The organism is Kitasatospora sp. NBC_01560 (assembly GCF_045208415.1).
Taxonomy (GTDB): Bacteria; Actinomycetota; Actinomycetes; order Streptomycetales; family Streptomycetaceae; genus Kitasatospora.
This window is the reverse complement of the sequence record NZ_CP109364.1, coordinates 7132518-7247860: the sequence shown is the minus strand read 5'-3', so window position 1 is coordinate 7247860 and position 115343 is coordinate 7132518. Positions and strand designations below refer to the sequence as shown.

Below are 115343 nucleotides of genomic sequence, written 5' to 3'. Positions count from 1 at the left end.
GCGGTCTTCCGCCACCACCCCGAGGACCCCGCGGTCATCACCCACTCCTCCGGGACCACCGGCCTGTCCAAGGCGGTCGGCCACTCGCACCGCAGCCTGTTCGCCTCGATCCGGCACCGGCTCTCGCTGCCCAAGCCGCAGGGCATGGACCGGATCCTCAGCGCCCTGCCGTCCTCGCACGCCGCCACCGTGATCGCCGTCAACCTGGCGCTGGCCAGCCACATCGAGCTGGCGCTGCTGTCCAAGCCGCACGGCCCGGAGGTGCTCGACGCGATCGAGCGCTGGCGGCCGGAGAGCATCCTCGGCTTCGCCGCGGTCTGGTCGGAGCTGGCCGGTCACGACCTGGAGCAGCGCGACCTCTCCTCGGTCCGCGCCTGGTGGAACACCGGCGACTGCGCCCACGAGGCCCACATCCGCCGCCTGGTGGCGGTCGGCAGCCGGGACGCCCTGGTGGACCGCAAGGTGGTCCGCCGGCCCGGTTCGATCTTCCTGGACGGCCTCGGGTCGACCGAGATGGGCCACTCGCAGTTCTTCATCACGCACTCGGTCGACAGCGACCGCTACGGGCGCTGCATCGGCAAGCCGCACGCCTTCTCCAACGTCGCGGTGCTGGACGCGGACGGCGAGCCGCTGCCCGCCGGCCAGGTCGGCCAGCTCGGCGTGGACGCGCCCACCGTGGCGCTCGGCTACTGGAACGACTCCACCACCACGTACCGGACCAGGCGCAACGGCTACTTCCTCACCGGTGACCTCGTCTACCGGGACGAGGAGGGCTACTACTACCACGTCGACCGGATGGTCGACGCCGTCCCGCTGGAGGACGGGGGCTGGCTGTACACCGCCGCCTCCGAGGAGCGGGTGCTCGCCGCCCTTCCCGAGGTGCTGGAGTGCACGGTGGTCGCCGTCGCCGCCGAGGACGGCCCCGCCGCGGGCGTCCTGCTGGTGCTGCGCCCCGACGCCGACCCGGACGCCGACCACCACGAACGGGTGCTCGCCGCGCTGGACGAGCACACCCGCGCGTTCGTCCGGCACGTGCTGGTGATCGACCCGGCGGTGCTGCCGCTCGGCCCGACCGGCAAGGTCCGCAAGGTCGCGCTGCGCGAGATGTACCTCAACGGTGAGCTGCTCGCCGCTGCCGGGGCAGGTGCCCGATGAGCGCCGTCGACGCAGCAGTGGTGACCGGCCTCGGCCTGTTCTCCCCGGTCGGCCGGGGCGCCGACACCGTGTTCGAGGCCCTGTGCCTGGGCAAGTCCGGCATCATGACCGTGCCCGAGGGGCACGACCTGGCGGACTCCATCGCCTTCGCCGGCCTCGCGCCGGACATCGCGGCCTCCGAGGTGCTGCCGCCGAGCGAGGGCCGGATGGTCGACCGGTTCGTGCTGATGGCCCTGGCCGCCGCCGGGGACGCGCTGGCCGACGCCGGACTGACGATCGGCACCGACGTCGCCCCCGACCGGGTCGCGGTGGTGGTCAGCAGCGGTGCCGGCGGCCTGACGACCTACGAGGCCCAGGCCCTGGCCCGCTCCGAGCGCGGCCGGACGGCGATCAGCCCGTTCCTGCTGCCGGGCATGCTGCCGAACATGGCGGCCGCCCGGATCGCCATCAAGTACGGGATCGAGGGCTTCAGTTCGGCCATCGCCACGGCCTGCACGGCGAGCGCGCACGCGGTGGCGGAGGCGTACCGGCTGATCCGCGAGGGCGAGGCCGACGTGGTGGTCTGCGGCGGCTCGGAGTCCCCGCTGAACCCGACCAGCGCCCTGGCCTTCACCCACGCCCGGGCGCTCGCCCAGGACTGGGAGGACCCGACTGCGGCGAGCCGCCCGTTCGACCGCCGGCGCAACGGCTTCGTGCTGGCCGAGGGCGCCGGCGTGCTGGTGATCGAGCGGGCCGCGCACGCCGAGGCCCGCCGGGCCGTCGGGTACGCGGACCTGATCGGCTGGGGCGCCACCACCGACGCGTTCAAGCCCACCACTCCCCGCCCGGACGGGCGCGGCGCGGCCGGCGCGATGAACAAGGCGATCGCCCGCTCCGGGCTGTCCCCCTCCGACGTCGGCTACGTCAACGCCCACGGCACCGGCACCAAGGTCGGCGACATCGCCGAGGCGCGCGCGATCCGCGCGGTCTTCGGCGCGCACTCCCCCGCCGTCAGCAGCACCAAGGGCCTGACCGGGCACCTCCTCGGCGGCACCGGCGCCCTGGAGGCGGCGATCAGCGCACTGGCGCTCTCGGCCGGCGTCCTGCCGCCGACCGCCAACCTGGACGAGGTGGACCCCGAGTGCGAGCTCGACCACGTCCGGGGCGCGGCCAGGCCTGCCGAGGTGACGGCGGTGATGTCGAACTCCTTCGCTTTCGGCGGCCACAACGTCAGCCTGCTGTTCGGCCCGGCGTCCACCAGCCGCCGCCGGCGCCCGGTCACGGCGGGCCGCGATGACTGAACCGACCACGGAGGCCGCCGCCGAACCGGGCGGCCTCCGGGCCAAGGACCTCTACCAGTTCTGGTGGCTGCACGACGCCCGCTGGTACCAGGGCGTGCTCAAGCGCTTCGGCCAGGACGCGGCGAACGAGATCAACGCCGAGGCGGTCCGCTTCGTCGGACGCCGGGTGGCCGCCTGGCACGCCCGCGCCCACCCGATCGGCCCGGACGGGCCGACCGCCGCCGAACTGGCCGGGCACGTCGACGCGATCCTGCGTCTGATGGGCGCCGGCACGATGTCCGAGGTCTCCCAGGAGGTCATCGGCGAGGACGAGTTCGAGACGCTGGTGAGCAAGTCCTTCGCCCTGCGGATGCTCCGCGCCGCAGGCACCCTGGACGGCTACGACTGCCCCTGCCTGGAGCTGCGCGCGGGCTGGTTCGAGGGGCTGCGCACAACCGTCGACGACAGCTGCGTCTCCTGCCAGCGCACGGGTTCCGACGCGTGCCGCTTCCGCGCCGTGCTCCGGCGGGATCCGGACGGCGCCCAGGGCCGGCAGGCGCCCGACGCGGCACCCATTTCCTAACGGAAGGTTTGGCCCAGTGCAGATCCATGGTGTCGATCATGTCGAGTTCTACGTCGGGGACGCCCAGCAGGCGGCGTTCTACCTGTGCACCGCGTTCGGATTCCGGGTGTCCGGCCAGGGCGGCCCGGAGACCGGGCTGGAGGGCGCCCGCTCGCTCCTGCTGAGCCAGGGCGGCGTCCGCCTGCTGCTCACCACCGGGTTGGACAGCCGCCACCCGGCCACCGAGTACGTCCGCCGCCACGGCGACGGCGTCGGCGTGATCGCGATGGGCGTCGACGACGTCCAGGAGAGTTTCACCACCCTCACCGGGCGCGGCGCCCCGGCCCTGGAGGAGCCGCGCACCCTGGAGGCCAACGGCGCCACCGTGCGCACCGCCGTGGTCGCGGGCTTCGGCGACGTGACCCACCGCCTGGTCGAACGGCACGGCAACGCGGAGGAGTTCCTCCCCGGCCTGATCGACCTGATCGCGCCGGACGTCGAGGAGGGCGAGCACCTCTTCTCGGTGGTCGACCACGCGGCCGTCCTGGTGCCGGCCGGCGAGCTCGGCCCGACCGTCGACTACTACCGCGACGTCTTCGGCTTCGACAACATCTTCCAGGAGTTCATCGAGGTCGGTGACCAGGCGATGGACTCCAAGGTGGTGCAGAGCGAGTCGGGCAAGGTCACCTTCACCATCATCGAGCCGGTGACCAGCCGCCGGGCCGGCCAGATCGACGACTTCCTGGCCCGCCACGGCGGGGCCGGCGTCCAGCACCTGGCGCTGCTCACCGACGACATCGTCTCGGCGGTGCAGACCCTGGAGGGGCGCGGGGTGCGCTTCCTCAAGGCCCCGAGCAGCTACTACGACGAGCTGGAGAACCGGCTCGGCGAGCCCGACCTGCGCACCGCCGACCTGCGCGAGACCAACGTCCTGGTCGACCAGGACCACTGGGGCCAGGTCTTCCAGATCTTCGCCCAGTCCATGCACGTCCGCCGGACCTACTTCTTCGAGGTCATCGACCGGCACGGCGCCCGGACCTTCGGCAGCGGCAACGTCAAGGCCCTGTACGAGGCGGTCGAGCGCGAGAAGGCGAACGTCTGACACCGGACGAACGCCCCACCCACCCCGACGAGAAAGAGCGATCCGTGACCAACACCGACGTCCCGGCCTTCCACCTCACCGAGGAGGAGGTCGCGCTCCTGCCGACCGACGAGGACGTGCTGTTCTACGAGCAGCACGGCTGGTTCCTCAGCAAGAAGCTCCTCACCGACGAGGAGACCGCCCTGCTGGAGTCCGCCAGCGAGGAGTTCTACGCCGGCCACCGCGACCGCACCCTGCCGACGCACCCGCCCAAGCTCGCCTACTGGCAGCCCGAGAACGGCGGGGTGCAGCGCCACAACGACTACATCCACTACGAGGACGCGCGGATCGCCTCCGTGCTGCAGAAGCCGCTGATCGGCGCCGTCGCGGCCCGGCTGGCCGGCGCGCTGGAGATCCGGGTCTTCCAGTCCACCCTGATCTACAAGCCGCCGGTGGCGCAGGAGACCAGCAACATCGTGCCCTGGCACTTCGACCGGCACTACTGGGCGACGTCGACCTCGGAGCGCATGCTCACCGCGTTCATCCCGTTCCACGACTGCACCGAGGAACTCGGCACCATCACCATGGTCGACGGCAGCCACCTCTGGAAGGAGACCGCCGCCAACGACCGCACCTCCCTGCACTTCGCCGAGCGCAGCCACGGCGAGCTGGACGACATGCTGGCGGAGAACGCCGAGTACAACGGCGTCGAGCTGAAGAAGGTCCCGGTGGTGATCCCGCGCGGGCACATCAGCTTCCACCACTGCCGCACCTACCACGGCAGCGGCGCCAACGTCGCGGACCGCCCGCGCCGGGCGATCTCGCTGCACCTCCAGGACGGCGAGAACCGCTACCGCGCGTTCCGCACCTCGGACGGCACGGACGTCTCCTACAACCACGACGTCCTGGTGCGCCGCACCGCGGCCGGCACCCCGGACTACGCCGACCCGGAGTACTGCCCGACCATCTGGCGGTCCTGACCGCCGACGAACCCGGGTCCGTGGCACCTGACGCCACGGGCCCGGTCCCATCGAGCGCAGCAAGGAATCCGATGACCGAGCACGGACCGCCGCCCGGCGCGGCGGCGCACGACGAAGGGGTCAGGCTGCGGACGGCCGCCGTGGTCGGCACCGGCCTGATCGGCACCTCGGTGGCCCTGGCACTGTCCGCCCGGGGGGTCGTCACCTACCTGCTGGACCGCGACCCGGCCACCGCCCGGACCGCCGCCTCGCTGGGCGCGGGCCTGGCGGCCTTCCCGCCGGCGCCGGTGGACCTGGCGGTGCTGGCGATGCCGCCCTCGAAGATCGCCGGCGCCCTGGTGGAGTACCAGCGTGCGGGCCTGGCCGAGCACTTCACCGACGTCGGCAGCGTCAAGGTGCCGGCCGAGCTGGCGATGCGCACGGCCGACTGCGATCTGAGCCGCTACGTCGGCGGGCACCCGATGGCGGGCCGGGAGCAGTCGGGGCCGCTGGCGGCCGACGCCGGGCTGTTCCGGGGCCGGCCGTGGGTGCTGACCCCGTCGGAGCGGACCGGCGGGACGGTGGTCGAGCTGGCGCGGCAGCTGATCGAGCTGTGCGGGGCCTGTCCGGTGACCATGCCGGCCGAGCTGCACGACCGGACGGTGGCGCTCACCTCGCACGCCCCGCACCTGGTCTCCGCACTGATCGCGGGCCGGCTCGCGCAGGCCGACGACCAGCAGCTGCGGCTGGCGGGGCGCGGCCTGCGGGACGTCACCCGGATCGCCCTCGGCGACCCGGAGCTGTGGAGCGACATCCTGCGCTCCAACGCGACCGCGGTCCTGGAGGTGCTGCGGGAGGTGGCGGACGACCTCGCGGTCGCCGTGGCGGCGCTGGACTGGCTCGGCGACCTCGACCCGGACCTGCGCCGGCGCGGGGAGGAGGAGCTGCGCGCACTGCTGGCGGCCGGGGTCACGGGCCGGGGCCGGCTGGCGGAGCGCTCACCGGCCCAGGTCTGACGCCCGGGCCGGCGTTCGGGCCGGACACCCGGGCCGGCGTCAGCGTCGGTGCCGGGGCCGGGGTCGGCGTTCAGGCCGGGCTGGACACCTCACCCGCCGGCTCACCGGGGACACCGTCCGCCGGCGCCAGGAAGCCGAGCGCATTGTCGAGCACCGCGTTCTCGCCGAGGATCTTGCGGTGACCGAGCCGCTGGGTGACCAGCAGCTGGGCCTGGCCCGGGTAGGCGTCGCGCAGCTGGTACGCCTCGTCGATGCCGACCGTCGGGTCGTCCTCGTCGTGGATCAGGAGGATCGGGAGGGTGATCTGCTCGGTGTGCACCTTGGCGTCGAACAGCTCCCACAGGTCGGGGGTGGAGGGGAAGAGCTGCTGCTCGATCCGCCGCTTCAGGTCGGCCCGCAGCCGCCCGTTCAGGTTCAGCTGCTCGCAGAACGCGTCGAGCAGGAACTGGAAGTCGCTCACTCCGGAGACGGCGACCAGGCGTTCGGCCTTCACCCCGCCACGCAGGGCGAGGAAGGCGCAGGCCACCCCGAAGGAGTGCGCGATGACCGAGTGGAACGCACCGTACCGCTCCTGGAGGAGGCCGATGATCTCCCGGTACTCCAGGATGGTGGTGGCCTTGCCGCCGGAGTCGCCGTGGCCGGGCGCGTCGAAGGAGACCGGGCTCAGCCCGAGCGCTTCCAGCCGCGGCACGAACGCGGCGTACCGGGAGGCCCGGGACTGCCAGCCGTGCAGCATCAGCACGGGCCGGCGGCCGTCGCCCCAGCGGTACGTGACGACCTTCTTGCCGGCGACGGTGAGCTCCTCGACCACGGCCTTGCGGTGCACGTCCCGCTCGACCTCGCGGACCCTGCTGCGCTGGAGCGGGTTGCAGAACAGGAAGAACGAGGCTCGGCCGGCGAGCCCCGGAGCCACCAGCGACCCCGCGTTCAGAGCAGTACGGGTCAGGGCAACAGCCAGGTCCATGAGAACAACCTCCACGCACGACCGTTCGGACATTTTTTCGGACTCATCCTGGCACAGGCCCACCGTGGTGACCGCCGAATGCGCCTTCGACCCGAGAATAAAAGAGAGCGAACGATCGTGCTAGCTTTTCGCCATGACAGAGTCCCCCGCGCGCGTCCTCCCCCGGCCGGCCGACACCGTCGAGCCGTTCCGCACCGCCGACCGGGTCCACTTCGACGAGCTCGACCCGATGGGCATCCTGCACAACGCGAGGTACCAGATCCACGTCGAGCGCGCCGTCTCGGCGTTCTACCGGCTGCACGGGCTCGACACACCGCCCGGTGAGCTCGGCGGCTCCGACCGCTTCCACGCGGTCCGCCGCTTCGAGATCGACTTCGAGCTCCCGTTCCGTGAGGAAGGCCCCCTGCGGGTGGAGCTCTGGCTCGACCACCTGGGCCGCACCAGCATGCGCTACGGATTCGCCTGCCTCGGCAGCGCGGACGAAGTGCACGCCACCGGTGCGCGGACGGTGGTCAGGATCGACCCGGTCGACTTCCGTCCGAGGGAGTGGAGCACCGGCTGGCGCGAGGCGCACCTGAACGGGCTGCGTATCGAACGTTCATTCTGAGCACAGGAGAGGCAATGCGGGGTTCGGGGCACAACATCGGCATCGTGGGCGCTGGACCCCGGGGTCTGGCCGTCCTGGAACGGATCTGCAGCAACGCGGCCGCCTCCGGCGCGCCCGACCTGCCCCTGACGGTCCACCTGGTGGACCCGCAGGGGCCCGGCGGCGCGGTCTGGCGCACCCGGCAGCCCACCCAGCTGCTGATGAACACGGTGGCCTCCCAGGTGACGGTGTTCACCGACGCCAGCGTCGAGATCCGCGGCCCGATCGTCCCCGGCCCCAGCCTCTACGAGTGGGCGAAGACCGAGGTCCTCGGGGGCCCGCAGGCTGCCCACCCGTCCTGGGTCCGGGTCGAGGCCTCCCAGCTGACCGGCGACACCTACCCGACCAGGGCGTTCTACGGGCACTACCTGGGCTGGGTGTTCCAGCACCTGGTGCTCACCGCGCCGGCCTGGGTGAGCATCGTCCAGCACCGCGCCACCGCCGTCACCCTCGACGACGGGCCCGACGGCGGCCAGTCGCTGCGCCTGGACGACGGCCGGGAGCTGACCGGACTGGACGCGGTGGTGCTGGCCCAGGGCCACCTGCCGATGCCGCTCGGCACCGCCGAGCAGCGCCTCGGCGCGCACGCCGCACGCGAGGGCCTGACCTACCTGCCGCCGGCCAACCCCGCCGACGCCGACCTCTCCGCCGTCCTGCCCGGCCGCCGGGTCGGCCTGCGCGGCCTGGGCCTGAACTTCTTCGACTACCTGGGCCTGCTGACCACCGGCCGGGGCGGCTCCTTCGAGCACGTCCGCGGCCGCCTGGTCTACCGGCCCTCCGGCGCCGAACCGATGCTGTACGCCGGCTCCCGGCGCGGCCTGCCGTTCCACGCGCGCGGCGACAACCAGAAGGGCGTCAGCGGCCGGCACACCCCGCTGCTGCTCACCCCCCGGGTGATCGCCGGCCTGCTGGAACGCCACCGCGTCCACGGGGGCCTGGAGTTCACGGCCGACCTGTGGCCGCTGGTCGACCTGGAGGTGCAGGCCGTCTACTACGGCGCACTGATCGCCTCCCGGCACGGCCACCGCGCCGGGCAGGCCTTCCTCCAGGACTTCGCCGCCCTGGCCGCGGACATCACCGCCGGCTCCCCCGCCGGCCACGGCCCGCTCGACCTGCTGCTCGCCCGGCACCGGATCGCCGACGCCGACCGCTGGGACTGGGCGCTGATCGAACGCCCCTGGGGCGACCGCCCGTTCACCGGCCCGGCGGACTTCCGGGGCTGGCTGCTGAAGCACCTGGAAGCGGACGTCCGGGAGGCCGCCCGGGGCAACGCCCTGGGCCCGCTGAAGGCCGCCCTCGACGTGCTCCGCGACCTGCGCAACGAACTGCGGATCCTGGTGGACCACGGCGGCATCACCGGCCGCTCCTACCAGGACGAGCTGAACGGCTGGTACACCCCGCTCAACGCCTTCCTCTCCATCGGCCCGCCGCGGCGCCGGATCGAGGAGACCGCCGCACTCGTCGAGGCCGGCGTGCTGAACCTGGTCGGGCCCGGGCTGACCGTCGCCGAGACCTCCGGCGGCTTCCTGCTCACCTCACGCGTCGTCCCCTCCTCCGAGGTGCGGGTGGACGCCCTGATCGAGGCCCGGCTGCCCGAGAGCGACATCCGCCGCACCACCGACCCGCTGATCGGCCACCTGCTCGCCACCGGCCAGTGCCGCGCCTACGCGATCCCCACTCCGGGCGAGAGCGACCTGCAGACCGGCGGCCTCGCCGTCACCCGCGCCCCGTACCGCCTGGTGGACGCTCAGGGCCGCCCGCACCCGAGCCGGTACGCCTTCGGCGTGCCCACCGAGGCGGTGCACTGGGTGACGGCGGCCGGCGTCCGGCCGGGCGTCAACTCGGTGATCCTGTCCGACGCGGACGCCATCGCCCACGCCGTCCTGCCCGGCCGCGCCACCCGCGCCGGGGAGCTGGCGACGCACTCCGGAGGTGTCCGATGACCACGTCGCTCCCCGGTGCCGCTCCCCTGCCGGCGGCCGCCCCTCTTCCGGCGGCCGCGCGGCACCCGGCCGGCACCGACTCCGGCCTGCTCTCCCCGGTCTGGGCGGGCACCCCGGTGGAGGCCGCGACCGGCGACGAGGCCTGGCTGCAGGCGATGCTCGACGCCGAGGTCGCCCTGGCCCGCGCCCAGGCCTCGCTCGGCGTCGTCCCGGAGTGGGCGCTCGCCCCGATCGCGGCGGCCGCCCGCGCCGACCGGCTGGACCTGGTCGGGCTGGCCCGCCGCTCCCGGGAGGCGGCCAACCCGGTCGTCGCCTTCGTCCAGGACTTCACCGCCGTGGTCGCCGCCGACAGTCCGGAGGCCGCCCGGTACGTGCACTACGGCTCGACCAGCCAGGACATCCTCGACTCCGCCGCCATGCTGGTCGCCCGGCACGCCCTCACCCTGCTCGCCGGCGACCTGGAGCGGATCTGCGACGCGCTCGCCGCGCTCGCGGCCCGGCACCGCACCACCCCGATGGCCGGCCGGACCCTCGCCCAGCACGCCGTCCCGGTCACCTTCGGCCTGCGCGCCGCCGGCTGGCTCCAGCTGGCCCTCACCGGCCTGGTCCGCATCCGTGCCCAGCTGGCCGGACTGCCCGCCGAACTCGGCGGCGCGGCAGGCACGTTGGCCGGCTACCACGAGTTCGCCACCGCCGCCGGCGCCGGCCGGGGCACCGACCTGATCGGTCCGTTCGCCGCTGAACTCGGCCTGGCCGAACCGGTACTGCCCTGGCACGTGGTCCGCACCCCCGTCGCCGAACTGGGCTCGGCCCTCGCCACCGTCGCCGGCAGCCTCGGCAAGATCGCCGCCGACGTGCAGCTGCTCGCCCGGACCGAGGTCGCCGAGGCCGCCGAGCCCGCCGCCGCCGGCCGGGGCGCCTCCTCCGCGATGCCGCAGAAGCGCAACCCGGTGCTCTCCACGCTGATCCTGTCCGCCGCCCGGCAGGTCCCGGCGTACGCGCTGGTCCTCCAGCAGAGCCTGATCGCCGAGGAGGAGCGGCCCGCCGGCGCCTGGCACGCCGAGTGGCAACCGCTGCGGGAGTGCCTGCGGCTGACCGGCGGCGCCGCACACACCGCCGCCGAACTGCTCACCGGCCTGGAGGTCGACGCCGACCGGATGCGCGCCAACCTGGGCATGACCGGCGCCGCGCTGGTCGCCGAACGGCTCGCCGCCGTCCTGGCCGACGCACTCGGCCGGACCGCCGCCAAGCAACTGCTCAGCCGGCTCTCCGCCCGGGCCGCGGCCGAGCAGCGCCCGCTCGACGCCCTGCTCCTGGAGGAGCCCGGTCTGGCCGACCGCCTGCCCGCCGGCCTGCCGCTCACCCGTCTGCTCGACCCGCTCGACTACCTGGGCGAGTCCGCCGCCCTGGTCGACCGCGCCCTGGAGCACCACCGGGCCGTCCGCGGCTGACGCGGCGCACCCGGCCCCCGCCCCGCAGCGGGGGTGGTTCGGTGCCGTCCCGGGCCCGCTCCCTAGCGCAGGAGCGGGCCCGGGACGGCCACGCCCTCCGCGGCGGCCCTCAGCCGGCCGCGCACAGCCGTCGCCGCCCGGGCATAGGGGGCTTCGTCGTCGTGCAGAACGGAATTGGCATTCGCCGCTTCCATGAAACTGATGAGCTCGAAAGCAATCTGCTCGGGATCGGCATACTCCCGGAGCTCACCACGTACCCGTGCGGCTTCCAGCAGATCCGCCATCCCCTGTTCCCAGGCCGCGGCCGCCTTGGCGAGTTCGTCCCTGACCCGCCCCGGCCGCGCGTCGAACTCGGCGGACGCGGCAAAGAAGAAACAGCCGCCGGAGAATACCCGCCGACGCGAATAATCGAGCCAGCTGTCGCAGAGCCGGACGACCTTGGCCAGTCCGTCGGGCTCCGACCGGACGGGCTCGACCACCTCCCGGACGAAGATCCCGCGGGCCGCCCGCACCGTCTCCAGCTGCAGTTCCTCCTTGGAACCGAAGAGCGCGAACACCCCGCTCTTGCTGATCGAGAGTTCGGTCGCGAGCCGTCCCAGCGAAAGGCCGTTCAAGCCTTCCACCGACGCGATCTGGACGGTTCGGGCAAGGATCAGCTGACGGGTCCCATTGCCTTTCAGTACCCGGCCGTCCGTCACCGAATCGTCCACTCGTCACCACCGTTTCTCTACCATCAGGGATCTGGGGCCCAAGGAGATCGGTCCCTAATCGCTACCCGATAGTACCGGTCGGCCCACCGCGGCCGTGTCTTCCCGGAGGGGGCGCACAGCGGCGGCGCGGTGTTCCCGGACTTCCTCCGCGATCCGCAGAACGACCCCCGCCCCCTCCAGTTCCCCGCCCACCCCGGCGACCGCGAGCAGCACCCGGGGATTCTCGTACGGCAGGCCCGGCATCGCGAAGCACCCCTGGACCGCCCCGTCGCCGCCCCGCACCGCGACCATCCGGTCGCCCGGGCCGGAGCAGCCGTCCACCGGCAGGCCGACCGGCCGCCGGGTGCCGCTCTCGCGCAGTCCGATCCCCAGCGCCTTGCCCACCGCCTCCTTCCGGGTCCACAGCCAGAAGAACGCCTCCTGCTGCTCCTCCGGGGGCCGGGCGGACACCCACGCGGTCTCGGCGGCACTGAACCACCGCTCCGCGAGCCGCTCGGCCCGCACCGGCCGCAGCACCTCCAGGTCGACCCCGACCCGGCCCGCCCGGGTCAGCGCCACCGCCGCCAGGCCCTGCCCGTGGCTGACGCTCACCGACAGCCCCCGCCCCGCCCCGGCCAGGAACGGCCGGCCCCCCGGCTCGTACTCGACCCGGATCTCCGCCTCCGCCACCCCCGCCAGCTCGGCGGCGGCCGCCACCAGCAACCGCCGCGCACCGCCCCGCGCATCGGGCCCCGTCCGGCGGACGTACACCGCCACCTCTGCCTGCGTCACACCGGAATTATCGTCCACCCACCGGACTCCGGGTAGGTCCGTGACACCGAAAGGAGGGGGTGCCGCCCGACCTGCCCGGCTCGATCAGGAATCGAGAAGCACGGCTCACGCGTTGCCCCTACCCTGCTCGCCATGGACCTCACCATTCACACGACCGCCCTGCCGCACGACGACCCGGACGCCTCGCTCGCCTTCTACCGCGACGTCCTCGGCTTCGAGGTGCGCAGCGATGTCGGGCAGGGCAGGATGCGCTGGATCACGGTCGGCCCGGCCGGTCAGCCGGGCACGTCGATCCTCCTGGCGCCGCCCGCCTCCGATCCCGGCATCACCGAGAACGAGCGGCGCACGATCACCGAGATGATGGCCAAGGGCACGTACGGCTGGATCCTGCTGGCCACCCCGGACCTCGACGCCGTGTTCGAGAAGGTGCAGGCCGGTGACACCGAGGTCGTCCAGGAGCCGACGGAGCAGCCGTACGGCGTCCGCGACTGCGCGTTCCGCGACCCCGCGGGGAACCTGATCCGCATCCAGGAGCTGCGCTGAGCCGTCGGGGGGTCGATGCAGCGCTGCGGGCCGGCAGGCGGCCTCCTGTGCGGGAGCTGCCCGCCGGCCGGTCCGTGGCGCCGCGCGTCCGGGGGTGCCCGCCCCCGGACGCGGTTGGGCGCTCGAAGACGTCGACGGACATCGAAGACGAAAGACCGAGGGGGTTCCCATGTGCAACCCGGAATGGCGGCGTGCCCGTATCCAGGCGCAGCACCTGGCCGATCTCGCGCGACTGCGCCGCGTCCGCGACCGGATCGACCGGGAGTACCCGCAGCCGCTGAACGTCGAAGCGCTCGCCAGGGAGGTGAACATGCCTGCCGGGCACCTGAGTCGGCAGTTCCGGGCGGCCTACGGCGAGTCGCCGTACGCGTACCTGATGACGCGTCGCATCGAGCGGGCGGCGGCGCTGCTGCGGCGGGGCGACGTCACTGTCACCGAGGTCTGCTTCGCGGTCGGCTGCGCGTCACTGGGCACGTTCACCACCCGCTTCACCGAGCTGGTCGGCATGCCGCCCGGGGCCTTCCGGCGCCGGGTGACGGATACGGCCGAGGCGGCGGACGGCCGTGCCGATCCTGCGGGTGCGGCCCGCGACGCGGGGCCGGCGATCACGCCGGCGGGGATGCCCGCATGCGTGGCGAAGCAGGTCTCCGGACCGGTCAGGAATCGAGAAGCCCCGGCCGCCGTACAGCCCCTAGCGTGATGGTCATGGCAACCACCGCTTCCACCGCAGCCCCCACGTCCCTCTCCTCCGTCACCCTTGAGGTGGCCGACATCGAGGCCGCCCGCCGCTTCTACACCGCCTTCGGCGTGGACACGCACATCCACCTGCGGGCGTCCGGGACGCAGTCCACCGGATTCCGCGGCTTCACCCTGGCACTCACGGTGGCCGGGCCGGCCACCGTCGACAGCTTCGTCGGTGCCGCCGTGGACGCCGGAGCCACCGTCCTGAAGCCCGCCGCGAAGTCGCTGTGGGGCTACAGCGGCGTCGTCCGGGCCCCGGACGGCACGATCTGGAAGATCGCCACCTCCGCGAAGAAGGACACCGGCCCCGCCACCCGCGAGATCGGCGAGGTCGTCCTGCTGCTCGGCGTCGAGGACGTGAAGGCCACCAAGCAGGTCTACACCGACCGGGGCCTGACCGTGGCCAAGAGCTTCGGCGGCAAGTACACCGAGTTCGCCGCCGGGCAGTCCAGCCCCGTCAAGCTGGCGCTGTACAAGCGCCGCGCACTGGCCAAGGACCTCGGCGTCCCCGTCGACGGCACGGGCTCGCACCGCATCGTCCTCGGCGGCACCGCCGACGCCTTCACCGACCAGGACGGCTTCGTCTGGGAGGCCGCCGCGTCGCCCGCCCCCACGCCGTCCTGACGCCCGGCGGACCCGGAAGGCAGCGGCTTCAGCGGGCCGGTCCTGACCTACGTCGTCCGCAGCGAGGCGCGGGTCGAGGAGATCATGGCAGAGGCCGCGAAGGCCGGCGCCACGATCATCAAGCCCGCCGGCGCAGGCCGGTCGGCCGAACGACATGAGAAGGCTCATGAAGTTCCGGGCCCACGTCGAGCCGCCCATGGCCGAGTCGCCCACGATCTCCCCTCGCACCCGGGCCGCTGGTTCGGCCGCACACCTGCTCCGGCAGGAGGCGGCTCGCCGGGCCGGTACCCCGGGTGGGGGAGCAACTAGACTGGGGGCTCGGTTCGCGAGTGGTCGATCCGCGCACGGACGACGCGTGCGCACGGGGTGAGGGAAGAGGTGTGCCGTGCCCGATGCGGACTCCGCTGCGTCCACGCTCGCAGCGAAGCTGGACCGGCTGTTCGACGTGGTCCGCCGTCCCGACCGTGAGCCGTACAGCCACGAGGAGGTCGCCCGGGCCTGTCGGGAGGCGACCGGCGAGAGCTTCTCGGCGACGTACCTCTGGCAGCTCCGGACCGGCCGCCGGGACAACCCGACGAAGCGTCACCTCGAAGCGCTGGCGCAGTTCTTCCAGGTACCGCCGACGTACTTCTTCGACGACGGGCAGAGCGCCAGGATCGCCGAGGAGCTGGCGCTGCTCGGTGCGCTGCGCAACGCGGGCGTACGGGACGTGGCGCTGCGCGCGGTGACCCTCTCCCCCGAAGGGCTCGGCACGATCAGCGACATGATCGAGGCGATCGCCCGCCGGGAGGCCGGCGGCCGGTAGCTGCCGCGGCGGCTCCGAGATGGTGAAGCGGATTCCCTCGGCGTTGCCGCGTCCGTAGTATCACCTCCCGGTCGACCGCCAGGGGGCGAATCGTGGGGTATCCGGGTGGGGTTGAGCAGGGGATCTGGCAGCGATGTCGGGGGGTCGCGGAGTCGATACCGATTCCGGAACCGTTCGGCATACCGGCGCTGACCGAGGCGCTCTCCGTGCGGCGCGGCAGACCCATCGAACTGATGCCGCTCTCCGGTCCGGAGCACTCGCCGTGCGGCGTGCTGATCACCACCGACCGGGCGGACTACATCGGTTATCCGGCCGACACCACGGCACTGCACCAGCAGCACATCGTGCTGCACGAGATCGGCCACCTCCTCTGCGGGCACACCGGCGGCCCCGGGGCCGGCCCGGCCGTGCCGCCCGCGCTGACGACGCTGCTGCCGGAGGACCTGGTGCGCCGGGTGCTCGGCCGGTCCGGCTACACGCAGCGGATGGAGCAGGAGGCGGAGCTCGTCGCCTCCCTCGCGTTACAACGCGCGCTGCACCGGCCGCGCTCCACCGCCGTCGGCCAACTCGCCGACCAGGTCGTCCGGTTACGGAACGTGTTCGGCCGGCCGCTGCGGCCCGGCGCGGCCCGCCGTGGGTGACCAGCTGGCCAACGCCGCCGGCTACTTCGCCGGTGCGGTCGCGCTGCTGGGCACGGTCGGGAAGATCCTGATGGACCGGGGACGCCGGTCCGATCCGGCGCTCCACTACGGCTACGCCTGCGGGGCGCTGATCGGCGCGGGGATGGCGGTGAGTGCCCCCGCCACCGGCCGGGCGCTGGCCACCCTGCTCCCCGACCCGAGCCACCTCACCCTGGTGGCCGACCAGTTGAAGGTCGCGGCCGCCGGCGCGCTGGCCATGATGGCGTACTCCACCCGGCCGGCTGCGACGGCGCGACGCGCGGTGCGGCGGCAGACCGCCCTCACGGCCGTCACCGTCCTGCTCGGCGTCGCCCTCTTCCTCGCCGCCTCGCCCGTCAGACACGGCGCCGAGGTCAGGGCCGACGCCGCGGGCCGACCGGTCCTGGCGGCGTACGTCACCTTGTTCGCCCTCCACACCGCGTGGTGCCTGGCGGTCTTCGGCTTCCTGATCGGGCGCTGCGCGCGGTGCCTGCCGCGCGGAGTCCTCCGGCTGGGCCTGCGCCTGATGGCACTGAGCGCGCTGGCCGGCCTGCTGTGGACCGCGGACACCCTGCACGACCTGGCGAACATCCTCGCCACGGGCCACGAGAACGGCGCGGAGAGCAGGGTGTCCGGGCTGGCGGGCGCCGTCTGCGTGACGCTCGGCTTCGCGGGTGCGACCGCGTCCGGCTGGGCGGACTGGGCCGGACGCGTCCGGGCCTGGCACGATCACCGCAGGCTCGGACCGCTCTGGTCGGCGCTGCGGACCGCACTACCGGCGATCGAACTCGCTGCCCAGGCCCGGCTGTTCGGCGATACCGGCGGGCCGCGTCGCCGCGACATCCGGTTCGCGCTGTACCGGCGGATCATCGAGATCCGCGACGGCCAGCTCTCCCTCCGCCCCCATCTGCATCCCGAGGTGCGGCACTGGGTGGCGGAGGTCGTCGGCCCCGCCGGGGCGGAGGAGCTGGCGGCCGTGGTGGAGGCGGCCGCCATCGCGGCCGCCCTGGAGGCGGCCCGCGCCGGGCACCGCTTCGCCGGGCACCCCGGCGAGGGATGCGTACCCCACCCGGTGGCGGCGGGCATCCACGAGGAGGCGGCCTGGCTGGTCCGGGTGGCCGCCGCCTACACCGCCTCGCCCGCCGTGGCGCACGTCCGCGAGCGGGTGCGCGACGAACTGGGCCGCGCCGCGCTCCGGCACTGACGGCATGGAGCCGCCCCGCCGCCCGGCTTCTGCGGCGGGGCGGCGGGGCGACATCGGTGGGCGGGGCAGCACGGGCGGTGCCGCTCAGGAAACGGCCCGGCTCAGGAACGGGCCAGGTCAGGAACGGGCCCGCTCGGACCTGGACCTGCTCAGAGCCGGGCCAGGCCGGGCATCAGCTCGTACACCTGCTCCGCGGAGCCGGGGTCGGCCTCCAGACAGGCGAGCAGGTCGGCCTTGGCGGTGTCCGCCCGGTCGAGCCCGATCAGGCAACGGGCCCGCTGCAACCGGGCGTCCACGTCCTCGGTCGCGCCGATCACCTCGTCGAGCAGCCGGAGGGCCTCACCGTAGCGTCCGGCGTCGTGGTGGACCACGGCCAGGTTGAACCGCATGCCCGGGTCCGCCGAGAGCTCGACCGCGCGGGCCAGGTCGGCGCTCGCGCCGTCCAGGTCGCCCTCCTCGTACCGGAGTTCGCCGAGCAGGGCCCACGGCTGGGCGTACTCGGGGTCGGCGGCGAGCGCGGCCCGCCAGGCCTCGGACGCCGCCGCGAGGTCGCCCCCGGCTGCCAGCAGCTGACCCTTCAGACACAGGAGTTGCGGGCTGTCCGGAGTCGCCGCCAACCCGGTCCCGACCTCGCCCAGGGCGCGTTCGTGCTCGCCCGCCTCGAAGAGCAGGGAGGCCCGGTTGAGCCGGGCGTCGGCGAACGCCGGGTCGAGCTCCAGTACGTAGCCGAAGTCCGCCGCGGCCGCCTCGGTCTCGCCGAGCTCGACCAGCACGTCGGCCCGGTTGAAGTACGCCTCCGGGAAGGGCGGCGACAGCCGGATGGCGCGGTCGTAGTCGGCCAGCGCCTGCTCCGGACTGCCGAGGTCGCGCCAGAGCATGCCCCGGTCGAAGTAGTACTCGGCGTAGTTGGGGTCGCACTCGATCACCGCCGAGTAGTCGGCGACGGCGTCGGTGTGGCGGCCCAGGCCCGCGTACACCTGCGCGCGGTTGTAGCGCAGCACGGAGCGGTGCAGCGCGTGCTCGTGCTCCTCCAGGGTCTCGTCGAGCCGGGCGATGCAGGCGTCCAGCAGCTCCAACGCGGCTTCCAGGTGGCCCTGGTGGACCTCGATCAGCGCGAGGCCGTTGCGGTTGAACACAACCCGCGCCTCCCGCTCCTTGGGCTCGGGGTGCCACTTCGCGAAGGCGATCGCCTGGTTGACCCAGCTCCGGGCCAGCTGGTGGTCACGCCGGTCGGCGCCGAAGTGCCGGGTGTGGAGCATGGCCGTGGCGTACGCGGCCTGCATGTGGACCTCGGGCGAGGAGCTGAGCGCCCGGGCCTCGTCGTACAGCGGCAGCGCCTGCTCGGCGAGGCCGAGCGCGGCGAAGGAGGTGGTCATCTTGGTGGTGAAGGCCCACCAGTGGGTGGGGTGGCTCTCGTGGGTGACCAGCCGCCGGCCGCGCTCGCCGAGGTCCAGGACGGCGTGGTAGTAGCCGAGGTCCATGCAGTGGTCGAGGGCGTGGCGCAGCGTGTCCGCCCCGACGCCGGACGGGTCGCTGCCGTGCTCCGCGTGCCAGGCGATGGCGCCGAGCCGCAGCGAGGACTCCCCGGCCGTCTCCAGCTCGGCCCGTCGCAGGTCGTGCAGCCGGGCGCGCTCGGTGGGCGGCAGGCCCAGGTAGGCGGCGAGCTCGCCCGGGTCGTCGCCCACGCCGTCCCCGTCGATGTGCCGGCGGCCGAGCAGGGCGGCCGACGGCGTCCCGGCCAGGCCTTCACCCGCCGAACCCGCCGAACCCGCCGAACCCGCCGAACCCGCCGACCGACCCTCGGCCGGTGTGCCGCCCTCTCCCGCCGGGGCGATCACCGTGCAGTACGCGGCCAGCGCGGTCGGCAGGTCCTCGCTGCCGAGGCCGGCCGGGCTCGCGGGCGGCTCGGCGTCGGTGGTGACCACCACGGTGAGCAGCGCCGGATCGATGCGCCGCAGCAGGACGGCGAGGAACTCGGCGTCCGTGGGGTCGGCCGCGTGGGCGTCGTCGACGATCAGCGTGCGCGGGGCGGAGCCGGCCGCGCGCAGGTACGCCTCCAGGAACTCGACCAGGCCGTGGGCGATCCGCAGGGTGCGCAGCGCCGAGTAGAAGCGGGTGCGCTCCTTCGGCACCGCCAGCGAGGTCAGCGTCTCCCGGGTGGCCGGCACCAGATCGCGCAACTCCGGTGTGGTGGAAAGGATCTCGATGTCGTGCCCGGTGACGGCCTCGGGGCAGCGGGCGAGCGCGTCCGGGACGATCGCCCGCAGGATCGAGCCGACGGCGGTGTAGGGCCCCCGTAGCCGGCGGTTGGCGTTCACCAGGGCGAGCACGGGCGGCAGGTCGAGCCGCTCGCGGGCGCCGGCGCGGGCGGGACGCCCGGCGGCGCGGACCCAGTAGTGGCGGTGCTCGGCCATGACAAAGCTGCCTTTCGCGCGGCGGTGCAGGGGGGAGGGGTCGGTTCGGGCGTCGGGCCGGGGCGGCGGGCCGCTCACGGGCGGGGGCGGGCGTCAGGCCGAGGCGGCGGCGCGCCGCTCACGGGCGGCGAGCACGAGGACGGCCACCGTCTGCGCGGCGCTGAGCAGCATGAGGGCGAGCGAGTCGAGCCGGCCGGCGAGCGAGGCCTGGCCGGTCAACCGCAGCCACATGTCGTGCAGCAGCCGGTAGGCCGTCGGTACGACGACCCCGGCGAACATCGTGAGCGTGAACACGTAGCCCACCAGCATCAGCCAGGCGTACCAACGCGCGACCCTGCGGTCGACCGGGTGGTGGACGGACAGGTCCAGCGGCGGCCGGCCGGTGCCGCGCCGAAGGGCGTTGCGCAACACGTCGGTCGCGGCGGCGTGCAGGTTCACGCAGCCCAGGACGGTGCTGAGCAGGACGTACAGGTCGGTCCGCAGGTAGAAGAACCCCTGCCAGGCGAGGCGCAGCACGGTGGCGTAGGCCATCGCGAGGCAGATCGACGCGACGACGGAACTGGCGTCGCGGGTCAGGTCGGCGACGAGGGTGAGGACGGCGATCGCCAGGGTGTCGGCCAGCATGCCGGCCATGATGGGCAGGTAGCGCTTCCGGCGCTCCACGCCGACCAGCCCGTCGAGGGAGGTCTCCAGCACCAGGTAGACGAGCCGGCGGCCGACGGAGAGCCGCGAGCGCAGGCCGAGCCGACGGCCGGCCAGCGCGTGGAAGGCCTCGTGCAGGGCGAGCAGCGGCACCTGGCCGACGAACAGCATCAGCACGACGAGGGTGTAGGACGAGCTGAAGAAGATGTGGTCGACGCGCGGGACCAGCCGGGGCACCCGGATCATCTCGGCGACGGCGAGGGCCGTCACGAGTGCGTAGCCGAGGAAGGCCGGTCGGCTGAACACCAGCCGGCCCAGCCGCTGCCAGCGCACCGGGGTGTCACCGCCCGCCGGTCCGTCCGGTCGCGCCGGTTCCCCGGCGGAGCGGACGAGGTCGAGGTCGACGAGGGCCTCGACCAGGTCGGCGATGTCGACGCTCTCGCCGTGTACGGCCTCGTAGCGTTCGGCGGCCTCGCGGGGCGTGCGGCCGTCGGCCAGCATCCGGACCAGTTCGGCGCCGTCGGCCGGGAAGACGGCGTAGGTGTCGGTCTCCGGGCTGCCGATGGTGACTTCGTCGGCCTCCTGCAGATAGACGAGGCGACGCAGTGGCACCGCACGGTCCAGGTCGACGCCCGGGGCGGCGGAGCCGCTGTCCGTGGAGGAGTGCACGGATCCTCCTGCGGGAGGTAGGCGGAGGGGCGAGGTGGAGCGGTGCCGGCCGGCACGTACGTCCGGCCGGCACCGTGTGCCCCCTTGCCCGGGGGACGGATCAGTTCTGCACGGCGCAGGACCACGGCAGGTACAGCGCACGGGCCGCGCTGGTGAGGCGAACCGGGCCGGCCTTGCGGACGACGATCTTCTTCATGGCACACACCTCCTTCGGTGACTGGCTATCAACAACGCCATAAGCTGAAATGGATGACTATTGATCAGTCATCCACACCAGCTTGGCGACGGGCCAAGAGTGGTGAAGTTGTGCCGACCGTGTCAAGAGGCCGGACTCCACCGGCCGGAACGGGAAAGGGGCCGCCGGACGGCCCGCCCACCGGCCCCGCAGGCCACCTCCGACCCGCCCGCCGCCGCTGGCCACCCGGCGTGACCGGGGCCGCCCGGCCGGCTCGCCGGACGCCCCGGAGCGCAATGCGCCGGGGCGCACGACGGCGCATCGAGCGTGTACACCACACTGTTGCCAAGAGATGACTGAATCGTGTCCCAAACAGCGCCGTGCCGACCGCGATTGACTCGCCGACCTGCGAGTTCGGCGTACAGCCCTGGCAACGCCGGCTCCTCGCGGAGATGTCACACCAGCCTCGTGAATCCCTCCAGCACCACATCGCTCCCGTCGCGAGAAATTCGGCCAAATTCCTCCTCCGACAGGTCTACGATCTCCCAACGTCGGAGCGGATCAAGACGGTTGGTGAGGACCAGGAGATGACATGGGTCTGCTCGGCGGCGACCAGCCCTTCGCCCGGACACTCACCGCCCACGATCTCGAAGCCCTGGTCTCGCTCGGGGCCGAGCGGACGTTCCAACCGGAGCAGCACCTGCTCTCCGAGGGCGACCGGTCCACGCACGTCCTGCTGGTCCTGGCCGGCTGGTCCATGGTCTTCACGGCCATCGACCGGGGGGCCACCCGGCTCGTGCTCGGCCTGCGCGGACCAGGTGAACTCATCGGCGAGCTGGCCGCGTTGGACCAGCGACCGCGCAGTGCGACGGTACAGGCGCTCGGGCCCGTCAAGACCCTGGTGATCCCCGGCGACAGCTTCCGCCGGTTCCTGGCCGAAAGCCCCCGGGTCGGCAGCCAGGTGATGACCCAACTGGCCTCCCGGCTCCGGGATTCGGACCGCGAACGATCCGCGCTCGCCTCGCTCACCGTGGTCCAGCGGCTCGCCCGCCGCCTGGTGGAGCTCTCCGGCACCGACGCCACCTCCCGGCCGGGCCGGGACGGCGCCGCCGCGGTCGTCCAGCTCGCCCAGGAGGACCTCGCCGCGACCGTCGGCGCCACCCGCGAGGCGGTGGCCAAGGCCCTCAGACTCCTGCGCGACCAGGGCCTGGTGCGCACCGGCACCCGGAAGGTCGAGATCCTCGCCCCCGCCCCGCTGCTGCTGCTCGCGCGGGGACCGGCCGACCAGCCGCCGGAGGCGCGACGGCGCACATGAGGCGCGGCCGGGCGTCACCGCACGGCGCATGTAAACGGTCACAGACAACCCGGCGCACGGCAGGCAATTCTGACGGTGTGGCAGAGACAACCATGGGGGTGGACGTGGACGACCAGGCAGTCGACGCGGTGTACGAGCTGGTCGTGGGCGTGGACGTCCGGCGGTCCGGGTCCTACGACGACCAGGGCAAGACCCGGATGCGCCGGCAGCTCTACGCCGTCCTCGACCGGGCTTTCGCCCGGGCCGGGGTGCCGGCCCGGCTCGTCCACCGCGAGGACCGCGGCGACGGCATCCTGGCGGCCATCGCCTCGACCGTCCCGCCGGCCCGGATCATCGGCGTCTGGGTGGCCGAGGTGCACGAGCAGCTGCGCCAGGACAACCGCGAGCTGCGGATGCCGCTCGGGCTCCGGATCGGCCTGCACGTCGGCCCCGTCACCCACGACGCCCAGGGGATCAGCGGCCACGCCGTCGACCTCGCCTGCCGGCTCACCGACTCGGACGCCGCGCGCCGGCTGCTCGAACGCGACCGGGCCGATCTGGTGGTGGTCGTCTCCGACTCCCTGTACCGGGAGGTCGTCTGCCACGGCGGCCGCTTCGTCGACCCCGAGCACTACGCTCCGGCGCGACTACGGCTCAAGGACGGCGGGGTGCACGCCTGGCTCCGGCTGCCGGGCAGGCCACGGCCCGTCCCGGTGCCCGAGAGCGGCGGCACGTCCGCCGAGGGGCCGCCCGCCGACGAGCCGACCACAGGGGAGCCGGCTCGCGGCGGGACGGCCGACGGCGGCACGGCGGGCACACCGGACCGGGCGGCCGGGAGCGCCCAGCGCCGGACCGGGCCCCGCTCCGGGCCTGCCGCGGGCCCGGTGAACGAGGGCGCGGAGCCGGCCGCCACCGGTCTGCCCCACGGCACCACCGTCGCCGGGGACTTCTCGGTGCACCGCGACAACACGTACCAGGCGCCGGTCCACATCGGCCGCACCACCGAGGGAGACCGCCGTGGCTGAGCCCGCCGGCACCACCGAGGCACCCGCCGAGCGCAGGGCGGAGGAGCCGCGCGACCGCGCCGACCGGCGGCCGGAGCCCCGCCCGGAGCCCCGCCCGGAGCCCCGGGCCGGCGGGCCCGAGAACCGCGGGCACCACGACCGCGGCCGCGAGCCGGCCGACCGGGACCGCCGCGGCGAGCACCGCCCCGGGCGGGACCGCGCCGACCGGGAGCGCGCCGACCGGGAGCGCGCCGAGCCGGACCGCCCCGGGCGGAACCGCGGGCCGGAGCCGCCGGCCGGCGACGAGCCGGTGCGCACCGGGGACGATCCGCCCCGCGCCGAGGCGGACCGGGAGGAGCCGGGACGCCCCGAACAGGACGGCGAGGAGCAGGAGCGCTCCGAACGCGAGCGCGCCGCCAGCCGCTTCCGCGAGCGCAGCCGCGACCGCCTCCTGGACGAGCAGGAGGACGAGGGCGGCGCCGCCACCGGCATGGCCGCCACCTCCCGCGCCCACCGCTCGGCCCGGTCCTCCTACCAGGTCGGCGGCGACCACAACCTCTTCGACCGCTCGGTGTTCCACCGCGCCCACATCGGCGACGTCCACCTGCGCCTGGACGGCCGGCAGGCGGTCGGCGCGGTCAGCGGGCCGGTGCCGGAGGCGGAGCTGCGCCGGGTCCGCCGGATCTACCGCGAGCCGGAGGGGTACGTGGGCCTCCAGCGGGCGCTGCGCCGCCAGCGCGTGCTGGTGCTCGCCGCCGCCCCGGGCACCGGCCGGACGTGCACCGCGCTGGCGCTGCTCGACGAACTGACCCAGGCGGGCTCCGCCCGGCCCGCGGCCGGGGCGGAGCCCGGCGGGGCGGCCGGCGAGAAGCCGCCCGCCCGGGTCTCCCGGATCGCGCCGGACACCCGGGTGCCCCGGCTGACCACCGTGGTCGCCGAGGGCGAGCACCGCGACCGCGGCTACCTGCTCGAACTCCCGTCCGGCGGCGGCCGTACGGTGCTGCCGCCCGACGAGTTCGAACTCGACGCGCTCGGCGCCGCCCTCGTCGCCCGGGACTCCTTCGCGGTACTGGTGGTCGCCGCCGGCCCCACCGCCGCCCCGCTGCTCGCCGGGCGGTACGGCCTGATCTGCCCGCCGGCGCCCACTGAGGAACTGCTCCGGGCCCGGTTGGCCGAGCGCCTCGCGGCGGAGCCCGCCGAGGCGGGCGGCGAGCACCCCGACGCGGAGTCCGACGCCAAGTCCGACGCCGAGCCCTCGACAGGGTCCGACGAGTCCTACGGGGAGCCATTCCGGACCGACCCCGACGCGTTCGGGCGCGCCGAGGAGCTGGTCGACGACCCGGAGGTGCGCGCCGCCGTCGGCCTGGAGGACCTCCGCCCCGCCGAGGCCGAGTTGCTCGCCGACCTGGTCTCCGCCCACGTGCTCGGCCGGCTCACCCGCCAGGACCTGCTGGACGGCTGCGCCAGCCTCGCCCCGCAGCAGGCCCAGCAGTGGTTCGCGGGCGCCGACCGCGAGATCGCCGACACCGCCGAGGACAACGGCCGCTCGGCCGCCACCGTGCTGCACCCGACCGCGTCCCGGATCGCCCTCGCCGTCCTGAACGGCTCGGCACACAGCACCGTCGCGGAGGCCTCGCACCTGCTCACCTGGGAGTTCGCGGTCGCCCGCGACCCGGCCAACGCGCCCGCCCGGCCACTGTTCTGCGACGACCCGGCCTCCGACCTCGCCTTCCTGCGGGCCGAGTTGACCGACGGCGAGGTGGAGACGGCCGGTGTCGGCGCGCCCGCCCGGATCGTCCGCTACCGGGGTGCCGCCCTGCCCGCCGCCGTCCTCGCCGAGGTCTGGGACCGCCACCACCCGGCCCGCGAACCGGTGATCCGCTGGATGCGGCTGCTCGCCGACGACCCACGCCCCGAGGTCTGGGTCCGGGCTGCGCTGGCCTCGGGCGAGCTGTGCTCCCGGGACTTCGCCACCGGCTACGAGAAGCTGGTCCGCCCGATGGCCACCGCCCCGGCCACCCAGCGCCGTGCCTTCGCGGCCACCGTCCTCGACCAGACCGCCCGGCACGAGAGCCACCGGCCCGCCGTCCGGGCCCTGGTCCGGGACTGGACCCGGTCCGACTCGGTGCGGCTGCGCTGGACCGCCGCGATGGCCCTCGGCTTCGGCCACATCGCCCCGGTGGAGGAGGCGCTGGACCGGCTGGCCCGGATCGGCACCGACGAGCACGACGACCAGGCGCCGCTCGTCTCGCACAGCGCCGTCCGGCTGCTGTCCGGCCCCGACGACCGGGCAGTCCTGCGCCGGATCGCCGACTGGACGGCCGACCGTCGCGTGCCGCACCAGGACCTGGGGCTGCTCACCATCGTCCGGCTGGCGGTGACCACGGTCGGCGAGGTCTGGGACGGCGAGGCCTCGCCGGACCTCGCGGACCACCTGGACTGGCCGCTGCCGCTGGCTCTCGCCGTGACCCGGCCGGACCGGGTCCGCGCGCTGGCCGACCTGATGTGGACGGCGCTGCGCACCCCACGCTCCCACACGGCCGCCACGGACTGCCTGGAGTACTGGCTGCGTGGGGCCGTCCCCGAGGAGGACGGCGGCCTGGAGGACGGGCCGAACGCCCGGCGGGGCCTGGCCGCGCTGCTGCCGTCGCTGCTCGGCGGGGACCGCGAACGACAGCTCCTGGACTGGTTGTTGCGCCGGATGATGAAGGATCCCGACGCCCCGCTGGACAAGGCGGCGGCCCGCCGCCTCTGGCACCTCGCCACCGAAGGCCGGCCCGCACCCGAGGCCCGGCCCGCACCCGGCGGCCGTCCGGACCGGAGCCGCACCGCCCCCGACCCGAACCGCACGGACCGGCCTCGCACGGAGCGGTCCCGAACAGAGCGGTCCCGCACGGACGAACAGCGCACGAGCTGGCAGCGCACGGACCGGCAGCGCAGGGACACCGAGGAGGACGAACGATGACGGACGACCCGAAGGCGGGCCGGAAGTCCCCCGGCCGGCGCGACGCCTCCTCGGCGCACCCGGCAGGCCCGCTGCTCAAGGAGTACCCGCGCCCGGAGGGCGGCCTCCCGCAGCCCGGTGCCGGCGTCGCCCAGGTGCTCTTCTACCGCAACGGCGGCCACAGCATCGTCACCGCTCGGGGCAGCGAGCACGTCGGACGCCCCTGGATGGCCCGCCCGGTGACGGTCTGCGAGGTGGCGCGGGGCACCCACATGACCCGGGTGACGCTGCAGGTCCCGGCTGCGGGCGGCACCGCGTTCTTCGAGGTCGAGGCCGACGTCCAGTGGACGGTCACCGACTACCTCAAGGTGGTGGACGAGCAGGTCACCAACGTCGCCGTCCGGCTGCGGGCCCCGCTCACCGAGCGCCTGCGCGGGGTCTGCGCGGGCTACCCGATCACCGCCGCTACCGAGGCCGACCGCGCCGTCAAGTCCGCCTGCCGCAACGGCCAGTGGGACGACCTGGGCTACGACCTCGGCCTGCGGGCCGAGTTGTACATCCGCTTCACGGTGGACCGCAAGGCGATCGCGCAGGCCGAGCAGGTCCGGGACGACGACCACCGGGGGACGATGGCCGAGCGGGAGCACGCGCACGACCTGGCCGGCGAACACCACAGCGGCGAACTGCTCCAGCTGCGGATGCAGAAGTTCCGGGTGATGCTCGAAGGCGGCGAGTGGGGCCAGATCTGCTTCATGCTCGCCGACAACCCGGCCGAGGCCCGGGCCTTCATGGAGCTGCTGCGCCAGGAGGCCCGCCAGGACCGGCGCGAACTCCTCGACCACACCCTGGACCTGGTCGAGAAGGGGGTGATCCAGTCCGCGGAGCTGGAGAGCCAGGTCCGGGAGCTGCTGGGCACCGGGGCGTACCGGGTGGAGGGCAGCTTCGGCCGACCGCCGGTGCGGCCCGCACCGCCACGCGGCGAGCTGCCGCCCGGCCGGCACCACGACGACGGCCCGCACGACCGCTGGGACGAGCACCGGGACGACCGCGCGGGCCGCACGGACCGCACGGACCGCCGGCACGATCGCGACGGCGGCCGAACCGACGACCGGAAGGACGACCGGAACGACGACCGGTGGGGCGACCGCTGGGACGAGCACCGGGACGACCGCCCGAACCGCCGGCACGATCGCAACGGTGGCCGGGAGGACGACCGGAACGACGACCGGTGGGACGAGCGCCGCAGCAGCCGGGACGACCGGTCGGACCGGAGCAACGACAACCGGAGCGAGCGCCGTGCGGAGCAGCGCGAGAACCTGTGGCCCGAGCCGGACGACCGCCGACCCGACCGGACGGACCGCCCGGGCGGCCAACGCCCTTACACGCCATCCTGGTTGGAGACCGACCCGGCTCCGCCGAAGCAGCCCGCCGCCGACACCCGGCTTCGACGCCGGCCCAGCGAGGCCTTCGACGACTGGGAACCCGTCCCGGCCCGCGACGCCCCCGCCCACGCCCCCGACGACACCCGCAACGACGACCGCGACGACGACCGGCCCTGGTCGCCGAACGGCGGGTGGTGAGCCGTGCCCGATCCCCGCACCACCACCGTGCCCCCGATACCGCCCCCCGCCGCCACCACGTCTCCGTCTCAGTCTCCGTCTCAGTCTCCGTCCCCGACCACATCCCCGCCCACATCCCCGCAGGCACCCGCCCCCGACGAGGCCCGCTTCGTCGCGGACCGCCTGCTGGCCGCCGTCCGCGAGGACATAGGCCGGGCCGACACCAAGGCCTCGATCCTGCTCACCGCCGCCCTCGGCCTGCCGGCCCTGCTGCTCGGCCGCAGCTGGCCGGACGGCCGGCCCGCCGACCTCGCCGCCGTCCTGCTCGCCCTCGGCGGCACGTTCTGGGCGACCGGAGCCGTGGCGCTGGTCCGGGCGATCCTGCCCCGCACCGGCACCCAGCGCGATCACGAGGGCGTCACCTACTTCGGTGACCTGCTGCCGGCCGAGGGCCGGACGGCGCTGGCCGACCGGGTCGCGGCGGCGGGCCGCGACCCCGTCGACTGGCTGCTCGTCCAGGCCGTCGACGTCAGCACCATCCTCGCCGCCAAGTACCGCTGGATCCGCTGGGGCGTCGGCTGCCTCGCGCCCGGCGCCGCCCTCACCACCGCCGGGCTGCTGCTCGCCTGAACGCACCCTCCTGCCCCCACCTGCCGATTCCCCGGCCGGCCACGCCGGTCGGCCGGGAGCACGCACCCTGATCCAGAGGAGATGACGGTGCACCACCTGTCCCTCGGGCCCTCCCGCAGGCGCGCCACGGCCGCCGCGGCCCGGCCCCGGCGGCCACGCCACTGCCTCGGTCGCGCCGCGGCCGTCGTCGCGGCGGCGGCCCTGCTGACCACGGGCCTGCCCGCCGGTCCGGCCGCCGCCGACGATCCCGCGCCCGCGGCCGCGCCCGGCACACCGTCGGCGTCCATCGGCCCGGTCAACTACGCCGTCGCCGTCGACGAGTCCGGCAGCCTCAAGCCCGCCGACCTCGAACGCGAGCGCGCCGCGGCCGTCCGGATCGCCCTCGGCGAGGTGCACCCCGCCTCGACGGTGGGCGTGTTCGGCTTCGCCAGCGCGGACAACGCGGGCCAGCACCCGGTGGACGAGGTCTGCCCGCCGACCGTCCTCGACGCCACGGGCCGCGACCGGATCGGCACCTGCATCGCCAAGCTGCACAGCCGCGCCCCCGACGAGGGCCAGGGCACCGACTTCCCGAACGCCGTCCTCCAGGGCGTCGGCCGGCTCGGTGACGGCACCGACCCGGCCGTCCCCCGGGTCCTGTTCATCCTCACGGACGGCAAGCTGGACGTCAGCGACAGCCCCGCGTACGGGGATCCGGCGCACCGGGCCGCCGCCGGCGAGGAGGCGCTGACCAGGGCACTGGCCGCCGCCAAGGCCGCCGGCATCCAGATCTGGCCGCTCGGCTTCGGCGCGGACATCGACCGGGCCGCCCTGGACCGGATGGCGGCCGGCGGCTTCCAGGAGGGCTGCGTCAGCCTGCCCGGCGCCAAGCCCCGGGCCTCGGTGGTGCAGGACTCGGGCGCCGTCGGCACCGCGCTGGAGGCCGCCTTCGCCGCCGCCCACTGCTTGCGTACCGAGCCCGGCAAGACCGGCCACCCGCCGGCCGACCTGCCGGTGCGGATCTCCCCGCTCGCCACCGTCGGCAGCATCGTGGTCGACAAGGGCGACCCGCAGGTCACGGCGACGTACTTCGACCCCTCCGGGAAGCAGATCACCGGGCCCGAGTCCGACCCCGACTCGACGTTCGAGTTCTCCGGCCGCAACCAGAGCGTCGAATCGCTGCGCATCACCGACCCGGTGCCGGGCGACTGGCGGGTCCACCTGGACGCCCCCGAGGGGCACCGGGACCAGCTGGCCAGCGTCAGCGTGCTCTGGCGCGGCGCCCTGAACAGCTCGATCACGCTCACCCCGCCGTCGCCGCGGGCCGGCGAGAAGGCCGTGGTGACGCTCAAGCTACAGACCCGCAAGGGCCTGGCGATCACCGACCAGCAGGACCTCAAGGACCTCGGCGTCACCGCCGTCCTGGCGGGCGAGGGCTTCCCGTCCGTCCCGGTCCCGCTGGCCGACGACGGCGCCGTCCCGGACGCGAAGGGCGGCGATGCCACGTTCACCGGCACCGTCACCGTCCCGGCCGGCGCCACCGGCCGGATCACCGCCTCCGGCACCCTGACCGCCGCCGGCCTCGCCGCCGACGAGAACCGCCCGGCCGCCTCGGTGGTCTCCCCGGCGGTGCCACTGGTCACCGCGTCGTTCTCGCTGGACGGCGGCGCCGGCGCCCACCCCGGGGACGGCGTCGGGGGCACCCTGACCCTGCGCAACGACGACGCGGTGCCGCACACCCTGCGCCCGGCCGTCACCGACCTCGCCGCCGGCCTGCTGACGGTGTCCCCGGGCTCGGTCACGCTGGCGCCCAAGGAGTCGCGCACGGTCGACGTCACCCTGACGGTGGGCAGCGCCAAGGCGTTCGGCCGGCTGCTCGGCGACGACGGCGTGACGGTGGGGGGCAAGGTCACCGTCGTCGACACCTCCGACCGGGACCGGGTGCTGGTCGACAGCCCGCTCTCCCTCACCGTCACCCCGCCGCCGACCTTCCTGGAGAAGTGGTGGTGGGCCCTGGCGCTGGGCGGCGCCGTCGTGGTGCTGGCCGTGCTCGGCCTGCTGGTCCGTCGCCGGATCACCCGCGACCGCAGCACCCCGGCCGGGCTGGAGCTGCTCCTGTTCGACGACAGCGGGCGCGAGATCGGGAAGCACACCGCGTCCGCCGGCTCCCACGGCTGGTACGAGTTCGAGGTGAGCGGCGTCGGCGGGCCGCACCCGCGCATCGTCCGCCGGCCCGGCGGCACGTACCGGGTGCAGCGCAGCCAGGACGGCGGCGCGGTGCTGGAGATCCGCCGCCGGTCGCCCTCGCGACTGAGCGCGGACAACCCCGTCCCGCTCGCCGACGGCCTGAGCCTCGGGCTCGGCGCGGGCCGCCGCACCGGGCCGACCCCGCCGCCACCACGGTCCGACGAACGGCCGTTCGCGTCGGGACCGTCCACGCCGTCCTCCGAATACCTCTGACCGGGGCGCCCGCCCCATCCACGCCCGCCCCACCCACGCCAACCCCGACCCACCCCACACCCCGAACCGGCCGCACCGCGCGGCCGGATGGAGGCGGAACACATGAAGATCTTCCAGCCGATGCTCTTCGTCGGCCTGGGCGGCACCGGCGGCCTGGTCGGCGCCGAGCTGGACCGGCGGCTGCGCGCCGAACTCTGCGGGCCGGACGGCACGGCACTGACCGGCCTCGGCGCCATGGCCCCCTACCAGCTGCCGGACTGCCTGCAGTTCGTCTACGCCGACTTCAGCGAAACCGACCTGTCGAGGCTGCCGCACGCCTCCGCCGCCCCGGCGCTGCGTCCCGTCTTCAGCCGCACCTCGCGCTCCACCCACGACCTGCTGCCGAACTTCGACAGTTCGCCCGACGTCACCAAGATGCTGCGGGCCAGCCTGCCCGACGAGACGGCCGCCTGGCTGCCGCCCCGCAACAACGAGCCGCGGGTCGTACCGCTGAAGAACGGCGCCGGCCAGTTGCCCACCGTCGGCCGCGCGGGACTGTTCGGCACCCTCCGCGGCGGGCTGGACCCGGTCCTGGAACCGCTGATGCAGGCCATCGACGCGCTCGCCCGCTCCGGCGGGGTGCTCAGCCAGCTCGGCGGCGGCCCGGTCTCCGGCTGCGACGTCTTCGTGGCGTTCTCCGTCGCGGGCGGCACCGGCGCCGGGATCTTCCTGGACTACCTGTACCTGATCAACCACGCCTTCCGGGAGAAGGGCTTCGACGGCGTCAAGATCTACCCGCTGGTGGTGATGCCCTCCGCGTTCCCGGCGGCGAGCGGCGGCGGCCGGGAGGCGGAACTCAACTCGGCCCGCGCCCTGGTCGACCTCTTCCGCCTGGTCGACGAGCAGAACGCTCCGGTGGAGGGAGCCGAACTCGGCGACCTGGACGAGGACCTGACGCTGCGCGTGCGCTACCCGCACACCGCCCCGATCCGGCTGCGCACCGGCATCCTGCCGACGGCCTTCCTGTTCAACCGCACCGCCGGCATCCGGCCGGACGACCTGCGCCGCTCGATGGTGTCGCTGGTGATGTCGCTGATCGGCACCGAGCTCGGTGACGGCCGCACCGCCCGCACCCGGGCCGACGACGACTACCAGACCTTCGCCGCGAGCTTCATCAACCGCGGGACGCAGCGCGCCGCCACCGCGCCGTCCGGCATCGGCCGCCGCGGCGTCTCCACCAGCCTGGTCGCCTCGATGACCGCACCGGTGGACGAGCTGGCCTCGCTCGTCTCCGGCCGCATCCTGCGCGCCTCCGTCCAGCAGCTCGACGACCGCACGCACCGCCCGGGCCACTCCGCCGAGGAGCTGGTGAAGCAGATGTTCACCGACTCCGGCCTGGAGGAGCTCCTGCTGCGGCCCGCCCTGGAGATCCAGCCGCCGTCTCCCGAGCCGCGCGGCAGCTCGGCCATCGAGGCCGGGCTGGCCGCCCGGCTCGGCGACATGCAGTCCGAACTCGCCAACCTGGCCCGGCAGGTGGCGGTCCGGACGGCCGAGATGGCCAAGGACTTCGCGCCCCGCAGGGCGGTGGACCGGCTGCTGGCGAAGGTCGACCCGTTCACCGTGCAGCGGATCGTGCGGGGCGTGCCGCAGGACGCCAACGACCTCGCCCGCCTCGGCTTCCTCGGCCTGCTCGACCAGCGCACCCACACGCCCCCGCTGCCGCCGGGCACCCGGGAGCAGCCGCCGTCCGCGCCGAGGATCCGGCGCCGCATGGGCGGGCTCGCCCAGCCGCGCTGGGGCGACGACGAGGTCCAGGCCGTGCTGCGGGCCCAGGACGCCTGGTACCGCTGGCGCAGCCGGCAGCTGTGGCACGAGGGCTGGAAGAGCCAGCAGCAGCGCTGGGAGCCGACCGCCCGCGCGCTGGAGGCCGAGGTCGGCCGGCTCGCCACGGCCTTCCGCAACCACGCCAGGGACGAGCCGAGGGCGTTCGCCGAGCAGTCCCAGACGCTCTACGAGGACCGCACCGGCGTCTCCTACCTGCTGCCGCCGCAGCGCGACCTCAAGCACTTCTACGACGACCTGGTGACCCGCCTCACCGCGCGCGAGGGCCTGCCCGAGACCGAGGACGAGGCGGCGCTGCTGATGCGCCTCGTCGGCGGCGAGGAGTGGCGCTCCGCCAACGCGCTGAGCCGGCGCAACCCCGGCAACGCGGTCGGCGAGGTGAAGACCGCCGTGGAGGCGGGCGTCAAGCGGCTCTTCGCGGAGAGCGGGGAGCAGCTGGAGGAGCGCCCGCTGCTGCCCGCCATGGGGGTGCTGCTGGCCGCGGCGGCCGGGAGCACGGAGGACGCCGAGCAGGTCAGCAAGGAGGCGCTGGAGCAGTTCGGCCGCAAGCTGGCCGGGCTGCTGCCGGCCGGGTTCGTGCCCGAGGGCACCGGCCCGCTCAAGGCCCTGGTGACGTACCCGCGGGTGAAGTCCGCGGACGAGGTGGAGGACTTCCTGCGCAAGGCGCTGCGGCTGCCGAAGGACGCCCGGGCGGAGTTCCGCGGCGTCGAGACGCAGTCGATCACGGTCGTGCTGTTCCGCAGCGAGATGAGCCTCACCCAGGTGCCCGAGGCCCGCAAGATGCTGCGCCAGTGGGCCAAGGCGAAGGAGAACGAGCAGAGCGACGACGTCCTGCGCTGGCGCCAGCGGCTCGGCCACCGCGACGACTGGCTGGTCTCCACCGAGGCCGACCGCCGGCTCATCCTGCACCGGCTGCTGAGCCTGCTCTGGAACGGACAGGTGGACGTGCTGGAGGGGCCGGAGGACTCCCCGCACCTGATCCGGCTGCGGCTGTTCCGCGAGCGCGGCCTGGACGTGCCGGGCGTGCGGCTGCGGCTCGGCGAGCAGCAGAAAGGGGTCTCCAGCTGGGCCGAGCTGCTGCGCGCCTACGAGCGCTGGACGGTGCTGGACGACGAACGGACGGTCGAGGACTACTGCAGCCGGCTGATGGCGGCCCGCCCGGTGGGGCTGACCCGCTCCGCCAGCCGGCCGGACCCGCTGTTCGTCCGGCTGGTCGAGCAGATCGCCCCGGAGCAGCTTCGGATGCTCCGGTCCCGCCGGGAGATCGGCGGGGAACGGGTCGACGGCTGGTTCCGCCCGCTCTGGCAGTTCTGGGCGGACACCCTGCCGGCCGCGCTGAAGCTGGAGTTCGGCGACCAGCGGGCCGTCCAGCCGAACCTGGAGACGCTGCTGGACGTCATCCAGCGCGGGGAGCTGTCCCCGCGCGCCGTCGAGGACACCGACGAGGAGGCGTACGGCACCCGCGTCCCGCCGGTGCGGGAGGAGGACGACTTCGGCACCGCCCGACCGGCCGACCGACCCGACGGCCGGGGCCGCGACCGCACCCGGGAGCCTGCCCCGAAGCGCACCGGCGGCGAGCGGGACTCGTACGACTACGACGACCGCTACGGCACCGCCGGTGGGGAGCGGGACTCGTACGACGACCGGGCCGGGGCGGCGTACGACGACCGGTCCGACCGGTCCGGGGCGGCGTACGACGACGACTGGACGAAGCCCTCCCACCGGACGGCGGACCGGCGGGAGGAGCCCGCCCCGGGCACCGGGTCCACGGGACGCGCCGGCCGGGACACCGACCGGGACACCGAGTGGGACACCGACCGCAGCACCGACCGGTCCTCCGCCCGGGGCGAACCCCCGCGGGAGGGTCCCGACGAGCCGCGCTCCTCCTCGTGGTGGGACGAGCCGGGCGAGCCGGGCACGGAGCGCCGGGGCGGTGAGCCCGCTTGAGCACTCCCCTGTCGCAGTCCGCGCCGGTCGTCCACCTCGATCTGCGCACCGCCGAACTCGCCGGCGAGGACCCCGCCGTGCTGCGGGCGGCCGTCTCGGCCCGGCTCGCGGCGCAGGGCCTGGCCCAACCGCACGACCAGCGCTTCCTGGTGGTCGACACCCCCGCCGGGCTGGACGAGCACCGCACCCGGTTCGAGCAGATCATGGGCTACCGCACGCCCGGCCGGGTCCGGGTGCTCTGCCTGCTGGTCGGCGGGCTCCCGGCCCGCTCCGACGAGGACCTCCCGGCGGAGCGCCGGCTGGTGCGCCCCGCCACCCTGCGCGCTCCCGAGGCGGGCCTGCTCTGGGCCGGCGACCTCCAGGCCGGTCACGGCGCCGCCGACCAGGCCGGGCACGCCGACCCGCAGGCCCTGGCCGTCCTGGTCGACGTCCTCGCGATGCCCGAACTGTTCGACGAGACACTGGAGTTGATCGGGTCCCTGCCCGACGGCGTGGCCGCCCCGGCCCTGCGCGTCCTGGAGCACGGCCTCTCCCCCGAGGTCCGCGGCCAGGCCTGGAACGAAGCACTGCTCCGCTTCGCCGGCTCGCACACCTCCGGTCCGACCGTCCTGACCGGCGCCACCCTGCCCACCACCCTCGCCGGTCTGGTCGCCGGTTCCACCACCGGCACCCCGGGACGGCCGGTCGACGGCGGCGAGACCTCCCGGGTACGCCACGAGGTCGTCGACGCGCTGTCGGACGCCGAGGCCGAACTGGTCACCCTCGGCAGCCCCGCCGGGCTCGTCAACGGGGCCGGCCGCCGTGAGCTGGAGTCCGCGCTCGACCGGGCGCGGTCGGCGCTCGACCGCTACGGCAGTCTGATCGGCAAGGTGCTGCGCAGCGACGGCGGCACCGTCGGCGCACAGTCCGGGGCCGAGTCCGCGACCAGGCTCGCCCGGCTGGGCGTCGCCGTGGATCCCGCCACCACCAGTGGTGAGCAGATCGGCGAGAGCCTGCGCAGCCTCGCCCTCGGGCTGCTGCGCGACGGCCTGTCGCTGCGCTCGGTGGAGCAGCAGTTGTCGCTGCTCGCCGAGCAGGTGCAGCCGCTCTCCAACGCCCCGCGGATCGCCGAACTGGACCGGCTGCGGGAGTCCGCGCCACCCGACCGTCCGCTGCCGCCCGACCCGCCCGGCTCCGGCGTACTGGCCCTGACGGGGCTGGCCGGCGCGCTCGGCGGGGTCTGGACCTGGCCGGCGCTGCCGGCCGCGCTCACCGTCCCGGTGCTGCTCGTGCTCGGCATGCTGCGGGCCGTCACCCGGCTGCCCGGCGGCCCGGGCCGGGCCTCCGACGCCGGCCGGTTCGGCATGGCGGCCCTCCTCGGGGCCGCGGCGGCGGCCGCGGCCGCCGGCGCGGCCGGACTGCCGGTCTGGGCGGGCGCGCTCGGCCTGCCGGCCGGGCTCGGGCTCGGGGGCTGGCTGCTGCTGCGCACCTGGCACGACCACGCCCAGCGCTGGGGCCTGGAACGCGGTGTGACACCGCTGCAGGACGGACTGAACGGCCTGGACGAGCTCCTCGCCCGCGCCCTGCGCGAGTTCTGGGCCGTCGAGGAGCGCCGGTACTGCGCCGACGCGGCGCTGTCGGTGGTCGGGGTGCTCCGCGCCTCGGTCACCGCCGCCGAGGAGGAGGCCACCCGCGACCTCGGGGCCGACCCGCCCCAGGCCATGGCGGAGAGCGACGACGACTGGCTCGGCCGCACCGCCGACGACGAGCCCGGGGACGCGTCCACCCCGTACGGGCGGGGCGACCACAACCAGTACGACGAACCGGACGAGCCGGACGAGTACGACTGGACCAGCGTCCCCTCCGGAGGCGACACCGGGCGGCGGGAGGAGGCCCGGACGGCCGCCCCCTTCCGCCCCGCAGGGCCCCTGCCCGGCACCGCCGCCGCGGGCCCGCGCTGGCTGGAGCGCGGGGAGGCCAAGGGCGGCCCCGACCTGGTACCGACCCTGGCCGGTGACCTCACGGACGCCACACTGACCGCCCTGGAGCCCTACTGGGGCGCGGTCGAGCGCGGCCACGCCGGCGACGCCGCCCAGGAGCGGATCGCCGAGCGGGTGCGCGAGCTGCTCGCGGTGGCCCGTGACCATCTGCGGCGCAACGACGTCCTGCCCGCCCCGCCGTTCGCCGCGCCGCACCGGGCCCGCAGCGGCCCGGCCGGGCTGCTCGGCATCGACATCCGCCGGGCCGCCGACGCGGCCGGCCCCGACCAGGACGGCCAGGGCCTGCTGCAGCTGAACTCGGCCGAGCAGTTGGACCTGCTCAGCCGCAACCCCGACGCCGTCGCCCTGATCCGGTTCGCCCCGGAGGCCACCCAGGACGGCTCCGGCGCGCACCGGACGTCGCCCGGCCGCCCCGAGGTCCGGGACGTCCGGACGGCGGCCGGCCGCTACGCCGGGCAACTGCGGCTCACCGCGCTGCGGGCCGGCGTCGTCGAGACCGTCCGGCAGCGGCAGGTCTCGCTGCCCGAGGAGGAGGAGCAGTGGTGAGCACCACCGGGCCCGTCCGGCCGCGCAGCCCCGGCGACCCCGGCCGCCCCAAGGACGTCGACCTGCCCTACCTGACGCCCGCCGGGCGACGCCTGCTCGCCACCGCGCGGTTCGGCCCCGACCCGGCCGGGCCGGTGGTCCGCGCCGCCCCCCTGATGCGGAACACGCTGCTCGACGGCACGGTCAAGTGCGTGCAGGTCCGGGCGGCGGCCTCCCCCGGGACGGGGGTCACGGACGCCGCCCGCGACGCGCTGGACACCGAGGCGGCGACCGCCCTGCGGCTGCACCGCACGTTCGCGGACAGCGAGTTCGCCCGGCTCTTCCCCGTGGTGATCGGCTACGACCTGGACGTCGCCGAGCCGTTCGTGCTCTACCGGCCGCCGCGCGGCACCCCGGCCGAACGGCTGCACGGCCTCGCCGTCACCCAGCTGCGCACCGTCGAACGGGACCTCGTCGACGCCACCGCCCTGCTGGCCGAACTCGGCCTCGTCCACCACGGCATCACCCCCGCCGGTGTCCGCTGGGACGGCCGGGCCGTCCAGCTGTGGGGCCTGGACGCGGTGGCCCACACGGGACGGCCGCGCACCCCGCGCGGCCCCGCGCCGTACGCCTCGCCGGAGGTACGCGGCGGCACCGGGCACAACGACCCGCGGGACGCCCTGTGGAGCGCCGCCCAGGTGATGTACCGCCTGGTCACCGGGCGGCCCGGCGACCCGGACCGGGAGCCCGCCGACCTCGCGGACCACCGCTCGCTCGCCCACACCATGCGGTCCTCCTTCGCCCCCCGCGCCGCCGACCGGCCCACCCCGGCCGCGCTCCTCGGCCTGCTCGCGCCCGACCGGCGCCCGGACGCGGGCCGCACCGCCGGCGGCGGCGACGGCGACGGCCTCGGCCGGCACCGCGCCGAGTTCGACCGGGCCGTCGCCCTCAAGCACCCCGGCGACACCGGGCTGCCCGGGTACGCCGCGTTCCCCGGGTACGGCGCCCCGGCGGACGCCGACCAGAACGCGACGGCCGGCCCGGACGGTGCGCCGTACGGGTCCCCGGCCGCCGACCCCGGCGGCGTGCTCTGCCCCTACTGCCTGGAACCCATCCGGTTCGACCCGAACGCCCTCTACGCACCCGACGCCGTCCAGGACCTCCAGCCCTACCGGTTCTCCGACCAGCAGAACCCGCGGGTCCTCGCCGACGAGCTGCGCGGCGCCTTCCAGCTCTGCGAGGGCGGTCCGACGACGAGGCCGCACCACATCCCCGTCCCCTACCTGACCAACGGGCGTCCGCTGACCGTCGCCATGATCGGCCAGTCGAACACCGGGAAGAGCCACCTGCTGACCCAGATGATCGCCGAGATCGCCGACGACCGGCTGAAGCCCTACGGCGTCAGCTGGCAGTCCGTCAACCCGGAGCAGCACGCCAGCTTCCTCAACGACCGCGTGGTGCCGCTGCGCGACGGCAACGTGATCGCCCACACCGCCGGGCTCGGCGCCAACGAGTCCGCCCGCTTCGTGGAGTCCCTGCTGATCACCGACGCCCGCGGCCGGGTCCGCCCGCTGGCCTTCTTCGACCTCGCCGGCGAGGACCTCCTGCGCACCGACGCGCTGCTGCGGTTCCTCCTCGGCATCGACGCCCTGGTCTTCGTCGTCGACCCCACCCTCGCCATGCCGCTGCCGCAGCTCGACGAGATCCGCACCGCGCTCGGCCTGCACGTCAACCGGGACGGGGACCCGGCGTTCGCCACCGCCCTGGACCGCATCCCCCGCAACGGCCCGTACCTCACCGTCCCCTCGGCCGTCGTGGTCGCCAAGGCCGACCTGCTGCGCTCCGAGCCCCCCGTGGACCGGTGGCTGACCGAGCCGGGCCACCCACCGCTGAGCCGCCGACAGCTCTTCGAGGAGAGCCGCGACGTGTACGCGCTGCTGCACCGCCACGCCGGGAAGGCCTGGCTGCGCCCCTTCGACACCGCCCTGCACTGCACCCTGCACATCTCCTCCGCCACCGGCGGGCGGCAGGAGGACAGCCGCTACCCGCGCGGTGTCCGGGCGCAGCGGGTGCTGGAGCCGCTGATCTCACTGCTCGCCATGCACGGCATCATCGAGCTGGCCGACGGCCACGCCCCCGGGGAGGTGACCGGATGAGCGCCCCCGGCACCGCCGTCCCGGACAGCACCGTCGACCAGATCGTGTTCCGCTGGCAGGGCAATCTGGGGCGGCGCGGCTCTGGCATCGCCGCCGCCGCGTGGTCCTGCCCGCCGGAACGCGCCGACGAGCTCGCCCGCGAGCTCGCCCCGCTGCTCAGGGTGGACGGCGCGCTGCGCCCCAGCCTGGTCCGGACGGTCACCAAGCGCGGCGAGGCGGCGGTCATCCGGCGGTGGCCGACCGCCGACCCGGGCGGGCGACCCAACACCGCCTGCCACCTGCTGCTCGGCCCCCAGGAGGTGCTCGGCGCCCGGCTCTCCCTGGCGCTGCGCGACTGGTCGTTCGGCACGAAGCGGTTCGCCGAGGAGGCCACCGACCGCTGCCCGCCCGTCTCCCGGGCCCTGTTGCGGGACAGTGCCGAACAGACCTGGGCCGACACCCCGGCCCGGATCGCCGGGGTGACCGACGCGCTCACCGTCGCCACCGCGGCCCTGCTGCGCCGTCCGAGGCATCGGCTCTCCCTGCGCAGCGACGCCCTGCCGGGCTGGCCCGAACGGAACCCGTCCGCCGCGGTGATCAGCGGCCTGCACGAGATCTTCGGCCACACCTGGCTCCAGCAGCCGTGGACCTTCGCGACCTACGACGTGACGGACCGCCACGACCTGCTGGTCACCTGGGTCGCCGACTGGGCGACCGACTCCGGGCAGCAGCAGCCCCGCTCCCGGGTGGACCCGCGACGCCCCGAGGCCGACCGCGCCCACGAGCTGGCGGCCCGCCTGGTCGAACGCTGCCTGGAGACCACCGACCGCCGGGCGGCCGGTCTGCCCGAACTGACCGGCGAGCTGAGGGACGCCGCGAACTGGCCGGCCGAGGAGCGCCTACGGCGCCTCGCCCGCACCCTCGGCATCCGGGCGGCCGACCCGCGGCCCAAGCACACCCGGCCGGACCCCGACCCGGACCCCACCCCGGACCCCGACCCGTTCCCCGTGCCGGATCCCACCCCGCTCCCGGTACCGGTCCCCGCCCCGTTCCCGGTGCCGGACCCCGGCCCGTTCCCGGTGCCGGACCCCGTGCCGGATCCCACCCCGGACCTCGATGACCAGCCCGTCTACGCTCCGCCCGAACGCCTCGCCCCGCCGGCGCTGCCGCCCACCGAGAAACTGCGCCGGGCCCTGCTCCGGCCCGGTTCGACCAACGACCTGCTGCCCTACCTGCTACGGCTGGCCGACGGCATCGGCGACCGGGGCCTGCTCGACATCCTGCGCGAGGAGGACCTGCCCGACCCGGCCACCCGCCGCCTGCTGCTCGTCCTCCACCGCCGCAGCCCCCAGCGGCACCCGGAGGACGAACACCGCCTCTGCGCGGAGGTCCTGGACCAGCGGCTCTACATCTACCGCACCGACCGGGACCGGCCCGACCCGACGGCCGAGTCCACCACCGAACTCGCCCGCCGCGCCGCCTGGTTGTTCCAGTGGGCCGTCACCCCGCACGTCCGCGACCGGCGCCACGCACCCGCCCTCGACGCCCTGCTGAACGCGCTCCTCCACGAGGGCACCACGGTCGAACCCGAGCTGCTGCGCTGCCTGGTCCCGCCCCCCGGCGCCAAGACCGCACCCCCCGACCTCCCGCCCGAACTGTGGCAACGCCTCCTCCACGAACTCCCTCCCGGCACCCTCACCCCACCCACCGATCCCCCACGCCCCTCCGCCCCGCCCGACCTCCCACCACCCGACCGACGACCCGCGCCTCCGCCGGTCCCGTCCCCACCCCGCTGGACCCCGCCGACCCCACCCGACCAGCAGGCCCGCAACATCGTCATCCTCTGCACCGCCCTGGCCGCCCTGGGCGTCGTCCTGGTGGCCGCGGTCTACCTCATCCTCTGACCCACCCGCGCCGCAGCCCACGTGCCGTCGCACCACACCACTGCCGCGCGCGAGTCCACCCGCGGCAGTGGTGTCGTCGGCCTTCCTGCGCGCCCGACCGGTCGGGCGCGCAGGCGGCCCCACCGCTCCTCGGCGGCCACGCCCCGCTTGCGGCCGCCGCCGGGCGGCCTTCCGGCGCGCGCCGCCCTGCGGGTGCCGACAGGTCTGTCCGGTGATCAGTCCGTCGTGGCGATCAGCGGCTGGAGCAGGATGTCGGGCTGGGCGCGCTGGAAGGCGTTCAGGTGCCACTTGTCGGCGAACAGGGCCAGCAGCACGCCGTCCGAGCGGCGGGTGAGCACCTCGCCGTTGGTCAGGCGGGCCTTGGCCAGGGCCGCGGCGCCGTCGGCGTCGGTGATCCGGGCCAAGCGGTAGGAGAGCTGGTCGAGGATGATCGGGGAGGAGAACTCGTGCTCCATCCGGTGCAGGATCACGTCGAACTGCATCGGGCCGACCGCAGCCATGACCGGTGCCTGATCGCCACGCCGGTTGGAGACCAGTACCTGGATCACGCCTTCCTCGTCGAGTTGGGCGACGCCCTTGCGGAACTGCTTGGAACGGCTGATGTCCTTGGGCCGCGCCACCGCGAAGTACTCGGGGGCGAAGGCGGGCAGCGCGGGGAACTCGGCCTTCCTGCCGGTGTAGAGGGTGTCGCCGACCCGCAGCGCGCTCGCGTTGATCAGGCCGACCACGTCGCCCGGGTACGCGGTGTCGACCACGGTGCGCTCGGCCCCGAAGACGGTGTGCGCGTACTTGGTCGCGAAGGAGCGACCGCTGAGCGCCCGCGTGACGTGCATGCCGCGCTCGAAGACGCCCGAGCAGACCCGGACGAAGGCGATCCGGTCGCGATGGGCCGGGTCCATGTTCGCCTGGATCTTGAACACCAGGCCGGAGAACTCCTCGCCGACCTCACGGCTGCCGCCCTTGGCCAGCGGACGGGGCCCGGGAGCCGGAGCGAGGTCGACCACGGCGTCCAGCAGGAGCTTCACACCGATGTTGGTCAGCGCGGCGCCGAAGAAGACCGGGCTGATCTTGCCGGCCTCGAAGGCCTCCTGGTCGTAGCCGGGGCCGGAGGAGAGCACCAGCTCCAGTTCCTCCAGCGCGGTCGTCCAGGCTTCGCCCTCCTGCTCGGCGGCCGTCTCGGAGGTGAGCTGCTCCTCAAGGGCGGCGTGCGTGCCGGCCGGCACCTTGGTGTAGCGCAGCATCTGCTCGGTGTTCCCCGCCTCGACCAGGCCGCGCAGGTCGCCCGCGGTGCCGACCGGCCAGACGACCGGGACGGGGGTGATCCCGAGGTGCGTCTCGATGTCCTCCAGCAGGGTGAGCGCATCCCGGCCGCGCCGGTCCCACTTGTTGATGAAGGTGATCACGGGGACGCCGCGATGGCGGCAGACCGCGAAAAGCTTGCGGGTCTGCTCCTCCAGGCCCTTCGCCGCGTCGACCAGCATGATCGCGCAGTCGACGGCGGCCAGCACCCGGTAGGTGTCCTCGGAGAAGTCGGCGTGGCCGGGGGTGTCGACCAGGTTCATCACGTGGTCGCGATAGCCGAACTGCAGTGCGGCCGAGGTCACCGAGATACCGCGCTCGCGCTCCAGCTCCATCCAGTCGCTGGTCACGCCGCGCCGGTCACCCTTGGCGTGCACCGCACCGGCGGACGTGATCGCCCGCGCGTGCAGCGCCAGCGCCTCGGTGAGCGTGGACTTGCCCGCGTCCGGGTGGCTGATCACGGCGAAGGTCCGTCGGCGGCCGGCCTCATTGAGGACCTGCAGGACGGGGACGGACTTTTCGGTGCTCATGTGTTTCCTCGGTACGCATCGGCAGCAGGCCGGGTGACGCCTCTCCGTACCTGGCGAGCCGGGGACCAGGTCCACAGGCCCGGGAAGCAATAATAGGGTGCCGGACGGCGTGACCCCGAAATCCCGTTCTCCGGCCGCTGCCCCGGCTCCGGCGGGGAGAACAGCCGAACTGCCCCGAGTCGAGGCCGAACCGGTCCAAGCTCCCCGGCCATGGGTTGCACCGACCCCGCTCGGAGCGGATCGTCAACCAAGGCCGGGGTCACCATCTCCCCGCACATCACCGTCACCCTGTGTCACCGGCCCTGGGTCAATGGTGCCGCACCGCGACGGTGCGGAGGGACGAGGGTGGTCGACACCCTCGGCGTACTGCCGGCCGTGATGGTCACCCCTGCGGACATCGGCGACCGCGCCGCAGCCCAGGTCCGCTCGCCCAGGCCGCCACCGCGCATTCGGCAGCCCAGGCGAGCACCCTGCGGCTGGGGTGTTCGGGATCGACTCCGACCACTACGGGACGCTGCCCGTCGGGGCTCATCACGTCTCCTCCCGTTGACAGGGAGCGGACCCGTCGGCACGCCGATTGCGCGCCGCACCGCGGGTAGCCCGCCGGAGCTGTCGGGGCCGCCTGCAACAAATCCGTACCCGATCAGCCGGCTCCCAGCGATTGCGGCGCCGGACGGTCACCGGGCGAGGAAACGGACGTGCTTCTACGGTATTCCCGAGCCGCTCGGACACCTGCCAGATCGCGGGGGCGAGAAACGGCCCGAGCGCTTATGGCAGCGCGCCGGGATCACATTGCGACTGCCACCTGGCGAAACCAACAAAAAAGGCCGCCCCGCATCACTGCGGAAACGGCCCATGCCCTGTATAAACGCTGATCCGAACAACAGGATTTGTACCTGTGCCCCCGGCACCCAAGTGGTCCCGCTATCCCCCGGCCGAAGGGCTGGGTTGGGATTTCGCGATCACGAGCCACAGAATCAGGGCTCCTGCTTCTCTGATCTGCATATGCACCTCCTCGCGATCGTCCTGTCCGGTAAGTTCTCCGGCTACTTTCCAGGATACTCCGGTAAAGCGCGCATTCGGGCCCGCCGGGTGCACGAATACCGTCGCGTCAGTTCACCACCGTAGCTGTCGGTCCGATCGAGCCGCCCGGGACAGACGCCGGCCGTGCGGCCGAAAGCCCGACGGGTCCAGCCGAACCGACTCCGCCGAGACCCCGGTCCCGCCGGGTGGCACTCAGTGGGGGTGCGCCGGCAGGACCCGCGGATCAGTATGCGGAACCACTTCGCAGATAGGTGCCCGCGACCTCAAGCCACGCCCCGGGGCTGAAGCAAACCTCGACCGCGTGCGGTGTGTCGTCGAAGACGCGCAGGATCCGCAGCGCTCCGCTCGGATGCAGGTCGTACTCGTAGGTGAGGCCGCCGGGGACGTCCTGGTACTGCATGTCCAACGGCCCCTTGGACGGCTCGGACGGTGACCTGGCCTCGACCGAGAGTTTCACGTAGACGGACATGTCTCCACCGTGCTTCCTGCCACCCGTACACCTCGTACGACGGGTGGCGCATCGGTCAGAACGATTTCGCCGGAAGGCTCGGAGCTGATGCCGGTGGCGACGGGGATCCGCTGCGCCGAGTCGGTGCCGCCGACCTCGACCGCCCGCACCGTGGCGGCACGGGCCGCGTCGAGGCTTGCCCGCGGAGGGACGACGAGCAGCGTGAAAGGACGCGATCACCCGCGTGATGATCATCGTGTCGTCCCCGAACGGGTACCAGTTGCTGTACACGGACCGGCCGTCGACGACCGGAGGGGCGGGGATGTCGTCCCACCCGTCCGTATCCAGGCCGATGCTCGTGACAGTACTCAGCTGCTCGGTCAGCCCGGGGACCAGGCCGGGCGGCTCGGCATCGACGTCACGGGAACGAGACCACCACGCGCCATCGAGCGTCCCCGCGCGCGACCGCGTCGTCTCCGGACTCAGCAGAACCGAAACCGGTCTTGCCGACTCGCGGAACCGGTCCGGCAGGAACGCCGGGAACGACGTGTCGCAGTCCTCCGCCATGGCCCGCCACCCATCTGCACGCCCGGGAAGAGCCCACTCACCAGGGGGGACGTCGCCGCGGACACCGGGCATCCGAACCACCCCGGTGTCCCCACCGTACTCCGACCGGTCGTCGCACTCTCCAGCCCGACCGGGTAGGGGTCGCGAGCCCAGCTCCCGCCGCGATCCGTGCAGGTCCGCACCGACCGGACCAGCAACCACGCTACTTCGGCCCGTTGCTTGCCGACTCGGCGCGAGCGAGTCAGAACGTCGCCGCGTCATCGAGCGGCTCGCCACCGTGGTGGGCGAGTGCAGCGCCGAGGCCCGGTACTGGGTCTGCGGGACGGCGTTCGAGCACCGCCCCGCAGGCCACCTCGACGGCGGCCGTCCGGAGTCCGGAGCAGCGGCGGAGGGTGCCCCGCATCGATCACCCTGTCCTACCCCGCCAGGTCGACGCGAAGGTGGGCGCAGCCGGCGGGCATGGTGGTGGCCAGGTCGGGAAGGAGATGGTTGGTGCGGGCGAGGACCGTACCGGATCGCAGGGGCGGGGACGGCGTCGGCGCCGTCCCGCGGCCGGGTGACGTCCCGAGGCCAACGACCGGCGTGATGCCGGACGGCGGTACGGAGGAGCGATGGCGCGACTCGTGGTGAAGGGCGATGACCTGATCGTCGACCTGTCGTGGTGGGAGAGGGCCGCGGCGCGTCGCCGTGAGGTCCGCGTGCCCGTGTCCGCGATCCATCAGGTGAGCGTCGAGCCCGACTGGTGGCGTGCTCTGCGCGGCGTGCGGGGACGGGGTACCTGGATTCCCGGCGTCCTGTCCTACGGCGTCCGTCCGCATCCCCTGGGGGAGGACTTTTCGGCCGTACGGGTCCGGGCCCGCCGGCCCGCCGTCTGCGTCGACCTGTGGCGCTCCTCGCCGTACGCCCGCTTGGCCGTCACCGACCCTGACCCCGACGGCACCGTACGGGCCGTCCGCACCGCCGCCGGCATCTGACCGCCACTCGAATCATCCCCCGACAACTCGGTAGCGGCTTCCAGACCAGCCCCCGGAGAACACGAATCAGTTGGGAGAAGCCCCAGCTCCCTCACGCTCGACACGGTCGGCGCGCACTTGATCGGCGGCAGATGAGTCAAGTGCGAACCCTCTGGCCAGAATCGTCAATCACGGCGAGCAACCATCCAGCCCATTGCGGCGATCGACAAATCCGACGTAAGGAGAAGAAGCGCATACAGCCACGGCTCGTGGCGCCGAGCAATCCCAGGCCCCCGCCGTCGAACCGTGAAAACCGTGAGGCGAATGTGAGAGGCAGGCTTCAGGAAGCGCCAGAGGCCGCTTCCCTGCGAACGAGAAAACGGCCTCTGACCTGCGACAATGGAGCGAACTCCAGTCGGGACGACAGGATTTGAACCTGTGCCCCCTTGACCCCCGGTCGCCCGGCCATAACCATCGCTGCACGTCAGACGGTAGACAGCCCGCGCTGTTCGTTCCGCGAAAGGCGACTCAGAGGCAATGGTGTGCAACGCTTGGCCCCCGGCAAGTCCCCACCGATCCCCCTTCCGCTGCACCCCTCAGCCACACTCCGTGGGCAACCGCATACAAGGAAGTGGCTCGGGACACTCAGTTCTCGAACTGTGCAAGAAGGCCCACCCCCGCGAGATCACCATCACGGCCAAGGCCCGAACGCGAGGCCATCACCGCCTGGCCCCGGGGCGCGCTCGGGGCCTCCTTCCTCCGCACACCGGGCCTTGGTGCGCCGCCCCGGGGCGCCGCTCAGCGACACCGATGAACGCCACCTCGGCGCGGCGAGCCGCGCGCGGGGTGGCCGGCGTGGCCCACCGCCGACCACCCCGCGCCCCGGCGCGGTCGCGTTCGCGGCCGGGCGCGCGCACGGTTGACCCATGGGCATCGTGGTTCTGCTGGAACTGGTCGAGCCGCTGGACACCCTCGTCCTGGGGATCGGCGACGACCAGGTCGATGCCATGTCGGTGCGGCAAGTACACGCCGCACCATCGGAGCCGAAGGCCACCGGCGGCCCGGGGGCGCTGACCGTGTGCGGAATGGACACCTCGTCCATGGTGGTCGACCGGTGGAGCCCGCAGCGGCCCGGACAGGGCTGGTATCCGCCGCGCTGGGCCGGGTACGTCTGCCTGACCTGCGACGCCGTCGCCCGCGCCTTCTGATCCGGGAGCGCGGCGGGCCGGCTCGGCCTAACGGGTTTCCGGCGGGCGGTCGCCGTGCTGCCCGGTGGTGTCGATGGCGTCGCGCAGGGCGGGCAGGTCGGTGAGGGCGGCCTGCTCGGCGAAGCGGGCGAGAAGCCGGCGCAGGACCCGCTCGTCGCGGTCGCGGACAGCTTCGGAGATGGCCGCCGCCAGCGACACCTGGGTGTCGGGGTCGGGGGTGCGCACCTGCCGCGCGGCCTGCTGCCCTTCCACCGCTCGCCTCCCGTCCATTCGTCGTCGTGGCCGCCGGACGCGGCGTCCTCCGTCCTGGCGCGGCTGCGGCGACCGGCCGCCCTGCCCTGCCCTGCGCTGCCCTGCGCGGGCCGAAGACTACCTCCCCGACCGACACCGCAAAATCTATGCCCGTCGGAGTAGACATTGCCGCACACCGTGGTTAGTGTTTCTCTCGTAGACGAGGTCGAGCGGTACCCGCCAGACACGAACTGGCGGGCAGCAGGTAAAGAAGTTCGCAGGTCGGCACGGTTGCAGGGCCCTGAAGCCAGGGATGGTGCATTAAGGCGACAGGACCGGCGACCGGGCCGGGCGGCCCGCAGGTATCAGGGGCCACCACCGAGCGGTACCGCAGTTCGGTAAGTGCATTACCAGCAGGTGAAGTTGAGTTGCGCAGTACCGGCAGTCGCAGTACGCGGTATCCCAGTGAAGGCGCCCAAGACTGCGGGCGCGCGTGCTGGGAGTCCGGCAGTGGGGTTCCAAGCCGAGCGGTTCAGCAGGACGGGCGACGGGGCTGGCTGCCGGAACCGGCGGACCACCAGGACCGCCACAGCAGCACCGGGTAGTTGGCACTACCACGCAGTTCGCAGTACCAGCAGCACCGCAGTTCCGAGCAGGTCGCAGTACCCGGTAGTGGAAGTACCCGCAGTTCGCAGTAATCGGTCAGTACAGAGGATGAACGGAGGGGACACAGCGCCATCAGGATCGCCCGGCCCGTGAGGCATCACCCGGGCGGATTCCGAAGACCCCAAGGCAAGGACGGTGGTTTCCGGTCACGCATACGCGATCCCCGCACGCCCCCTCCCCCGGGGCGAGGCGGACATGAGGAAGTCGGCCACAGGCCGACAGATGGTGTAAAACCCTTCGGGGCCCCGGGAGCCGAAACGGCCCCGGGGCCCCTCAGCGCGCCCCCGGACAACAACAAGAAGAGGTGCAGTGACCACGGCAACCATCCGACCCCACACCCCCGACGCCGTCAGCTCGTTCGACGATGACGACTACCCCGCCTACACCATGGGCCGCGCCGCCGAGATGACCGGCACCACCCCCGGCTTCCTGCGCTCGCTCGGCGAGCAGGGCCTCATCACCCCCCTGCGCTCCGACGGCGGTCACCGCCGCTACTCCCGTTACCAGCTTCGGATCGCGATGCGCGCCCGCGACCTCGTCGACCAGGGCACCGCCGTCGACGCCGCCTGCCGCATCATCATCCTCGAAGACCAACTTGAGGAAGCCCTGCGCATCAACGAGCAGCTCCGCCGCTCCCCACACGGCCAGGAACCCTCCGCCGACACCTGACCCAGCCATCCAGGCCGACGAAACCGGCCCGCGGTGAGCAGGTGCTCACCGCAGGCCGCCCGGGACACGAGCCCCTTGGTTCCGGTTCGCCGGCCGACCGCTCTCCACCGGCCCGGCCGCCCGACACCCTGCTTCACGGCGCGGACCACGCAGACCGCTTCCGCGCAGGGGGATTCCAGGTTCGCGTGAGGCCGCACCGGCCCGGCGCATCCGCTGGTAGGGGCGAAGCGCGCTGCGGGCGGATACCGCGATGGCCGGCGCGTCGGCGCCGACGCGCCGGGCCTAGAAGCTGAGCAGGCCGATGGCGTGGCCGTCGTGGTCCACCACCGGCCACACGACCAGGCCGCGGGAACGCATGGCGGCGGCCGCAGTGGCGGCGGACATGTCGGCGGTGGCGAACGGGGCCCGGTCGAGGACGATGTCGCGCACCGGGGTGCGCTCGGTGGACCGGGAGCGGGTCTGGAACGGCGCCAGGTGCAGGCGGGTCAGCAACCCCGCGCAGCGGCCGTCGTCGTCGCGAACCAGGAGGTGGTCGGCACCGGAGCTCTGCAGGATGTCCATCGCCATGTCGACCATGACGTCGTCGCTGATCTGCAGCTCCGGGCAATTCATGAGGTCGCCGACCGTGGCGGTGGTCGCGGGGCGTTCGAGGGTGATGGTCATGGGCAGACTCCTTCGCGTATCCACCGCCGGGACCGGCGGTAGTCAGGGCACTGGCGGTGGAACGGCCGGCGGGTGGGCCGGAGCGGGCCGAGACTGCTCTGCGCTTGGTGGGTGGTGGGGGCCCGGACTGCGGCGGCAGTCCGAGCCCCCACGTACGCGCTAGGCGGCGAGGGCGACGCGGCGGGGTGCCCGGCGGCGGCCGGAGGAGCCCTGGTTGTCGCGGCCTGTGGCGGTTGCGCGGGCGTCGGATCCCGCGTAGGCGGGGCGGCTGCGGCGGCCGCGGCTCGTGGACGCGCTGCGGCGGGGGCGTTCGACGACGGGGGCCGCGATCACGGTGGGGATGCCGGTGGGCACGCGGGCGCCGGTGATGCGGGCCAGTTCCTCGTCGCCGGCGCTGACCCGGGTGGTGACGGGGGTGATGGCGGCCGTGGTCATCATGCGGGCCATCTCGCGGCGCTGGTTGGGCAGCACCAGCGTGACGACGGTGCCGGACTCCCCCGCGCGGGCGGTGCGCCCGCCGCGGTGCAGGTAGTCCTTGTGGTCGCTGGGCGGGTCCAGGTTGACGACCAGGTCGAGCCCGTCGACGTGGATGCCGCGTGCGGCGACGTTGGTCGCGATCAGCGCGGTGACCTGGCCGTTGCGGAACTGCTCCAGGGTGCGGGTGCGCTGGGGCTGGGACTTGCCGCCGTGCAGGGCCGCGGCCTTCACCCCGTTCGCGAGGAGGTCCTCGACCAGGCGGTCCGCGCCGTGCTTGGTGTCAATGAACATGATCACCCCGCCGTCACGGGAGGCGATGTGGGCGATCGTGGCGTTCTTGTCGAAGTTCTGCACGTGCAGCACGTGGTGCTCCATGGTGCTGACCGCCCCGGCGGACGGGTCGACCGAGTGGGTGACCGGGTCCTTGAGGAAGCGCCGCACCAGGCGGTCGACGTTGCGGTCCAGGGTGGCGGAGAACAGCATCGTCTGGCAGCCCTCGGCGACCTGGGCGAGGAGTTCGGTGACCTGCGGCAGGAAGCCCATGTCGGCCATCTGGTCGGCCTCGTCGAGCACCGTGATGCCGACCCCGTCCAGCTGGCAGTCGCCCCGCTGGATCAGGTCCTTGAGCCGGCCGGGGGTGGCCACCACGACCTCCGCACCCCGGTTCAGCGCCTGCGCCTGGCGGCCGATCGACATTCCGCCCACCACCGTCGCCATCCGCAGCCGAACCGCGTGGGCGAACGGGGTGAGGGCATCGGTGACCTGCTGCGCGAGCTCACGGGTGGGAACCAGCACCAGGGCCAGCGGCCGGCGCGGCTCGGCCTTCTGCCCGGCGGTGCGGGCCAGCACGGCGAGGCCGAACGCGATGGTCTTTCCGGAGCCGGTGCGGCCACGTCCGAGGACGTCACGGCCGGCCAGCGAGTTCGGCAGCGTCGCGGCCTGGATCGGGAACGGCGCGGTGACGCCCTGCCGGGTCAGCACCGACAGCAGCGCCTTCGGCATGTCCAGCTCGTCGAACGACTCGACGGCCGGCAGCGCCGGGGTGGTGCTCACCGGCATCGCGAACTCGCCCTGAGCGGACGAGCCCTGACGGGAGCTCCGGCCGCCGGCGGGCCGGTCGCCGTAGAAGGAGCTGCCGCCGGAGCGGGATCCGTAGGAGCGGGCGGAGGCCGAGGAGCGGGAGTTGGCGTTCTGGTACGGGGAGCGACTGGAGCGGTTCATGCGAAACCTTCCTGGGACGGCACGTCGCGAGGCGACTCCGCAGCGCGTGGCGCCGGCAGGAGGCCTTGAGGGAACGGGCCGAAAGTATGGGGAGCGGGGCGTGGACGGTGAAACCGTGCGGCACGTCACCTCAGGTCGACGCTCACCGCGGAGGGCGGGAGCGAAGATCCTCGAACCGTGGGATGTCACGGCAGGGCGCCGATCCGGACGCGGCGCTGGGCGTCTCGCGTGGGAATGGCCGCCGGTGGCGGAGCCAGGGGGCCTGAACGGCCGGGGAACGCGTGGTGGAGCAATGCCGAGGGGCCCGCACCGGGCATCATGTACGCGGTGCGGGCCCCTCGCTACCAGGCGGGTGCCGTGGCAGAAACTACAGCGGACGAATGTTCTCGGCCTGCGGGCCCTTCTGGCCCTGCGTGACGTCGAACTCGACCTTCTGGCCCTCGAGCAGCTCACGGAAGCCGTTGGCGTTGATGTTCGAGTAGTGGGCGAACACGTCAGGACCGCCACCCTCCTGCTCGATGAAGCCGAAGCCCTTTTCCGCGTTGAACCACTTCACAGTGCCATTAGCCATAAAGAAATCTCCTTCAAGGGGCTGTCCGAAACCCGCACAGCGCGCGTCTCGAGTCGCCGCGATGAGCACCCACCCGGGGAAGAGCCGGGAAACAAAAAGGCGCCTGCGATACATCAGCAGGCGCACACAAAGTTCATGGGAACCACTACTGCAACTAAACCGACTCTAGCAGGCCCCAGCCCGCCACGGGCGGATATTTCACCCCCGGTTCCGCGAGGCCCTTCCCCGGGGCCGCCGATCGCGAGGCACCGGGACCATCAACACACTTGGAGAGAAGCCTCGTTGAGCATGCCTCCCGCCCTGTCGGCGCTGCCGACTCCAGGGATGGGGAGGGCGGTCGACTCGGGCGCGGAGCGCCTGCCCCGGCCGCGAACAGCGAGGCGCCACGCCCGCCGGCGCCATCCGGGGGCCCGCTGGACAGCGCGCGGGCGTTCCTGTCGAACTCCGAAATTGAATGCTCCGGAAGGACCCGCTCTCGCGATTTCCGGCGCATACTGCAGGGAATGACGAAATCTGCAGCAGTCCGCCGCGTCCTGCCCACCAGCCCCTTCAAGGCCCGGATCGAAGCACCGCGCAAGCACTTCGCCGTCGGCGACCGCGTCACTCACGACCAGTACGGCCTCGGCCGGGCCATCGGCGTGGAAGGCGACAGCGACATCGCGGTACTCGTCGACTTCGGATCGCGGCGGGAACGCATCACCCAGCCCTACGCCGCCATGTTCAAACTCTGACCCAGGACGCACGCGGCTCCCGGCCGAGCGCGCCGCACCGCGCATGGCGCGGAGACACCGCCGCGCGCCCCTGAATCGTCGCGCCGGTCCGCCGTCCAGGAGCGCGCACCCAACCAGGTCGAACAGGCACCCCCGATCCCGTCCCGGGCCGCACCGGCGACAAATCTGTGTCCCGGACCGCAGGCGAACGGGGGCGCCACCGCTCGGTGGCGCCCCCGTTCTGCCCGCCGCGCGAAAGCCGGACGCCCGGCGTCGCCCGGCCTGTATCCACACGCATGCTCGGGCGCCTCATCGTGGACCTCCTCACCGCGTCGACGAACAGACCGTCATCGGGACGGGCATCGGGGCGGCCGCGCTGACCGTGGCCAGCCTGGCCGGCTCACTGCGAGCTGTCCTCGACGACTCTCTCGGCGGAGTGTCCGGGTCAGCTCCGGTCGGGGAGGCGGGGCGTGGGGCGGCCGTTGACGTTCGGGTCTGCGACCGGTGCGCCGGTCGTCGAAGCCGTCGAAGTCGCTGTGGGCGCCACGGAGTGCTGGAGGGACCGTAGGATGGCCAGCCCCTGGCTGGCGATGCCGGCCGCGATCTGGTTCACCCCGTCGGTGCCGTTCAGGACGGTCAGATCGGCGCCCGCCATGCCCCGGGCCGCTGCGTCGGCGAGTACGGGGAGGGCCTCCACGATCCGGTTGGCCGCGATCAGCTCCTGGTTGCCGTCCCGCAGTGACGCCGCGCGGGCGGCGTTGGCGTCCGCCTGGGCCTGGGCCAGGGTCCGTTCGGTGTAGGCGCCGGCGTCGGCCTCGAACTTCACCCGGTCGCGGTCCGCCTCGGCCAGCGTCCGCTTCCGGTAGGCCTCGGCGTCGGCGGGGCGCCGCACCTCCGCCTCCAGCCGCTGCGCCGTGAGCGCCGCATTGCGCTGCGCGAGGGCGGTCTGTTCCTCGGTGACCTCCTGGGTGGCCCGTGCCTCGGCGAGCGGCCCGGCCTGGGCGGCGCGCGCCCTGGACTGCTCGGTCTCCGCGAGGAAGCCGGCCCGCTTGATCGCGGTGTCCCGCTCGTACTCGGCCTTGAGCGCGGCGGCCTGCTGCTCCCGTTCGCTCGCCTCCTGGTCGGCCTTGGCCTGGGCGATCCGGGCCTGACTGGCCACCGCCGCCGCGTGCGGCGCGGCGAGGTTGTCGATGTAGCCGGTGGCGTCCTCGATCTCCTGGATCTGCAGGGCGTCCACCACGATGCCGAGCTTCTCCATCTCGCCGTGACTGCCCGCCATGACTTCCTGGGCGACCCGGCTGCGTTCCCTGATGATCTGCTCCACGGTCAGCCCACCGATGATGGAGCGCAGGTGGCCTGCGAATATCCGTCCGACCAGTTCCTGCATCTGGTTCTGCTCGGACAGGAAGCGCCGGGCCGCGTTGGCGATCGACACGGCGTCGTCGCCGACCTTGAAGACGCAGACCGCGCGGACGGTGAGCCGGATGCCCTGCTGGGTGACGCAGTCCTCCGCGATCTCCGCCTCCTGCAGGGCCAGGGACAGCATGCGGGCCTTCTGCTTGACGGGAACAACGAAGCTCCCGTGGCCCGTGACGATCCGGAACTGGGTGTCCTGCGACTGCCGCTTGGAACCGGAGATGAGCATGGCCTCGTTGGGCGCGGGCACGTGCCAGAACAACATGACGAACCACCTGACCTGCAACAGCTCGACGAGGGCCGCGGGGCCGCCGAACTCAGGGCGGCAACGGCTCGACGAGCACCGACCGGGCGGAGATCGTGTCGATCACGACCACCCGGGTGTTGACCGCGACCGGCCCGGCGGACCAAGCCGCGAACACCTCCGACCCACCGCGCAAGCCGACCAGCACCTCGCCCGGCCCGCCCGTCGGGATCGGCACCGTAACCCTCCCGACGGCTCCGACCGGGCTTTGCTGGGAGTCATCGGCCACGTACATCACACCTCGTGCCGTGCGACACGACGGCGCAGTGGGCGGCCGGAACACGAACGGCCACGGGCGGCACCCCTCCTGGAGGCACCGGGCCCCCGGTCGAGTCCTTCGGCAGAATGCCTGCGAGCAGGGCGCGCGGCGCGACCGCCCCGACCCCACCCACGGTACTCCGGCCGCAGCAGGGAGGCGTTTCTCGGGTACCCGCCCGGATCTCCGGCCCGGGAGTCCCGGTCAGGAGCCGGCCGGGCCCGGCGCAAGGCGTAGCGCAGGTGGCGCTCGTTCCGGATCAAGGTCCGGTCCAGCAGCTCGTGGCGGCAGGTCTGCACCCAGCGCTCCATGAGGGAGTTCATCCGCGGTACGAGGATCTCCACGTCCTTCTCGCCGTCGCTCATCGGCAGCAGCCGCAGGGCCGCGAACGCGTTGGTGACAGTCAAGTACGCCAGACGAAGGAACACGAGTGATCATCCCGCCCCAGCCACCAAGCAGGTCCCTGAGCTGCATGGATGGCATTCTCGGCAGGCGCAGTGTCGGGGGTGAAGGCGAATTCCTGGTCCATGGCCTCGTCTGGGGCCTTGGCGCGATCCGGGAGTCCGTCCCGGGCGGCGCCATGGTGGCCGGGGGCGCGACGGCAACTGCGGACATGGGCGCCGGCCGGCCACTGGCTCGGGGTACCCAGGGACTGAGTTGGGCGTCGGGATCCACGCGCGATGGGAGCCCCTCCGATCCGGCAGGTGGAGCGGTTCGCCATGGGCCGAAGGGCTGGGTGGAGAGCCGCCGCTGGGCAACGTGGTGTGCCCAGCGGCGGGTCCCTGGGAGCGAGCCGGGTGTCCGCGCCTCTAACCGGTCGTGCTAGTCGTCGGTGGCGATCACGGAGATCGGCTCGGTGGAGGCCTGCTCCTGGTAGCCGGACTCCTCCTGGTAGGGCTGGCCGTCGGGGGTGGGGTGGTTGTTGTCGGCGATGGCTTCGAAGAGGTTGGCGAGCTGCTGCTTGCTTTCCTCCTGGCTGAGGCCGCCGTGCTTGGCGGGATCCCAGGGGCCGCTGGAGTGGGAGGGGAGGTTGCCGTAAGTGCCGCCGCCGGTGAAACCGGGGCGGCTGACGCCGGCGCTGGCGTGGCCGATGGTGCTGCCGCCGAGGGTGCCGTACGAGTCGGCGGCGGCGCTGCCGGCAGCTGCCGTGATGGCTGCGGCCGTCAGGAGCGCGGTGGTCAGGATCTTGGAAACGGTGTGGATCATGACCGGTCAACTGGCGCGTCGGGCGCGGGGTCACGCCCGGGAAGTGATGAAAAGGGCCGCACACGAGTGATTGGGACCTGGAGCCGACGCGGCGAGCGACGTCCTCGTCGCGGACGTCGAAGCCCTCCGCGCGGAGCCGGGCGAGGGCAGCGTGCAGGTAGCGGGTGTTGGACAGAACCCGGGGCGTTGAGGACCAGGCCGAGCGCGCCACCGCCCGCGGCCCGGTGGAGTCCGCCCTGGAAGCGGAAGCGCCGCCGGGTGGCGTACGGGTGTTGGGGGTCAGGACGCGGTGACGTCCAGCATGGCGGTCTTGCTGTCCTCGGGGGCGGTGAAGTCGACCTCGATGTGGACGTCGCTGCCCAGGCGCGGGGCCGCGGTGCTGCTCCAAGCGCCGGGGCTGTCGACGTGCCCCGCGCAGGCCAGGGACTGCGTCGTACTGCCCAGTGGGGTGCCGGTGGCGAGGTCGGCCGCGGTGACGTGGACGGTGGCGGTGCCGGTGGGGCTGTCGTACTGGTAGCCGCCGGACAGCTCCGTGCTGCTGCTGGTGGTGGTGACGCCGTCGAGGGACACCTCGTCGAGGTGTCCCTCGACCAGGGCGGCGCCTGCCGAGGCGAGTGTGCTGCCGAGCAGCCCGCGCATGGTCACCGTGATGGTGATGTCACTGCCCCAGGTGCCGCCAAGCCCGAGGAGGCCGGTGCTGACGCTGCCGCTGACGGGTGCGCCGGTGGTGGCACCGAGACAGGTGATGAGGGCCAGGCCCGTTGCACTGTGGCCGAGCTCGTCGCTGGCCCGGACAGTCAGGGTGTCGGCGACGCCTCCCGTGCAGGAGTAGGTCCCGGACCAGGAGAGGGAGCTTCCCGAGGTGTGGGCGGCGGTGATCTGCACGCCCCTCCCGGCAGGCTCGGCGGCCCGCGCCACCCCCGTGGCCGACCCGGCCAGTACCAGTGTTGCCGCACCGACCGCCCCTGCCGTCAGGCGGGTTCGGCGTACGGAGGTGTTCTTAGGGTGCCGCCGCAGTAGAACTCACCGTTGCGCTGGATGCTGACGGTGCAGGGGTGCTGGAGGAGCTGGGCGGGGCCGCCGCCGACGATGGCCTGGGCGCCGGGCGCGCACGCCAGCGTCAAGAGCAGGGCGGTGACCAGCGAGGCGACAGCGGTCAGGGACCTGCCAAGGTGGTGACGTTGCGCCGAGAAGCGATGGCCGAGTGTCATCGGATGATCACGGCAGTGAACCTGCCAATTCTGAAGACCCGGCCGGTGGCCGGGACGTGAACCCCCGGCCACCGGCCGCTCCAGGCGTCCCGGAGGGCTCGCCGGTCCACGGCCGGCGCACTGTCTCGCCGGCAGGCCGTAGCGGCCGGGGATCAGTGCTTGAGGTCGATCTTGCCTTGTCCGGCCATGGCGCCGACGCCCATCTCGGCTCCGCCGCCGACGAAGGAGCCGATGTACTCGCCGTCCAGGCCCCAGAGGTTGATGTTGAACATGGCTGCGGTGGTGGTCGCCTCGAAGCGGGTGGTCCAGCCCTCGTAGTCGCGCAGGTGGCCGTTGAGCCACAGGGTGCCCCAGACGTCTCCGGCTCCGGCGCTCAGACCGCCTCCGGCACCGGTGATCTCGTACTCGACGCCGCGGTCGTCGGTGAAGTCCCCGGAGAAGCCGCCCCCGAGGACCGAGAAGGAGTGCACGGACCCGGAGTAGGAGTACTTCTTGTGGACGATCACGGCCTGCCCGCCGATCAGGTCGGGGTCGATGGCCCGCCGGGCCGTGATCAGGTCGAGGTGGGACTCGGCGGCCCGGCTGTAGTGCTCGGCCAGCGTCGGGTGGGCGGTGTCGTGGATGCTCATGGCGAAGGGCCTCGATTCGTCGCGGGCGCGGGTGGGTGCGGGTGTGTACGGTGGCTTGATCGTCCCAGCCGGCCCCGGGCCACCTCCGCACGGTCAGGCGTGACCGGGACGTCGGGCAAGCGGAGTTGACGCCCGCGGCGCCCTGCCGGCGGACCGGTCGGCCGTGATCGCGCGCCGGGCACCAGGTCCTTGGTCACTCGAAGGAGTGGCCATCGACGCGAAGGCGAAGAGTGCCCTCTCCATCACTTTGAGTCATGGCACGATCTTGTGCGTGCCGTTCCGACCGCGGACCCACGGCGCCGCGCCGTGCCCGGCACGCCCCGACCGATCGAACCACCTCAGGAGAAGCCAGTGCCCGGCCACAGCGGCAGCAACAACCTCACCGGCAACCGTCCCTACAACTACCAGCCCTCCGCGAAGGAGAAGCAGGCACAGGAGGACGAGGGCAAGACGTTCTACGTCACCGTCACCGGCGGCGACAAGGACGTCCTCGACACCCTCATCTCCGAGCGGAACCCCGAGTACTCCGACCACGAGCGCGCCAACCTGCTGGACCGCCAGGACGAGACGTTCACGGTCGCCTACGCGAGCCGGGACGCCGCCGAGCGTGCCGTCGGCCTGTTCGAGACGGCGGGTGCCCAGGTCGAGACGGAGGACAAGGACACCAGGCTCTGACCGCGCCCCGGAGCCGGTCCAAGTCGGGGCTCAGGCAGGGCGATGGCCTCGCTGGTGCTGGTTGCCGCCACGTGGCCGGCACCGTCCGGCGGCGTCGCGGTGTTCGCCTGGGGCCGGTTGCGGAAGGCAGGACCTGGGCGGAGCGGCGTCCCTAACTCGCAGCCTTGATGGCATGGTGACGCTCTCCCATGGAGAGATCCACAGGAGGCCGGCGCCGAGCCGGCGAGGGAGGGGGATGGCATGTTCGAGATCACGCCCGAGCCGGTGAGCGTCGAGGTGGACGTCGACGTCGAGACCGACATGGCGATCGAAATCGACGAGGACTCTGACTTCTGGACCGAAAAGGAGATGTGACTCCACTCTTCCCGGCGTCAGCAGCAGCGCCGGACTCGGCCAGGGCGAGACCCAGCTCGCCAGGTCCGATCTGCACTGGCACCGGCGGGCACTGGCCCCGGCACACTGAGCCACCGTGCCCCGCCCGCAGGCGGGCGGTTGCTGACGAGCAGGGTTTCGCAATCCGGGCCTTCGGCGGTGCCGGTGGCCGTCCTACTTGGCGCCGATGACGTCCTTCGGCGCCACCGCCCCGCCGTCTGGTCGGTGTTCGGGCTGCCCGCCGCGATCCTTACCGGCGACGCCATGCTCTCCCTGGCGATGCGGGTCCTGTCCGAGGCCCCCGCGCCTGTCGGTGCGGCGGGCCCGGGGTGGCTGGACGACGCGGTGCAGCAGCTCGTCGAAGGCGAGTTCGCCGACACCGCGGCCGAGGGCCGCGACGACGTCACCCTGACCGAGAGCATGGCCACGGCGGAGGCCAAGACGAGCTCCCTGATCGCCCTGTCCTGCGCGCTCGGGGCGCTCGCCGGCGGCGCGGACCCAGCCCGGACCGCGCAACTGCGCCGGTTCGGCCACCACGCGGGAGCGGCGTTCCAACTCGTCGCAGAACGACGTCGTCTCCCTGGTCAAGGAGAGCAACCAGCACTCGGTCAACAACCTCGTCCACATCCTGCGCGACCAGAACGGCGGCACCCTGCAGGAGGCCGTCGACACCGCCCACACCATGGCCACCGGCCTGACCGGCAACATCTTCCGCGCGCGGCGCGAGCTCCCGGAGATGATGGACGTCTTCCGCCTCGACCACCACGAGCGTGACAGCGTCCAACGCTGGTTCGAAGGCGTCCTGCTGGCCCTGGGCGGCTGCATGAAGTGGCAGGAGATCACCCACAACCGCTACCTGCGCTACACCACCGCCATCGCCGACATCGACCTCGCCGCCCCCGGCGCCAACCCCGCCTACCTCGCCGACCTGCTCCCCGACAACCGGATCCAGCACCTCGACACGTCACGTACCTGAACCCCCGGGCCTGCCCCACCGAGCGAAACGTTCCGGCCGCCGTCCCAACGGCGCACAGCGACACCGGCCGGGTCCAACTCGCCTGTCAGCGGTCGCGTGCCGGGCGCTGAGGGGTGGCTCCGCCGGCAAGAAGAAGTCGCTGCAACAACGGCGCGCAGGACCGCGCGGTGGTGCCGTCCCCTCGGCCCGCACCACAAGTACCGGTAAGGAACATCACCCCTTCGGGTGGCCTCGAAGACAGGGCCTGGCGGGCCCCGGGGACGCCTGGAACGATCCGCTGTGGCGATCGGCACGGTCGCCGTCCGGCGCGTGCGACACACGCGGCGGACCGACTCGACTCGCAGTGGAGGAACCATGCCTACCGGCACCGTGTCGGGCTACAACCCGTTCAAGGGCTACGGCAGCGTCGTCGGCGACGACGGCGAGGTCTACACCTTCGTCCGCAGCCAGGTTCGTCGGGGCGCCAATCTCACGGAGCACATGCGGGTCTCGTTCGAGGTCGTCAACGGCCAGGCGGCCGGCATCGACCAGGCCATCGACTGAACGGACCCGCACAGCGGACCCGGACCGTGATCCATCCGCTGGTGACTCGTTGGTCCGGTTGCCCCCGAAGCCTTCGAGAGATGAGAGCACTGTGCCCGAGATCGATGAGTTCGCCGACGAGCAGCCCGAGTTGACCGTCCACAGGGTCGCAGACCCGCAGGGCGGCGGCGAAGACCCCGCCGAGGACGCGGACGGCCGGGAGTCCGGCCCGCAGGCCCGCACGCGCGCCGACGGCATGATGTCCCAAGGCCAGATGTAGCCGACACCGGGCGGGGCCGCCTCACGGTGACCCCGCCCGCCCGCCTGTCCCAGACCGTGCGGGTCCGCACTGCGGAAGGGACGTCATCAGCTGGTGATCATCGTCATCCAATCGGGCGGAACCTGCCGTTTCGATGCGGGACCGGCGGCCGCGATCGACCAAGATCGCCACATGAGCCGCCCCCTGACGCGACGTCATCTTTGCGGCGCCGCAGCGGCCGCCGGCACCACCGCCCTCCTCGGTGGCGGCACCGCGGCATCCGCCGCCCGGGCTGTGACAACGCCTACCGGCCCACCCGGTACAGCTGCCCCGAAGGGCAGTGGTTCAACGAAGAAGCCCGCCCCACTGCGCAGTGCGACTGGCTGGACAACGTCTACTCCAACGCGCCCACCGGTGCGACCACGTTGACCACCACCCCGGCGCGCCTGCAGAAGCTGCCGTTGAAGGTCGTGGGCCTGAAGGCGACCGTTGTCGCCGAGGCGAGTGCGACTCCTCGGACCGGGGGGATCCGACTCAGAGGACCTCGGCGGTGAAGGGGCTGGGGGTGCTCTGGTTGTGGAGCGCGGTTACCTTGACGGTGAACTTCCCGGTTTGGGTGCCGGCGGTCAGGGCAGGGGCGGTGGCGTTGCCGTCACGGTCGCTGGGCACGTCGGCGTGGACCTGGCGGGCGGGGAAGTGGGAGCCGGTGGTGCCCTGGACGGCGAAGCGGATCAGCACCCCTTCCTTGGGCGCTCCGTTGTCGGTGACCAGGACCTGGAGGGGGCTGTCGAAGTCGGCGCCGGGCTTGGCCTGCTGGTTCTGGAGGTCGGCGCTGGTCGGGGAGAGGGTGACCGGCCCGGTGTAGGCGGGCTTGGCCGGTTCGGCCGCGGTGACCTGGGCGGTGTAGGTGACCGGCTTGACGGCCGCGTCGGTGGCGGCGGTCACGGTGACCGTCACGGTGCCGGGGGTGGGGCCCGCGGTCAGGGCCGGGGCATGGGCGCGGCCGGTGGCGTGGTCGGTGACGGCCAGCGCCGTCGTGGTGCCACCGGCGAACTGCGACCCGGTGGCGCCGGTGATCTCGAAGCGGACGGTGACGGGGCCGAGCGGAGAGCCGGACGCGTCCTGTGCCTCGACGCCGAGGCTGCGGGCGAACACGGTCCTCGGTGCGGCCTTCTGCTGGTCCACGTCGGGCAGCGGTACCAGGGCGGCCACCTTGGGCGGCGCGATCTGGAGGTCGACCACGGTCTGGTTGTTGGCGGGAACCGTCTCGCCCGGGTAGACCGCCGTCAGCTTCGCCCGGTGCGGTCCGGGCGTGGCGGTGCCGGTGGCGCGGAGCTTGAACAGCGCGTCCCAGGTCCCGCCGGACGGCAGGCAGGACCCGGCCGGCCAGGTGTGCTCGGCGGTGCGGGCGCCGGTGTCGGCGGTGACGACGCCCTCGGGCAGTTCCAGGCGCAGCCGGACGTAGCTCGCCTGGGCGGCGCCCGGGCCGTGGCTGTGGACCTGGGCCTTGAGGTCGAAGGCGGTGCCGCGGGCGATGGGGCCGGGCAGGCGGGTGAAGGAGACGGACAGGTCGGCGGGTGCGGGCCCGGCGGGGATGGCGGCCGCGTCCGGGATGGCCAGGAGGCGGTCGCCGTCGGTGATGTAGAGGATTCCCGAGGGGCTCAGTGCCAGGGCGGTGGGGTTCTGCAGTTGGGCGGCGGTGGCAGGGCCGCCCTCGCCGAGGTGCCCGTAGGTGCCGGTTCCGGCGATGGTGTGGATGTTCCCGTCCGGGGTGACGCAGCGGATGCGGGCGTTGCCGGTGTCCGCGATGAACAGGGTGGTTCCGGCCGCGTCCACCGCGACGCCTGCGGGGTGGCTGAGCTGGGCCTTGGTGGCCGGGCCGCCGTCGCCGCCGTGGCCGCGGGACCCCGAGGTGCCCGCGACGACGGAGAACTCGCCGCTGGGGGTGATCCGGCAGATGACGCTCTCGCCCTGGTTGGCGAAGTAGACGTTGCCGGCGGCGTCCAGGGCGATGCCGTTAGGGTTGAACACCTTCTCCTTGCGCACCCCGGCGGGCACCTCGTCGGCTCCGCTCACCAGCGTGTGGAGGACACCGTCGGGGGTGATCCGGCGGACGAAGTCGGTGCCTTCGGTGAAGTACACGCTGCCGTCGGCCGGGCTCACCACGACGCCGTTGACCCATCCGATCCGTGCGTCCTTGGCCGGAGCCCCGTCGCGGGGCGGGGCCTCGCTCGTGCCGCTGGTCATCAGATGGACCCGGCCGCTGGGCGCTTGGATCTTCATCAGCCGGCAGTGCGCGTCCGCCGTCGCGGTCCCGAGGTAGGTGTTGTGGTCGGCGTCGATCGCCAGTCCGCCCGGGTAGGGCAGTCCCGCGTCCTGGATCAGGGCGTTCTCCACCGGTGGCACGGCGCTGCCGTTGCCCGCGACGACGGAGTTCGGGAAGGTGTCGATCCTCCCGATGTGCCCGGGGGCCGCGACCCGGCCGGGCTCCACCGGGGTGGGCCCGCCGGGCACGGCGACGGCCACGCGGATCTGCCCAGCGTGAGTGGAGGCATCGGGCTGGTCGGTGAAGTAGACGTCCCCGGACTTGGCGTGGACGGCAACGGCCGTGTAGCGGTAGGCGTTCATGGGTGATGGCTCCCCTGCGATGAGTTGCGATGGCGGGCATCCGGGAGGCGACCCCGACACCCGGTGTTACATGGCGGCCGACCGGTCCGCCGCCGGCACCTCAGCCTGTTCCGGGCCGAACGGGCCTCGTGCGAAGGCCGGTTGCCCGGACCGATCCCGGGTTGGTTCTTGGCTCGGGGCAGGCCGATGGGCAGGTACCTGGCCGACACGCCCCACCCGAACCCCGCGGGCGTCGCGTTCCGCCCTCGGAGCGGAACGCGACGGTGTACCGGATGCCCAACTCAGTCCTGCGGCGGCGCGGTGCTGTCGCCGGCCTCGTCCTTCCCGGCCTCGTCACCCGTGCGGCTCTGCGCTGCGGGCTGCCCGGAGAAGGCGTGCAACACCGCACTGCCCATCGTGCCGAACATCGGGCCGTAGATCGGCGCGATCTCGGTGGGCTGGTCGTTCTTCTCACTGCTCATCGGATGTGTCCTTCGCTCTGCCCGGCGGATACCCGCCGCTCGGGCGCCTGCTTGGTGGCCGTTCTGTTGTTGCGTCCGACTGCTGACCGGGGGGGGTGCGTCAGCTGATGTTCGCGTCGATCCAGGACCGGTAGTAGCTGACCCCGCTGCTGACGCCGGGATAGTTGGGGCGTCCGCAGGCGCGGGCCCAGGAGTCGACGCCGACGATGGTGTGGCCCTGGAGGACGGGGCCGCCGGTGTCGGACGTGCAGTCGGCCTTGCCGCCCGTGGACAGCACGCCGGCACAGATCATGCCCGGGTAGATCGCCGCGGGGCCGTAGGCGCTCTTGCACTGCGCGTCGGTGACCGTGGGCACCTCGACCCACTGCAGCGAGTCGGAGACCGGACCGCCCTCACGGGTGGCGCCCCACCCGGCGACGACCACGTTCCCGGTCGGGGCGCCGGCAGAGGAGGGCGGGAGCTGGGCGAGTGCCACGTACCGTCCGTCGAGCACGACCGGCTTCTTCAGCTTGAGGATCGCGATGTCATTGGTGTGCGTGGCGGCACGGAACCCACCGTGCTCGACGATCTGGGCGACACCCGCGCTCTGCTGTTGGGGGGTCGTGCCGCTGAGGTGGTGGCGGCCGGCGACGACCGTCAGCCCTGCCGCGCTCGCGCCGTCCACGCACTGCGCTGCGGTCAGCACCCGGTTCGCGGCGATCAGCGTCCCCGCGCACGAGACCTGCTCCGCACCACGCTGGATGCTCACGATGAAGGGGAACTGCCCGCGTGTGGCGGCCGACCCGCCCACGACCGCCTGCGCCGGCACCGCTGCCGCCAGCAGCAGGACCGACGCGGCCAGGGCCGCAGTCGGCAGGCTTCGGACACCGCGGCGACCCCTGGGCACCGCACCAGAATTCATTGCCATGGACAGATCATCGCAAGGTGATCCACTCCCGCCCGCGACTTCCCCACGGCCACCACTCGATCGGGTGAACGTCCGGGACGCGCCCCAACCCCCGTGCTGACGTGCCGAGCTCGCGCCCTCGGCGTCCCGTGCGGGGGGATGCGGGTCGGCGCGGCTGGTGTGGGCGTCGGGGGTCTCCTCAAGGAGCAGCTTCTCGTACTTCAGGGGGCCGAAGTCGCGCTTGCGTGAGCGGTTCTGGCCCGGGGTGCAGACCCGGTCCGCACGTGCCGCAGCTCGGGTTCTGCGATCCTGGGCCAGCTACGGTCTGTGACTGTCACCGGCTGTTGCGGGATCAGCCGTTCCGGGCGGGCGCCGGGTTCCGCCGCGTCTACCTCCCTGGTCAGTCCCACCGACGATGAGGTGCGGGTGCTCACCGAAAGCCGCAGGTCAGCGCCATGATTCTGTGTTGGTGGTCGCAAGGTGGTCGCAGCAGGCCATCCAGGCGCGGGATGTGTAGCCTCGCGGGCTGATCACGGAATCAGGACCGCAGGAGGCAGAAGAACGTGCGCAGTTCGGGACGGCGACGGGGCGGGTCTACCGCCGGTGCGGGTGCCGCGACGCCGACCGGCGCCAGCCAGGGGCCGGGTGTCCGCACCTGCCCGAGGAGGGGCACGGTACGTGGACGTTCGCCGTCGACATCCCCTCCCTCAGCGGCCGCAGGCGCACCGTACGCCGCGGCGGTTTCGAGGACGCCTTCGCAGCCGAGACGGCGCTGCGGCGCTTCCTCGAAGGGCGCCGACTCGGCTTCGACGCCGACCCCCACGAGACGGTCGCCGCCTACCTCACCAAGTGGCTCAAGGGCATGGAGTTCCTGCTCAAGCCCACCACCTACGCCCGCTACCGCACCTACGTGCTCTGCGAGTTGATACCCGTCTTCGGCAAGCTGCGCCTCGCGGTCGCTCATCGGCAGCAGCAGCAGGGCCGCGAACGCGTCGGTGACAGTCAAGTACGCCAGACGAAGGAACACGAGTGATCATCCTGCCCCAGCCACCAAGCAGGTCCCCGAGCTGCATGGATGGCATTCTCGGCAGGCGCAGATCCGAGCGTCCGAGGTCGAACCCCACGACAGAGATGCGGTCGACTCTCCCGCGAGGGCGTCCGAGCTACGGTCCCGGTTCAGGACAGGGACGTTCCTCCGTCGACGGTGATGAGTGCCCCGGTCGTGTGCCATGAGCGGACGAGGTGCAGGACCCATTCGGCGATGTCGGCCGGCCGGAGGCCCTCGCCCAACGGAGTGCCGACCGCGTGGCCTCCGGTCGCGTGGCGGAGCATCGCGGTGTCGACGGCTCCGGGAAGCAGTGCGTTGACGCGGATGCCCATGGGGGCGAACTCGGCGGCCAGCGAACGGGTTATGTAGTTCAGCGCCGCCTTGCCTGCCCCGTAGACCGAACGATTCGGCGCTGGGACCAGCGACTGCTCCGAGCTGATGTTGATCACATGGGCCCGCCCCGGGACCGAGAGGGCGTCATACAACGCCCCTGTCAGCTTCAGCACGCTCGCGACGTTCAGCTCCAGGTGTGCGCTCACAGACTCCGGACTGAACTCGTTCAGCGGTCCGAAGGCGGCCACCGCAGCATTGTTCACGAGCACGTCGAGGTGTCCGTACTGGTCGTAGACGAATTCGCGGACCCGCCGGAGGCCCTCGTCCGTGGTCAGGTCCGCGGCGAGCGGCAGACACCGAGCGGCGCCGGCCGGGGCCTCGACCGCCGCCGCGGTGGCGGCGAGCTCACCGAGGCGCCGACCCACCACCACAGTGTCGTACCCCGCGCCGACGAGGGCCAGGGCGGTGGCTCGACCGATGCCGCTACCACCGCCCGTCACCACGGCAGTGCCGGGTACACCGACGCTAATCGTTCTCCCCCAGCCGCAGCGGCCGAGTGATCCGGGGCGGCTTGGTCCAGTCCGGGCCGTACTCGGTCGCGAACTTCATGTCGGGCCGGCAGAAGAATATCTGGAGGCTCAGCCGCTCGCGGGCTCCGCGCACGGGGTGGTACCCGTGCCACGAGTCATCCGAACGGACCAGCACGGTCGAGCTGTTGCAGGCCGGAGCCAGCTCGTCGGTGTAGTCCTCGATGTCGTCCGAGCGCAGGATGCGCAGCCAGCCGCCCCAGTCGATCGACCAATCCTCCTCGTTGAAGTAGAACACCTGGCTGACGGGCTTGGCCGGGTTGTCCGGGTGGGGATCGAGATAACCCCCCTCGGGCTGCCGGAAGACGATCGCCTCGAGCAGGGTCCCCGTGAGCTCGATGCCGGTGAGCCGGCTCATGGCATCCCGGTAGTCGTCGGACAGCAGGTCTTCGGCGAGCTGCGCCCAGGCCGACGACAGCGTTTCCGGTCGGTGCACCTCGGCCGTCTCACGGGTGACCAGGCCCCGACCGTTGAGGTAGTGACCGCCGGAGACCGAACTCTCGCCGAGGCGGCGCTGCTTGCGGCCGAATCCGTCCGTCGGGAAGGTCCGGCGGAGCTCGTCGGCGATCTCGGGCGAGCGGAACGACTCGGTGATGCGAGCCCATCGGTACGGTTCACTGCGCAGATCGGCGCTGATCAGGGATTCGGTGTTGAGGAGCTTGGTGGGCATCGGTGGGCCTCCAGAAGTGTTGGGGCGTTCGACCTCGGTACGATCCGGCCTGATCCCAGCCGGAGGGGCGGGCAGCGGGCCCGACTCACATCCGCTCGATCAGCATCGCCACACCCGTGGCGCCGGGACCGGGGGCGAGGATCGCGCAGGTGCTCAGATCACGGCGGGTCAGCAGGTCCAGGCCGCTCACCACGGACCTGAACGCCGCCACGGCGCCGATGTCCCCGAGCTTCGACGCCCCGCCGACCGCATTGACCTGTTCGGCCTCCAGGCCGAGCCGGGCGGCGGCGTCCGACGCGTGCTCGGCGTGTCCGTCGTATATCTCCCACACGTCGACATCGTCGACGTTGAGCGTCTCGTTCATCAGCATGCGGACGGCGGACTCCACCATGCCGTCCACGACGGAGGTGCCGTAGGCGGACGCCGTGGTGAACCGTCGGACTCGGGCCGTCGGAGGCGTGCGGTAGCGCCTGGTGAACCTGTCACCGGCGATCAGGGCGCCCCCGACCGCGTTCCCCGGCAGTGATTCGCCGGCCCCGTCGAGTCCGTCCATGCCGGGCGGAACGGGCTGCGCCCCGATTGCGAGCACCACGTCCTGCTGACCGCTCAGCACGCCCTGCGCTGCCAGACCGAGTGCTTGCAGGCCGGAGGCGGTACCGCGGTCGACGAGGTAGCAGGCCATCCCGCTTCCGAACAGCCGTGCGGTGCCGACCCGCCGGAGCAGCCCACTGCCGGCTCCGCCTTCGTCGGCCGGACATCCCAGGACCACGTCATGTACGTCGGTCGGCCTGATGTTCGTCCGCTCGGCCAGCTCGCGTGCCACGTCGAGCGCCTGGTCGGCCAGTTCCTCGGCCGCCCCCCGGCCTTCCCGCTGGACGATGTCGATGATGTATGCCTCGGACACGATTCTCCTCCCGAACCGTTGGTTCGCTCGCTCCCGTCCACCCGCCCGGCCTGCTACCGGGCCGGACTCAGGCAGTACCTGTTCTCGGCGCCGCCTCTGACCTTCTCCTGTGCGAGCGCAGCCTCCTCCAGGTCGAGGACCTCCACCCTCGGCAGCGGAATCCGACCGTCCTCGATCAGAGCAGCGACCTCCTGCAGTCGGGCACCATCGGGCCTGGAGAAGACATGGACCGCCGAGACACCCGCCTGTGCAGCCTGTTTCTCGTCGGGAGGCCCGACGATGGAGACGAACCGACCCCCCGGCACCAGCAGCCGCGCGGCGGCCGGCACGTCGAACCCGACGCCGCAGTCGATCAGCGCGTGTGCCCCGGCCGTCTCCCGAAGGTGATCCGGTGAGCGCGGGTCCACCACCTGCTGGGCTCCGGCCTCGGCCAGCGATCCGTGGTGCTGTGGAGCCGCCGCCGCGATGACGGAGTGTCCCTGCCGTACCAGGAACGCCAGCAGCTGCCGGCCGACCGCTCCGTTCGCCCCCGACAACAGCACGCGGGCACCGGGGGGCAGCTGGGCCGCCTCGGCTGCCTGAACCGCGGTCAGGCAGACCAGCGGGAGCACCGAGAGCTGCTCCGGCGCCACCCCCGTCGGCGCGTGGGCGCAGCTGTCAGCGCGCACCTTGAGGTATTCGGCGTATGCGCCGTCCCCGTGCAGGTCGGCTTCACTGCGGCAGTACGCGAAGATCAGGTCGCCCACCCTGAAGCGTCCCGCAGCCTGCTCGACGACGCCGCACACGTCCCACCCCGGGACGAACGGGAACCGCGCCGGGCCGGGAGTTCGGAACCAGCCCTCCCGAATCTGCCAGTCCACGTGGTTGACCCCGGCAAAGAGCGTCCTGACGAGCAGCTCGCCCTCGCCCGGGACGGGTCTCGGCAGAGTCGTCGGCCGCAGCAGGGAGGCATCACCGTAGCCGGCGTTGACTTGAGCGCGCACTAGACATCTCCCAACAGAAGGCCCGGCCGGGGTTGGGCACCCGGACGACGGCGGAAAGGAACGGGGCTGCGGCGTCCACCGGGTGCACGAAAGCGGCGCCGGACGCCGCAGCCGCGGTCAGCGGAACGAGGCACGCATCCGGTCCCGTTCGGAGGCGGCGTCGGTGCCGAGCAGCGAGTCCGACCCGCGCAGCACTATGGCGGTCTCGCGCTGATTGACCTCCACCCCCTTGCCCTGGCGGACGTGGGCCGGCACGTAGCGCAGCACCAGGCCGCACCGCCGGCGCCGGGAGTGATTGCTCAGACTGGAGTGGAGTGTGAACCCGGCGTGCAGCGAGAGCTGGCCGGCCCGCAACCTGATCGGTTCCGCCTTCTCCATGACCTCGGCCCGGACGCGCGACTGCTCGTTGAACCTCAGGAGGTTGCCGGCCACGGCGGCCGGTTCGCGGGCCAGCATGCCCTCGGCATGCGATCCGGGTACGCAGAGAACGCAACCGTTCTCCTCGTCGGCGTCGTCGATCGCGTACCAGCCGGTGATCTGCATCGGCGGGCTCAACTGGTTGCGCGCGGAGAGGTCCTGGTGCCAGGCGACCTGCGACTCGTCACCCGGCCATTTGCAGATGACGCGGGTGCCGAACAATAGGATGTCCGGACCGAGCAACGGCTCCAGCGCGTCGACGATCGTCGGGCTGCTGGCGATGTCCCACAGAAACTCCTGGTCCAGATGGCGGTTGTAGAGCAGCTCCCGTCGGCTTCCTGCCAGACCCTCCGCGGCTTCCAGCTCGTCCCACTGCTTGCGTACCCGGTCGGCCTCCGTCTGCTCGTGGATGTCTATCGGGAACAGGAATCCGTCCCGGTCGAACGCCGCCACCTGCTCATCGGTGAGAACCACCACACCTCCATGATCCGTCGAGGGGTCGTATACGGCGGTGCTGCGACGCGGTCCTCCGTACCCCTGGCATCGACTCGGGTCACGGAGTTGCGCGGCGGCATTGCCAACTGCATCACGAGGCGACGAGAACGCCGCCGAATTCGAATCGGTCGCTCGGCCAACGGTGGCGGCTCACTCGACCGAAGCCGGCCGAGCTCATCGCCTGTGTCCAGAACTCCGGGCTCCGGAAGCCTCCCCGGTCGAACCAGCCCTGGCAGACCCCGAAGAGGAGATTGAGCGCCCAGGGCACTCCCGGCTCGGGGAACGGCGCTCCCTCACCCAGGATCAGCACGCCGTCGGGGTTGAGCAGCTCACGGATCCAGCCCAGGGTGGCGACCGGGTCCGCCGCACAGTGCAGTGCGTTGGTGGCCACCACCACGTCGGCCGGGGGCAACTGGGCGAGCAGAGGGCAGTCGAAGTCCACGGCCTGGGAGGCACCGTAATGGAGGTCGGTGGCCAGCAGCCGGCCGCCCCGCATGGCGACGCTGTCGCGGATCAGCCTGGTCGTCACCCCCACACCGGCCCCGAGCTCGACCACGGTACCGACCGGACCGTCATGAGCGGCGAGCGCGTCCGCTGACATCTGCGCGTATCGGCCCATCGGCCATTCGGACATGAGCCGTTGCCAGAGACCGTCCTGCCGTGCCAACACCTCTTCCCCCGTCACGGCCCCCTCGCACAGCGAGGGCCAGGCCGCCGCGATCGCGTCCAGCGTGTCGGCCGCCGCGCTTCGAGGCCGCGGGTGGCCCTCGGGGTGCCAGGCATCCAACAGCCTGCGGCTCTCCTCCAGGACGTACCGCGTGCTCGCGGTCTGCGGCGGTCGCCCAACGCCACCACAGATCATCCCGGCGATCCGCGATGCGTGATCGGCCAGCGCGGCATAGCCCCGGTCGTGGTCAACAGGCCACTCCATGTCACCCATGCTTCGCGTGCCGTCTCACCGCCGCACCCGGCAGGGCGCTCTGATGTTCGGTCAGTTCGTACTGCCAACGGCCGTCCGGTACGGGTGAGTCGATCAGGTCATCGCCCGTCTCCCTGCCCGCCCCGCCCAACCAGAGCCACCGCTCCCGCACGGCCTCCAACGGGCCGGCCGACAGGTGCAGCAGGTTCGCCGACAGAGTGACGGCCTCCCGGGTCGGCAGGTGCCCTCGGTGGGCCAGCGCGCGAAGGCTCGACGGGTGGGCGTGGGCGGGATCGGAGTGCCCGAGCACGTCTGTCCGCAGCTTCTCCCACGACTGGGCCGACGGGCCTGACGCGAGGCCGACAGCGACCGCGACCGCGCCCGGCCGGTGCCATTCCTCGACCATCGCAGGGATGTGGCCGTTCACCACCGGTGTGCCGGAGCCGTCGTCCTTGGACCACGTCGCTCGGGCCAGTCGGGTCGGGACGGGTGATCCATGCCACCAGGCACTCAGCTCGGCGGCCGTCCGCCCCGGCCCCAGCAGCGAGTAGGCGGATCTGACTCCCTGCGCCGGCTGCGCGAGGAGCTGTGCCCAACGTGCCAGCAGGTAGTGCAACTCCAAGTGCGCCGGCGCGACTCGGCTCGCGGCGATCAGCTCGCTCGGCCAGACCGCCACGGCCACGGGTTCGTACCCGGCCGCGGCGAACCGGTCGAGAACCGCATCGACGAGCTCCCCACTGATTTCCCGGCTCGGCTTGAAGACGAGCACGGGGTTATTGCCTGGAGGTGCCGGGCGCTCCACGGCTCGCACCCGGCCGTCGGAACCCGCGGTCCGGACTGCCTCGGCGACCCAGGCCCCCAGCCGGGGCTCGGGCGGCCACCAACCGCGGTCGAACTCCGGACGAGCGGTGGCGTACCCGGCCACGACGATGGCGGCGAGCGCCTGCCGAAGCAGGTCGTGGACGGAGGCATCCCCAGCCAACGTGAAGACGCGCTCCGCCGGGACCAGGCCACGGAGCCGGTGGAATGACGCCCGATGCAGCTCCGTACGCCGCCGGAAGATCTCCGCCAGATCGTCACGGCGGGCGCCGGCCGCACTGCGCCGGCCGAAGCGCTCCACACGGACCTGATCAGAGGTGTTCACCACGAGGACGGAGGTGGCCTTCAGCTCCAGGATCAGCAGAACCTGGTCCAGTGGCGCCGCTCCGTCGAGGACGACCGGCCCGACGGAGTTCCGAATGGCTTGCGAAACAAGGCCTGCCAACCAGGTCGGGAAATACTCCTCGCGTCCCTCGAAGGCATCCTGCGTCGCCCGCGCGATGATTTCGGATTCTTCTCTTGCTGCTCGGATCAGATCCCCCACGATGACCGCAGTACCGCCGAGGGCCGTCGCCAGCTCATGACAGAGCGTCGACTTCCCTGAGCACGGTAAACCGGTCACGACATGTAACTCATTCACGGCAGCTTCCCGCCTGCTCATGCAACATGTTCTCCGACTCTGACAACAGCGCCAAACTACGCAGCCGCACCAGGAACTGTCAAGAGAAATTCTCCGCCCCTCAGATGCCGGCCAGTCACAGGGGGATCAGAACTTCGCGCAGGAAAAGTCGGGCGTGAGCAGAAGTGCATTTCGGACAAAGCAGTCGACCAATGCAAGAATGCCTTGCAACGTGTGCGTAGGGGAGTTCACGACTCCCGGCACGCATACGCCGGCAAGGCATCCGACGGGGCGGGCGGCCCCGGTGCACGAGCGGAATCAGTTGGCCTGGGCGACCACCGGAGACATCGTCGTGGTCGTGAAGGAAGCGACGTGGGTCCCACGGTCCTCACCCGAGCAGATGGCCGTGACGGCACCCTTCTCCTCGAAATCGAAGACGTGCAGCGGAATATTGTGCTCACGGGCCAGCAGGATCGCCGACTGGTCCATGACGCGCAGGTCCTTCTCAAGAATGTCCTGGTAGCCCAGGGCGAGGAACTTCTGCGCGGCCGGGTCCTTGCGCGGGTCCCGGTCGTAGATACCGTCGGTGCCGTGCTTGGCCAGCAGAATGGCATCCGCGCCCAGTTCCACGGCACGCTGCGCCGCGGGATAGTCGGTCGTGACGTACGGCTGGCCGATTCCACAGCCCAGGAGTACGACCCGATTGCGCTCGAGGTGCCTGAGCGCACGCAGTCGAATGAAGGGCTCCGCCATGGCCGGCATCGGAAGAGCGGTCATCAGCCGGACATCCTCCAGTCCGCGCTGCTTGAGAACACCGCGCAGGAGAATTCCGTTCATGACAGTACCGAGCATCCCGACATTGTCGGCCTCCGCCTGCTCGATGCCCCATTCCTGCGCGGTATTGCCGCGGAAGAAGTTGCCGCCACCCACGACGACCACGAGTTCGATGCCGAGTTCGCGGGCGGCCAGGAGCTCGTCGGCAACGTGGGCCAGGGCTCCCGCGTCCAGCCCCAGCGGCTCGCTCCCGGCGAATGCCCGTCCACTCAGCTTGACAACAACTCGCTTGTAACGCCTAGAAGTCATACCCCCGAGTCTAGCCAGAAGTTTCCCCGCCCCGGCACCGCCACCCCTCGGACGCCAGCTCGAACATGGCCCTTGAGCTGGCCAGATGACGTGACGTCAGCCTGTAGACCCCGCTCACCGATGCGAGTGAATACCGCCGGCGACCCCCGATCCGCTCGCCGGCCCACTCGGCCACCCAGCTTACCGCCCGAACGAGAGAGCGCCAGCATGAAAATCGATCGCGAACCCGCTCGGGATACGGCTCCGCATTGAACCGCCATGATCAACTCGGCTCGTAGCAGCCACACTTGGCTGACCGTCAGGAGATGCTGACTGACAGTCAGCAACCAGTTCGCATCAGGCGGCCGACAGCCCTTGACGTGACGAAGCCAGGTCACTAGGTTGATCGTTCGTGCCGGTCCTCTCATGGACTGTACGTGGACCGACATCATGACCAGCCATCGCCGACCCCGAATGCGAGCGTCGGCAGCTCCCATCGCCCGATCGCCTCACGGCGTACCGGTCCGTGCGCATCCTGACGGGTCGACGCCCTCCCATCGCTGATCAGGCATCAGCTGTGCCCCATCGCTCCCGCGTTGCCATCCCTACGCCAACGCGCCCGGATCACCTGATCACCAGGAGTGCGGTGGAGCCGCGCCACAAGTCCGCCCCGGTGACCCACCGCCCATCATCGGCGTGTCGCGTCGGTGTCACGCCTCTGTGCACCCACCCGGGTTTCCATGACCAGTTCGCGAGCCGGCTTCCGGCTGGCGAGAGTCCATATGGAGGAACAGTGAGCCAGTCCGTCGAGGCCCGCTTCCTGGAGCAGGCCGACGAGTTCGTGGAGCTCGCGCTCAAGGAACTGGGTTATGACTCGCCCGCCGAGGCGGTGAAGGCCCTCGAAGAGCCCCCGATCCCCATGACCCCTGTGATCATCGACGACTTCCTCCAGCTGTCGGCGGCGGAGAGGTCGGCGATCCGCGAGGCCTTCTACGGTCCCTTCGGCACCGCGTACTACATCGTCCGGAACCACGAGACCGCCCCGGTGCTGGGCCACATGCTCCTCGACATCTCCGAGCAGTTGGTCGACGAGATCCCGGTGCGGTACCCGCTCGACCACGAGAAGGACGGCAAGAAGCGTCGCATCGAGCGGCTGGGCACGGACCACGGGATCGTCGAGGTGTACGACGAGGGCGGTTCCGGCGTCACCGGCTCCGACGACCTCTACGCGCACCAGGCGGGCATGGGTTCGTGTGGATCGGTCGCCACCACCATCATCCACGCTGACATCGCCCCGCATTTCGGTGGCTTCACCTACTTCCAGAACGTGGCCCAAGCGGCGTTGGCGCTGGCGGAGACCGACCCGGCAGCCTTCCGGGCGCTCTTCTACCCCGATGCGCTGACCGTTCAACGGCGGGCCGGGCGGCCCGGTCTCCGTCTCCAGGCGCCGGTGCTGTTCGTCAACACCAGTGGAGAGCCCCAGTCGCTGATCCAGACCGGCAACAAGGGCTACGAGACCACCTGGCGGGCCGGCGACGAGGTCGATCGTGGCCGCCGCCACATCCAGCGCGTCCTGCGTCCCCTGGCCGGCGGCTCGGGCTTCGTCCACTTCACCTCACCCGGCCAGGGTGTGATCACCCGCAACGCGCCGATCGCGCACGGGCGAACGGCCTTCGGCGACCTCGACAAGGAGATGCCTGCGCGCAGGCTCGCGCGGAAGTGGTACTCCATCTCCCCGGAGTTCACCACGCCGCGACAGGCCCCCGGGCTGACGATCAAGCGCGAGTACGCGGAACTCTTCCCGCGTTTCCTCGACCAGGAGGGCGTGTGGCAGTTCGACGCCGAGGCCGGCGCCAACCTCCGGATCTCGTAGCTCCCACCCGAAGCCACTACGCCGGCTCGCTCCGGCCGCGCCGCGAAAGCCGGCCCCGTCAGGGCGGCCCGGCAATCCGCTGTACGGCGCTGCCCGGCAGCCCACCATGGCTTGGTCCGGGCCACAGGTCACGGGCCAAGGACGGTAAGTCCAGCGGAACGCGTCCAGCCCGCTGAACGCGTTCCACCACGAGAAGGGATCCTCGCAAATGGATATCGAGCGGATCAAGAAGCAGGTCCTCGGTGCCGGCGTCGTCGCCGGTGTCGCGGCCGCGATGCTGGTGGCCACCTCGGCCGCCACCGCCCAGGCCGCCCCCGCGGCGCCGTCGGTGTGCGCGGCGCCGGGGGCCAACAGCGCCCCGGCGGCCGGCCCCGGGGCGTTCTGCTTCTGGTAGGCCGACCCGACCGTGCGGTCAGCCTTCCGCCGTCTCGGGAAGGCTGACCCACGGTAGTCGGAACACTGGTGGTGGCCCTGCCCCGCATCGACCGGGCAGGGCCACCACGTGAACCCGACGAGCGACCGTCCGCACCTCCGTTCCGGGTCGCCCACCATGCCCCGGTCCTTATCTCTCTGAATGGTTGAGGTCATGGATTCTCTCCGCACCGGCGTCGTCCTGGCGGGCGACTCGGACCGGATTCTCGACGACCTGCCCGCGGAGTGGAAACAGGCGACCGTCCGGACCGCCACCAACCAGGACCTTCCGCAGGCGATCGCGCAGGCGACCGCGGAACACCTGCTGGTGGCGCCCGACTCCCGGTGCCGGAACGAGGACCTGCACCGGATCTCGCTGGCCGCCGCCACAGCGGGGAAGCAGATCGGGTTCCTCGCGACCTGGGGCGGCGAGCGCACCGTCGCCGCACAGCTGGAGAAGCTCACCACGTACGCGCACGTCCCTGTGCCGGGGACGATGGCATTCAGTCAGTTCGGGTTCTCCGGCGTGACGCCGGGAGGCAGCGAGGACTTCCTGATCCGCGCCGACGACGACCCCTCCCTGCTCCCGGAGCTGGGAAAGGGGCACCGTGTCGTCGGCATGGCCACCCACGGTAACGGGCTCGACGCCCGGCTCACCGGCATGGTGCTGTGCCCACTGGCCGACCAACGGGTCGTCGACCAGGCCGGCCGCGCGGCACCCTGCGGCAACGGCGGTCCGTGCATCCGGGGCAAGCGGCAGGACGGAGTACTGGTCGAACCCCCCACCATCGGCCCGCACGGCATCACGGCAGAAACCCTGGTCTGGCAGACGTGCTTCGGGATGCCGGCGGCAGGGTGGGTCTACGAGCCGGAGCACGCTCTGGCCCAGGGTTTCCTGCGTGGCCGTGGGGTCCGCAACCTGCTGACCACCTATCGCGTGGTCGAGACCGACGACTCGTTGCTCCTCTACGCGCTGGCCCTGATCGAATCCAACCACTGCCTGGGGGATGTGGTGCTGAGCCTCAACCGGGCGGCTGTCCGGCACAGCGAGGCAGCTCCGTGGCTGCTGCTCGGGGACCCCGCCTGGCGACTCGATCCGTCCCGGGACGCCGATCCCCCGGTGGCGGCCGATCCTTCCCCGGTGCAGCTGAAGGTTCCGGCCGCCTCGATCAGCCTGATCCCCCACCGCCGGCACCTCGACGAGCCGGACTCGGTCGTGGACGCGCCCGACGGGATCACGGAACCCGGGACGCTCCTGATCGACACGGTCCCCGGCGCCGATCACGCCGTCGTACTCAACACCGGAAGCACCGAGCGCAGGCTGACCGTCCGCCGTCCCGACGAACGGCCGATCAGCTCACCGGGTGCGGTCGTCCGCTCGGTGTGGAGCAGCACGGACGGGCTGGCCGGGTCGCTCAGGCTGCTCGCACTCGGGCTCCAGGACCCCGCCATCGCCCCCACCGTGCCGGACGGCCTGGTGGCCGAGGTCGTCGGCGAGCTGCAGTACCACGCCGTGGCGTTGGCGGCCCTCTCCCGCGGGGAGCCGCTCCTCAACGGGGTCCGGACCGATGTGGTCGAGCTGGCCGCAGCCGAATCCGCTCGATGGTCCGCCCTCCACCGCAGCCTGCTCGACTTCCTGAACACCTACTGCGAGACCTTCGGTTCCGGCATCGGGTACCTCTACCACCGGGAGGCGGTGACCGCCGGTCAGGGAGAGCTACCGGGTCGCTGCCACTACTGCGGCTCACGACTGAGCTATTCCGACATCGAGCTGGTGCTCGCCCACCACAACAGGCGCCGGGTCGAGTGCGACGGCTGCGGGCCCGTACGCGACACCTCGGCGGCAGTCCGCGACCTCTACCTGGAGGGGCCGGACGACTGCCGGCAGGGCGAGACCGTCAGGTACCGGCTCCGTGGCTCCCTTCAAGCCCCGATGACCGGGTTCTCGCAGCTAGCGGCGCGCGTGACCTTCGATCACCTTCCGTGGGACATGGGCCCCGGCAGCGAGATCGCCGAACTACTCCTCCGCCCGGGGTGCGAGACCTTCCCCGAGCTCGAGTTCGAGGTGCCCATTCCGCCCGACGCGCCCGGAGGCGTCTACTTCCTGAGCGCTCCGATCACCTTCCAGGGGGAGATGTGGACACTGAAGCGGCCCGTCACAGTGATTCGCTCGAGGCCGGACCATGACTCCTGAGCCGACCGCCGGCCAGCCGGGCCGTCCGGCCCGGGGCCCCGGCTCCGGCCGGCGGTCGGCAGTCCTGACGCTGACAGGGGAGACCGCTCCGGCCGGCTCGTACCGCCTGGTTCACCTGGGCATGGTTCACTGCACCGCGGCGGAGCTGGCCACGCTGCTGGAACGGACCGCGAACGCCCTCCACAGCGCGGGCTTCGCCGTGCACCACCCCGCGATGGCGACATTCCACCCGGCCAGCACCCAGGTGTCCGCTCCCCGAGTGCTGTTGACCGTGACGACCAGCGACCCGGCCGCCGGACCCACCGGTTTCCAGGAGTCGGCCACGCCCCTCTTCGGCGAGCTGGACCGGCACGAGGTCTGGGGACTCGTTCAGACCGGGGCACTGCAACCCGACGCGGAGTCGGCCATGGAGGTGGCCGCGCAGGTGCTCGCCCCGTTCACCCGGGGCGAGCAAGCGGACCTCGCCGCACTCAACCCGCTGGTCGCCGCCATGCTCGACACCTACACCCGGTCGCACAACGACCTCTCGGAGATCACCCTGGTCTTCCGGGAGCACCTGCTGCTGGAGAAGGTGAATCTGCTGGCCGGTCTGCTGGAGCTCGGCCTACAGCCCTCTCGAACGGTGGTCATCGGTAAACCCGATGCCACCTTCTACCGGCACCGGGTCGTCGCCCATCTGCGCTCCTGGGGTCTGACCGTACTGGACTCGATGGACGAACTCACCGACCGGCTGGACGAATTCGCCGAGGTGAGCGGCTCCGGCCCGGTCGTGGTGGTCGACGACGGCGGAGACCTGGCGCTGGAGGTACTGCGCTCCGCGATCCCACCCGAGCGCCTCGCCGTGCTGGAGACCACCGCCAAGGGCATCCGGGTCCTTCGGCGGGCGGCCCTGCTCGAACGGGCCGTCAATCTCTCCAGCACCTCGGTGAAAGCGGCGATGTCGCGCACGATCGCCGCGAGCTGCGTGTACCGCTTCCGCGAGCTGGTACGTCATGAACCGACCGACGGGGAGGAGTGCCTGGTCGTCGGATACGGACAGCTCGGCCGCTGGGTGGCCGCGATGCTCGCGCAACTCGGCCTGGAGGTCCGGGTGATCGACCCGCTGCCGTCGGCCCGCCAGGCGGCAGAGGCCGCCGGCTTCCCGGTGTTCCCCAGCCTTGCCGATGCGGCCGCCTCCTCGGTGCGGTACGTCTTCGGCTGTTCCGGGGAGCGATCCGTCGACTGGACCGATGTCATGCGGCTGAGTCACGACGTCGTGCTGTGCGCACTGTCGTCCCAGGATCTGCTGCCGGTGATCGCGACACTCGACCGTCTGGCCGACAGGAGCCCGGTGCGCGCGGTCGGCACCCGCTACCGGCTCGACGGTCGGCAGGTCACGGTCCTCGCCGACGGCCATGCCATCAACCTCCACTATGCCGAGGGCGTGAGTGAGCCGGACTTCGACGCTTTCACCACGTTGACCGGGGTCGCCATCGTCGAGGCCGCCGCCGCCCTCGGCGCAGGGGTGGCCGAACCGACGGGCCTGGTCGACGCGGAGTTCCTCTGCGAGGTGGTCAGAGACCTCCAGAAGCGGTCGGCCGAACGGCCCCGCAAAGCTTCCCCTGCGTTGCCCCCACGGTCGGCCCGGCCGGCCGAACAGATCCTCACAGCAGAGAGAGCGACCTCATGATCGAGCTTGGCCTTCCCCTCTCCGACGAGTTGCTCGCCCTGCTGAGCTCCCGTCTGCTCACTCTGGAGCCGGCCGCCGCAGCGGCGGCGGTCGAGGAGTTCCTGGTGCTCCTGGAGCGCCGGTCGAAGGGCCGGTTCACGCAGCCGCAGGCCCACACCGGGCTTGGCCACCAGGACCCCGCCGTCGTGCTGCGCGACTGGGCGTCGGACCGCGGCCGCACCGGGACCACCCAGCACCTGGACGTCGACCTACGGCCGGGCGACACAGCCATCGCCAAGACCGTGGCAGCCACCGGACGCCCCCTGCTGTCCAACGGCTTTCTCGGTGCCGATGTCATCCAGGTGCCGGGCGGCGAGGGCTTCGCCCCGCACACCCATCCTGGTGATCACCTGCTCTTCGTGATCGGCGGCCACGGCACGATCACGGCCGCCGGCGAGATCAGGGAGACCAGGCCGGGCCAGGTCTACATGGTCAACGGTCTGGTGCCGCACGCAGTCGGTGCCATCACCGACCACGTGCTGCTGTCCGTCGGGACGTCGCACCGGGCGCTCGACAGCGCCGAACGGCAGCTGCTTATGCCGTTCACCGCGCTGCTCGGTCCCGATCGCCTGCTCAGGTGCGAGATCTGCCAGGTCGTCGGCGAGCGACCGGAGGAGCTCGAAGCGCTGGGCTGCACCCACGCACCCGTCGCCTTCCGCGGGGCCACCGCCGCCGAGCAGGCCGGCGAACGGTGACCGGACTGTCGGCGCTCCCACTCGGTCCGCCTCCGCAGCACGCAGGGCCCGCGTCGCTCGCCCTGCCCGTCTCCGCCCTGCCGACCCACCAGTTGCTTCTCCTCCTGACCCAGATCTGTGTCCTGCTGGCACTCGCCCTGCTCTGCGGTCGAGCTGCCGCCAGGATCGGCATGCCGCCGGTCGTCGGCGAGCTGTCCGTCGGCGTACTGTTCGGTCCCTCGGTACTCGGCCACATCGCCCCGGAGCTCTCGGACCGACTACTGCCAGCCATACCCGAACAGTTTCACCTGCTGGACGCGGTCGGTCAGATCGGTGTCATCCTGCTGGTCGGCATCACCGGGATGGAAGTCGACCTCGCACTGGTCCGGCGCAGGGGCCGCAGCACCCTGAACGTCGCGCTGCTCGGCCTCGTCGTCCCGTTCGCCCTCGGAGTCGCGACCGGATACCTGCTACCGGACTCCCTGATACCGGCAGCCACCGGACGGACGGTCTTCGCGATCTTTCTCGGCGTCGCGCTGTGCGTCAGCGCAATGCCGGTGATCGCGAAGACGTTGACGGACATGAACCTCCTGCATCGCAACATCGGCCAACTGATCATCACTGCCGCCATCGTCGACGACGTCATCGGCTGGCTGCTGCTGTCGGTGGTCTCCGCCATGGCGGTCGGTCCGCTCGACTACGGGAACGCGGTCCTGGGCCTCGGCCGCGCGATCCTCGTCGTTCTGGTCGCCGGGACCGTCGGACGCCGGCTGGTTGGCCGGTTGATGCGGAAGGCAGCCTCCTCCCGGGAGCCCGCCGTGCCGATCGCCACGGGCGCCGCGCTCCTGCTGGGCAGTGCGGCCGTCACCCAAGCGCTCAACCTGGAAGCCATGTTCGGTGCCTTCCTGGCCGGTGCCCTGATCGGCACCACCGGACAGGAGGTGGTACGCCGACTGGCCCCGCTTCGCACCGTCGTGCTCGCCGTCTTCGCCCCTCTCTTCTTCGCCTCGGCCGGCCTGCGGATCGACCTCGCCTCACTCCGGCACCCATCCGTGGCACTCGCCGGCGCCGCCGTACTCCTTGTCGCCGTGATCGGTAAGTTCGGCGGAGCGTTCCTGGGCGCACTCGTCGGCCGGCTGAACCGCTGGGAGGCTCTCGCCCTGGGTGCCGGTATGAACGCCCGAGGAGTGATCCAGATCGTCATCGCCACCGCGGGACTCCGGCTCGGCGTGCTCACGACCGACATGTACACCGTCATCATCCTGATCGCCATCACGACCTCGGCCATGGCACCACCGGTCCTCAACCAGGCGGTTCGTCGGATCGAGCAGACCGCCGAGGAGGGTCTGCGGCAACGTGACCGCTCCGTCGCCGAGAACGACCGGGCCGGCGTACCCAGCACACCTGCCCACTGACCGAGGACCATGCCCCGCTGTCGGGCGCACGGCGGTCGCGCTCGTCCGACCCGGCCTCAACGAGCCCGACCTCCGTGCGCCCCGGCCTCAGCCCAGATGCACCGTGACGGTCTTGGGGCGCTGGTACTCGCCCAGCGCGAGAACACTCAGATCGGTCCCGTGCCCCGAGCCGCCACGGCCCCCGTGCGGTAGCTCCGCCGTCTGTTCCAGGTGACAGTTGACCCACACTTCACCGCAGTTCAACCGGGCGGCCACGGACAACGCACGACCGACCGAGTCGCCCCAGACGCTCGCGGCCAGGGCCTGCGGAACCCCGTTGGCCAGCTGGACGGCCTCCTCCACACCGTCCGCCTGCTGAACTGTCAGCACGGGACCGAACACCTCCTCGGTCACGGCCGGGGCGTCCGCGGGCAGATCCGCGAGCAGCAGGCTCGGTCGCCAGTACCCACCGCTCTCCTCTGCCCGAGCTCCGATCTGTCCGGCGTACCGGATGCCGGCCTCGGTCGCCGTCACGAGCCGGTCGTACCTGGCGGCCTGCGCCGGTGAGTTCAACGGGCCGAAGTGAACGCCGGCCCGACGCCCGACCATCGCCTTTGCGAGCCCCTCGACGACCTCCTGGTGGTTCTCGCGGAGGGTGATCACCCGGGCGGGCGCAGCGCAGCTCTGGCCGGCGTTGTAGGTGCAGGCGTCGGCCAACGCGTCATAGGTGTGGACGGGAGCGTCCGGCAGCACGATGGCCGCGCAGTTCCCGCCCAGCTCGAGGCTCACCCTCCTCAGCCCCGCCCGGGCCGCGATGTCGAGGCCGGCGCGCTGACTCCCGGTGAAGGCCACCATGTCGACCTGACTCGCGACCAGCAGCCGGCCCGTCCGCCGGTCACCGGGCAACACCCGCAGGACGTCGGCCCCGAGGCACTCCCTCGCGTGATCCGCAAGCAGCAGCGCGGAGTCCGGCGTGGTCTCGGCCGGCTTGAGGACGACGGTGTTGCCGACGGCGAGCGCCGGTGCACACCGCCACATCGCCATCAGCAGCGGGTAGTTCCACGGCACGACGGCCGCGACCACGCCGAGTGGCTCCCAGCGGACCCAGCTCTCCCGCCCGGGCAACCGGCCGCCGGCCGCCGGCGCAAGGTCGGCGCGAGTGGCGCCCGCGTAGAAGCTCAGGACGTCGGCGCACTGCTGGACCTCAGCCACCGCGTCAGCCAGCGGCTTGCCGGTCCCCGCCCGCTCCGCCTCGGCGTACTGCGCGGCGTACTCGCTCATCAGCGCCGCCAGGCGCAGCAACCGGGCCGACCTCTCCCGGGTCACCAGCGAACCCCACGCGGGTTGCGCCGTACGGGAGGCCGCGACCGCGACCGCCACGTCGCGCTCCCCGCCGTTGTCCAGCCGTCCCCGCTCCGATCCGGTCCGAGGATCGGTGAGGCACGTGACATTCTCCTTCGACAGCATTCTGGGCCCCCTTCACTAGCCCGGGCCGGACGTCCACGTGCCGTGCCACGGGTCTGCGTATCCGTCGTCAGAACCTCTGGTCGGTCAGCCGCACCCCGGGTCGGCCTCGTGCCGCAACAACCGGGACACCTCAAGGCGGGCGAGCTTGCCGTTCGCGAGCAAGGGCAAGGAGTCGACGAAGCGGACGAGCCGCGGCACGTAGTCAGGGCCGAGGCGCTCCTCGATCGCGGCGCGCAGACCTGCCGCGTCGACCCGGGCCGACTCCCGGACGGCCAGGATGCCGAGCACCTCCCCGGCCGTCCGGTCCACGGCGCTGCCCGCCGCCACAGCCCGAACTCCGTCGACACCCAGGAGGACGCGCTCCACCTCCTCAAGCCCGACGGTGTGGCCCGCAACCTTCACCACGTGCTTGGCCCGCCCGGTGACCTGGAAGACCGGGGCGCCGACGGCAGTGCCCACCACCTCCCGGCCCAGGTCGCCCGTGTGCAGCCACCCCCCGCGCAGCGCCTCCGCAGTGGCGGCCACGTCGCCGAGGTAGCCGATCATCACGTTGGGGCCACGAACGACGATCTCGCCGGTGACCCCGGGCGGCACGGGAAGACCGTCGGCTCCCAGCACCGCGACCTCGTTACCCGCCAGAGCGGGACCGACCGCCGGGATCTCCGCCTCCGTCATCAGCTGCGCGTAGCCGGCATCGTCGAGATCCGGCGGCATCAGGCAGGAGAAGTTGGCGGCCTCGCTGAGCCCGTAGCCCTGCACGATCCGCTTCCCCAGCCGCTCGTGAACCCTGCGCGCCGTCGGCGCCGCCAGCGGCGCGGCGGCTGATACGAAGTACCGCAGCTGGGAGAGGTCGGGTGCGCCGCCCGAGCGCTCCGTCACGGTCGAGAGGATGCTCGGCACGGCACTGGCGATGTGCGCCGCGGTCGCCGAGACGGCGCTCAGATAGGAGAGCGGTTCAAAGGTGTCAGCCATGAACAGCCGGCCACCGGCGATCGCGGACGCGAAGCCGGTGAACTCGAGTGCGTTGACGTGGAACAGTGGCAGGCAGGCGAACAGTCGGGTGCCCGGCCCCAGTCGATGGTGCGCCGCCACCGCGGCGACGTTGGCGAGGATGCCGCGGTGGCTCTGCGCGACCGCCCGTGGCCTCCCGGTCGATCCACTGGTGAAGACGACCACCGCGATGTCGTCGGCCGCCGCGGCCGGGACGGGACGGCCGGCCAGGCCCGGACGGCCGGTTTCGCGGGCCGCAACCTGCTCCTGGAGCGTTCGGTAGTCGACCGCCCCGACTCGCTGGTACTGCTCGGCGACCCGGGTGTCCGCGTCCCGCGGGTTCGCCAGCACGACCGCGGCGCCGGTCCAGAGTGTGGCCAGGATGGTGACGAAGCTGTCGATGTCGTTCAGCGGCCGTAGGCCCAGGCGCGTGCCCGAGGCCACACCGAGGGACGACAAGGCCGCGGCACGCGCGCGTACCTGCGTCAGTGCCTCGCTGTAGGTCACCGTTCGGCCGACGGCCCGACCGCCCGTCACGCCGCTCACCACCTCGGTGAGCAGGGGAGCGGACGGCTGTGCCGCGGCCCGGTGCGCGAACGCGCCGACCACGGAACCGTGCCGCGGCCGCGCTGCGGCCAGGACAGGTGGACCGTGGTAGGCGTGCGCGGCCACCCAGTCGGCCGGTGCCGCTGCCGGCTTGGACAGAGTCATGCTGTTCCTCTCCGCTGATCCCACCGGTCCTGCCCGTGGGCCGGGTCAGGTCGTCTTGGCGCCGGCGATCTGCACCCACGCTCCGCGCTGCGCCTTGCTGTCCACTCCGACCGACCAGATCGCCCGCCAAACGGTGGCCTCGTCAACAGCAGGACGGGCGGGGCCCGGGCCGCCCGAGGAGCCGCGGGGCTTGTCCAACAGAGCCAGCAGTCCGTCGAGGTCCTCGGAGGGGAAGAGCAGGGCCGTGATGCCGGCAGCGAAGCCCAGTTCCGAGGTGAAGCCCAACTCCGCAGCCCGTTCGACCAGTTCCTCGACCGCGGCCTGTCCGCCGAGGTCCTGGACGACGCGCTGGAAGTCGCAGATCTTCACCAGGTTCCAGTCGAGGTTCCACGACTGGTACTCGATCTCGGTGGCCTCACGATGAAGGTGGAGGGCGAGTTGCAGCGCGAGGTCCGGCCGGCTGACGACCCTGATGCCCTCGCGGCTCTCGGACCGCTCGAGCAGCCGCTCGGCGGGCACCCAGTTCCCGTGGGTGGTCCCGGATCCGACGCGGAAGCGGACCTGGGCGACCAGGTAGTCCACCGGGCCGGAATCGACCTTCCGCAACAGGTTGGGCAACCCGCGGCCCTGAAACAGGTACTTGCGCAGGTCGTCCTGGCGCGGAGGAAGGATCGCCTCCCGGCTGTGCGAGTACTCGCCGTAGGCGAAGCCTCCCCGCCGGAACACCTCCTCGATGCCGCGAAGCTCGTCCCGCCGGCCGATGAAGTCGACGTCGTAGGTCTTGCGCTCGATCCGGCTGTACTCCCTGCCGAACATCGCGATCCCGCCCTTCGAGACCGCCAGATCCACTCCGGCCTGCTCGGCGATCGCACAGATCTCGACGGCAGCCGTGGCGTAGAGCTCGCTACGGAGGGCGTTCACCTTCTGGAGCTGCTTCCAGTGGTTCAACAGCAGCAGGTGGAGGTTCCCTTCGACCAGTGCCAGGTCCAGGGCACCCGTGGTCTGGAGACGGGTATAGACGAGAAAGGCGACCTTGTGCCAGAGCGCGGCCAGGAAGAGGTCGCTCCATGCCAGAGCCTCCCCCGCGAGCTCGCAGATCCGGGCGTCCAGCGCCGGGTCCCGCACGAGACACGCGAGGATCAGCTCCCGCTCCGCCCCACCGAGTTCTTCAGCCATTCCCATCCCCCGTCAGCGCGCCGGCGATTCGACCGGGTACCGCGACAGCAGCCCGGCCACCTGACCCAAGGTCCTGAAATTGGCCGAGTCGATGTCCGCGTCGTCGAACCGGAATCCACCCAGTCGCTCCAGCTCCGAGACCAGCTGGAAGAGCATCAGGGACGAGATTCCCAGCGAGCGGAGTGCCGATTCCTCGTCCCAATTCTCGACCGGCCACGGATCCCGGGTCACGATACCGATCGCCTGCGCGATGATCTCACGTATTTCGTTGGTGCTCATTATGGAATCGACCTCACCATGCACGATTGTCTCAGCGGATACCTGGTCGAAGCAGCCGTGCGGCGGCAGCCGAGGCGCTCCACGGAAAAGCTCGTTTGCAGCTGCTCGGGGTCGGCGACGGCCGGCCCCGAGATCCTAGTCGCCGCGGTGCGCACCGAACTGTTGGAGGAATTCGTCCAGGTGCGCAAACAATCCGTCATCCTGCGAGCGCGGCATGGTGGCCACCTCCTCGTGGCACCAGCCGCTCAGCTTGACCGTGCGCACCTGCCGAGCCCGGGTGCGACCGGCAGTGCGCGGAGCCCGCAGCCCGTCCAGCGGGTCGCGGTCATCCGCAGCGAAGCAGAGGATCGGACAGGTCACATCCCGCAGCCGGTCGCCCAGAACGGTAGCATCGTCGCCCAATCCCGAGCGGATCTCGCTCACTTGGGCTGCCGGCCACCACCGGTCCTGAGCCAGCCGCCAGCGCAGCCGATCCTTGACGGCCGCCGGCGTGCCGGGTGCGGATATCCGCGCGAGCGCACCGCGGACATGCCGGTGATGACGGTTCGGATTGGCCAGCACGCCTGTCGGAACGAGGTCATGACTGTCAGTCAGCCCGTCCGGAAGCCCACCGTCCATCGCCACCACTCCCTGGACCGGAAGGTCCGCCGCGGCCAGGAAGGCGAGCGTCGCCCCCATGCTGAATCCGCACAGAACGACTGGCCTTTGCTTCAACTCCCGTCGTACAGAGGCGACCACGAGTGCCACGTCGGCCAACAGGTGCCTGGTCCGCACGGTCGCGATCCGGCCAGGAGTGAGCGCCTCGCCGTCGACCTCGGAGGAACGGTAGCCGACGGTCACGGTGGGATACCCGGCCGCCGCCAGAGCGACGCGCAGATCCGACCGGGGCTCCTCGACCGCCCACAGCCGGGAGTTGCACCATCGACCTGGCAGGTAGACGACGACCGGACCGGCCAGTAGCGCCCGGCTCGGCTCCAGCATCGACAGCCGCCTGTGCGGCGCAGCCGTGGAGAGCGGCAACCCGCCCAGTCTCACGCCCACTTCAGGCAGGCGGTCCAGCACCGACGACGCCCACAAGTCCCCCTGTGCAACTTCCCCCGTTGGCATCGCACGAACCTCCTGACGCCCTGGTCCCATCGGGTACATGCACGATCATGTGCCCGCCCACGCCCTTTCGTCCAGAGCATCCAATGATCAATTGGCGCCCATCCGAAGAAAGCCCAGGTGAGCCAATATGTAACCGAAGGACATCGACACGCCACGATCAAGTCAGTATGCTCATGACCTTGAAACGGCCGCCCTGAATGGTTGTGAATTCGGCATGCCCGCCGACCGGCACACCGCGCCGCGCCGATCGGTCTCGCGCCGGCCCAACCGCCGAACCGGACATACGGGGGATCTCGTGGACCTCAAGGCCATAATGGACGAAACCGGCAAAGACCTCCACGCGTGTCTGCTGGAGTTGACCGGCGAGCAGGCTTATCTTCCACTCGCCGCCGGTTATCTCGCCGCCTATGCGGCCAAAGACGAGGAGATCCGTCGCCGGGTCCGAATATCACTCGTCCTGGAGCATGCCCAGAGCGGAATCGACCGGCTCTTGCACCAAATAGTCCGGGCCGGTGTTCCCGACGTGCTGGCGATCTCCTGCCAGGGCTGGTCCGTTCCGGTGGCCGATGAGATCGCCAGGCGGGTACGCACACTGAATCCCGATGCGACCATCGTCTACGGTGGCAACCACGTGTCGCATCAGGGGCGGGACTTCTTCGCAAGCCGGCCGTACGCCGACATCCTCGTCAACGGCGAGGGCGAGGAGACCTTCAGGGACATCCTCCTCCGCTGCCTCGTCGACCGGCGCGACCCGGACCTCGCCGATGTCCCCGGCCTGAGCTTCCGGACGAAGACCGGCGAGATGGTCACCACACCCGACCGAGAGCGACTCGCGAACCTGGACGAGATACCGTCGCCCTACCTGCACGGCCTCCTCGACGAGTTCCTGGACTCCTGCGAAACCGCACTGCTGGAGACGAACCGGGGCTGCCCGTACCACTGTTCGTTCTGCTACTGGGGACAGGCCGTCGGCCAGCGACTGCACAGCTTCTCCTACGATCGGCTCAAGGCCGAGATGACCTTGCTCGCCGCCCGCGGGATCGACTCCTGGTACATCTGCGATGCGAACTTCGGCATCCTACGACAGGACGCCGACATCGTGGACGAGATCGTGCGCCTGCGCCAGGAGTACGGCTTTCCCAAGACCGTCCACACGAACTGGGCCAAGAACTCCAACCAGCGCATCGTCGAGCTCTGCGCGAAACTCAACAAGGGCGGCGTCCACAGTACGTACACGCTGGCTCTGCAGTCCACCACCGAGTCTGCGTTGCAGTTGGCGAACCGCGCCAATATGAAGATCAACAAGATCGGCGAGATCGCCCGTCTCTGCCGACAGCACGGTGTGGTCCCTCGTGGCGAGCTGATCTGGGGGCTTCCCGGCGAGACCTACCAGGAGTTCCTGCGATCCTACGACGACCTGGCGGAGTACACCGACGCGCTGTCGGTGTATCCCCTCTACATCCTGCCGAACACCGAGTACCACCGCAGCCAGGAGGTGCTGGGTATCGTCACGACGAAGGTCGAGCCCGACACCGACTACGCGTACTGCGTCGAGCACGCACAGATGACCGCAGACGACTTCCTCGCCGGCCTGAGGTTCATCATCTCCAACAACATCCTCAAAGTGGGCGGCATCCTGTTCCGGCTCTACCCCAGGGTCGCGTGGTCGGTCGCCGGCGTGCCGTACCACCGGACCATCGAAGGCCTCGCCGACTGGGTCCTGAACACGGACCACCCGGTCGCCCAACGTTTCAAGAAGTACTACCGGTCCCCGCTCACCACCCACCGGCAGAGTCTCACGGAGGTCTGGCTCACCCTCAAGCGGGACCGCGCAGGCCTGCTCGACATGGTGCACCAGTACCTCGAAGCCACCGTCCATTCCGCGCTGGCGGAACAAGGCGCCCAGGTCGAGGTGCTTCGGGAGGCGCTGAGGTTCGACGCGGAGACCTACCCTGTGATGGACAGCCGCATCCGCGAGGAGCAGGAGAGCGTCGAGGAACGCTACGTGCGAACGAGCACCTTCGCCTACGACTTCCTCAGCGTCAAGCACGGTGAGAGCCGTCAGCTCACCCCCGGCCGCTTCGTCTACACCATCGACCACCCGGCGGGACTGTGGCGCTACCCCATCGAGAACTGGTACTTCGGGCTGCTCAGCTACCAGGCCAAGGTGGCGCGGATCCAGGAGAACTCCACGGAACCCGACAGGCAGGCAGAGCTGATCCGGGCGGGCGACCACACCCTACGGAAGGTGTCCCTGTGATCGAGCCGAATCGGAACGTCGCCGACTTCCGTCCGCCCCGTACCGCCGCCGCCAACCGCGTCGGGAACATCGTCCGCCTGGGTCACAACGAGCGAACGGCCCCGCTGCCGGACTCGGTCGTCGAGGAGATGCTCTCCGGCATCACCCCGGAAGAACTCACCGCACTGCCCGAACTGGAGGGTGTGTATCAGAAGGTGGGCGCTCACCTCGGCGTCGACCGGGACGCCGTGCTGCTCTGCCACGGCGCCGATCAGGGCATCAACTCATTGTTCCAGGCGTACATCGGCCCCGGGGACGAGGTCGTCTACGTCAGTCCGACGTATCACCGGTACTCGCAGTTCTGCCGGCTCTACGGCGCAACCGCCGTGGAGATCGGCTACGACGCGGCGTTCGGAGCGGACCTCCCCTCGCTCACGTCGAGCATACGAGCCGCCACCAAGCTGGTTGTCCTGGTCAATCCGAACAGCCTGTCGGGCGCCAGTCTCGACCTCGACCAGATCACCACAGTCGTCGAACAGGCTCAGCGGCACGGAGCGCTCGTCCTCGTGGACGAGGTCTACTTCCACTACTGCGGCGTCAGCGCGCTGCCGCTCCTGGACACCTACGACAACCTGGTCGTCGCCCGCAGCTTCTCCAAGGCCTTCGGAGTCGCCGGCGTCCGGGTAGGGGTCATGGTGGGCGCTCCGGAGGTGATCGAACAGCTGTGGAAGCTCAAGCCGCGCCATGAGATCAGCTCCGTGTCGGCCCGCATCGTCGCCTACCTGCTCGACCACCCGGAGATCATGGAGACCTACGTGGCGAGCGTCAGAGCAGCCCGGGTCAGGTTCGAGGCCGAACTCTCCCAGCGCGGGTTCGACACGGTCGGCGGCGAGTCGGCATCGCTTCTCGTACGACTTCCGACCGGGTTGGAACGCGCCGCGCTCGCAGCGGACTTGTGGAAGGCCGGCTACGAGGTCAGCGCGGGTCTACCGGTGCCCTACGAGCGCTATCTCAGAATAACCGTGGGCCCCTGGGAGCAGATGGCACCGTTCGTGGAGGTCTTCACCTCCGTCGTCCGCTCCGCCCAGGAGAAGAAGGAGGCGGGTCTGCGACCTGCGGAGCGCTGAGGTCCGTCCGACGACTCCCGCCGACGGACCGACCCGGGTGCGCGAGTCACGGTGCGAAGCTCTCCGGCGGGCGGACCTCGCCTCCGCTCGCCGGAGAGTGTCCGAACCCCATGTGTCAGACCTCGTAGTCGAACACGATCATCTCCGACACGGCCATCAGTGCGGACCTGATGGGATCGTGATCCGGATGGACATCCCATGCCGCCAGGCCGTCCGGTCCGTCGAAAGTCATCACGAAACCCCGGTCGTACCCCCGGGTGAGACCGGTGCGGTCCCGTCCCACCTCGACCTGAAGCAGCCCGGGGACCCTCCCGATGAATCCCGGAACGGCGGCGACGAGGCGATCGACCTCATGCGGGCAGTCGGTCTTGATCAAGACTATGTGACGCAGCATCAATACCTCCATCTGGCGTGCGGCGGCACCCGTGACCAGTGGGTCCCTACCGCCCGATCAACGTCTGCCGTTCGAAGGAGGATACTCGTGCTCGTCCCGCCAGAGGTGGTCTCCAGCTTGCCCGGCACCCCTGCGGATGCGCGCCAACAGAGCCTGTCCGGATCGTGGGGGTCGCGCAACCTGGCCCGAGTCACCACCGAACAGCTCGACGTCGTCGTAAAGCGGTGGCAGGGGTCACGACGGCTAGCCATGGCCGCCGCCGAGACCTCGGCACTCACGACCCTGGCCTCCGCCGGCTTCCACCAGGTCGCCAGGGTCGTGGCGCTGGGCGGAGCACCCGTCCTCCACCCACCCGGGGCGCATTGCGCCTGGACAGCTCAGGAGTACCTCCAAGGCCTCGCGCCTCCCCGTCATGCTGTGGGCGACCAGCGCTTCAGCCGAGAGTTGGGAACGGTCCTGGCCCGGTTCCACCTGGCGCTCGCCCGGCCCGGTCACCTGCTGCACGCTGGTTCCCGGCTTGATGAGCTCCAGCTGCTGCCTGAGCTGACCGGCCTGCTTCCGCCGACGGAAGCGGCGCTGGTCGGTGCGGCGTTCGATCTGGCCGTCAGCAGGATGGAGGAGGTCCTCGCGTTCCCCCTCGGCTTGTTGCACGGCGATCTCAACCTGGAGAACCTCCTCCAGGGCCCGAACGGCCTCCAGCTGATCGACCTCGAGTTCAGCCGCGTGGACGTCCGTCTGCTCGACCTCGCGGCGCTCGCCGCCCCGACCCGTGATTCCGCGGGACGGCTCCAACTCGCTCCCGAGGGCTTCGTCCGGAGCGTGGGCTCCGCCTATCAGGAAGAGTTGAACGGCACCGGTATCCGTCCCGACTCCACCCAGTTGGCCCTGCTGCCCATCGTCTCCCTGCTGCACTTCCTGCTGATCCTCACCGATCAGCTGCGGGCCCGCTCTCCGCACGTCGCCAGCGTGCTCCCCGTGGTTCCGCAACTGGCCCTGCGGGCCGGCTCCTTCGCGCGCAGGAGGCGGCGACGGTAGAACCAGTCGGGCGGCTGTTGCCGGACGGGCCCAACCACCCCCACTTGGCGGCCGCTGCGCGTGGGTCCTGCTCAACCGCTGCTCAACCGCACCGAGCCCGGAGAGCCAAGAACGGCGGAAGCCCAGCACGTCGCCGGTTCCCGGCAACCACCTGGGCGCTCGGGGCCGGCTCGGTGACGGCCTCGATCAGAAACCCGTGCCGGACGAGAGCGGACAGGTAAGTGGAAATCATTCGATGCTGGTTGCCGGCTCGCCGGACTGCCTGAGGATCGTCGGACCGCCAGAAGCCCTCGGCGCGGTAGTCACCGACAACCCTGCGGGCAGCACCGCCCGAACTCTGCGTCCAGGTCGCCCGGGGCGCCTCGAAACAGGGGTGCGGAATCGTGAACGCCAGGCGACCGGAGGACCGCAGGACCCGGCGCACCGCCACGAGCGCGGCATCGAAATCGGGCACGTTGTTGAGGGCCAGTCCGGCGGTAGCCCAGTCGACCGAGCTGTCGGCGATGGTGTTCAGGACGCACCCGTCATCGATGGCGTACGCCACCGTGCCGGGTGGACTTCCCCCGGCGGCCCGGGCATGTTCGATCATCCGCGCCGACGGGTCGATCCCGACCACAGCCGCACCACGGGCGGCCGTGGCACGAGAGATAACCCCCTCACCGCACCCGATGTCGAGGACCCGAGTGTCGTCGAGCCGCTCGGGCAGCAAGTCGAGCAGAACGTCACAGTTGAACGTGTGCATGGCGGAGCCGGTACGCAGGAGCTCGACATACCAGTCGGCGATGGTGTCCCAGGTGTCTGTCATCGCGTCGGAACCCTAACAACGTCTCACGGCCCGCCCTGGCAGGCACGCGGAAAGCCTCGGCAAGGAAGGCAGCCGACCGCCGCGCGGGAACCACCATGCGGCCATCGCCTGCCTCGCCCCTCACGTCGAATCGACACGGCCGCCAAGACCGCTCTGAGACACGAGCGTTACCGACTTCGGCTTGTCAGGGTGATGTTGGGGTGTCGAGGGTCAGGCCGGTGCCGGCTATGAAGCCGTCGAGGGTGTCGGGTCGGTACTGGAGGCGTTTGAGCCGATTTCGGACAAGTGCTTCGAGTCGGTCGAGGGCCATGACGGCGAGGTTGGCCAGGCTGTGTCCGACGTGTGCCCAGACCCACTCGACGGGGTTGAGATCGGGTGAGTAGGCGGGAAGGAGGAAGACCGTCAGCCACGCGCGCTGGGCGACCAACTCGCGCATGGCGTGGGAGACATGGGCGTTCAGACGGTCCCAGACCAGCACGATCGGCGCCTTGACGAGGTAGTGCACTCCGTCGACCAGGGCAATGAAGTCCCGCTCGCCCATGCTGCGGCGCTTGCCCTTGCCCGCGGGGTGGGTGATCAGCCGACGGCACAGCCGGGCCCGGGAACCAGGTCGCATCGCGATCGGCCCGGCCACCGACAGGCGCCCCGAGCGGCGGCTGCTGACCGTCACGACCGGAGTACGGCCGCGCCGGCCCCAGGTGCGTCCTCTGGGCGGACGGCGGGCGAAGCCTGCCCCGTCCTCGAAGCAGATGTAACCCCCCGCAGGCCGCCCGCACGCTTTCACCTCCTCCCAGGTCACCTCCTTCCACGCGGCGACGGCCACCTCGTCCCGCTCAAAGCCTCCCGGCGCACCCGTCCCGCAGCGGTCAGCCCGCCCCCATCCGCATATCTCACACACCACCAGATACAGCCACCGCACCACACCCATCAGGGACTTCTGGACAGTTCACCCTGACGCGCCGAAGTCAGTAGGAGCGTGGGTCAGTAATGAACCCGCTGGCCGAGGGCCGCGCGTTGGTACTCAAGATCCACGCCGATGCGGGTGTCGTCGTCCCTGGCTCCCCGTACGTCGACCCGTCCATGTGGGGTCCGCTGATTTTTCGCAACCGCCCGCGGCAGCGTGAAGGCGCCCGTCTCCGTCCGAGGCGGACCGGACGGGGTGTCACCTACCGGCATTAGGTTGGGGGAATGAAGCCTTTCACGATCGATGTTCCCGACTCGGTGCTCGACGATCTCAGGGCCCGGTTGGCGCGGACCCGTCTGCCGGTGCGTTCCCCGGGCGCCGCCCGCTGGTCGGCCGGGACAGACCCGGACTACCTTCGCGAGCTGCTCGATTACTGGGTGGCCGGTTTCGACTGGCGGGCACGTGAGGGCTGGCTCAACTCGTTCCCGCAGTACCTCGCCGATGTGGACGGGCAGACCGTCCACTTCGTCCACGTACCCGGTGTCCGTACGGCGGGCGGGCCCGCACCACTGCCCCTGGTGGTGACGCACGGGTGGCCGTACTCGTTCGCGGAGATGCTGCCGCTCGTGCCGCTGCTCACCGATCCGGTAGCACACGGTGGTGACCCCGGCGACGCGTTCGACGTCGTGGTGCCGTCACTCCCGGGGTTCGGCTTCTCCACACCGTCCGGCAACGGCCCGGTGACTGGTCCGGCGGTCGCCGAGACCTGGGCCCGGTTGATGAGTGAGGTGCTCGGGTACCGGCGTTTCGGTACGTACGGTGAAGACATCGGCAGCAGTGTCAGCCACTGGCTCGCCGCCGGGCACCCGGACAAGGTCGTCGGGATCCACGTGGCCCAGGCCGCATACCCGCCGGTGGAGCGAAGCGGCGACCTCACCGCCGCCGAGCGGGAGTTCCTGGCCTGGTCGGCAGCGAAATGGGACAACGCCACCGCATACGCCGAGCTCCAGTCCACCCGCCCCGACACACTCGCCGCGGCCCTGCTCGACTCACCGTCCGGGCTGGCCGCGTGGCTGGTGGAGAAGTTCCGGGAGTGGAGCGACTGCGACGGTGACGTCGAGCGCCGGTTCAGCAAGGACGAGCTCCTGACCACGATCATGCTCTACTGGGCGACGGGCACCATCGGGTCCTCTTTCCGTCCGTACTTCGACCAGCGCGGGGACCGCAGGCTGCCGCTGCCCGTGCTCACCGTCCCGGCCGGGATCACGGTCGGCGTCGGTGATCTGGGCATGCCCAGATCACTCGCCGATCGCACCTACACGGACATCCGCTACTGGCACGACCTGCCCTCCGGCGGCCACTTCGTCGCCAACGAGGAACCCGAGCTCGTCGCGGCCGACATCCGCGCGTTCTTCCGCCCGCTCAGGCAAACGGACACACTCCGCTGACCTGCGGCTATCTCCAGGCAGCGGGGTGGTAGTTCCCGGGCTTCACAGGATCAATTCCCAGGGGGACGGCCGGGGCGGAGGCAACGGCAAGCCGTGCTGCCCGGAGCGTGTACATCCCACACGTGGCTCCCGCCGCGGGTGGAGCAGGATCACCTCGTCCCGCCCCGTCGGCGGGCGCCCGGTCCGGCCGAGCGCCGGATGGAGGGTGGGCGCCGGCGACCGACGAGGCCGCCAGGGGCTGAGCCGCGAGCCGCCTTGGCGAGGGAGGCCGGGATCCGGGCGGGCTTGGCCAGCACCGTTCGCGCGAATGCCGCCAGGCCGCAGACAGTCAACCCGCCCCGGTCGGGGTGAGGGAGACATCCGGCGTTCTGCTTCTGCTGTTCGTCGAAGGGTGCGCAATGGCGTCGATGCCGGGGTTGCTGGAAGTGCGGAGAGCGTCTGCCCGTGAGCGGGTGGAGGCGCTGCGGGAGGAGGCGGTCGTGCGGCTACGGCCTTGGAGGCCGGTGAGATCGAGCTGGAGCAGCGGGTGATCGCGCGCGAAGAGCTCGTCGAGGCCCTGTCCGTATCCGCCGGAGCGACCACTGCCGCGGCGGTTTCACGGGGCCCGGGCCTTCAGCTTGTCGGGGTGTGCCCTCCGCGTCCGGACCGACCCCCAGAAGCCCACCAGGCGAGTGAACTTCCCAGCCCCGTCAGGGCGCACAGCCCGCAACCCGGCCGGCAGTCCGGGAATCTGACCTGTGTCCCACCCATCCACACCGGAAGGAAAGTCCCCACATGCTGGCAACCACCCACTCCTCGTCCGCCCCCACAGCGGTCCGAGCCCACAACAACCCTGGCACACCCCCCAGCCACCCGAAAATCCTCAACACATGCTCCATACCCATGATTTGAGGACTCCAGCACTAACCGCGGGTCGCCGGGGGCCGGTGCATCAGACTGTGCCCGCGGCCAGTCGATGTGCCGCAGAACCGGAGGCAGTGCTTCATGACCCGTTACAGCGTCGACCCCGAGCGGCACGAGCTGATCGCCACCTGGGGAACCGGCGAGGGCGATCTCGCCGCCCGCACCACAGCTGTCCCCGCCGAGGCCCAACTCTCCGCTCTCCTGGGCCTGGCCCGCACCCTCACCCACCTCTCCGAGGCGGCGTGGCGCACCTGCACCCATCCCGCCAGCGCCGCCGCCTCCATCGAGCCCAACTCCGAGGGCTGGCGCCGCGAGGAGGAACGCAAGTCCTTCGACGAGGTCCCCGGCGCCATCGCGCGGCCCAACCTTCCCCGGGACGGCATGCTCGACGTCTGGCGCCTCCCCCGTCCAGGTCGCCGCCGCCGACCGCCTCCTCGATTAGAACCCCTTCGGCCCCGCCGCGTTGCTCACCGAGATCGACCCCACCGCCGCCGCGGTCGCCGCCGCACACTGGCTCGCGGCCGCCGTAGAGGTCACCGCCGAAGCCGGCGGCCACTCCCTCACCACGGTGCTCCTCGAAGCCGACGACATCGAAGCCCTGCCCCACGAGACCCCCACCCTCGTCCTCGAACTTCTCGAAGCCGGTTCCTCCCCCCTACGACGCGGTCACCGGCCTCGTGCGGCACGCCCTCCACGTCGCCGACGGACTCCTCCCCGACCCCGCAGGCCTGCGCGAACAGCTCGAGGACCTCGACGAGGCTCTCGCCGAACACACCGGCCCGGACAGCGACCCCGAGGACACCGGCCTGCGCCTGACCCCGCTCGACCCCAAGCGCCCCGCCCGCGACCTCCTCGAAGACCTCCTCGCCGGAATCCACGACTGCTGGCTCCTCCACGAGGAATACGACGAACTCGACGACGAGGACGACCTCGACCACGAGAACCGGGACGACGCCGAGCACGCCGGACAGCCGCACGACCGCAGTCGCGGCCACTTCGCCCAGCTCGTTCGCGAAGCCGCGGCCGCCCACCGCGACCGACTCGTCTGACCGCCCGCCGCGCCCACCCGTCCACGGATTCCCCGGGGTCCCGTGGGAACCCGGGCCGGCCGGTACACCCAGCGCACCCGCGGTCGGCCGACCTGGCCCGCTGTTCAGTGACACGACGTAGCCGCATCGAGGGGCATGACCTCCATCCCCAGACCCTCAGGCAGTTACGTACAGTAACGAAATTCCGGGCATCCGCAGTGCCGACCCGGGTATCGAGGGAGTCGTCCGCACATCCGCAGGCCCAGCGGGTCCTCACCGCGAGCCGCAGGTCAGAGGCCTGATCCGGCGTTGGTGATCGCATGGTGGTCGCAGACGACCCTCCGGCCGGTTGCACCACTAACCTCCGCGAGCCGATCAAGAACCAACGACCCGCTGGAGGAACAAGAAGTGCGCAAGTCAGCACGGCCGGGCCGGGTCTACCGCCGCTGCGGATGCCGGGACGCCGACCGGCGCCAGCCAGGGGCCGGGTGTCCGCACCTGCCCGAGGCAGAGCACGGCACGTGGACGTTCGCCGTCGACATCCCCTCCCTCACCGGCCGCAGGCGCACCGTGCGCCGTGGCGGTTTCGAGGACGCCTTCGCAGCCGAGACGGCGCTGCGGCGCTTCCTCGAAGGGCACCGGCTGGGCTTCGACGCCGACCCCCACGAGACGGTCGCCGCCTACCTCACCAAGTGGCTCAAGGGCATGGAGTTCCTGCTCAAGCCCACCACCTACGCCCGCTACCGCACCTACGTGCTCTGCGAGTTGATACCCGTCTTCGGCAAGCTGCGCCTGGAGGAGCTCGCCCACGACCACATCGCCGCCTACGCCCACCAACAGCTCGAATCCGGCCGCGGCCGCCAGGCCGTCCACCACTGCCTCGCCACGCTCTCCAGCGCCCTGGGCACGGTCGTGCGCACGCACCGCCTGCCCTTCAACGCCGCGCAGCCGCTGCCCATGCGCAGGCCCCGCCCCGACGAACGCGTCCCCTGGACCGCGGAACAGGCCGTCGCCTTCCTGAGTCACTGCCGCAACGTCGACCCCGCCTTCGCCGACCTCTTCGAGGTCATCATCGACACCGGCCTGCGCAAGGGAGAGGCACTCGGCCTCCAGCGCCCCTGCGTGCGGCTCGACGACCGCGTCATGTACATCCGCCACACCCTGTCCGCGGTCGACAACCACGAACTCGTCCTGACCGCCCCGAAGACCAGGAAGAGCCGCAACTGGGTGCCCCTGGCCGAGCGCGTCGCCGCCGCCCTTCAGCACGCCATGACCCGAAGCACCGCCAGCATCAACGGCCACGTCTTCCAAAGCCCCGACAGCCAGCCCCTCCACCCGGCCGCCGTCCGCCGGCGCTTCCACGAGCTGCGCGAACAGGCCGCACTGCCCCACGTCACCATCCACGACCTGCGCCACCTCGCCGCCACCCTCGCCCTGGAGGGCAACGTCTCCATGGCCGTCATCTCCAAGACCCTGCGGCACTCCACCCTGTCGACCACCGCGAACATCTACAGCCACCTGACCTGGGACGTCGCCAGGGCTGCCGTGAACACCATCGAGGCAAGGCTCCACCTCGTCGAAGCCCGCACCCAGCGCGGCCCCGACGCCTCCACCGGCTTGCCGAACCCGCTCTTCAGCCACGCGGCCTGACAGCCGCACCGCTGAAGCCGGCTCGGCCATCAGGGCCGACAAACAACCGGGATTCCCGGCCCATAGCTGACACCCGATAAACGTGCGGCCCATCGCAACACATGACGCCGCAGGTTCTGTCGGCAGGCCCATTTCCCGCGAATCCGAGCCCATTTCCCGCGCCGGAGAGGCGAGCGGTCCGCAGTCGACGATGCCCGGGTGTCCGACCGGAAGAACACATGCCCCATCACGACCAGGACGGAGAGGCCCCGCCTGCGGAAACGCACTCAGCGGGGCGACGTGAACGAGCGTTCACGACCACATTGCGACCACCAAAGAAAAAAGCCATCCCCATCATTACGATGGGAATGGCTTCCGACCTGCGTAAACGCTGGTCGGGACGACAGGATTTGAACCTGCGACCCCTTGACCCCCAGTCGCCCGGCCATAACCATCGCTGCACGTCAGCCGGTAGACAGCCCGCGCTGTTCGTTCACCGAAGGACGGCTCAGAGGCGGTGGTGACCGACGCGTGGTCCCTGACAAGTCCCCGAATCTCACCTCTTTCAACCCACCGATTCCGCCGCGATGACTCATCCCATGCGTCAAGCCCTTGACACCCCCGTTGTCGCGGCAAGCGGCTATCCCAATAGTCGACCGCCACTCGTACGTCGGGGTCCAACTCGGCCCCGCACCGGGGGTGCATTCCTCGGCTGTCCCACAGGGCGACTGCCACCCGGCCGGCCCGTTGTGATCACTTACGTCCGCTATCCCCTGCAATCCTCGCCCCCGACGGGCCGCCACCGCCGCCTGCGGCGTGGGTGCTCTCGCCGACGGCGAATTCGTTGCGATCCTCGACCGCCCCGAAGGGCGACCGCCACAAGGACAACGGCACCGAACTCGACATCACCACCGAGTTGCGATCCTCGGCCGCCCCGAAGGGCGACCGCCACTGGTACACCTCAGCCATCGCCACGGCCGGCCGCATGTTGCGATCCCCTGCCGCCCGGAGGGGCGGCCGCCACCCGTGGTGGTGATCCACCCGTCGTCGCACCACTCGCCGTTGCGATCCTCCGTCGCCCGGAAGGGCGACCGCCACGGCCAGGTACCCGCCTTCCTCCCAGACGGTGGCGGCGTTGCGATCCTCGGCCGCCCCAGGGGGCGACCGCCACTGGTCGTCGCGCGGCCCGAGTCCACGTCGAACAACCGGTTGCGATCCTCGGCCGCCCCGGAGGGCGACCGCCACCCGCGCCCTCGTCCTCGGCCAGGCCAACATGTACCAGTTGCGATCCTCGGCCGCTACGAAGGGCGACCGCCACACTGCAGAACGATGTCAAGGGCTACCACACCCGTAAGTTGCGATCCATGGCGATCCCCCGGGGGGGGGGGGACCACCACCCTCCTCGCAATCCGGGCGTTGGGTTCCACAGATCAGGTTGCGATCCTCGGCCGCCCCGAAAGGCGACCGCCAGTCCCTCGCTGCGCCGGTCCGGGTAGCGGGTTGCACGGTTACGATCCTCAGCCGCCCGGAAAGGCAACCACCACTCGAGACCGAGGGCCAGCTGCCACCCCTCGGGCAGTTGCAATCCTCGGCCGCTCGAAAGGACGACCGCCGCGCACTCCCGGTCCTCCCTGCACAACTACTCCGCACAGTTGCGATCCTCGGCTACCCCGAAGGGGCACCACACCCAGTGCCTTCAGCAAGGTTACGATGCGCCTTGGTGTTTCGACCCTCGGCTACCCCCAAGGGGTAAACGCCATCGGTAGTTGGCGCCAGCCCTCGCCTCGTGCCGCTGTTGCGGTCCTCAGCCGCCCCGGAGAGCGACCGCCACGTGCCGTTGCCGTCGTTGTCACGGCCCCAGGCCGCGTTGCAATCCTCGACCGCCCGGGGTGGCGACCGCCGCTTCCATCGAGACCTCGACGTAGCCCTCAGCAACCCTGTTGCGATCCTCGGCCGCCCGGAAGGGCGACCGCCACACCCGCTGCTGCGCTTTGGCGAGGAAGCTACCACGGTTGCGACCCGCGACCGCCCGGAGAACAACTGCCGCAGGGCTGCAATGGTGCCCTGCCTGGGATCAAGATTGTTGTGATCCTCGGGCGCGCCAAACAACGGTCATCACCCGGTAGGTCGCGGTGAACCGCCGCAATAGCGGCCTGCCGCCCAACGATCGAGCGCGAATAATGCTGCGCCCAGTTCTTCGGCCTGAGTGCCGTTGCGATCCTCGGCCACCCGGAGGTAGCCGCCAGAGAAAAGCGTGCTAAGTATATCGAAGCGTGCTGGCGGGTTCCGGCTATTCCACCAGCGCGTTAAGGGTAACTCCCTCGGGGACGTCCGTGTCGACGGTGACTTTGTAGTCGGAGTACGAGCGTGCCGCTGTGTGGCCGAGTGGGGTGACGTGCACGCGATCGAGAAGCTTGTGAGCGGGGCTCTGGCCGTAGGCGTCGGAGTGGCTGAAGACCCAAAGGCTTCGGAGGGCCATGGAGGCGCGGGCGGCGGCGCGGTCGTGTTCCAGCATCATCTCGAAGGCCTGCCAAAGGGCTTGGAGGTCTTCGCTGGTGACGCCGGTCTTGGCGGCGAGCGGGGCCGAGAAGTGGCCGGCGCCCCGGTAGAGGCCGTAGGGGACGATGTTCTTGGTGCCCATCTCGGTCTGCTTGGTGGCCAGGTCCTCGACTCGGGTCGGGGTGACGCGGGTGATGGGGACTTCGATCGTGGTGACGGGGTCGATGGACCTGCTGAACGTGAGCTGCAGGGGGCCCTGGACGCGGCCGGCGGTCCGGTCGCGGTTTTTGCCGGTGGTCATGACGGCGCCCATCATGCGGACGTCGTAGAAGGTCTGGCACATCCAGTCGCGGGCTTCGGACTCGTTGGCGGCGCCGCCGGTGTCGTAGGCGCGTTCGTGTTGGGCGTTGAGGGCGACGCCTGCTTCCACGTAGATGTCGTAGCCGGGGCGGCCGGCGTTCAGGAGGGCGACGGTGTTGCGGATCTTTCGCTTGAGGGCGACGTCGGTGACGTAGCCCTGCATGGTGATGGGGTCAGTGCGGGGGGCGCCGCCGTTGTCGGGGTCGCCGTTGGGGTTGCCGTCAACGATGTCGAAGAGGAACACGAAGTCGTGCTTGCGCGCAGGGTCGAGGTAGGCGGGGATCTTCATGGTGGGTTCTCGCTTTCCGGTGGGCGGGTGGTCAGACGGTTTCGGAGTCGGCCGGAGAGGCTTCGATGAGGTCCGAGACATCGAAGAGCGCACCGGCCTCGACCGGCTGGGGCTCGGCCGTCTCTGCCACCTTCTCCTTGGCGGCCTTGTAGGCGAGTGCGGCGGTGATGTCGGCGGCACGCTGGTGCTCGTAGCCGAGAACAAAGCGGCCCTGCTCGGGGACGGTGAGCAGCAGGGGGACGTCGTTGAGGTGTTGGTAGATGTCGCGCATGCGGGCTTCGAGGGCGTTGGCGGTGGGTGTGTTGCGGCGGCGGATGATGCGCAGGTGGTTTTCGGCGCCGGCGCGGAGGTTGGCGAGGACGGTTGCGGGGCTGCTCATGGCGGTGCCGAAGTATTTGTCGGTGATGGTGGTGTTGACGGTGCGTCCGGTGTCTTTGGCGGCGCGGCGTTGGACGGCGGCGAGGGTGGCGAAGAGGCGGCCGCACATGTAGGCGGGGTCGTTGGCGTTGGGGTCGAGGCCGGGCATGCCGTGCTCCTGGGTGTGGTGGCGGGTGAGGGCGAGGCGTAGGAGGGCGGTGCGGGGGCCGTCGATGCGGCGGTCGGCGCGGATGCGGGCGAGGAGTCGGGGGAGCATCCAGGCGGGGGGTGGTGTGCCGTGGAGGGCGCTGTGGAGGAGTGCTTCGTCGAGGCCTTCGGGGATGGTCTTGGGGTGGTATTTCTTGTCGGTTTTGACCCATCGGGCGCAGGCGAGGGTGAGTCGCCAGATTGGGTAGGCCTGGTAGCGCGGGTCGGTGTCCGGGTCCGGGTGGTCCTGGGTGGTGTGGGGTGACCAGGGGTCGAGGTATCGGTGGTCGCGGAACCAGCGGCCGAGGCAGTCTTCGATGACCGGGAGAGGGACGTCGATCCAGTCGCGTACGACGACGCGTGAGGAGTTGGCGCCGAGGGTGGCGGAGTAGAACTTGTTGACGTCGGCGGAGTATTCGGTGGTCCCGGTGCCCGGTTTGAAGATCTTCCCGATGAGGTTGGCGATGTCCTCGGGCTGTGGGTCGTCCAGGTTGCCGAAGTGGTTGCGTTTGACGGGTTCGCGGGTCCACCAGACTGTCACCGCGGTGTCGGCGCGCCTGCGGTGTTTCGGGTCCGCGAGGAGTTCGCCGAGTGAGGTGGTGGCGGCTGTCCCGCACCTCTCGCACAGGGGGGTGGCGGCGAGTCCGGCGGTGACGCCGCCGCGGCCTTGTGCGGCGGTGTTCACGCTGACGAGTTGGGTGCTCTTGGCCTGCTTGGCGGGGATGGCGCCCATGGCGATCGAGATCGGCACGGTCGCGAGTAGCGGGCGTTCGTGTCCGCAGACGAGGCACAGGCCGGTGTTGCCGGCTCCTTTGGCGTCGCTGACCTTGTCCGCCCAGAACTGGAGGGCGCTCGGGTGCTGGTGGGCCCACTGGCCGTCGATGCTGATGGCGACCAGGTCGCCGGCGGCCATGTCGGCTGGCAGGTCGATGGTGGTGGCGAGGAAGCGGAGGACGGCTTCGGCGGTGGGGTCGCCGGGGTTGGCGGCTGCCCACTGGCGGGCGAGGTCGGCGAAGGCCGTGCGGCATTTCGCCGCCCGGGCGGCGTCCTTGTCCTTGATCTCTCCGGTTTTGGGGTCGGTCTTCGGTACGCCGAAGACGTATTGGGCGTTGTCGGCGAGCAGGCACGGGGCGATGGCGACCGTGCGGGTGGAGGTCGGCACGTCCAGGCGGAGCGCGGGCTCGCCCTTGGGCATTCGCATGTCCTGGAGGTCCGCCAGGTCGCCGTCGAGGAACACGGCCCATTTGATCGTCGCCGGTTTCGTGTAGGAGTGTTCCTGGTGGGCGACGCGTTCGGTGAGGCGTTGCAGCAGCATGGTCAGGCTCCGGTTCGCCAGGAGCCGGCGGGCATGTGGACCTCGTCGTCGCCCAGGGGGCGTCGCGGAACGTGGAGCACTCCGTTGTCCAGGCGGGCGCGGAACCAGTGGTAGGTCTCCTGGCCGCGGTCGCCGTACCTGATCGAGTGCAGCATCACGCCGAGCTCCTCCGTGCGCTCGATGGGGCCGGCCTTCGTGTCGGTGGGGCTGCCGGGCCATGATCCGCGGGGGCCGAAGCCCGCGGAGAACTCCCGGCAGCCGAGGAAGGGCTGCGAGAAGCACCCGCCGCGCTCGGTGCGGCGCCGCAGCTGCTCCCTGTACTTGGCGGCCGGTGCCTTGGCGCTGCGGGTCGGGATGATCTGGGTGTTCACCCGGTAGGCGACGTCGCGCAGCGCCACGGTGTTGCGCTGGTCCCGGTCGTGCTCGACGTCGTAGCGCTCCTTGTGGTCCGCGCGCAGGGCCTTGATGCGGGGTGCGGTGATGACGGACTTGACCTCGTTGCGTCGGATGTTGATCCAGTCGATCGGGGTGAGGATCTCGATCGACTGGATGACGTACTGCATCTCCGGCTTCCAGAAGATGGCGCTGAGCGCTCCGACGGCCGCGGAGGGCGTCATGACGGGGTAGCTGACCCGTTCGACTTTCAGTTCGGGTCGCGTGAAGCAGGCCAGTGGTCCCCACAGCTCGACGGTCACCGGCGGCTCCGGCCAGCGTGTCTGGGCATGGCTCGGCAAGGAAATCACCCTCTCCAGGGCAATGTGACGATGTGTCAGACACGGACCGTAGCAGCACGAGCACTCCTATGAAGCTGCTTCCCGGGAGGGGTTGACAGTCTCAGCGGCGCCGTAATGCCCACGGCCCATGTCGTTGCCGAATGTGTATCAGGGGTCACTGACAATGACGCCCCCGCCGGCAAGCCGACGGGGGCGCGAACGTGCTGACAGACACCAGCACGCCTGTGTTTCGATCCTCGCCACCCCTCCGAGGAGGCGGCGCCATGGTCCGGGAGCCTACCCAACACGCCCGTTCCGACCCGACTGTCCCCGCCGGACCGCAGTCAGGCCTCCGCACGCTCAGGGCGAGGAGGCGCAGGGAGTCCCTCACGACGTGGCCAGCCGACTCGCTTCCGGGCGAGAGTGGTCGGGGCCGGCAGCCGCCCGAGGCACCGCTACCGATTCGGCGGCTCGATGCCACGCTGTGGATGGTAGGGCCCGACCCACTCGACGAGGTCGTCGACGATGAGCTTGGCGTGGCCGGCTGCCAGCGCGGCGTCCGCCTCGGCTTTGGGGATGCCGGCGATGTGGGGCTGCAGGACGCGCGGGGTCTCGGGTCCGCAGGGCTGGCCTGTGCGGAGCATGTCGATGGCGGCACGGGCCGCGGCTTGTTCCTCGGGTTCCAGCTCGGGCCGGACGTGGACGACGCTCGCCGTGCTTTCGCCGATCATGACGAACTGCTCCGCCACGGCCGGGAAGTCGAGTTCCCGGCGCAGTTCCTCGATCGGGTTCCCGAGGTTGGCGAGGCCCTGAAGTCGATAGCGGGTCCTGGAGTAGTGGGCGAGTGCGGTGAGGTTGTCCGGGTCGGCCTTGTCGGGGCCGTCGCCGAAGCGGTTGCCTGCGATGCCGAGCGAGAGCATGTACGACGGGTCCGGGATCCGGCCGCTGTCGTGGGCCTTGAAGACGACGACCGTTCCGCGGTGCAGGTGGCCCTCGCGGTTACAGCGGCCGGCCGCTTGCTGGAGGTTCTCCGGTGGAGCCCAGGCGCGGAAGACGATCGGGAAGTCCAGGTCGACGCCGGCCTCGATCAGCGACGTCGACACGACCCGGACACACTGCTCGGCAGCAAGGAGCCTGCGAATCTCCTCGATCGTCTCCCGGCGGTGTCCCGAGGTCATGCGGGTGGACAGATGCAGGGCACCCGCGGGAAGTCGTTGGTGGACGGCGTTTGCGTCGCGGGTGGTCGAGACGACCATCAGCATCTGCTCGTGCCGGGATGCCTCGCCGGCCATGGCAGCCAGTGTGGTGTCCTCTCGCCACTCGTAGCGGACACGTTCGAGAGCCGAAAAGAGCGGCGCGGGATCGGGAATGACGTGGCGGTGCCTCGTGCCGTCGATACTGCTGAACTCGGGCTGGGTCGCGGACGACAGCAGCACCGTCGCGCCGAACCGCTCGGTCAGCCCCCGCAGCGCCGACAGGATGGGAACCAGCAGCCGATCCGGCAGCGCCTGGACCTCGTCCAGGACGATCACCGAACCGGCCAGCCGGTGGAGCTTGCGCATCCTCGACGGCGAACGGCTGAAGAGCGACTCGAACAACTGCACCGTGGTCGTGATCACGAACGGCGCGTCCCAGTTCTCCGCCGCCAACCGGGCCCACCCCGCGCGGTCGAGATCCACGGAGGAGTGGTGCTCGAGGACATCCCGCTCGCCGAGCATCCTCCGGTAGACGAAGGCATTCTGCTCGGTGATGCTGATGAACGGCACCGCAACGATAATCCGCCGCTGGCCGTTGCGCGCGGCGTGGTGCAGACCAAACCCAGCCCCAGCGAGTGTCTTTCCCCCACCAGTCGGCACGTGCAGCCGGTAGATCCCCGGCCCGCCGTCCGCCGCGAGGAGGGTCTGGTCGTAGATGTCTGTGCGGATCTTGTCGATCCGCGACGGCTTCCGGCCTGCGAGCATGCCTTTCCGAGCTTCCTCGAACCGCTCAGCGAGAGCGGCCATGTCCGCGTCCGGCCGGACATACGGCGAGCGGCCGCGAAAGTGCGCATGGGTATCCAGGTGGTCGGCGTCGACGACACAACTGAACAGCATCCGGATCATCAGGTCGACATCAGAAAGGCCATTGTCGCCATCAGGCTCGGACAGCCAATCCGGCACCGCGATCCCCGCAGACTCGATCTCGGGAACCTCGGCGGCGACCCGGCCAACCGCCTCGTCCACAACGCCAGGCCGCGCTCGTAGCTCCCTCAGCAAAGCACGCATCTCACCCCAGGACGGCAAGCCCCCGTGGTGCCCCTCCACCACCCCGGCAAGAGGCCCCGGCAAACACTGCGCCGCAAGACGGACCCCCGCCCTCTTGTGGTCGATCCCGACCGTCCCTCCGGTATCGGCAACCTTCACCAGCCGGTCCTGCCACGTACACCCACCCTTCCCCACATCGTGGACGAGCGCCAAGTACTCAGCCGCGGCAGCCATGCCGAACACCGCACCGAACCGAGCAGCCAGTTCAGCCGATCCACGAAGATGATCACCCAGCAGATGCCACCGGCCGGCACCATTGGGCGAGTGGGCATAGAGAGGCTTGTCACGCATGACCCACAAGGCTATCCATCCGATACGACACAAGAGTTACGACTGCGATCAGGACCTGTGCCAAACAGCCGCACAAGTCCAAACCGCTAGAAGAGAATGGCTATCCTGGTGTCGGCGACCGCCACCAGTGACGCGTTGGCCCGTGACGATCATGTCGAACGGTTTTCGACCCAGAGAGCAACCGGCACGCATGGCGTCGGCGGTCTCCGCGGCTCCCTCGTAACGGTTGCGATCCTCGGCCGCCCCGAAAGGCGACCGCCACCCGGTCACGGCCCCGCTTGTCCAGGTCGTACTCGATGTTGCGATCCTCGATCGCTCTGTGGGACGGCCTCAGCTGGCTGTCGAGCGGCGACACTCAGGTGGCCGAACGTCGCGATCCCCGGTCGCGGTCCGGGCCGACCGCCACGTCAAACCCAGCACGATGCCGTCCGTCTGCCTCCGGCCGTTGCGATCTTCGGTCGGCCCGGAAGACGACCGCCGCTGGGTTCCTACCAGTGATGCGTCTCGTCCATCGACGTTGCGGCCCTCGGCCGCCCGGAAGAACGACCACCACTGCCGTGACGATTGCCGGCCCGGCGTCGCCAACCAGGTTGCGGTCCTCGGCCACCCCGGAGGGCAGCCGCCACATCCGCTGCAGCCAGCTCCATCGGCCGGAGTCCGAGTTGCGACCCTCGGTCGCCCCAAAGAGCGACCGCCATCAGCCCGGCGTCGTGCCACTCCCACGGGTCGAAGCCGTTGCGATCCTCGGCCACCCCGGAGGGCGACCGCCACCGGTCGCCGGGTCGTAGTCGATCCCCGGGCCCTCGGAGTTGCGACCCTCGGCCGCGCCGGAGAGCGACCGCCACCCAGGCGTCCTCCTTTGACGACCCGGAGGACACGAGTCGCGGCCCTCGGCCGCCCCAGAGGGCGACCGCCGCGTCTGCGTGGCCGACGTACTGGTACACCTCACCGCCGTTGCGATCCTCGGTCGTCCCGGAGGGCGACCGCCACTCGTCGCCGGCACCCATTACCCGGGCGGTTTCCTGTTGCAATCCTCAGCCGACCCCGAAGGACGACCGCCACACCGTCAACCTGTTCGCAGGCATCGGGTACGTGCAGTTGCGATCCTCGGCCGCCCGGGAGGGCGGCCGCCACTGTGCCAGACGTCCTACTCGATCGCGGTGATCCCGAGGTTGCGATCCTCGGCCGCCACGTAGGACGACCGCCACCTGGTAGTGGTGTGCAGCGCCCGCGCCGTCGTCGGGGTTCCGACCCTTGGCCGCCCGGAACGGCGGCCGTCACGGGCCCTGACCTCGCTGGCGTCCTTGAGGCCACCGATGTTGCGATCCTCGGCCACCCCGAAGAGCGACCGCCACTGGTGGGCCTCATGTGCTGGGTCGTCCAGTGGATCTGGTTGCGATCCTCGGCCGCCCCGAAGGACGACCACCACCGTGCAGAATCTCGGCCAGCTTCCACTAACCGGTCTGGTTACGATTCTCAGTCGCCCAGGAGAGCAACCGCCACGGCTATGACATGCTCGTGGCCGGGGCCGAGCCGTGGTTGCGCTTCTCGGCGGCCCAGTAGGCGACCGCCACTGCGGCAGGCACGGCCGCTACCGGGCGGCATGGAGTTGCGATCCTCGGCCACCCCAGGGGCGACCGCACCTCCCGCGGGCTGAGCACGGCCCCGCCAGCAAACAAGTTGCGATCCTCGGCCACCCAGAGGGCAACCGCCGCCTTTCGGCGTCGGCCAGCGGGTCGCCACGTCTCGGTGTTGCGATCCCCGGCCGCCTGGGAGAGCTACCGCGGACCTGGGGTCTGGCCGATCCCATAGCCGATAGTGCCGGGGTTGCGATCCTCGGCCGCCCCAGAGGTCGACCGCCACGTGCTTGATGATCAGGCCGGCCAGCGACCAATTGAGCTTGCGACCCTCGGCCGCCCGGAAGGGCAGCCGCCGCTCAAAGGCGGGGTGACCTACCATCCTCGCGCCCATGTTGCGATCCTCGGTCGTCCCGAAGGACGACCGCCACCTGGCTTGTCGCTGCTGAACGTCGCACGGTGGACGAAGTTACGATCCTCGGCTGCCCGGAGAGCAACCGCCACGTTACCGAAGCTGCCTGCCTGGTGGCCGACGCGAAGTTGCGACCCTCGGCCGGCCCCGGGAGGTGACCTCCAGCAGTGCTGTTCTTGCGCACGTCGACCGGAGTGAAGAGGTTGGGATCCTCGGCTGCCCAGGGGGGCGACCGCCGCCTCTTCCCGTTCCCGGCGTGCCGGCGAACTCGTCGTTGCGATCATCGGTCGCCTCGAAGGGCGACCGCGCTCCGCCCTCGTGCGCGGCGAGCGCAGAAGCTCGGTGTTGCGACCCTCAGCCTCCCAGGAGGGCGACCGCCACCTTGGGCCGGGTACTCTCGGGCTCGTGCTTGGACGACCGCTATCGTCCGGGACCGTGCTGCTGGGGTCGGTGGGGTCGTTGCGACTCTCGGCCGCCCTGGGGAGCGACCGCCACCACGCGGAGCGCGTCAAGCCGGGTCCGGACGAGGAGTTGCGATCCTCGGCCACCCCGGAGGGCGACCGCCACCTGGCCGCCCAGGTCGGGGCGACGCCGGAACAAGCGTTGCGATCCTCGGTCGCCCCGTAGGGCAACCGCCACCCGTCGCACTGGTACCCCCGACCCGCTCGACCCGGACGTTGTGATCCTCAGCCGCCCCGAGGGGCGACCGCCACTCTCCTACGCTTGGCCGACTGACGCCACCGGCAAGGCGTTGCGACTCTCGGCCGCCCTGGGGAGCGACCGTCACCAGACGATTCGTTGTCCGAATCACCCGCCGAAGCGTGTTGGGATCCTCGGCCGCCCGGAAGGGTGACCGCCGCCGCGCGGCGGCTGGTACGGCCACAGCCAGGTACCGGAGTTGCGATCCTCGGCCGCCCCGGAGGACGACCGCCACTCGTCCAACAGCTGGGCCCACACGAACTGGGTGTTGCGAGCCTCGGCAACTCCGAAGAGCAACCGCCATCAGTCCGCTGACTGGCGCGGCTCCCTCACCAACAAGTTGCGATCCTCGGTCGCCTGAAAGGCAACCGCCGCCTGCGCTGGTTCGCAGGCATCAGCGCCTGGCTGATGTTCCGTTGCTCGGCCGCCCGAGAAGGCGACCGGCACGGCCCGGCGGCGACCTACCCGTTGCGGTCCTCGGCCGCCCCGGAAGGCAACCGTACCCTGGCCGGTCATCTCCTTGGTCTTGTAATCGGCGTTGCGATCCTCAGACGCCCCGAGGATGACTGCCACACGACCCTCGATATTGCGAACCCAGTCGATGCCGCCATTGCGATCCTCGGCAACCGCGGAAGGGCGGCCACGTTCGGCGGCCAGCATCACAGACGGAGTCAGAATTGTTGCGATTCTCGACCGTCTCGGCCGATGGACGCCGCATGGCTTCCCCGACCGCCGAGGCCGCCAAGAAACTAGTAATCGGTATGGAGGAGTCAAGCACCAGCGCGGCGTCACTTGGGCGCGCAGCCGGAACTTATCAGGCTGAGGCCATACCACAGAGGACCACCGCTCAAGTTGGCCTCGCTGAGGCGATAGTTCAGCCCATAGTCGCCCGGCGATGCTGAACGGAACGGGTTGTTCGTGTGGAAGAGCGAGTCTCATGCAGACATTCTGGTACGAGTTCGGGCTCCCCGTTGTAGGTTTGGCCCTGTCATCAGCGCGGCCCGCCGGGCTTCCCTTCAGGGACATGCCCCCACCCGCACGAGTCTCTTCGTGCTGCCTGGGAGCATGTCTTGCTGTTCCGCGACTCCGCGTCCGCGGTCGCTGCCGAGAGCCTGGCCGGATCACTGTTCGTGCGTCTCATCGACCAGTTCGTCCACAAGCACGGCCACAAGCCGAGCCCGTCCGAGGTGCGTTCCTGGGAGCGGAGCATCCCGGTTCTGACCAACGCGCTGCTGGACGCCGGGCTCGGCATGGTGGAGCTGCTCCTCGAGTACTCGCTTCCGCTCAACAGCAAGCGCGCCGATGTCATACTCGCCGGCGTCCATCCGAGCACGGGCGAGCCGTCGTACGTGGTGGTCGAGCTCAAGCAGTGGAGCAGTGCGCTTCCGGAGGACGGTGATCCGCTGCTCTGCCGGGTCGACGCGTACACCCGGCCGGTGCTGAACCCGATCGAGCAGGTCCGCGGCTACTGCGACTACCTGATCTCCTTCAACGGGGCGCTCGCTGCCCATCCCGAGCGGTTGTCCGGTGTGGCCTTCCTTCACAACGCGACGGAGTTTGGCGTCCAGGGCCTCTACGAGGTGCCGCAGGACGAGCGTGGCCGGCTCTTCACCGCCGAGCGCCGCGGGGAGTTCGTCCAGTACCTTCGCTCGAAGCTGAAGCCGGTCTCCGGCGCGGATGCCGCGGATCAGTTGCTTGCGGGCAAGGTGGCCCCGTCCAAGCAGCTGATGGCGGTGGCCGCCGAGGAGGTCCGCGAGCGCGAGCAGTTCGTCCTGCTGGACGAGCAGCGGGTCGCCTACGAGCTGGTGCTGCGCGCGGTCCGCCAGGCGCAGCAGTCCGATCACAAGGAGGTCGTCGTCATCACGGGCGGCCCGGGTACCGGTAAGAGCGTCATCGCGCTGTCCCTCCTCGGTGATCTGTACCGGCGTGGCGTCACGGCCCTGCACGCGACCGGGTCCAGCTCGTTCACCACCACCATGCGTCGGGTCGCCGGTGCACGGAAGCGTGAGGTTCAGGACCTGTTCAAGTACTTCAACAGCTTCATGACCGCTGAGCGCAACGGTCTGGACGTGCTGATCTGCGACGAGGCCCACCGGATCCGGGAGACGTCGGCCAATCGCTACACGCGGGCTGCCCAGCGCACAGGGAAGGCCCAGATCGAGGAGCTGATCGACGCCGCCCGGGTGCCGGTGTTCCTGCTGGACGAGCACCAGGTCGTCCGGCCGGGCGAGATGGGCACGGTGGCCCAGATCCGGGCCGCGGCCGCGGTGAAGGGCCTGGAGTGCCAGGTGGTGGAACTGGACAGCCAGTTCCGCTGCGGCGGCAGTGACGCCTACCTTAACTGGGTGGTGCGTCTGCTGAACCTCGAGCCCGGTGGTCCCGTCGGCTGGGAGCCCGACGGCAAGGTCGCTCTGGAGGTGGTCGACAGCCCCCTGGAGTTGGAGGCGTTCCTCGACACCCGCCGCACTGAGGGGTACGGTTCCCGCATGTCGGCCGGGTACTGCTGGAAGTGGACGACGAAGGTGGCTCCGGGGGACCCGCTCCCCCTCGACGTGCACATTGGTGACTGGGCCCGGCCGTGGAACGTGTACGGCGACCGTTCGATCGCCGGCGCCCCACCGGCCGCGCTATGGGCCACCGATCCGGCCGGCTTCGGCCAGGTCGGCTGCGTGTACACCGCCCAGGGCTTCGAGTACGACTGGAGCGGCGTCATCATCGGGCCGGACCTCGTCTGGCGGACCGACCGGTGGATCACCGACCGGACGGCGTCCAAGGACCCTGTCTTCCGCAAGTCCACCAGCGACGCCGACATCGACCGACTGATCCGCAACACCTACAAGGTGCTGCTGACGCGAGGAATGATCGGCACCGTCGTGTACTCGACGGACCCGGAGACGCGCGCCAAGCTGCGGGAGCTGGTCACCGGGCAGCAGGTAGGACGGATCGCGATGGAGCAGAGCCACCCACCGCCGATGACCACTCACTGATTCCGGGCGGGACACACCGTGCCGTCCAGTCTGCACGGTCGGGAACGGGCCACTCGAAATGGAGTCGGACGGCGCACGGTCGCTGACAAGTCAGCGACCGTGCAACCTCTCTGTCACCCCGCATACGCCGGGGTCAGGGGCTCCCGGGCCTCACCCCGGAAGACCTGTTCGGCGTGCCACTGCCGGTGCCGGCCCGCGACCGGAGGAACCCCCGCTTGCGGGCCGATGACCGGCCGTCCGGCCAGGGCGAGCACATGCTGCCTGCTGGCCTCGCTGCGCCCGACGAAGCGCTGCGAAACGAGTATGCGGCGGCCCTCCCCCAGGCCCAGAACGCCCTTGTCGAAGAGCTTGTGGTGCAGCGAGCACAGGCACAAGCCGTTGTCGACCTCATCCGGCCCGTCGTACGACCACCAGCGCACGTGCGCCGCCTCCAGCCCGACCGTGCTCGCACCCAGCATCCCGTCGTAGCCGCAAAAGGCACACTGGAACTCATACGCGGTCAGGACGAGTTCACGCATCCGCCGGTCCCGCTGCCGGCGCGCCGCCCGCTCCCTCCCGCCCGGGCCGCCGGTCACACCCACGGCCTCAACCGGGTCCAGGTCGAGGCCGACGGCTTCGCACAGGTCGGCGTGCAGTGACGGCGGGAAGTGGAAGTCCAGGAGCACCCGCGCCAGACGGCCCAAGAGCGCCGGCTCCTTCCGCAGAGCCGTTCGCAACTCGGGCGCGAGCCGTCCAGTCGCGCCGCTCGAGCGGAGAACCCGTACGCCACTTCCCGGGCTCCCGAGTCCCTGGTCGGTCCTGACCTCCCAGACGCCGTCACTGACCAGATGATGGAACGGGTACGCGGGGGTGGTCGGATGGGACGGCCCGTACTCCTCGAGCAACCGCTTCAGCTCCTCCTCGACAACGCTGTACCTCAGTTCGCCGTCGGCATCGCGCTGGAAGCTGCCCAGCGCGTACAGCAGCAGCAACGGTTTGTGCGGCGCCCGAACGTCGTTGTTCGTCCACCGTCTCAGCTTCGCCACCCGCTCCAACCAGTCCATGGCCGCCCAGCGTATTCCGGGACACGGACACCACCTGAGCCCCAACCCCCAGCAAAACATCGTCCCGGCGTCGCCTTCGGACACACGAGTGGCCCGAACTCCTCCCGACGATGCCCGGACCAGTACCCAGCCTCAGCACCACCTGCTCCGTGCACCCTGAGATCCCCCGATGCGCCCTTGATCCACGGTGCAGATCGGCGGACTGTCGAACCCTGAGGTTGGTCACAGGACGATCGATCGGGGGATTCTCATGTCGGACGCACACTCCGCCAGCCCGTGGGCACGCACGGTCTTCGGCTCCCTCGCCGCCGAGGTCGCAGCCATCGTGCCCGCATGCCTTGTCCGCGCCCACGAACGCGCCCAAGGCGGCCACGAAGGCGTCCATACGCAGACGCTCGAGGCGTACGGACACGGGCTCTACGCCGCACAGTACGAGGAACTGTCGGCCGGCCTCTGCCAGCTTCCCGGCGTTGAGCTGGTGCGCCTCCAGGCACGGACCGTCGCAGTGGTCGCCGGCCATGTCATCTACCCCTACAGGTACGCGAAGAAGGACGTACCCGTGACTGCCGCCAGACTCCGCAGCGCGTCAGGGCTTCGCGCAGACCTCATCCGCAGGCACGGTCCCGACCCGCGTCAGGGAGAGCTGGATCTCGGCATCGAACTGCCGGATGAGGACGAGCCTCACGCAGATCTCGTGCGCCCCTCGCCGGACACCAAGCTCGTTCTCATCGCCTACGCCTGCTCCCTGGCTGACGGTGTGATCCGCCTGGAATGGGGATCTGCGGAACTTCGCCGCGAAGATCGATCATTGATCTGGCACCGCCATGAGGCCTTGCCTATCCCGCGGCAGCGCTGACGCGAGGGCTTCTCGCTGGTGACTGCGGTGAGTTCGACGTCGTCACAAGTCGATCTAGTGAAAGCTCACTTGCCACACACCGCATGGCTCCTGGTCCTACGCCCGCTTCATGAGCTGCTGGACGCCGCCTGCAAGAGCTCCTTCACTGCAACACCCTCCGGCACACCGAGCCGTAGGAACAGCTCGTGCGCCTCATGGAGACGCTCCAGCCCGTCTGCCCGTTGGCCAAGTCGCAGAAGCGCCTCGCCGAGCGCCGCCTTCGCGAGGCCCTGGCAGTACGCGGCATCCAATTCCCGCGCCATAGAGAGCGACTCGCCGGCCGTTTCAGCGGCCTCCGAGTCGCGGCCGATGGCCAGCAGGCCGGCAGCCAACCTGGCGAGCGAGTAACACTCCCGGAGCTGGTTCTGCTGGGATCGGTACAACGTCAGCGCCTCGCGCAACTGGTCGACGGCTTCGCCCGGCGTCCCGGTCTCGTCGAGCACAACACCAAGTTGGTAGAACGCATCGGCGAGAGTCGGTGTGCTGCCCGACTGGCGGGCAACCTCGACCGCCGTTCGTGCCGACCGGACTCCCGCTTCGGGCTGGCCGGATCGCACATAGTCCCTGGCCATGTTCGCCAGGATCCGGGCTTCAGTTTGGACGGCTCCTGAGCTGCGGCTGTTCTCCAGCGCCTGCTCGTACAGGGGCAGCGCCTCACCGGACCGGCCGGTCAAGCTGACCACGAAGGCGAGACGGACGGACGCGAGCGCCCGCAGTCGGGTCATGTCGTTCAGCCCTAGGAGAACGAGGGTCTCGCGATAAGCCGTCTCGGCTTCCTGGAACTCCCCCGCCATTGCGCACAGCTCGCCCTG

The 115343-nt window shown here is 71.4% G+C and carries 94 protein-coding genes and 5 pseudogenes (2 of these 99 cut by a window edge); 52 read left to right on the top strand and 47 right to left on the bottom strand.

The annotated features are described in order from the left end of the window. The 6 genes from OH807_RS31470 to OH807_RS31445 all read left to right on the top strand — a co-directional run. Positions 1-1155, top strand: partial view of a class I adenylate-forming enzyme family protein gene (locus OH807_RS31470; RefSeq protein ID WP_406205717.1) — the 3' portion only. It extends 489 nt beyond the left edge of the window; the window shows 1155 of its 1644 coding nt (coding positions 490-1644); its start codon lies beyond the left edge, outside the window; the stop codon is at positions 1153-1155. After that, positions 1152-2435 (top strand): beta-ketoacyl-[acyl-carrier-protein] synthase family protein, encoded by a 1284-nt coding sequence (locus OH807_RS31465; RefSeq protein ID WP_406205714.1) that lies wholly within the window; start codon positions 1152-1154, stop codon positions 2433-2435. Before OH807_RS31470 ends, OH807_RS31465 begins: the two co-directional genes overlap by 4 nt. Beyond that, a complete protein-coding gene (locus OH807_RS31460) occupies positions 2428-2997 on the top strand; it encodes a hypothetical protein (RefSeq protein WP_406205711.1) in 570 nt (189 codons plus the stop codon). Before OH807_RS31465 ends, OH807_RS31460 begins: the two co-directional genes overlap by 8 nt. 16 nt (positions 2998-3013) lie before the next feature. Beyond that, the gene (gene hppD / locus OH807_RS31455) at positions 3014-4078 is read left to right on the top strand and encodes a 4-hydroxyphenylpyruvate dioxygenase (protein ID WP_406205708.1); all 1065 of its coding nucleotides are present in this window, start codon (positions 3014-3016) and stop codon (positions 4076-4078) included. Positions 4079-4122: 44 nt separating this feature from the next. After that, positions 4123-5037, top strand: a complete 915-nt coding sequence (locus OH807_RS31450) for a phytanoyl-CoA dioxygenase family protein (RefSeq protein WP_406205705.1) — start codon at positions 4123-4125, stop codon at positions 5035-5037. A gap of 71 nt (positions 5038-5108) precedes the next feature. Beyond that, entirely contained in the window at positions 5109-6032 is a 924-nt protein-coding gene (locus tag OH807_RS31445; protein ID WP_406205702.1) for a prephenate dehydrogenase, read from the top strand. A 70-nt stretch (positions 6033-6102) separates the two neighbouring features. Here OH807_RS31445 and OH807_RS31440 read toward each other — a convergent pair whose 3' ends face one another. Beyond that, positions 6103-6996, bottom strand: a complete 894-nt coding sequence (locus tag OH807_RS31440) for an alpha/beta hydrolase (RefSeq protein WP_406205699.1) — start codon at positions 6994-6996, stop codon at positions 6103-6105. A gap of 133 nt (positions 6997-7129) precedes the next feature. Here OH807_RS31440 and OH807_RS31435 point away from each other — a divergent pair, with 133 nt between their 5' ends. The 3 genes from OH807_RS31435 to OH807_RS31425 are packed head-to-tail and all read left to right on the top strand — an operon-like array spanning position 7130 to position 11036. After that, positions 7130-7603, top strand: coding sequence for an acyl-CoA thioesterase (locus OH807_RS31435; protein ID WP_406205696.1), 474 nt, complete (start codon positions 7130-7132; stop codon positions 7601-7603). Between the two features lie 44 nt (positions 7604-7647). Beyond that, positions 7648-9585 carry an FAD/NAD(P)-binding protein gene (locus OH807_RS31430; RefSeq protein WP_406205693.1) on the top strand — a complete coding sequence of 646 codons (1938 nt, stop codon included), beginning with the start codon at positions 7648-7650 and terminating at the stop codon, positions 9583-9585. Further along, complete coding sequence (locus tag OH807_RS31425) at positions 9582-11036, top strand: lyase family protein (RefSeq protein WP_406205690.1); 1455 nt, start codon at positions 9582-9584, stop codon at positions 11034-11036. The genes OH807_RS31430 and OH807_RS31425 overlap by 4 nt, the downstream gene beginning before the upstream one ends. 62 nt (positions 11037-11098) lie before the next feature. Here the strand turns inward: OH807_RS31425 and OH807_RS31420 are convergent, their stop codons facing one another. Next, positions 11099-11746 carry a TetR/AcrR family transcriptional regulator gene (locus tag OH807_RS31420; protein WP_406205688.1) on the bottom strand — a complete coding sequence of 216 codons (648 nt, stop codon included), beginning with the start codon at positions 11744-11746 and terminating at the stop codon, positions 11099-11101. 54 nt (positions 11747-11800) lie between these two features. Continuing rightward, positions 11801-12517, bottom strand: coding sequence for a 4'-phosphopantetheinyl transferase family protein (locus tag OH807_RS31415; RefSeq protein ID WP_406205685.1), 717 nt, complete (start codon positions 12515-12517; stop codon positions 11801-11803). 132 nt (positions 12518-12649) lie between these two features. On the opposite strand from OH807_RS31415, the gene OH807_RS31410 reads away from it, so the two are divergent. The 6 genes from OH807_RS31410 (at position 12650) to OH807_RS31385 (ending at position 17093) form a co-directional block, all read left to right on the top strand. Next, positions 12650-13060, top strand: coding sequence for a VOC family protein (locus tag OH807_RS31410; RefSeq protein ID WP_406205682.1), 411 nt, complete (start codon positions 12650-12652; stop codon positions 13058-13060). A gap of 169 nt (positions 13061-13229) precedes the next feature. After that, entirely contained in the window at positions 13230-13760 is a 531-nt protein-coding gene (locus tag OH807_RS31405; RefSeq protein WP_406205679.1) for a helix-turn-helix transcriptional regulator, read from the top strand. Next, positions 13760-14425, top strand: coding sequence for a glyoxalase (locus OH807_RS31400; RefSeq protein WP_406211293.1), 666 nt, complete (start codon positions 13760-13762; stop codon positions 14423-14425). The genes OH807_RS31405 and OH807_RS31400 overlap by 1 nt, the downstream gene beginning before the upstream one ends. A 385-nt stretch (positions 14426-14810) precedes the next feature. Continuing rightward, positions 14811-15230 carry an XRE family transcriptional regulator gene (locus OH807_RS31395; protein WP_406205676.1) on the top strand — a complete coding sequence of 140 codons (420 nt, stop codon included), beginning with the start codon at positions 14811-14813 and terminating at the stop codon, positions 15228-15230. A 206-nt stretch (positions 15231-15436) separates the two neighbouring features. After that, a complete protein-coding gene (locus OH807_RS31390; protein WP_406205674.1) occupies positions 15437-15871 on the top strand; it encodes a ParH-like protein in 435 nt (144 codons plus the stop codon). After that, positions 15864-17093 carry an MAB_1171c family putative transporter gene (locus OH807_RS31385; protein ID WP_406205671.1) on the top strand — a complete coding sequence of 410 codons (1230 nt, stop codon included), beginning with the start codon at positions 15864-15866 and terminating at the stop codon, positions 17091-17093. Before OH807_RS31390 ends, OH807_RS31385 begins: the two co-directional genes overlap by 8 nt. A 149-nt stretch (positions 17094-17242) precedes the next feature. Here OH807_RS31385 and OH807_RS31380 read toward each other — a convergent pair whose 3' ends face one another. Continuing rightward, on the bottom strand, positions 17243-19507 hold the full coding sequence (locus OH807_RS31380; protein ID WP_406205669.1) for a tetratricopeptide repeat protein: 2265 nt from the start codon (positions 19505-19507) through the stop codon (positions 17243-17245). Positions 19508-19600: 93 nt separating this feature from the next. Beyond that, positions 19601-20818, bottom strand: a complete 1218-nt coding sequence (locus OH807_RS31375; RefSeq protein WP_406205666.1) for a hypothetical protein — start codon at positions 20816-20818, stop codon at positions 19601-19603. Between the two features lie 767 nt (positions 20819-21585). Between OH807_RS31375 and OH807_RS31370 the strand changes: the two genes are divergently transcribed. From OH807_RS31370 to OH807_RS31325, 10 genes are all read left to right on the top strand, one after another. Further along, positions 21586-22308 (top strand): Crp/Fnr family transcriptional regulator, encoded by a 723-nt coding sequence (locus tag OH807_RS31370; protein ID WP_406205663.1) that lies wholly within the window; start codon positions 21586-21588, stop codon positions 22306-22308. A 77-nt stretch (positions 22309-22385) separates the two neighbouring features. Beyond that, positions 22386-23312 carry a hypothetical protein gene (locus OH807_RS31365; RefSeq protein ID WP_406205660.1) on the top strand — a complete coding sequence of 309 codons (927 nt, stop codon included), beginning with the start codon at positions 22386-22388 and terminating at the stop codon, positions 23310-23312. Beyond that, positions 23305-26256, top strand: coding sequence for a hypothetical protein (locus OH807_RS31360; RefSeq protein WP_406205657.1), 2952 nt, complete (start codon positions 23305-23307; stop codon positions 26254-26256). The genes OH807_RS31365 and OH807_RS31360 overlap by 8 nt, the downstream gene beginning before the upstream one ends. Then, complete coding sequence (locus OH807_RS31355; RefSeq protein WP_406205654.1) at positions 26253-27815, top strand: hypothetical protein; 1563 nt, start codon at positions 26253-26255, stop codon at positions 27813-27815. Before OH807_RS31360 ends, OH807_RS31355 begins: the two co-directional genes overlap by 4 nt. Positions 27816-27818: 3 nt before the next feature. Continuing rightward, positions 27819-28424 (top strand): Pycsar system effector family protein, encoded by a 606-nt coding sequence (locus OH807_RS31350; protein WP_406205651.1) that lies wholly within the window; start codon positions 27819-27821, stop codon positions 28422-28424. A gap of 87 nt (positions 28425-28511) precedes the next feature. Next, entirely contained in the window at positions 28512-30863 is a 2352-nt protein-coding gene (locus tag OH807_RS31345; protein ID WP_406205649.1) for a VWA domain-containing protein, read from the top strand. Between the two features lie 102 nt (positions 30864-30965). Beyond that, a complete protein-coding gene (locus OH807_RS31340; RefSeq protein ID WP_406205646.1) occupies positions 30966-34631 on the top strand; it encodes a tubulin-like doman-containing protein in 3666 nt (1221 codons plus the stop codon). After that, positions 34628-37156: a hypothetical protein gene (locus tag OH807_RS31335; protein WP_406205643.1), complete on the top strand. Its 2529-nt coding sequence runs from the start codon at positions 34628-34630 to the stop codon at positions 37154-37156. The genes OH807_RS31340 and OH807_RS31335 overlap by 4 nt, the downstream gene beginning before the upstream one ends. Continuing rightward, positions 37153-39291 (top strand): hypothetical protein, encoded by a 2139-nt coding sequence (locus OH807_RS31330; protein ID WP_406205640.1) that lies wholly within the window; start codon positions 37153-37155, stop codon positions 39289-39291. Before OH807_RS31335 ends, OH807_RS31330 begins: the two co-directional genes overlap by 4 nt. Then, positions 39288-41174 (top strand): hypothetical protein, encoded by a 1887-nt coding sequence (locus tag OH807_RS31325; RefSeq protein ID WP_406205637.1) that lies wholly within the window; start codon positions 39288-39290, stop codon positions 41172-41174. Before OH807_RS31330 ends, OH807_RS31325 begins: the two co-directional genes overlap by 4 nt. 215 nt (positions 41175-41389) lie before the next feature. On the opposite strand, the gene OH807_RS31320 is transcribed toward OH807_RS31325, so the two are convergent. The 4 genes and pseudogenes from OH807_RS31320 to OH807_RS31305 form a co-directional block, all read right to left on the bottom strand. Then, the gene (locus OH807_RS31320; RefSeq protein ID WP_406205634.1) at positions 41390-43003 is read right to left on the bottom strand and encodes a peptide chain release factor 3; all 1614 of its coding nucleotides are present in this window, start codon (positions 43001-43003) and stop codon (positions 41390-41392) included. A 1267-nt stretch (positions 43004-44270) separates the two neighbouring features. Further along, a complete protein-coding gene (locus OH807_RS31315) occupies positions 44271-44516 on the bottom strand; it encodes a hypothetical protein (protein WP_406211470.1) in 246 nt (81 codons plus the stop codon). A 279-nt stretch (positions 44517-44795) separates the two neighbouring features. Next, positions 44796-45062 (bottom strand): annotated as a pseudogene (locus OH807_RS31310) (DUF5994 family protein); the annotation flags it as partial. Positions 45063-45303: 241 nt separating this feature from the next. Continuing rightward, positions 45304-45465 (bottom strand): hypothetical protein, encoded by a 162-nt coding sequence (locus tag OH807_RS31305; protein ID WP_406205632.1) that lies wholly within the window; start codon positions 45463-45465, stop codon positions 45304-45306. 208 nt (positions 45466-45673) lie between these two features. Here OH807_RS31305 and OH807_RS31300 point away from each other — a divergent pair, with 208 nt between their 5' ends. Together OH807_RS31300 and OH807_RS31295 are read left to right on the top strand one after the other, a co-directional pair. Beyond that, positions 45674-46036 carry a hypothetical protein gene (locus tag OH807_RS31300; RefSeq protein ID WP_406205629.1) on the top strand — a complete coding sequence of 121 codons (363 nt, stop codon included), beginning with the start codon at positions 45674-45676 and terminating at the stop codon, positions 46034-46036. A gap of 905 nt (positions 46037-46941) precedes the next feature. Beyond that, positions 46942-47223: a hypothetical protein gene (locus OH807_RS31295; RefSeq protein WP_406205626.1), complete on the top strand. Its 282-nt coding sequence runs from the start codon at positions 46942-46944 to the stop codon at positions 47221-47223. A 27-nt stretch (positions 47224-47250) separates the two neighbouring features. On the opposite strand, the gene OH807_RS31290 is transcribed toward OH807_RS31295, so the two are convergent. Next, a complete protein-coding gene (locus OH807_RS31290; protein WP_406205623.1) occupies positions 47251-47475 on the bottom strand; it encodes a hypothetical protein in 225 nt (74 codons plus the stop codon). A 1032-nt stretch (positions 47476-48507) separates the two neighbouring features. On the opposite strand from OH807_RS31290, the gene OH807_RS31285 reads away from it, so the two are divergent. Continuing rightward, positions 48508-48789: a MerR family transcriptional regulator gene (locus OH807_RS31285; RefSeq protein WP_406211291.1), complete on the top strand. Its 282-nt coding sequence runs from the start codon at positions 48508-48510 to the stop codon at positions 48787-48789. Positions 48790-49071: 282 nt separating this feature from the next. On the opposite strand, the gene OH807_RS31280 is transcribed toward OH807_RS31285, so the two are convergent. From OH807_RS31280 to OH807_RS31270, 3 genes are all read right to left on the bottom strand, one after another. After that, entirely contained in the window at positions 49072-49452 is a 381-nt protein-coding gene (locus OH807_RS31280) for a CBS domain-containing protein (protein ID WP_406205620.1), read from the bottom strand. A gap of 159 nt (positions 49453-49611) precedes the next feature. Then, entirely contained in the window at positions 49612-51150 is a 1539-nt protein-coding gene (locus OH807_RS31275; RefSeq protein WP_406205617.1) for a DEAD/DEAH box helicase, read from the bottom strand. 367 nt (positions 51151-51517) lie between these two features. Further along, positions 51518-51721, bottom strand: a complete 204-nt coding sequence (locus tag OH807_RS31270) for a cold-shock protein (RefSeq protein WP_030918248.1) — start codon at positions 51719-51721, stop codon at positions 51518-51520. Positions 51722-52224: 503 nt separating this feature from the next. Here OH807_RS31270 and OH807_RS31265 point away from each other — a divergent pair. Further along, a complete protein-coding gene (locus OH807_RS31265) occupies positions 52225-52452 on the top strand; it encodes a hypothetical protein (protein WP_209415310.1) in 228 nt (75 codons plus the stop codon). A gap of 424 nt (positions 52453-52876) precedes the next feature. Here OH807_RS31265 and OH807_RS31260 read toward each other — a convergent pair whose 3' ends face one another. The 8 genes and pseudogenes from OH807_RS31260 to OH807_RS31225 form a co-directional block, all read right to left on the bottom strand. Beyond that, complete coding sequence (locus OH807_RS31260; RefSeq protein WP_406205614.1) at positions 52877-54112, bottom strand: SPFH domain-containing protein; 1236 nt, start codon at positions 54110-54112, stop codon at positions 52877-52879. A 52-nt stretch (positions 54113-54164) separates the two neighbouring features. Further along, positions 54165-54329: a hypothetical protein gene (locus OH807_RS31255; protein WP_406205611.1), complete on the bottom strand. Its 165-nt coding sequence runs from the start codon at positions 54327-54329 to the stop codon at positions 54165-54167. Positions 54330-54631: 302 nt separating this feature from the next. Then, positions 54632-54745: pseudogene (locus OH807_RS31250) on the bottom strand (integrase); the annotation flags it as partial. A 484-nt stretch (positions 54746-55229) separates the two neighbouring features. Beyond that, positions 55230-55613, bottom strand: coding sequence for a hypothetical protein (locus tag OH807_RS31245; protein ID WP_406205609.1), 384 nt, complete (start codon positions 55611-55613; stop codon positions 55230-55232). A 91-nt stretch (positions 55614-55704) separates the two neighbouring features. Further along, positions 55705-55858: pseudogene (locus tag OH807_RS31240) on the bottom strand (Tn3 family transposase); the annotation flags it as partial. A gap of 34 nt (positions 55859-55892) precedes the next feature. Then, positions 55893-56498, bottom strand: a complete 606-nt coding sequence (locus OH807_RS31235; RefSeq protein WP_406205607.1) for a hypothetical protein — start codon at positions 56496-56498, stop codon at positions 55893-55895. An 86-nt stretch (positions 56499-56584) separates the two neighbouring features. Then, positions 56585-56824 (bottom strand): hypothetical protein, encoded by a 240-nt coding sequence (locus OH807_RS31230; protein WP_406205604.1) that lies wholly within the window; start codon positions 56822-56824, stop codon positions 56585-56587. A 152-nt stretch (positions 56825-56976) separates the two neighbouring features. Then, positions 56977-57453 carry a hypothetical protein gene (locus OH807_RS31225; RefSeq protein WP_406205601.1) on the bottom strand — a complete coding sequence of 159 codons (477 nt, stop codon included), beginning with the start codon at positions 57451-57453 and terminating at the stop codon, positions 56977-56979. A 351-nt stretch (positions 57454-57804) separates the two neighbouring features. On the opposite strand from OH807_RS31225, the gene OH807_RS31220 reads away from it, so the two are divergent. The 6 genes and pseudogenes from OH807_RS31220 to OH807_RS31195 all read left to right on the top strand — a co-directional run bounded on the left by OH807_RS31220 (position 57805) and on the right by OH807_RS31195 (position 60278). Further along, the gene (locus OH807_RS31220) at positions 57805-58128 is read left to right on the top strand and encodes a hypothetical protein (protein WP_406205598.1); all 324 of its coding nucleotides are present in this window, start codon (positions 57805-57807) and stop codon (positions 58126-58128) included. A gap of 531 nt (positions 58129-58659) precedes the next feature. Beyond that, positions 58660-59001: pseudogene (locus tag OH807_RS31215) on the top strand (polyprenyl synthetase family protein); the annotation flags it as partial. A gap of 79 nt (positions 59002-59080) precedes the next feature. Further along, positions 59081-59128 (top strand): annotated as a pseudogene (locus OH807_RS31210) (hypothetical protein); the annotation flags it as partial. Positions 59129-59182: 54 nt separating this feature from the next. Next, positions 59183-59476 (top strand): hypothetical protein, encoded by a 294-nt coding sequence (locus tag OH807_RS31205; protein ID WP_406211469.1) that lies wholly within the window; start codon positions 59183-59185, stop codon positions 59474-59476. A gap of 354 nt (positions 59477-59830) precedes the next feature. Then, positions 59831-60019: a cold-shock protein gene (locus OH807_RS31200; RefSeq protein ID WP_406205596.1), complete on the top strand. Its 189-nt coding sequence runs from the start codon at positions 59831-59833 to the stop codon at positions 60017-60019. A 91-nt stretch (positions 60020-60110) separates the two neighbouring features. After that, positions 60111-60278, top strand: coding sequence for a hypothetical protein (locus OH807_RS31195; RefSeq protein WP_406205593.1), 168 nt, complete (start codon positions 60111-60113; stop codon positions 60276-60278). 513 nt (positions 60279-60791) lie between these two features. Here the strand turns inward: OH807_RS31195 and OH807_RS31190 are convergent. From OH807_RS31190 to OH807_RS31180, 3 genes are all read right to left on the bottom strand, one after another. Continuing rightward, complete coding sequence (locus OH807_RS31190) at positions 60792-62885, bottom strand: hypothetical protein (protein WP_406205591.1); 2094 nt, start codon at positions 62883-62885, stop codon at positions 60792-60794. 281 nt (positions 62886-63166) lie between these two features. Beyond that, positions 63167-63346, bottom strand: a complete 180-nt coding sequence (locus tag OH807_RS31185; RefSeq protein ID WP_406205588.1) for a hypothetical protein — start codon at positions 63344-63346, stop codon at positions 63167-63169. A gap of 100 nt (positions 63347-63446) precedes the next feature. Next, a complete protein-coding gene (locus tag OH807_RS31180) occupies positions 63447-64253 on the bottom strand; it encodes a serine protease (protein ID WP_406205585.1) in 807 nt (268 codons plus the stop codon). An 841-nt stretch (positions 64254-65094) separates the two neighbouring features. On the opposite strand from OH807_RS31180, the gene OH807_RS31175 reads away from it, so the two are divergent. Next, entirely contained in the window at positions 65095-65265 is a 171-nt protein-coding gene (locus OH807_RS31175) for a hypothetical protein (RefSeq protein ID WP_406205582.1), read from the top strand. A gap of 143 nt (positions 65266-65408) precedes the next feature. Here OH807_RS31175 and OH807_RS31170 read toward each other — a convergent pair whose 3' ends face one another. From OH807_RS31170 to pyrH, 8 genes are all read right to left on the bottom strand, one after another. Continuing rightward, positions 65409-66113, bottom strand: coding sequence for an SDR family NAD(P)-dependent oxidoreductase (locus OH807_RS31170; RefSeq protein ID WP_406205579.1), 705 nt, complete (start codon positions 66111-66113; stop codon positions 65409-65411). Between the two features lie 25 nt (positions 66114-66138). Then, entirely contained in the window at positions 66139-66870 is a 732-nt protein-coding gene (locus OH807_RS31165; RefSeq protein WP_406205577.1) for a 2OG-Fe(II) oxygenase, read from the bottom strand. An 85-nt stretch (positions 66871-66955) separates the two neighbouring features. Continuing rightward, a complete protein-coding gene (locus OH807_RS31160; protein ID WP_406205574.1) occupies positions 66956-67774 on the bottom strand; it encodes a hypothetical protein in 819 nt (272 codons plus the stop codon). A gap of 53 nt (positions 67775-67827) precedes the next feature. Continuing rightward, positions 67828-68757: an NADP-dependent oxidoreductase gene (locus OH807_RS31155; protein ID WP_406205571.1), complete on the bottom strand. Its 930-nt coding sequence runs from the start codon at positions 68755-68757 to the stop codon at positions 67828-67830. Between the two features lie 117 nt (positions 68758-68874). Next, positions 68875-69648 (bottom strand): phytanoyl-CoA dioxygenase family protein, encoded by a 774-nt coding sequence (locus OH807_RS31150; protein WP_406205568.1) that lies wholly within the window; start codon positions 69646-69648, stop codon positions 68875-68877. A gap of 112 nt (positions 69649-69760) precedes the next feature. Then, positions 69761-70609, bottom strand: coding sequence for a class I SAM-dependent methyltransferase (locus tag OH807_RS31145; RefSeq protein ID WP_406205566.1), 849 nt, complete (start codon positions 70607-70609; stop codon positions 69761-69763). After that, positions 70602-72068 carry an AAA family ATPase gene (locus tag OH807_RS31140; RefSeq protein WP_406205563.1) on the bottom strand — a complete coding sequence of 489 codons (1467 nt, stop codon included), beginning with the start codon at positions 72066-72068 and terminating at the stop codon, positions 70602-70604. Before OH807_RS31140 ends, OH807_RS31145 begins: the two co-directional genes overlap by 8 nt. A 276-nt stretch (positions 72069-72344) precedes the next feature. Next, complete coding sequence (gene pyrH / locus OH807_RS31135) at positions 72345-73109, bottom strand: UMP kinase (RefSeq protein ID WP_406205560.1); 765 nt, start codon at positions 73107-73109, stop codon at positions 72345-72347. A gap of 772 nt (positions 73110-73881) precedes the next feature. Here pyrH and OH807_RS31130 point away from each other — a divergent pair. The 6 genes from OH807_RS31130 to OH807_RS31105 all read left to right on the top strand — a co-directional run bounded on the left by OH807_RS31130 (position 73882) and on the right by OH807_RS31105 (position 81363). Beyond that, positions 73882-74961: a TauD/TfdA family dioxygenase gene (locus OH807_RS31130; protein WP_406205556.1), complete on the top strand. Its 1080-nt coding sequence runs from the start codon at positions 73882-73884 to the stop codon at positions 74959-74961. A 208-nt stretch (positions 74962-75169) separates the two neighbouring features. Then, entirely contained in the window at positions 75170-75355 is a 186-nt protein-coding gene (locus OH807_RS31125) for a hypothetical protein (protein ID WP_406205553.1), read from the top strand. A 192-nt stretch (positions 75356-75547) separates the two neighbouring features. Continuing rightward, on the top strand, positions 75548-77566 hold the full coding sequence (locus OH807_RS31120; RefSeq protein WP_406205551.1) for a hypothetical protein: 2019 nt from the start codon (positions 75548-75550) through the stop codon (positions 77564-77566). A gap of 121 nt (positions 77567-77687) precedes the next feature. Continuing rightward, complete coding sequence (locus OH807_RS31115) at positions 77688-79235, top strand: hypothetical protein (protein WP_406205548.1); 1548 nt, start codon at positions 77688-77690, stop codon at positions 79233-79235. Then, the gene (locus OH807_RS31110) at positions 79232-79969 is read left to right on the top strand and encodes a cupin domain-containing protein (protein ID WP_406205545.1); all 738 of its coding nucleotides are present in this window, start codon (positions 79232-79234) and stop codon (positions 79967-79969) included. Before OH807_RS31115 ends, OH807_RS31110 begins: the two co-directional genes overlap by 4 nt. Then, positions 79966-81363, top strand: a complete 1398-nt coding sequence (locus OH807_RS31105) for a cation:proton antiporter (protein WP_406205542.1) — start codon at positions 79966-79968, stop codon at positions 81361-81363. Before OH807_RS31110 ends, OH807_RS31105 begins: the two co-directional genes overlap by 4 nt. An 87-nt stretch (positions 81364-81450) precedes the next feature. Here OH807_RS31105 and OH807_RS31100 read toward each other — a convergent pair whose 3' ends face one another. The 5 genes from OH807_RS31100 to OH807_RS31080 all read right to left on the bottom strand — a co-directional run bounded on the left by OH807_RS31100 (position 81451) and on the right by OH807_RS31080 (position 87027). Then, positions 81451-82809 carry an aldehyde dehydrogenase family protein gene (locus OH807_RS31100; protein ID WP_406205539.1) on the bottom strand — a complete coding sequence of 453 codons (1359 nt, stop codon included), beginning with the start codon at positions 82807-82809 and terminating at the stop codon, positions 81451-81453. Between the two features lie 84 nt (positions 82810-82893). Further along, the gene (locus OH807_RS31095; RefSeq protein WP_406205536.1) at positions 82894-84510 is read right to left on the bottom strand and encodes a class I adenylate-forming enzyme family protein; all 1617 of its coding nucleotides are present in this window, start codon (positions 84508-84510) and stop codon (positions 82894-82896) included. A gap of 45 nt (positions 84511-84555) precedes the next feature. Continuing rightward, entirely contained in the window at positions 84556-85686 is a 1131-nt protein-coding gene (locus OH807_RS31090; protein ID WP_406205534.1) for a nucleotidyltransferase family protein, read from the bottom strand. A 12-nt stretch (positions 85687-85698) separates the two neighbouring features. After that, positions 85699-85965: an acyl carrier protein gene (locus OH807_RS31085; protein WP_406205531.1), complete on the bottom strand. Its 267-nt coding sequence runs from the start codon at positions 85963-85965 to the stop codon at positions 85699-85701. Positions 85966-86100: 135 nt separating this feature from the next. Beyond that, on the bottom strand, positions 86101-87027 hold the full coding sequence (locus OH807_RS31080) for an alpha/beta hydrolase (RefSeq protein ID WP_406205528.1): 927 nt from the start codon (positions 87025-87027) through the stop codon (positions 86101-86103). A gap of 259 nt (positions 87028-87286) precedes the next feature. Between OH807_RS31080 and OH807_RS31075 the strand changes: the two genes are divergently transcribed. Together OH807_RS31075 and OH807_RS31070 are read left to right on the top strand one after the other, a co-directional pair. Beyond that, positions 87287-89332 carry a radical SAM protein gene (locus tag OH807_RS31075; RefSeq protein WP_406205525.1) on the top strand — a complete coding sequence of 682 codons (2046 nt, stop codon included), beginning with the start codon at positions 87287-87289 and terminating at the stop codon, positions 89330-89332. Beyond that, positions 89329-90438: a pyridoxal phosphate-dependent aminotransferase gene (locus tag OH807_RS31070; protein WP_406205522.1), complete on the top strand. Its 1110-nt coding sequence runs from the start codon at positions 89329-89331 to the stop codon at positions 90436-90438. Before OH807_RS31075 ends, OH807_RS31070 begins: the two co-directional genes overlap by 4 nt. Before the next feature lie 115 nt (positions 90439-90553). Here the strand turns inward: OH807_RS31070 and OH807_RS31065 are convergent, their stop codons facing one another. After that, positions 90554-90832, bottom strand: coding sequence for a Dabb family protein (locus OH807_RS31065; RefSeq protein WP_406205519.1), 279 nt, complete (start codon positions 90830-90832; stop codon positions 90554-90556). An 87-nt stretch (positions 90833-90919) separates the two neighbouring features. Between OH807_RS31065 and OH807_RS31060 the strand changes: the two genes are divergently transcribed. Then, positions 90920-91867: a phosphotransferase gene (locus OH807_RS31060; protein WP_406205517.1), complete on the top strand. Its 948-nt coding sequence runs from the start codon at positions 90920-90922 to the stop codon at positions 91865-91867. 82 nt (positions 91868-91949) lie between these two features. On the opposite strand, the gene OH807_RS31055 is transcribed toward OH807_RS31060, so the two are convergent. Both OH807_RS31055 and OH807_RS31050 read right to left on the bottom strand, forming a co-directional pair. Further along, the gene (locus OH807_RS31055) at positions 91950-92672 is read right to left on the bottom strand and encodes a class I SAM-dependent methyltransferase (RefSeq protein WP_406205514.1); all 723 of its coding nucleotides are present in this window, start codon (positions 92670-92672) and stop codon (positions 91950-91952) included. Positions 92673-92856: 184 nt separating this feature from the next. Beyond that, a complete protein-coding gene (locus tag OH807_RS31050; RefSeq protein ID WP_406205511.1) occupies positions 92857-93600 on the bottom strand; it encodes a transposase in 744 nt (247 codons plus the stop codon). 260 nt (positions 93601-93860) lie between these two features. Between OH807_RS31050 and OH807_RS31045 the strand changes: the two genes are divergently transcribed. The 4 genes from OH807_RS31045 (at position 93861) to OH807_RS31030 (ending at position 99620) form a co-directional block, all read left to right on the top strand. Next, the gene (locus OH807_RS31045; RefSeq protein WP_406205509.1) at positions 93861-95024 is read left to right on the top strand and encodes an epoxide hydrolase family protein; all 1164 of its coding nucleotides are present in this window, start codon (positions 93861-93863) and stop codon (positions 95022-95024) included. 1580 nt (positions 95025-96604) lie between these two features. Continuing rightward, complete coding sequence (locus tag OH807_RS31040) at positions 96605-96976, top strand: hypothetical protein (RefSeq protein ID WP_406205506.1); 372 nt, start codon at positions 96605-96607, stop codon at positions 96974-96976. 387 nt (positions 96977-97363) lie between these two features. Next, on the top strand, positions 97364-98605 hold the full coding sequence (locus OH807_RS31035; RefSeq protein ID WP_406205503.1) for a tyrosine-type recombinase/integrase: 1242 nt from the start codon (positions 97364-97366) through the stop codon (positions 98603-98605). Between the two features lie 823 nt (positions 98606-99428). Continuing rightward, positions 99429-99620: a hypothetical protein gene (locus OH807_RS31030; RefSeq protein WP_406205501.1), complete on the top strand. Its 192-nt coding sequence runs from the start codon at positions 99429-99431 to the stop codon at positions 99618-99620. Positions 99621-100874: 1254 nt separating this feature from the next. Here the strand turns inward: OH807_RS31030 and cas7c are convergent. The 4 genes from cas7c to OH807_RS31010 all read right to left on the bottom strand — a co-directional run bounded on the left by cas7c (position 100875) and on the right by OH807_RS31010 (position 106918). Further along, positions 100875-101732, bottom strand: a complete 858-nt coding sequence (gene cas7c, locus OH807_RS31025) for a type I-C CRISPR-associated protein Cas7/Csd2 (protein ID WP_406205499.1) — start codon at positions 101730-101732, stop codon at positions 100875-100877. Positions 101733-101763: 31 nt separating this feature from the next. After that, on the bottom strand, positions 101764-103611 hold the full coding sequence (gene cas8c, locus OH807_RS31020; RefSeq protein ID WP_406205496.1) for a type I-C CRISPR-associated protein Cas8c/Csd1: 1848 nt from the start codon (positions 103609-103611) through the stop codon (positions 101764-101766). 2 nt (positions 103612-103613) lie between these two features. After that, positions 103614-104306: a type I-C CRISPR-associated protein Cas5c gene (cas5c, locus tag OH807_RS31015; RefSeq protein ID WP_406205493.1), complete on the bottom strand. Its 693-nt coding sequence runs from the start codon at positions 104304-104306 to the stop codon at positions 103614-103616. Between the two features lie 473 nt (positions 104307-104779). Beyond that, the gene (locus tag OH807_RS31010) at positions 104780-106918 is read right to left on the bottom strand and encodes a CRISPR-associated endonuclease Cas3'' (RefSeq protein ID WP_406205490.1); all 2139 of its coding nucleotides are present in this window, start codon (positions 106916-106918) and stop codon (positions 104780-104782) included. Positions 106919-109342: 2424 nt separating this feature from the next. Between OH807_RS31010 and OH807_RS31005 the strand changes: the two genes are divergently transcribed. Further along, the gene (locus tag OH807_RS31005) at positions 109343-109534 is read left to right on the top strand and encodes a hypothetical protein (RefSeq protein WP_406205487.1); all 192 of its coding nucleotides are present in this window, start codon (positions 109343-109345) and stop codon (positions 109532-109534) included. Positions 109535-109909: 375 nt separating this feature from the next. Here OH807_RS31005 and OH807_RS31000 read toward each other — a convergent pair whose 3' ends face one another. After that, the gene (locus OH807_RS31000) at positions 109910-110269 is read right to left on the bottom strand and encodes a hypothetical protein (protein ID WP_406205484.1); all 360 of its coding nucleotides are present in this window, start codon (positions 110267-110269) and stop codon (positions 109910-109912) included. 407 nt (positions 110270-110676) lie between these two features. Between OH807_RS31000 and OH807_RS30995 the strand changes: the two genes are divergently transcribed. Next, positions 110677-112593 carry a DNA/RNA helicase domain-containing protein gene (locus tag OH807_RS30995; protein WP_406205481.1) on the top strand — a complete coding sequence of 639 codons (1917 nt, stop codon included), beginning with the start codon at positions 110677-110679 and terminating at the stop codon, positions 112591-112593. Positions 112594-112706: 113 nt separating this feature from the next. Here OH807_RS30995 and OH807_RS30990 read toward each other — a convergent pair whose 3' ends face one another. Continuing rightward, on the bottom strand, positions 112707-113636 hold the full coding sequence (locus OH807_RS30990; protein ID WP_406205479.1) for a phosphorothioated DNA-binding restriction endonuclease: 930 nt from the start codon (positions 113634-113636) through the stop codon (positions 112707-112709). 250 nt (positions 113637-113886) lie between these two features. On the opposite strand from OH807_RS30990, the gene OH807_RS30985 reads away from it, so the two are divergent. Beyond that, positions 113887-114492, top strand: coding sequence for a hypothetical protein (locus OH807_RS30985; RefSeq protein WP_406205476.1), 606 nt, complete (start codon positions 113887-113889; stop codon positions 114490-114492). A 107-nt stretch (positions 114493-114599) separates the two neighbouring features. Here OH807_RS30985 and OH807_RS30980 read toward each other — a convergent pair whose 3' ends face one another. Then, a protein-coding gene (locus tag OH807_RS30980) for an AfsR/SARP family transcriptional regulator (protein WP_406205473.1) crosses the window boundary here: on the bottom strand, positions 114600-115343 show its 3' portion. Its footprint extends 2985 nt past the window's final position; 744 of the gene's 3729 nt are visible here — the last part of the coding sequence; the start codon falls outside the window, past its right edge — the gene reads right to left on this strand; it ends in the stop codon at positions 114600-114602.

Excerpts from the sequence above, each read along its gene's own strand:
- cas8c (WP_406205496.1), bottom strand. The coding sequence starts at position 103,611 with ATGCTGCTGCAACGCCTCACCGAACGCGTCGCCCACCAGGAACACTCC.
- cas7c (WP_406205499.1), bottom strand. The coding sequence starts at position 101,732 with ATGAAGATCCCCGCCTACCTCGACCCTGCGCGCAAGCACGACTTCGTG.
- OH807_RS31180 (WP_406205585.1), bottom strand. The coding sequence starts at position 64,253 with ATGGCAATGAATTCTGGTGCGGTGCCCAGGGGTCGCCGCGGTGTCCGA.
- OH807_RS31200 (WP_406205596.1), top strand. The coding sequence starts at position 59,831 with ATGCCTACCGGCACCGTGTCGGGCTACAACCCGTTCAAGGGCTACGGC.
- OH807_RS31355 (WP_406205654.1), top strand. The coding sequence starts at position 26,253 with ATGACGGACGACCCGAAGGCGGGCCGGAAGTCCCCCGGCCGGCGCGAC.
- OH807_RS31120 (WP_406205551.1), top strand. The coding sequence starts at position 75,548 with ATGGATTCTCTCCGCACCGGCGTCGTCCTGGCGGGCGACTCGGACCGG.
- OH807_RS31305 (WP_406205632.1), bottom strand. The coding sequence starts at position 45,465 with ATGCGGGGCACCCTCCGCCGCTGCTCCGGACTCCGGACGGCCGCCGTC.
- OH807_RS31425 (WP_406205690.1), top strand. The coding sequence starts at position 9,582 with ATGACCACGTCGCTCCCCGGTGCCGCTCCCCTGCCGGCGGCCGCCCCT.
- OH807_RS31115 (WP_406205548.1), top strand. The coding sequence starts at position 77,688 with ATGGTTCACTGCACCGCGGCGGAGCTGGCCACGCTGCTGGAACGGACC.
- OH807_RS31370 (WP_406205663.1), top strand. The coding sequence starts at position 21,586 with ATGGGTCTGCTCGGCGGCGACCAGCCCTTCGCCCGGACACTCACCGCC.
- OH807_RS31095 (WP_406205536.1), bottom strand. The coding sequence starts at position 84,510 with ATGACTCTGTCCAAGCCGGCAGCGGCACCGGCCGACTGGGTGGCCGCG.
- OH807_RS31100 (WP_406205539.1), bottom strand. The coding sequence starts at position 82,809 with ATGCTGTCGAAGGAGAATGTCACGTGCCTCACCGATCCTCGGACCGGA.
- OH807_RS31445 (WP_406205702.1), top strand. The coding sequence starts at position 5,109 with ATGACCGAGCACGGACCGCCGCCCGGCGCGGCGGCGCACGACGAAGGG.
- OH807_RS31405 (WP_406205679.1), top strand. The coding sequence starts at position 13,230 with ATGTGCAACCCGGAATGGCGGCGTGCCCGTATCCAGGCGCAGCACCTG.
- OH807_RS31225 (WP_406205601.1), bottom strand. The coding sequence starts at position 57,453 with ATGAGCATCCACGACACCGCCCACCCGACGCTGGCCGAGCACTACAGC.
- OH807_RS31265 (WP_209415310.1), top strand. The coding sequence starts at position 52,225 with ATGACGAAATCTGCAGCAGTCCGCCGCGTCCTGCCCACCAGCCCCTTC.
- OH807_RS31045 (WP_406205509.1), top strand. The coding sequence starts at position 93,861 with ATGAAGCCTTTCACGATCGATGTTCCCGACTCGGTGCTCGACGATCTC.
- OH807_RS31175 (WP_406205582.1), top strand. The coding sequence starts at position 65,095 with ATGGAGTTCCTGCTCAAGCCCACCACCTACGCCCGCTACCGCACCTAC.
- OH807_RS31230 (WP_406205604.1), bottom strand. The coding sequence starts at position 56,824 with ATGACACTCGGCCATCGCTTCTCGGCGCAACGTCACCACCTTGGCAGG.
- OH807_RS31410 (WP_406205682.1), top strand. The coding sequence starts at position 12,650 with ATGGACCTCACCATTCACACGACCGCCCTGCCGCACGACGACCCGGAC.
- OH807_RS31090 (WP_406205534.1), bottom strand. The coding sequence starts at position 85,686 with ATGGCTGAAGAACTCGGTGGGGCGGAGCGGGAGCTGATCCTCGCGTGT.
- OH807_RS31065 (WP_406205519.1), bottom strand. The coding sequence starts at position 90,832 with ATGCTGCGTCACATAGTCTTGATCAAGACCGACTGCCCGCATGAGGTC.
- OH807_RS31055 (WP_406205514.1), bottom strand. The coding sequence starts at position 92,672 with ATGACAGACACCTGGGACACCATCGCCGACTGGTATGTCGAGCTCCTG.
- OH807_RS31190 (WP_406205591.1), bottom strand. The coding sequence starts at position 62,885 with ATGAACGCCTACCGCTACACGGCCGTTGCCGTCCACGCCAAGTCCGGG.
- OH807_RS31340 (WP_406205646.1), top strand. The coding sequence starts at position 30,966 with ATGAAGATCTTCCAGCCGATGCTCTTCGTCGGCCTGGGCGGCACCGGC.
- OH807_RS31085 (WP_406205531.1), bottom strand. The coding sequence starts at position 85,965 with ATGAGCACCAACGAAATACGTGAGATCATCGCGCAGGCGATCGGTATC.
- OH807_RS31280 (WP_406205620.1), bottom strand. The coding sequence starts at position 49,452 with ATGACCATCACCCTCGAACGCCCCGCGACCACCGCCACGGTCGGCGAC.
- OH807_RS31300 (WP_406205629.1), top strand. The coding sequence starts at position 45,674 with ATGGCGCGACTCGTGGTGAAGGGCGATGACCTGATCGTCGACCTGTCG.
- OH807_RS31380 (WP_406205669.1), bottom strand. The coding sequence starts at position 19,507 with ATGGCCGAGCACCGCCACTACTGGGTCCGCGCCGCCGGGCGTCCCGCC.
- OH807_RS31460 (WP_406205711.1), top strand. The coding sequence starts at position 2,428 with ATGACTGAACCGACCACGGAGGCCGCCGCCGAACCGGGCGGCCTCCGG.
- OH807_RS31285 (WP_406211291.1), top strand. The coding sequence starts at position 48,508 with ATGGGCCGCGCCGCCGAGATGACCGGCACCACCCCCGGCTTCCTGCGC.
- OH807_RS31165 (WP_406205577.1), bottom strand. The coding sequence starts at position 66,870 with ATGCCCACCAAGCTCCTCAACACCGAATCCCTGATCAGCGCCGATCTG.
- OH807_RS31010 (WP_406205490.1), bottom strand. The coding sequence starts at position 106,918 with ATGCGTGACAAGCCTCTCTATGCCCACTCGCCCAATGGTGCCGGCCGG.
- OH807_RS31400 (WP_406211293.1), top strand. The coding sequence starts at position 13,760 with ATGGTCATGGCAACCACCGCTTCCACCGCAGCCCCCACGTCCCTCTCC.
- OH807_RS31125 (WP_406205553.1), top strand. The coding sequence starts at position 75,170 with ATGGATATCGAGCGGATCAAGAAGCAGGTCCTCGGTGCCGGCGTCGTC.
- OH807_RS30990 (WP_406205479.1), bottom strand. The coding sequence starts at position 113,636 with ATGGACTGGTTGGAGCGGGTGGCGAAGCTGAGACGGTGGACGAACAAC.
- OH807_RS31075 (WP_406205525.1), top strand. The coding sequence starts at position 87,287 with ATGCCCGCCGACCGGCACACCGCGCCGCGCCGATCGGTCTCGCGCCGG.
- OH807_RS31270 (WP_030918248.1), bottom strand. The coding sequence starts at position 51,721 with ATGGCTAATGGCACTGTGAAGTGGTTCAACGCGGAAAAGGGCTTCGGC.
- OH807_RS31275 (WP_406205617.1), bottom strand. The coding sequence starts at position 51,150 with ATGAACCGCTCCAGTCGCTCCCCGTACCAGAACGCCAACTCCCGCTCC.
- OH807_RS31320 (WP_406205634.1), bottom strand. The coding sequence starts at position 43,003 with ATGAGCACCGAAAAGTCCGTCCCCGTCCTGCAGGTCCTCAATGAGGCC.
- OH807_RS31110 (WP_406205545.1), top strand. The coding sequence starts at position 79,232 with ATGATCGAGCTTGGCCTTCCCCTCTCCGACGAGTTGCTCGCCCTGCTG.
- OH807_RS31140 (WP_406205563.1), bottom strand. The coding sequence starts at position 72,068 with ATGAGCAGGCGGGAAGCTGCCGTGAATGAGTTACATGTCGTGACCGGT.
- OH807_RS31325 (WP_406205637.1), top strand. The coding sequence starts at position 39,288 with ATGAGCGCCCCCGGCACCGCCGTCCCGGACAGCACCGTCGACCAGATC.
- OH807_RS31050 (WP_406205511.1), bottom strand. The coding sequence starts at position 93,600 with ATGGGTGTGGTGCGGTGGCTGTATCTGGTGGTGTGTGAGATATGCGGA.
- OH807_RS30985 (WP_406205476.1), top strand. The coding sequence starts at position 113,887 with ATGTCGGACGCACACTCCGCCAGCCCGTGGGCACGCACGGTCTTCGGC.
- OH807_RS31260 (WP_406205614.1), bottom strand. The coding sequence starts at position 54,112 with ATGTTGTTCTGGCACGTGCCCGCGCCCAACGAGGCCATGCTCATCTCC.
- OH807_RS31435 (WP_406205696.1), top strand. The coding sequence starts at position 7,130 with ATGACAGAGTCCCCCGCGCGCGTCCTCCCCCGGCCGGCCGACACCGTC.
- OH807_RS31185 (WP_406205588.1), bottom strand. The coding sequence starts at position 63,346 with ATGAGCAGTGAGAAGAACGACCAGCCCACCGAGATCGCGCCGATCTAC.
- OH807_RS31245 (WP_406205609.1), bottom strand. The coding sequence starts at position 55,613 with ATGATCCACACCGTTTCCAAGATCCTGACCACCGCGCTCCTGACGGCC.
- OH807_RS31205 (WP_406211469.1), top strand. The coding sequence starts at position 59,183 with ATGGCCACCGGCCTGACCGGCAACATCTTCCGCGCGCGGCGCGAGCTC.
- pyrH (WP_406205560.1), bottom strand. The coding sequence starts at position 73,109 with ATGACTTCTAGGCGTTACAAGCGAGTTGTTGTCAAGCTGAGTGGACGG.
- OH807_RS31440 (WP_406205699.1), bottom strand. The coding sequence starts at position 6,996 with ATGGACCTGGCTGTTGCCCTGACCCGTACTGCTCTGAACGCGGGGTCG.
- OH807_RS31465 (WP_406205714.1), top strand. The coding sequence starts at position 1,152 with ATGAGCGCCGTCGACGCAGCAGTGGTGACCGGCCTCGGCCTGTTCTCC.
- OH807_RS31315 (WP_406211470.1), bottom strand. The coding sequence starts at position 44,516 with ATGTCCGTCTACGTGAAACTCTCGGTCGAGGCCAGGTCACCGTCCGAG.
- OH807_RS31145 (WP_406205566.1), bottom strand. The coding sequence starts at position 70,609 with ATGGGTGACATGGAGTGGCCTGTTGACCACGACCGGGGCTATGCCGCG.
- OH807_RS31295 (WP_406205626.1), top strand. The coding sequence starts at position 46,942 with ATGGGCATCGTGGTTCTGCTGGAACTGGTCGAGCCGCTGGACACCCTC.